At 40.1% G+C, this 91,194-nt stretch carries 85 protein-coding genes, 1 pseudogene and 1 riboswitch; of the genes and pseudogenes, 49 read left to right on the forward strand and 37 right to left on the reverse strand.

Annotated features, from left to right (window positions below):
• From B4C48_RS04745 to B4C48_RS04795, 11 genes are all read left to right on the forward strand, one after another.
• Positions 1–741, forward strand: a 741-nt coding sequence (locus B4C48_RS04745; RefSeq protein WP_291354460.1) for a nicotinate-nucleotide--dimethylbenzimidazole phosphoribosyltransferase, incomplete at its 5' end; no start/stop codon positions are given.
• A gap of 21 nt (positions 742–762) precedes the next feature.
• Complete coding sequence (locus B4C48_RS04750; RefSeq protein ID WP_291354461.1) at positions 763–1,380, forward strand: histidine phosphatase family protein; 618 nt, start codon at positions 763–765, stop codon at positions 1,378–1,380.
• The gene (locus B4C48_RS04755) at positions 1,377–2,123 is read left to right on the forward strand and encodes an adenosylcobinamide-GDP ribazoletransferase (RefSeq protein ID WP_291354462.1); all 747 of its coding nucleotides are present in this window, start codon (positions 1,377–1,379) and stop codon (positions 2,121–2,123) included. Before B4C48_RS04750 ends, B4C48_RS04755 begins: the two co-directional genes overlap by 4 nt.
• Before the next feature lie 413 nt (positions 2,124–2,536).
• Positions 2,537–3,004 (forward strand): hypothetical protein, encoded by a 468-nt coding sequence (locus B4C48_RS04760; protein WP_291354463.1) that lies wholly within the window; start codon positions 2,537–2,539, stop codon positions 3,002–3,004.
• 27 nt (positions 3,005–3,031) lie between these two features.
• Positions 3,032–3,508, forward strand: a complete 477-nt coding sequence (locus B4C48_RS04765; protein WP_291354464.1) for a hypothetical protein — start codon at positions 3,032–3,034, stop codon at positions 3,506–3,508.
• Between the two features lie 32 nt (positions 3,509–3,540).
• Positions 3,541–4,020, forward strand: a complete 480-nt coding sequence (locus tag B4C48_RS04770) for a hypothetical protein (protein WP_291354465.1) — start codon at positions 3,541–3,543, stop codon at positions 4,018–4,020.
• Between the two features lie 36 nt (positions 4,021–4,056).
• Positions 4,057–4,524 (forward strand): hypothetical protein, encoded by a 468-nt coding sequence (locus tag B4C48_RS04775; protein ID WP_291354466.1) that lies wholly within the window; start codon positions 4,057–4,059, stop codon positions 4,522–4,524.
• Positions 4,525–4,551: 27 nt separating this feature from the next.
• Positions 4,552–5,013: a hypothetical protein gene (locus tag B4C48_RS04780; RefSeq protein ID WP_291354467.1), complete on the forward strand. Its 462-nt coding sequence runs from the start codon at positions 4,552–4,554 to the stop codon at positions 5,011–5,013.
• Positions 5,014–5,112: 99 nt separating this feature from the next.
• A complete protein-coding gene (locus tag B4C48_RS04785) occupies positions 5,113–5,844 on the forward strand; it encodes a fimbrial biogenesis chaperone (protein ID WP_291354468.1) in 732 nt (243 codons plus the stop codon).
• 5 nt (positions 5,845–5,849) lie between these two features.
• On the forward strand, positions 5,850–8,192 hold the full coding sequence (locus tag B4C48_RS04790) for a fimbria/pilus outer membrane usher protein (RefSeq protein WP_291354469.1): 2,343 nt from the start codon (positions 5,850–5,852) through the stop codon (positions 8,190–8,192).
• An 8-nt stretch (positions 8,193–8,200) separates the two neighbouring features.
• Positions 8,201–8,644 carry a hypothetical protein gene (locus tag B4C48_RS04795; RefSeq protein WP_291354470.1) on the forward strand — a complete coding sequence of 148 codons (444 nt, stop codon included), beginning with the start codon at positions 8,201–8,203 and terminating at the stop codon, positions 8,642–8,644.
• Between the two features lie 47 nt (positions 8,645–8,691).
• Here the strand turns inward: B4C48_RS04795 and B4C48_RS04800 are convergent, their stop codons facing one another.
• Both B4C48_RS04800 and B4C48_RS04805 read right to left on the reverse strand, forming a co-directional pair.
• Entirely contained in the window at positions 8,692–9,384 is a 693-nt protein-coding gene (locus tag B4C48_RS04800; RefSeq protein WP_291354471.1) for an LrgB family protein, read from the reverse strand.
• Between the two features lies 1 nt (position 9,385).
• Complete coding sequence (locus B4C48_RS04805) at positions 9,386–9,820, reverse strand: CidA/LrgA family protein (RefSeq protein WP_291354472.1); 435 nt, start codon at positions 9,818–9,820, stop codon at positions 9,386–9,388.
• Positions 9,821–9,916: 96 nt separating this feature from the next.
• On the opposite strand from B4C48_RS04805, the gene B4C48_RS04810 reads away from it, so the two are divergent.
• On the forward strand, positions 9,917–10,816 hold the full coding sequence (locus B4C48_RS04810) for a LysR family transcriptional regulator (RefSeq protein ID WP_291354473.1): 900 nt from the start codon (positions 9,917–9,919) through the stop codon (positions 10,814–10,816).
• Between the two features lie 219 nt (positions 10,817–11,035).
• Here the strand turns inward: B4C48_RS04810 and B4C48_RS04815 are convergent, their stop codons facing one another.
• From B4C48_RS04815 to tusD, 4 genes are read right to left on the reverse strand one after another with little or no spacing between them, the layout of a single operon-like run.
• A complete protein-coding gene (locus B4C48_RS04815) occupies positions 11,036–11,347 on the reverse strand; it encodes a TusE/DsrC/DsvC family sulfur relay protein (RefSeq protein WP_291354545.1) in 312 nt (103 codons plus the stop codon).
• An 11-nt stretch (positions 11,348–11,358) separates the two neighbouring features.
• The gene (locus tag B4C48_RS04820) at positions 11,359–11,643 is read right to left on the reverse strand and encodes a DsrH/TusB family sulfur metabolism protein (protein WP_291354474.1); all 285 of its coding nucleotides are present in this window, start codon (positions 11,641–11,643) and stop codon (positions 11,359–11,361) included.
• A gap of 20 nt (positions 11,644–11,663) precedes the next feature.
• A complete protein-coding gene (locus B4C48_RS04825) occupies positions 11,664–12,014 on the reverse strand; it encodes a hypothetical protein (RefSeq protein ID WP_291354475.1) in 351 nt (116 codons plus the stop codon).
• Between the two features lie 43 nt (positions 12,015–12,057).
• The gene (gene tusD / locus B4C48_RS04830; protein ID WP_291354476.1) at positions 12,058–12,426 is read right to left on the reverse strand and encodes a sulfurtransferase complex subunit TusD; all 369 of its coding nucleotides are present in this window, start codon (positions 12,424–12,426) and stop codon (positions 12,058–12,060) included.
• A gap of 70 nt (positions 12,427–12,496) precedes the next feature.
• On the opposite strand from tusD, the gene B4C48_RS04835 reads away from it, so the two are divergent.
• The 4 genes from B4C48_RS04835 (at position 12,497) to B4C48_RS04850 (ending at position 16,509) form a co-directional block, all read left to right on the forward strand.
• Positions 12,497–13,504: an SDR family NAD(P)-dependent oxidoreductase gene (locus B4C48_RS04835; protein WP_291354477.1), complete on the forward strand. Its 1,008-nt coding sequence runs from the start codon at positions 12,497–12,499 to the stop codon at positions 13,502–13,504.
• A gap of 132 nt (positions 13,505–13,636) precedes the next feature.
• Positions 13,637–15,031 carry a class II fumarate hydratase gene (gene fumC, locus B4C48_RS04840; RefSeq protein WP_291354478.1) on the forward strand — a complete coding sequence of 465 codons (1,395 nt, stop codon included), beginning with the start codon at positions 13,637–13,639 and terminating at the stop codon, positions 15,029–15,031.
• A gap of 101 nt (positions 15,032–15,132) precedes the next feature.
• Positions 15,133–15,624: a hypothetical protein gene (locus tag B4C48_RS04845; protein ID WP_291354479.1), complete on the forward strand. Its 492-nt coding sequence runs from the start codon at positions 15,133–15,135 to the stop codon at positions 15,622–15,624.
• Between the two features lie 282 nt (positions 15,625–15,906).
• Positions 15,907–16,509 carry a nitroreductase family protein gene (locus B4C48_RS04850; protein WP_291354480.1) on the forward strand — a complete coding sequence of 201 codons (603 nt, stop codon included), beginning with the start codon at positions 15,907–15,909 and terminating at the stop codon, positions 16,507–16,509.
• An 83-nt stretch (positions 16,510–16,592) separates the two neighbouring features.
• On the opposite strand, the gene B4C48_RS04855 is transcribed toward B4C48_RS04850, so the two are convergent.
• Both B4C48_RS04855 and B4C48_RS04860 read right to left on the reverse strand, forming a co-directional pair.
• Positions 16,593–17,798: an MFS transporter gene (locus B4C48_RS04855; RefSeq protein ID WP_291354481.1), complete on the reverse strand. Its 1,206-nt coding sequence runs from the start codon at positions 17,796–17,798 to the stop codon at positions 16,593–16,595.
• Positions 17,795–18,232 carry a MarR family winged helix-turn-helix transcriptional regulator gene (locus tag B4C48_RS04860; RefSeq protein WP_291354482.1) on the reverse strand — a complete coding sequence of 146 codons (438 nt, stop codon included), beginning with the start codon at positions 18,230–18,232 and terminating at the stop codon, positions 17,795–17,797. The genes B4C48_RS04855 and B4C48_RS04860 overlap by 4 nt, the downstream gene beginning before the upstream one ends.
• Before the next feature lie 255 nt (positions 18,233–18,487).
• On the opposite strand from B4C48_RS04860, the gene B4C48_RS04865 reads away from it, so the two are divergent.
• The 3 genes from B4C48_RS04865 to B4C48_RS04875 are packed head-to-tail and all read left to right on the forward strand — an operon-like array spanning position 18,488 to position 21,051.
• Positions 18,488–19,927, forward strand: a complete 1,440-nt coding sequence (locus B4C48_RS04865; RefSeq protein ID WP_291354483.1) for a cytochrome ubiquinol oxidase subunit I — start codon at positions 18,488–18,490, stop codon at positions 19,925–19,927.
• Positions 19,924–20,928 carry a cytochrome d ubiquinol oxidase subunit II gene (cydB, locus tag B4C48_RS04870; RefSeq protein ID WP_291354484.1) on the forward strand — a complete coding sequence of 335 codons (1,005 nt, stop codon included), beginning with the start codon at positions 19,924–19,926 and terminating at the stop codon, positions 20,926–20,928. The genes B4C48_RS04865 and cydB overlap by 4 nt, the downstream gene beginning before the upstream one ends.
• 9 nt (positions 20,929–20,937) lie before the next feature.
• Complete coding sequence (locus tag B4C48_RS04875; RefSeq protein WP_291354485.1) at positions 20,938–21,051, forward strand: DUF2474 domain-containing protein; 114 nt, start codon at positions 20,938–20,940, stop codon at positions 21,049–21,051.
• Positions 21,052–21,175: 124 nt separating this feature from the next.
• Here the strand turns inward: B4C48_RS04875 and B4C48_RS04880 are convergent, their stop codons facing one another.
• Together B4C48_RS04880 and B4C48_RS04885 are read right to left on the reverse strand one after the other, a co-directional pair.
• Positions 21,176–21,727 carry a thermonuclease family protein gene (locus B4C48_RS04880; protein WP_291354486.1) on the reverse strand — a complete coding sequence of 184 codons (552 nt, stop codon included), beginning with the start codon at positions 21,725–21,727 and terminating at the stop codon, positions 21,176–21,178.
• Between the two features lie 215 nt (positions 21,728–21,942).
• Positions 21,943–22,860 carry a LysR family transcriptional regulator gene (locus B4C48_RS04885; RefSeq protein WP_291354487.1) on the reverse strand — a complete coding sequence of 306 codons (918 nt, stop codon included), beginning with the start codon at positions 22,858–22,860 and terminating at the stop codon, positions 21,943–21,945.
• A gap of 93 nt (positions 22,861–22,953) precedes the next feature.
• Here B4C48_RS04885 and B4C48_RS04890 point away from each other — a divergent pair, with 93 nt between their 5' ends.
• The 4 genes from B4C48_RS04890 (at position 22,954) to B4C48_RS04905 (ending at position 26,915) form a co-directional block, all read left to right on the forward strand.
• A complete protein-coding gene (locus B4C48_RS04890) occupies positions 22,954–24,192 on the forward strand; it encodes an acyl-CoA dehydrogenase family protein (RefSeq protein ID WP_291354488.1) in 1,239 nt (412 codons plus the stop codon).
• Positions 24,193–24,325: 133 nt separating this feature from the next.
• Positions 24,326–25,447: a phosphotransferase family protein gene (locus tag B4C48_RS04895; RefSeq protein WP_291354489.1), complete on the forward strand. Its 1,122-nt coding sequence runs from the start codon at positions 24,326–24,328 to the stop codon at positions 25,445–25,447.
• Positions 25,444–26,142: a histidine phosphatase family protein gene (locus tag B4C48_RS04900; RefSeq protein WP_291354490.1), complete on the forward strand. Its 699-nt coding sequence runs from the start codon at positions 25,444–25,446 to the stop codon at positions 26,140–26,142. The genes B4C48_RS04895 and B4C48_RS04900 overlap by 4 nt, the downstream gene beginning before the upstream one ends.
• 29 nt (positions 26,143–26,171) lie before the next feature.
• A complete protein-coding gene (locus B4C48_RS04905) occupies positions 26,172–26,915 on the forward strand; it encodes an SDR family oxidoreductase (protein ID WP_291354491.1) in 744 nt (247 codons plus the stop codon).
• Positions 26,916–27,085: 170 nt separating this feature from the next.
• On the opposite strand, the gene B4C48_RS04910 is transcribed toward B4C48_RS04905, so the two are convergent.
• Positions 27,086–27,397 (reverse strand): hypothetical protein, encoded by a 312-nt coding sequence (locus B4C48_RS04910; RefSeq protein ID WP_291354492.1) that lies wholly within the window; start codon positions 27,395–27,397, stop codon positions 27,086–27,088.
• A 491-nt stretch (positions 27,398–27,888) separates the two neighbouring features.
• Between B4C48_RS04910 and B4C48_RS04915 the strand changes: the two genes are divergently transcribed.
• Positions 27,889–28,599, forward strand: coding sequence for an SGNH/GDSL hydrolase family protein (locus B4C48_RS04915; protein ID WP_291354493.1), 711 nt, complete (start codon positions 27,889–27,891; stop codon positions 28,597–28,599).
• 30 nt (positions 28,600–28,629) lie between these two features.
• Positions 28,630–29,223: a uracil-DNA glycosylase family protein gene (locus B4C48_RS04920; RefSeq protein WP_291354494.1), complete on the forward strand. Its 594-nt coding sequence runs from the start codon at positions 28,630–28,632 to the stop codon at positions 29,221–29,223.
• A 21-nt stretch (positions 29,224–29,244) separates the two neighbouring features.
• On the opposite strand, the gene B4C48_RS04925 is transcribed toward B4C48_RS04920, so the two are convergent.
• Together B4C48_RS04925 and B4C48_RS04930 are read right to left on the reverse strand one after the other, a co-directional pair.
• Positions 29,245–29,727: a pyridoxamine 5'-phosphate oxidase family protein gene (locus B4C48_RS04925; RefSeq protein ID WP_291354495.1), complete on the reverse strand. Its 483-nt coding sequence runs from the start codon at positions 29,725–29,727 to the stop codon at positions 29,245–29,247.
• A gap of 133 nt (positions 29,728–29,860) precedes the next feature.
• Positions 29,861–30,724, reverse strand: coding sequence for a DMT family transporter (locus tag B4C48_RS04930; RefSeq protein ID WP_291354496.1), 864 nt, complete (start codon positions 30,722–30,724; stop codon positions 29,861–29,863).
• 131 nt (positions 30,725–30,855) lie between these two features.
• Here B4C48_RS04930 and B4C48_RS04935 point away from each other — a divergent pair, with 131 nt between their 5' ends.
• A complete protein-coding gene (locus B4C48_RS04935; protein ID WP_291354497.1) occupies positions 30,856–32,247 on the forward strand; it encodes a PLP-dependent aminotransferase family protein in 1,392 nt (463 codons plus the stop codon).
• 24 nt (positions 32,248–32,271) lie between these two features.
• Here the strand turns inward: B4C48_RS04935 and B4C48_RS04940 are convergent, their stop codons facing one another.
• Entirely contained in the window at positions 32,272–32,709 is a 438-nt protein-coding gene (locus B4C48_RS04940) for a hypothetical protein (RefSeq protein ID WP_291354498.1), read from the reverse strand.
• A 356-nt stretch (positions 32,710–33,065) separates the two neighbouring features.
• Positions 33,066–34,625 (reverse strand): phospholipase D family protein, encoded by a 1,560-nt coding sequence (locus B4C48_RS04945; RefSeq protein ID WP_291354499.1) that lies wholly within the window; start codon positions 34,623–34,625, stop codon positions 33,066–33,068.
• A gap of 122 nt (positions 34,626–34,747) precedes the next feature.
• Here B4C48_RS04945 and B4C48_RS04950 point away from each other — a divergent pair, with 122 nt between their 5' ends.
• On the forward strand, positions 34,748–35,863 hold the full coding sequence (locus B4C48_RS04950) for an S-(hydroxymethyl)glutathione dehydrogenase/class III alcohol dehydrogenase (protein WP_291354500.1): 1,116 nt from the start codon (positions 34,748–34,750) through the stop codon (positions 35,861–35,863).
• A 55-nt stretch (positions 35,864–35,918) separates the two neighbouring features.
• Here B4C48_RS04950 and B4C48_RS04955 read toward each other — a convergent pair whose 3' ends face one another.
• The 3 genes from B4C48_RS04955 to hppD form a co-directional block, all read right to left on the reverse strand.
• Positions 35,919–37,124, reverse strand: coding sequence for an aromatic amino acid transaminase (locus B4C48_RS04955; RefSeq protein WP_291354501.1), 1,206 nt, complete (start codon positions 37,122–37,124; stop codon positions 35,919–35,921).
• Positions 37,125–37,157: 33 nt separating this feature from the next.
• Positions 37,158–38,558, reverse strand: a complete 1,401-nt coding sequence (locus tag B4C48_RS04960) for an amino acid permease (RefSeq protein WP_291354502.1) — start codon at positions 38,556–38,558, stop codon at positions 37,158–37,160.
• A 196-nt stretch (positions 38,559–38,754) separates the two neighbouring features.
• Complete coding sequence (hppD, locus tag B4C48_RS04965) at positions 38,755–39,816, reverse strand: 4-hydroxyphenylpyruvate dioxygenase (protein ID WP_291354503.1); 1,062 nt, start codon at positions 39,814–39,816, stop codon at positions 38,755–38,757.
• Between the two features lie 983 nt (positions 39,817–40,799).
• On the opposite strand from hppD, the gene B4C48_RS04970 reads away from it, so the two are divergent.
• The 3 genes from B4C48_RS04970 (at position 40,800) to B4C48_RS04980 (ending at position 44,890) form a co-directional block, all read left to right on the forward strand.
• Entirely contained in the window at positions 40,800–41,861 is a 1,062-nt protein-coding gene (locus B4C48_RS04970; RefSeq protein WP_291354504.1) for a 3-deoxy-7-phosphoheptulonate synthase, read from the forward strand.
• Between the two features lie 253 nt (positions 41,862–42,114).
• Complete coding sequence (locus B4C48_RS04975) at positions 42,115–43,293, forward strand: PilT/PilU family type 4a pilus ATPase (protein WP_291354505.1); 1,179 nt, start codon at positions 42,115–42,117, stop codon at positions 43,291–43,293.
• A gap of 400 nt (positions 43,294–43,693) precedes the next feature.
• Positions 43,694–44,890 carry a PilT/PilU family type 4a pilus ATPase gene (locus B4C48_RS04980; protein ID WP_291354506.1) on the forward strand — a complete coding sequence of 399 codons (1,197 nt, stop codon included), beginning with the start codon at positions 43,694–43,696 and terminating at the stop codon, positions 44,888–44,890.
• Positions 44,891–44,969: 79 nt separating this feature from the next.
• On the opposite strand, the gene B4C48_RS04985 is transcribed toward B4C48_RS04980, so the two are convergent.
• The 5 genes from B4C48_RS04985 to B4C48_RS05005 form a co-directional block, all read right to left on the reverse strand.
• Positions 44,970–46,148, reverse strand: coding sequence for an MFS transporter (locus B4C48_RS04985; protein WP_291354507.1), 1,179 nt, complete (start codon positions 46,146–46,148; stop codon positions 44,970–44,972).
• A 302-nt stretch (positions 46,149–46,450) separates the two neighbouring features.
• Positions 46,451–46,825: a glycine cleavage system protein GcvH gene (gcvH, locus tag B4C48_RS04990; RefSeq protein ID WP_086175697.1), complete on the reverse strand. Its 375-nt coding sequence runs from the start codon at positions 46,823–46,825 to the stop codon at positions 46,451–46,453.
• Between the two features lie 71 nt (positions 46,826–46,896).
• Positions 46,897–47,925 (reverse strand): helix-turn-helix transcriptional regulator, encoded by a 1,029-nt coding sequence (locus tag B4C48_RS04995; protein WP_291354508.1) that lies wholly within the window; start codon positions 47,923–47,925, stop codon positions 46,897–46,899.
• Between the two features lie 108 nt (positions 47,926–48,033).
• Positions 48,034–48,483, reverse strand: coding sequence for a MaoC family dehydratase (locus tag B4C48_RS05000; RefSeq protein WP_291354509.1), 450 nt, complete (start codon positions 48,481–48,483; stop codon positions 48,034–48,036).
• On the reverse strand, positions 48,483–50,336 hold the full coding sequence (locus B4C48_RS05005; RefSeq protein WP_291354510.1) for an ABC transporter ATP-binding protein: 1,854 nt from the start codon (positions 50,334–50,336) through the stop codon (positions 48,483–48,485). The genes B4C48_RS05000 and B4C48_RS05005 overlap by 1 nt, the downstream gene beginning before the upstream one ends.
• Before the next feature lie 626 nt (positions 50,337–50,962).
• Between B4C48_RS05005 and B4C48_RS05010 the strand changes: the two genes are divergently transcribed.
• Positions 50,963–51,250, forward strand: coding sequence for a hypothetical protein (locus tag B4C48_RS05010; RefSeq protein ID WP_291354511.1), 288 nt, complete (start codon positions 50,963–50,965; stop codon positions 51,248–51,250).
• A 227-nt stretch (positions 51,251–51,477) separates the two neighbouring features.
• Complete coding sequence (locus tag B4C48_RS05015; RefSeq protein WP_291354512.1) at positions 51,478–51,738, forward strand: hypothetical protein; 261 nt, start codon at positions 51,478–51,480, stop codon at positions 51,736–51,738.
• A 349-nt stretch (positions 51,739–52,087) separates the two neighbouring features.
• Here B4C48_RS05015 and B4C48_RS05020 read toward each other — a convergent pair whose 3' ends face one another.
• From B4C48_RS05020 to B4C48_RS05045, 6 genes are all read right to left on the reverse strand, one after another.
• Positions 52,088–53,509, reverse strand: a complete 1,422-nt coding sequence (locus B4C48_RS05020; RefSeq protein ID WP_291354513.1) for a cryptochrome/photolyase family protein — start codon at positions 53,507–53,509, stop codon at positions 52,088–52,090.
• 91 nt (positions 53,510–53,600) lie between these two features.
• Positions 53,601–54,872 (reverse strand): mechanosensitive ion channel family protein, encoded by a 1,272-nt coding sequence (locus B4C48_RS05025; RefSeq protein ID WP_291354514.1) that lies wholly within the window; start codon positions 54,870–54,872, stop codon positions 53,601–53,603.
• Positions 54,873–55,084: 212 nt separating this feature from the next.
• Complete coding sequence (locus tag B4C48_RS05030; protein WP_291354515.1) at positions 55,085–55,621, reverse strand: DUF2058 domain-containing protein; 537 nt, start codon at positions 55,619–55,621, stop codon at positions 55,085–55,087.
• Positions 55,622–55,635: 14 nt separating this feature from the next.
• Entirely contained in the window at positions 55,636–56,310 is a 675-nt protein-coding gene (locus tag B4C48_RS05035; RefSeq protein ID WP_291354516.1) for a YoaK family protein, read from the reverse strand.
• A 33-nt stretch (positions 56,311–56,343) separates the two neighbouring features.
• Entirely contained in the window at positions 56,344–57,537 is a 1,194-nt protein-coding gene (gene sstT / locus B4C48_RS05040; protein WP_291354517.1) for a serine/threonine transporter SstT, read from the reverse strand.
• A gap of 318 nt (positions 57,538–57,855) precedes the next feature.
• Entirely contained in the window at positions 57,856–59,580 is a 1,725-nt protein-coding gene (locus B4C48_RS05045; protein ID WP_409449781.1) for a SulP family inorganic anion transporter, read from the reverse strand.
• A 377-nt stretch (positions 59,581–59,957) separates the two neighbouring features.
• On the opposite strand from B4C48_RS05045, the gene B4C48_RS05050 reads away from it, so the two are divergent.
• Entirely contained in the window at positions 59,958–61,523 is a 1,566-nt protein-coding gene (locus tag B4C48_RS05050; RefSeq protein ID WP_291354518.1) for a sensor domain-containing diguanylate cyclase, read from the forward strand.
• Between the two features lie 15 nt (positions 61,524–61,538).
• Here B4C48_RS05050 and B4C48_RS05055 read toward each other — a convergent pair whose 3' ends face one another.
• The 3 genes from B4C48_RS05055 to plsB form a co-directional block, all read right to left on the reverse strand.
• Positions 61,539–64,115: a bifunctional diguanylate cyclase/phosphodiesterase gene (locus B4C48_RS05055; RefSeq protein ID WP_291354519.1), complete on the reverse strand. Its 2,577-nt coding sequence runs from the start codon at positions 64,113–64,115 to the stop codon at positions 61,539–61,541.
• 545 nt (positions 64,116–64,660) lie between these two features.
• Positions 64,661–64,978 (reverse strand): ArsR/SmtB family transcription factor, encoded by a 318-nt coding sequence (locus B4C48_RS05060; protein ID WP_291354520.1) that lies wholly within the window; start codon positions 64,976–64,978, stop codon positions 64,661–64,663.
• A 184-nt stretch (positions 64,979–65,162) separates the two neighbouring features.
• The gene (gene plsB / locus B4C48_RS05065; RefSeq protein ID WP_291354521.1) at positions 65,163–67,667 is read right to left on the reverse strand and encodes a glycerol-3-phosphate 1-O-acyltransferase PlsB; all 2,505 of its coding nucleotides are present in this window, start codon (positions 67,665–67,667) and stop codon (positions 65,163–65,165) included.
• A 266-nt stretch (positions 67,668–67,933) separates the two neighbouring features.
• Here plsB and cysK point away from each other — a divergent pair, with 266 nt between their 5' ends.
• Both cysK and B4C48_RS05075 read left to right on the forward strand, forming a co-directional pair.
• Positions 67,934–68,932 (forward strand): cysteine synthase A, encoded by a 999-nt coding sequence (cysK, locus tag B4C48_RS05070; protein ID WP_291354522.1) that lies wholly within the window; start codon positions 67,934–67,936, stop codon positions 68,930–68,932.
• A gap of 237 nt (positions 68,933–69,169) precedes the next feature.
• Positions 69,170–70,105, forward strand: a complete 936-nt coding sequence (locus B4C48_RS05075; protein WP_291354523.1) for a LysR substrate-binding domain-containing protein — start codon at positions 69,170–69,172, stop codon at positions 70,103–70,105.
• A 24-nt stretch (positions 70,106–70,129) separates the two neighbouring features.
• Here the strand turns inward: B4C48_RS05075 and B4C48_RS05080 are convergent, their stop codons facing one another.
• Entirely contained in the window at positions 70,130–70,729 is a 600-nt protein-coding gene (locus B4C48_RS05080; protein WP_291354524.1) for a TetR/AcrR family transcriptional regulator, read from the reverse strand.
• A gap of 593 nt (positions 70,730–71,322) precedes the next feature.
• On the opposite strand from B4C48_RS05080, the gene B4C48_RS05085 reads away from it, so the two are divergent.
• From B4C48_RS05085 to B4C48_RS05100, 4 genes are all read left to right on the forward strand, one after another.
• The gene (locus tag B4C48_RS05085) at positions 71,323–73,104 is read left to right on the forward strand and encodes an acyl-CoA dehydrogenase C-terminal domain-containing protein (RefSeq protein WP_291354525.1); all 1,782 of its coding nucleotides are present in this window, start codon (positions 71,323–71,325) and stop codon (positions 73,102–73,104) included.
• Between the two features lie 93 nt (positions 73,105–73,197).
• Complete coding sequence (locus B4C48_RS05090; protein ID WP_291354526.1) at positions 73,198–74,367, forward strand: thiolase family protein; 1,170 nt, start codon at positions 73,198–73,200, stop codon at positions 74,365–74,367.
• Positions 74,368–74,486: 119 nt separating this feature from the next.
• A complete protein-coding gene (locus B4C48_RS05095) occupies positions 74,487–75,986 on the forward strand; it encodes an acetyl-CoA hydrolase/transferase family protein (RefSeq protein WP_291354527.1) in 1,500 nt (499 codons plus the stop codon).
• Positions 75,987–76,181: 195 nt separating this feature from the next.
• Positions 76,182–76,523 (forward strand): hypothetical protein, encoded by a 342-nt coding sequence (locus B4C48_RS05100; protein WP_291354528.1) that lies wholly within the window; start codon positions 76,182–76,184, stop codon positions 76,521–76,523.
• 61 nt (positions 76,524–76,584) lie between these two features.
• Here the strand turns inward: B4C48_RS05100 and B4C48_RS05105 are convergent, their stop codons facing one another.
• Positions 76,585–77,295 (reverse strand): HAD family hydrolase, encoded by a 711-nt coding sequence (locus tag B4C48_RS05105; RefSeq protein ID WP_291354529.1) that lies wholly within the window; start codon positions 77,293–77,295, stop codon positions 76,585–76,587.
• 191 nt (positions 77,296–77,486) lie between these two features.
• A riboswitch (guanidine-I (ykkC/yxkD leader) is annotated at positions 77,487–77,603 on the forward strand.
• Positions 77,604–77,633: 30 nt separating this feature from the next.
• Here B4C48_RS05105 and B4C48_RS05110 point away from each other — a divergent pair.
• The 10 genes and pseudogenes from B4C48_RS05110 (at position 77,634) to B4C48_RS05155 (ending at position 88,991) form a co-directional block, all read left to right on the forward strand.
• Entirely contained in the window at positions 77,634–78,371 is a 738-nt protein-coding gene (locus B4C48_RS05110; RefSeq protein WP_291354530.1) for an urea amidolyase associated protein UAAP1, read from the forward strand.
• A gap of 11 nt (positions 78,372–78,382) precedes the next feature.
• Positions 78,383–79,033: an urea amidolyase associated protein UAAP2 gene (locus B4C48_RS05115; protein WP_291354531.1), complete on the forward strand. Its 651-nt coding sequence runs from the start codon at positions 78,383–78,385 to the stop codon at positions 79,031–79,033.
• Positions 79,034–79,036: 3 nt separating this feature from the next.
• Complete coding sequence (uca, locus tag B4C48_RS05120; RefSeq protein WP_291354532.1) at positions 79,037–82,642, forward strand: urea carboxylase; 3,606 nt, start codon at positions 79,037–79,039, stop codon at positions 82,640–82,642.
• Positions 82,643–82,746: 104 nt separating this feature from the next.
• Positions 82,747–83,985, forward strand: coding sequence for an AAA family ATPase (locus B4C48_RS05125; protein ID WP_291354533.1), 1,239 nt, complete (start codon positions 82,747–82,749; stop codon positions 83,983–83,985).
• A 2-nt stretch (positions 83,986–83,987) separates the two neighbouring features.
• Complete coding sequence (locus B4C48_RS05130) at positions 83,988–84,734, forward strand: hypothetical protein (protein WP_291354534.1); 747 nt, start codon at positions 83,988–83,990, stop codon at positions 84,732–84,734.
• A 100-nt stretch (positions 84,735–84,834) separates the two neighbouring features.
• On the forward strand, positions 84,835–85,062 hold the full coding sequence (locus B4C48_RS05135; RefSeq protein ID WP_291354535.1) for a type II toxin-antitoxin system Phd/YefM family antitoxin: 228 nt from the start codon (positions 84,835–84,837) through the stop codon (positions 85,060–85,062).
• A 12-nt stretch (positions 85,063–85,074) separates the two neighbouring features.
• A pseudogene (locus B4C48_RS14185) lies at positions 85,075–85,339 on the forward strand (type II toxin-antitoxin system RelE family toxin).
• A 369-nt stretch (positions 85,340–85,708) separates the two neighbouring features.
• The gene (locus B4C48_RS05145; protein ID WP_291354536.1) at positions 85,709–86,152 is read left to right on the forward strand and encodes a CopG family ribbon-helix-helix protein; all 444 of its coding nucleotides are present in this window, start codon (positions 85,709–85,711) and stop codon (positions 86,150–86,152) included.
• 11 nt (positions 86,153–86,163) lie between these two features.
• Positions 86,164–87,972: an allophanate hydrolase gene (atzF, locus tag B4C48_RS05150; RefSeq protein ID WP_291354537.1), complete on the forward strand. Its 1,809-nt coding sequence runs from the start codon at positions 86,164–86,166 to the stop codon at positions 87,970–87,972.
• Complete coding sequence (locus B4C48_RS05155; RefSeq protein WP_291354538.1) at positions 87,969–88,991, forward strand: ABC transporter substrate-binding protein; 1,023 nt, start codon at positions 87,969–87,971, stop codon at positions 88,989–88,991. Before atzF ends, B4C48_RS05155 begins: the two co-directional genes overlap by 4 nt.
• A 290-nt stretch (positions 88,992–89,281) precedes the next feature.
• On the opposite strand, the gene B4C48_RS05160 is transcribed toward B4C48_RS05155, so the two are convergent.
• The 3 genes from B4C48_RS05160 to B4C48_RS05170 all read right to left on the reverse strand — a co-directional run.
• Positions 89,282–89,611 (reverse strand): DMT family transporter, encoded by a 330-nt coding sequence (locus tag B4C48_RS05160; RefSeq protein ID WP_004280373.1) that lies wholly within the window; start codon positions 89,609–89,611, stop codon positions 89,282–89,284.
• An 8-nt stretch (positions 89,612–89,619) separates the two neighbouring features.
• Positions 89,620–90,501 carry a hypothetical protein gene (locus B4C48_RS05165; protein WP_291354539.1) on the reverse strand — a complete coding sequence of 294 codons (882 nt, stop codon included), beginning with the start codon at positions 90,499–90,501 and terminating at the stop codon, positions 89,620–89,622.
• Positions 90,498–91,194, reverse strand: a 697-nt coding sequence (locus tag B4C48_RS05170) for an isopenicillin N synthase family dioxygenase (protein ID WP_291354540.1), incomplete at its 5' end; no start/stop codon positions are given. The genes B4C48_RS05170 and B4C48_RS05165, both read right to left, overlap by 4 nt.

Consider the following 91,194-nt stretch of genomic DNA (forward strand, 5'->3'; position numbering starts at 1 on the left):
AGACTGCAAGTGATTGACTGCGGTTCAGTCGGTGAGGCTTATGAATATGCAGGCGTTGAACGTCATTGCATTATTCCGGGTACAGCCAACTTTGCCAAACAGCCAGCCATGACTGAAGCGCAATGTATAGAAGCAATGAACCTGGGACGTAAAAGCGTAGAAGATGCTGTTGCTTATAGTGCTTCAATCTATGTCGCTGGAGAAATGGGCATTGGTAATACCTGTTCTGCTTCTGCAATCGCCTGTTTTTTACTGAATGAGCCTGCCGAGCAACTGACTGGTGTAGGTACAGGGATTCGTGAAGAACAGCTTAACCATAAGAAAAATGTCATTAACCAGGCGATTGCATTACACCAGGAGTATGTATGCAATGATGCATTTAAAGCTCTGTGCGCTGTGGGTGGACTGGAAGTGGCGGCAATGGTCGGTGCTTATATCCGCTGTGCGCAACTGGGTTTGCCTATGGTGGTAGATGGTTTTATTACTACAGCCTCTGCATTGGTAGCAGTACGATTAAATCCGGCTGTACGTGACTGGATGCTATTTGGACATCAGTCGGCAGAATATGGCCATCAGCGTTTATTGCAAGAAATGGATGCCAATCCTTTGCTGCAACTTAATTTGCGTCTAGGAGAAGGTAGCGGTGCAGGCGCTGCATTAGGGGTGATTAAACTGGCTTGTAGTCTGCATAACAATATGGCGACTTTTGCTGAAGCCGCCGTGACGGGTGAAAAAGTTTAATCCGTTTAGTTTGAGGAATGATTGAACATGTACAGGATTGATTTACTGCGCCATGGGGAAACGGAGCTGAGCCATACTTTGCGTGGCTCGACCGATGATACCCTGACGAATTCAGGCTGGCAGCAAATGCGTCACACGGTAGATCAATCCTTGAAAAATCATGCACCTATTCAACCTTGGGATGTGGTGTTTAGTTCACCTTTGCAGCGCTGTGCTTTATTTGCTGATGAGATTGCTACCAGTTTAAACCTTGAGCTCATTTTAAATCATAATTTGCAGGAAATGCATTTTGGCGATTGGGAGGCTGTTTCGACTCAAGAGATCTATGAGAAGCAGCCTGCATTGTTGGCACAGTTCTGGGAAAAGCCGACTCAATTTAGTCCACCAAATGCAGAAAGCGTACAGCAGTTTCAGCAACGTATTTTAAATGCGTTGCAACAGATTCAGGGTTTCATGCAGCAAAATAACTATGCACATACAATGGTGATCACGCATGGCGGGGTGATTAAGCTTTTAAAATGTCTGGCTATGCAACAGCCTCTTGATGATATTTTAAAAATGTCAGCCGAATTGGGACAATTCAATCATTTTATTCTGCATGAGGATTTAAGCATTGAATATGTGGAGCAATCAGCATGATGCCTTTTCTTATTGCACTGCAGTTTTTAACAACCTTTCCGGTTCATTTAAAACAGATGCCAAGCAAACAGCAAAATGCTCAATCGTTGCTGTTTTATCCTGTGGTTGGATTGATGATTGGATTGACGCTGTTTGCTATTGCCATCAGCCTAAAAGCCATTCCAATCATTTTATTGAGCAGCTTAATTTTAGTGGTGTGGATCTGGCTAACTGGCGGTTTGCATCTGGATGGCTTGGCGGATACAGCAGATGCCTGGGTAGGCGGTTTTGGCGACCAAGAACGCACCTTAAAAATTATGAAAGACCCCAGCTGCGGGCCAATTGGCGTGCTCAGCCTGATTATTCTGTGCCTGCTGAAATGGTCAGCCCTTTATGTTTTATTGCAACAGCAATTCTATTCAGCCCTGATTTTATTTCCGTTATTGGCCCGTTTAGCGCCGTTATTTTTATTTTTAACGACTAATTATGTGCGTGAAAAAGGTTTAGGCTCTTCAATTGCAGAATTTATTCCGAAAACTGCTGCCGTTATGGTATGTGCATTATGTTTGCTTGCATCGGTCTATTGGGGATGGGCGGGAATCATTTGTGCCATATTGATGACAGGTACCTTGCTTTATTTAAGACATAAATTTATCAAGCGTATTGGAGGAATTACCGGTGATACGGTAGGGGCGAGTATTGAAATTTGCGAGACGGTGGGTCTACTCATTTTTGTGATCAGTCTATTTTATTCTGTTCAATGATAACGTTCTTATATTTGATGAAAAATTTTCATAAAATTTCTCACGTATAATTAAATACTTTCTAAACGATAAATATAATATAAAAATACATAAAATAATTAGATAATAAATTAAGTGAAAAGTATTTTATTCATGAGTTAAGTATTAATAATGCCGCGAAAATAATACTAATTTAAAAAACTTAATCAAAAAATAAAAAATAAGATTTATTGTTTTTTTTATGTAATTTATTTTTATGTATATATTTGAAATAAAATAAAAAATTTAATAAGCAGTGGTTTTTATTTGTATTTTTACATTGTCTTTTTGTTATAAAAATACCTATTTATAGTGATATGAATCTCTTTTTATTTGGCATTTAATCGCGAGTAATCATTTTGATTAAATACGTGGTGCTGATGAAGAGTGGCAGTATGAAATTTTCCAACATTTTATTGATGCCTATTCTCTTGCATTTTTCAGGAAATATTTATGCGGCAAACCAAACTTATTCAGTTGATGTAATCACAACTATTCCTGTGAGTTGTCAATTTTCAAATGTCAGTCCACAAATCATTGTTTCTGAAAAGGGTGGTGTTTCTACAGGAAGTTTTGGTTTGAATTGCAATAAGCAATTTGATCTGAAATTCAGTGCCAAGTCTCTGGAGGAAGGTGGGGGATCTACTTCAGTGAAAGCTGACAATGGAGTGAAGTTGAATACTGTCATCAAGCTTAAGTTTATGGGAAATGACTATGTATTGGATGGGGTGAAACAGATTCGTGCATTAGATCCATCTAGTTCAGAAACAGGAACCATCAGTATAAACCTTGCAAATTCAATTACTCCAGCTACACCTGCTGGAGTGTATCGCGACATTTTGTATTTAGAAGCAACTTTTTAATTACTCATTTTATGAGCGAGAAAAACAATGAAAACATTCACAAAATTTGCTGTGTTCGCAGCAATGCTAGTGGGGAGTGGCTTGACTCAAGCCGCAACAACTACAGCCAGTATTCCTATGGGAGTGGACGTTCCTAAAAGCTGTACATTTTCCAATGTAAGTGCAGGAATTATTATTCCTGAAGATGGAACTAAAGCAAGAGGCTCATTTACGCTGATGTGTAATACAGGTTCTTTTTCAGTTGAATATGCAGCGAATTCCCATGCAAATGGTTCAACAAGTCTAACAAGTACAAATGGGAAAAAACTAAACACGCTTATGAATATTTCTCGTGTTGATTGGGAGCCGGGATTTCCATTTAATGGTTCAGGTTCGGTTGGTTACGGTGGTTTCTATGGAATACCGGTAAATGGTTTTTTTGAAGTCGGTCTGCAAAGCCCAATCACTGCAACAACTGAAGCAGGCGTATATACCGATACTTTAAATATGAATGTGACGTATTAATTTTTAATAAAAAAAGCCAAGAGAACAATCTTATGAATATATTCATAAAATCTGCTGCAATTTTAACAGTCTTATTGGGGAGTGGCTTGACTCAAGCTGCGAATAATACAGCCAGCATTCCTATGGGAGTAGAAGTTCCTAAAAGTTGTTCATTTTCAAATGTCAGTGCAGGAATAGTACTTCCAGAAGATGGTAGCGAAGCTCAAGGTTCTTTCAATCATACTTGCAATATAGATGGAGGATTTAATGTTACTTATTCCCTCGATTCAAGAAGTATTGGTAGCCCAAAAGTAAAAAATATAGATGGTATTAGCCTTCCAATAACAGCACGTATCAAAAGTGAATGTTGTGATTTGTCCTTAGATAATGGTTCACAAACTATTAATTTTTACTACAGCTTTTTGAGTCGACCAGTATTGGGAGTGGTTACAGCAAAATTAATTACTCCAACCACAGCAACCACCCCCGCTGGTGTGTATACAGACACATTCCGTGTCAATGTCAATTATTAGTTTTCACTTCAACTTAAAAACAAACGAGAAAAAATTATGAAAACATTAACAAAAATAGCTTTAATAACAGTTGCAGCTTTATCTAGCGCTTTAACTCAAGCTGCGACCACTTCTGCAAGCATTCCTGTTAGCCTGACAATTACAAAAAAATGTACCATCAGTGATGTAGTTACCAATATTGTCATTCCAAATGATACAACAAGTGGTACAGGCAGTTTTAAAGTAACTTGCAATACCCCGTATAGCATTAGCACAAGTACTTCAAATACTACAAATGCAACAACATTTGTAAAATCCACTACAAATGCAAGCCATACATTAAATACCAATATTACGGTTGATTTGAATGGTGCGGCTGTACCGGTAAACGTAGGTACACCGTTGGCTAAACCAGGTTTAGTAGTAGATACCTATAATGTAAATGCTGCACTGGTAGCTGCGGTGGTCGCAACTACACCTGCAGGTACATATAACGATACTTTAAATATTAGTGTGGATTACTAAATTTAAATTTTCATGGAGAATAAAATCATGAAAAAACTATTTTTAGCCTTAACAACATTAATGCTTGCTGCTCCAGTTTTTGCTGCAACAGCAACTTCATCTATTCCGATGAGTGTTGAAATTGCCAAGCAATGTACTTTTTCCAATGTTGGGTCTGAAATTATTCTTAAGGAAGATGGCTCAGATACGACTGCAGGTTATACAGTAACGTGTAATACTCCATATAGTATTTTTACTGATAATGCAAAATGGTACCAGGGTTGGTATTCGTATATTTCAAATGCTCAGAATGAGTGGTTAAAAACTGGTGTAGGCACTCGTGCAGTTCGCGATAATGCGTTAGTTACCTTACATACAGGAACACCACTTGCTAGACCTGGTTATTCTGTAGATGACTATGAGGTTAGGATTCATGTTTCGACGCCTATCACGGCAACCACGCGTGCAGGTGTATATACAGATACTTATTTAGTAAGTGTATATTATTAATTTATAAAATAAAAAATGCATAAAAGGTAATTCATTTATCTTTTATGCTTGTTTCATTGTGAATAACAAATAAATTTTAAAACTTGGGGTGAAATAAATATGAAAACTGTAAAAAATAAAAACGGTTTTTTATTTGCATTATTAACGTTAATAGCACCGGTAGCACATGCAGATCTCACCATTTCACCCGTTCAATTATATATTTCTGGTGTACAGCAACAACGTAGTACTACTGCAAATTTAAATACCAAAGGTGAAAAAACAGATCGTACCTATGAAGTCAGTGTATTTCGTTGGTCTCAGGATGAACAGGGAAATGATATTTTAACCCCTGATACTGAGTTAGTGGTAAATCCCAAGGCTCTTATTTTAAAACCCGACAGTAATAAAGTGATTCGTTTCGGATTTCGTCAATCTATTGAAGCCATGAATTTAAAACAAGAAGCCACTTGGCGGGTGAAATTCATCGAAATTCCATCAGCACTACAAAAAACAGGCATGAGTATTGCGTTGAACTTTAGTGTTCCTGTATTTGTAGGTAATGGCTTTCAACCTGACATGTCTTTTCATTTTGTTAAAGACTCAAAAAACAATACTGTTCTCGTGGCTAAAAACAATGGTAAAGCACATTTTCAAATGACTAAATTTAGTCTTCAAGATGTATCAGGCAAAGTATTAAAAGATGTAGATATGATGAAATATGTTTTGCCAGATCGTCAAATTTCTATTCCTTTGGATGGTTTTCATCCTGCCTCTTTAAAACAATTAAAGTTTGTTATGGCATCTGCTAACTCAAAAAAATCCGTTATTTATGATATTTCGGAGCAATAGCGTATATGGGTAAACCCAAATATAATCTGATATTCCTTGCGCTTTTGCTTATGGTTCGACCCGCTCACGCATCAGCAAATGCAGTGCCGGGGGCTGAACATAACGAAGACATACAGCAAGATGCAATTCTTGGATTATGGATCAATGGCATAGATCAACAGCAAGATGCTGTACTGACAGTAGTAGAGCAAAAAAAATATATTGAATGTAGTGTTTTACAAGCTAATTTTATGGATATTGCCAAGTTTCAGCAAATCAACCAAATGGGAATCCCATATTGTCTTATTTCTGAAGCTGATATTAACGTCGTTGAGGATATAGATTCACAATTGCTTAAAGTGAATATTCCGACCCATTATATGCAAGGTCAACATATCCAGAATGCTGAAATGCAACTTCCAGAATTACCAGGTTTAGGCGGATTTTTAAATTACGATGCCTTTTATCAACAGGGTGACTATTCCAAACAAGCCAATGTAGTGGCTGACTTAGGTCTATTTTGGAAAAATACATTTTTTAATCATAGTCATATTTTTCGCAAAAATTATCAAAATGGCGATAATGAAAACTTTCAGAACAGTACCCGATTAAATACCTCTTTAATCTTTGAGTTTCCGAAAAAATTAACCACTTTGCAATTGGGGGATAATGTCAGTACCAATACCGGATTGTCCCAGTCATATTATTTTGGTGGTTTTCGTTGGGGTACTAATTTCACGTCACGGCCAGATTTTGTCTATTGGAATACGCCGTCATTCAAGGGTAGTGCACTGGTTCCTTCTACTATTGACTTAATTATTAATGGTAATAAAGCCTATAACTCAAAAATAAACCCCGGTGAATTTAATATTGATAGCAATATTAACTTTCGCGGTTTAGGCAGTGCAGAAATGGTGGTGCAGGATATTATGGGCAATAAGACGGTACAGAATATTCCCATTTTTGTGAGTGAACGCTTATTAAAGCAAGGTCTGACAGATTATAGTCTTTCAAGTGGCAAGTTACGCTATAACTATAGTGAACAAAGTGATGATTATCGGGAATGGTTTGGAAGCGCTTATTACCGGCGTGGCATCACAGATAAAACGACTTTGGGCACCGTCATGGATTATAGCCATGACTTAAAAAGTACAGGATTATTGTGGAGCCAGTATTTATATAAATTAGGTTTATTTGAACTGAACTCTGCTTATAGCCATGCAGAAAAAGGTGATGGTTATACGGTCAGTACAGAATTTAAAAGAGATAAAGAAAAATACAGTCTGGGTTTAAAGACACAATATTACAGTCCCAAATTTCTCATGTTAGGTATGGAAGATATCAAGGATCAATTTCTACCTGAGCGGGAAAGCTTAATTTATATATCTAAATCGGGTATTCCTGTTTTAGGGAATTTATCTTTTAGTTATGTCGAACAGAATTATAGAAAAGCGACCGAGCGTGATGATCAACGTATTTTTACCCTGCGTTCCAGCCGCAGTTTATTTGACAATTTAAGCATGTCTGTTGGGTTTAGTTATGATGCAGGCGATCAAAATGATCATCGTGTCGATTTATCACTCAGTTATCGTTTTGACGATAAACATGCTGCATATTTTAATCAGACCGATTCAGATTCGAGCAATCTGACTTTTGTTAAAAATACCTCACAGGCCGTTGGCATGGATTATGCGATCGGGGCTGGACGAGCGAATGAGCAATACACTGGAAATGTGGCGACACGTCTTAAAACGCAAGTAGGTGATTTAGATTTACAGTATTTACAGACTGGAAGTAACAACAGTTATAGTGCGACTTTCCATGGCGCATTGACCTGGCTGGGGCGAAGTGTGGATTTAACCAAATCGGTCAATAATGGTTTTTCTTTGGTCAAAGTAACCGATAGTCCACAAGTCGATGTATATCGTAATGATTTATTGATTGGTAAAACCAACAAGTACGGCGAAATATTTGTGCATGATTTAATTGCATATACCAATCAACATCTTTCATTTAATGAAAATCAACTGCAAATTGAAGACAAGGTAAGCATATCGCGTAAAACCATTATGCCATTGAACAGACGTGGCTATATTGTGGAATTTCCAGTGCTGCATACACGAGAAGCCAGCTTTAAACTGGTCAATGCACAGGGGCAAAGTTTGGCTCAAGGCAGTCAGGTGACAGTCGATGGAAATAAGGAAGATATTTATCCCATCACGAGTGATGACATTGTGACCATTTATGGTTTAACCAATGGGCAACATCGTTTAGACGTTCAAATTTCAGCAACTGAATCATGCCAAGTTACTTTAGATTTAACAGCGGATGAATCCAGTGATACGTCACGAACTTTAGTCTGTAAATAGGTGAGCACATGAAATCGATAATCTTGAAAATTTTAGCGAGTAGCGTTTTTTATTTCATGTGTTCGCAGGCTTTTGCTGTATGTACCATTTCCGATACTGGCTCAGGAACCATACGGCTTCAACCTACCACGCGAAGTACATCGACTATACAACTCGATATTAAATGTGATGATGAATTTAATATCAGTTTTAGTAGCCAGAATTTAGTGGATGCAAGTGGCAACAGCACATTAAAAAATGAATCTGCCGCAGCATTTACAAAGTTAAAGACCTCCATTCCAGTCCGCTATGACTTGTCTGGCGATGCCGGTTCCCAGTGGCGGCTCATAATAAATCAGAAAAAAAAGGCTAAGCATAGCTATCTTATCATTGCCAATTTGGGAACTGTGAATCTGGCCAGTTTGGCTGCGGGGGATTATAAAGATCGCATTGCGGTTTCGATTGATTATTAATCAAATGATAATTTCAGGACATGGAATGATTCATATCCTGAAATATTTTAGAGAAATTTAACCAGGAAATGAATAATACCCGGTCCCAGCAGCACCATAAATACTCCTGCAAGCACCATGGTCAAGCACGCCACCACACCTTCTTCGCGATGACGCATAAAGGCTTTACTGGTGCCAAAACCATGGGCTGCATTGCCAAAAGACGCGCCTTGAGCAAAGCGTGAATTCAGCTTCAGGGCAAGTAGCAGCACATCACCCATCGCTACACCGGCAATCCCGGTAATCATGGTAAATAAAATCACCAATTCAACCGAACCACCTATGTTGGAGGTGAGTTCCATGGCAAAAGGTGTGGAAATAGAACGAGCCATCAAACTGTAAGATGTGGCTTGGTCAAAATGAAATAATTTTGCCAGATAAAATGCGCTGATCACACCGACAATCATGCCTACCACAATTCCTAAACTAATCGACAGGGCATGTTGCTGAATGACTTTACGATATTCATAAATAGGGATGGCAAAGGCAATGGTTGCTGGTCCTAACATCCAGATCAGCCACTGATTTTCTACCATATAGGTGTCATAGGAAATATTGAAGAGCAGCATCAATATCACCACGATAAAGGGAACAAAAATACCCGGTGCTAACAGCATGTAGGGATATTTTTTATGCAGTTTTTTAGCTCCTACATAACAGATGAAGGTCCCGATAAAACACATAAATGCAGTCAGGTTCATGTTATTTTCCCTGCTCTAATAGGTGTTGGGCAGGTGATTTATGCTTTAAACGAGCTTCCAGCTTAAACCCGAAATATACGCTATAAGCTGTAGCTACCATCACCAAAAAAGTGCCGATCACGACCGATAAAACCAGTTGCCAGCCTTGAGTCAAAAGCAGGTCCTTATATTTAATAATGCCAACCACACAGGGAATAAATAACAACACCAGTTCACTCAGAATAAAATCTGAACCGGTCTTGATCCATTGCAGTTTAAATAGGCCACTCAGTAAAGCGATTAAAACCAGTAATAGACCAATAACCCCGGCAGAAACCGGTAAATTGAGCGCTCGTTGTATGAGTGAGGAAATCCACCAGATGAAGATGAGCAGACTGAGCTGTGAAATAATCTTGGCAATATAAATTAATTTTGGAACAAGTGAAGAGGTAGACATAATCAGGAGATATCAAAACTTGAAGGTATTTTAAATTTGACCCTATGTTTATATTATGAATAATAAAAAAAAGATTATGCTGAAATGGAATGATCATTGGATATTAAGAGTCTAAGCATGTTCGTTAAAATTGTGCAATTGCAAAGTTTTACCCGAACAGCTGAGGAAATGTGTGTAACCCAACCCACCATCAGTAAAGCCATATATCACTTGGAACAGGAAATTGGTGTGCCTTTATTTCATAAGGGAGAAGCCGGACGTAAAAGGGATGTCAGCTTAACGTATACGGGTGAACAGGTGTATCAACATGCCTTGACCATACTTGAACAACAGCAGCAGATCTTTGCAACTGTGAATAAAATCAAGCAGCTAAAACAGGGAAAATTAACTTTAGGCTTACCACCCTTAGGTTCTGTTTTGCTCAGTAGTTTAATTGCCAAATTTCACAAGCAATATCCAGATATAGAATTAAGCTTTCTGGAGGTGGGTGCCTCTGCAATTGAAGAAGCCATTTTGGCGAAAAAAGTCGATGTCGGCATTTTACTGGGACATTTAAAACCGGTACTCAGCGGTATTCCCATTATGGATTCACCCATGTGCTTACTGTCACGCAAAGAAACCCAGTGGAAAGCTAAAAAAACCGTTCAATTGATTGAATTAAAAGAAGAGTCATTTTTATTATATGACGATTCCTTCAGTTTAAATAACATGATTATTCAGGCAGCTAATCATGCAGGTTTTGAACCCAAGGTAATCTGTAAAAGCAGCCAGTGGGACTTCATTGCCAAAATGGTCGAATCGGATGTCGGGATCGCATTATTACCGAAAATCTATTGTGAACAGCTGGATCAGACAAAATATAACGTGAGCGTGCTAGAAAGCCCAAATCTGAACTGGACATTGAGCATGGCGTGGAATACCACGGTTGCAATGAATCCTGCCACGCGGGCATGGCTGAAAATTATTGAGCAAAATCAGGATAAAATTCATTTTTAAAAGAGGATGTTTTTAAAAAAATCCTCCCTGTAGAACGCCAAGAACGTTAAGTAGTTCCTCTAACTGAAAAAGGTTCAGAGCTTATCCAATTTTAAGGACTATGGCACATTGGGAAGATTAGTGGATGAATGAAGCTTTAGGTCAGCCGTTCATTTAGGCAACATTATTTCAACTATCTAAAACGATATAAATAACATCCTGGGAATTTATCCACCGAACTTATAGACAATTCGGCGGTTTAGGAATGCCTGCCAGACGACTTAAATGACGTGCCACCAGACCGGTATTAAACTGGTCTTGCAAGACGGCATTATTGATATCGGCACTGACGGTTTTCATCAGAAATTTGATCAGTGGACGAGTGGCAGGTGAATGCCCGAACTGTTGATAGAACTGGCGTACGGCATGTAAAACTTCAAAATGCCACGCTGTAAGTTGCAGCTCCAGAGAATTTGCCAGTTCTTGAGCCACTTGTTCATTCCAGATGGTGTAATCGACTAAGTGACCGTCTTGATCGAGTTCTAGATTCATCATTAATCTCATTAATTCATGCGAATACAGCGGGTATAGTTCAGGCAAATATCTGCGAATTCTGCATAAGAAATCACTTGTAAATTTTCGGTTTTTTGGCCTGCGAGAATTTCCGCATCGGTGTCCAGTACATAGATATTGTTTAATTGTTGCAGGAATGGATGCGACAGTTGTAAGACCGATTCACCCATCAGCACAATCGTATCTTCAGGGCTATGAACCTGTTGCAATTTTGCCAGTACAGACGGAGTTGCTGAGAAAGTACTTTGTACCAAATATAAGCTTTTATTCGACATAATCAGTTTACTCTTCAACTTTACCAGTACAGTACAAAATCAAAACTTTGAATAAAATCAGCATTTAACTCAACAAATTCAATATCCTGTTGAGCATTGGTCACAAAGTGTGAGTTTTGATGTCTATTTTCGACCAAAATTGGACTAAGATCATAAAATTCAAAGCTATCGACCATATTGGATGCCACTTTAAAAGCATGCTTGAGTTGCTCAAATTGCAGTTCGGCATTGAGTAAACTTAAGGCGGCATCTTGCAGTAAGACTTTCACTTCACAGCCAAAAGTTGCCAGTACCATCGTGGCAGACAGGCTTTCGTGCACTTGCAGATTGGCCAGATTAGCTTGGGTTAAAATAACGAGTACAGATTTCACACAATTTACCTTTTAAAAGCAACAATGACCAAAAAATATCGCCTTAGAATTGAATCAGACGTTGTGTTGATTGCACTGCATCGGCGAGTTCACCCAGGCCAACCAGTTCAAAGCCTTGTGCAAGATTGTGTTGGCTAATTTGATGTCGTTTCGCATTTTCCTCATCGCTAATACCACGGGCCAAAGCAGCACTGACACATACCGGTAAACGAATTGCCAGTTTCTGCCATTCTTCAGTCAAGTTACGCTGATCATCCGGAACCCATTGCAAGGCATTCGCAACATTTACACCGTCTTGATAGAAGAACACGCGAAATGCCTGGTTTTTAGCGTGTAAAGCCTGAGCCAGACCCAAGGCATGCCAGGCATAGATTGAGGTTGGAGCAGAGGTAATTAGTAATAAGGTACTCATCGAACTTCACTTGAGGAATGCCCAATCGATATTGATGCATCCGAACTTCATAAGAAAAGGGTAGTATACAATGATTTTAGTGACTGGTGGTTTAGGCTTTATAGGCTCACATATTGCGTTAAGCCTGATGGCTCATGGACAAGAGGTCATCATTGTCGATAATTTATCCAATGCAACTTTACAAACCTTAGAACGACTTGAATACATTTCCGGCATGTATGTGCCTTTTGTCAAAATTGATATCCGAAATACCCCAGCTTTAAACAAAGTTTTTGAACAATATTCTGTAGAAGCGGTCATTCATACCGCCGGTTTTAAATCGATAGAAGAATCCGTACTTAAACCGCTGGAATATTATAACGACAATGTTAGCTGTATTATGAGTCTGCTGCGTGCCATGCAGCGTACCGGCATTCGTACCTTAATTCACTTATCCAGTTTGGCGGTCTATGGTCAGTCAAGTTTAATCCTGACTGAAGATCTTCCTTTTAACTATTCTTATCCCAATCCCTACGTGAAGTCACAGCAAATGACGGAAGAAATCATCCGCGATACCGCTTTGACCGACAGTGAATGGAAAATTGCCATTTTAAGGTTGTGCAATATAGCGGGTGCATTTGAACATGGTGTGCTGGGGGAGTTTGTTGCGCCATTGCCGAAAAATATTATTCCTCTGGCTTTACAGGTTGCGGCGAGGAAACGTGAATATATTGAGCTGCGTCAGCAGGCACAAACTCTAGATCGTACCGTTGAACGTAGCTTTTTGCATGTATTGGATTGCTGTGATGCCATTTTTGCTTCTCTACAATGGTTAAGGACTCAGCCTTATACCTGTGATGCTTTTAATATTGCCGGGCAGAATATATCTATTCGAGCTTTACTCAGTGAAGTGGCAAAAGTCACCCAGGTAGAAATGAAAACGGTCGATGCGCCGTTTTATGCCTATGCTGAACTTGATCAGGTGGGGGCGACCTCAGGAAAAGCCCATGAAATTTTAAAATGGCAACCTAAGCGCAGCATTACCCAAATTATTGAGGATGCGTGGCGTTTTTATCAGCAAACGCTTAAGGGAAATTAAGACAAGATGAATTTAAAAATATATGAAAATAATTATCATTTACAATTAAAAGATGTTTGATTAAGATCATTAAATATGTCAAAACTGATGAATTGGCTTAAGTAACAAAACTACATGGATATGAGGTAGAGCATGCAAACACGTATTGAACATGACACTATGGGCGATGTAGAAGTTCCGAGTGAAGCAATGTGGGGTGCGCAAACACAGCGTAGTTTGCAAAACTTTAAAATTGGTCAGGAACGTTTACCACGAGCGATGATTCGGGCGATGGGTCTGGTCAAAAAATCCGCTGCTATTACCAATGCCGAATTAGATCAAATTCCGCATGAACTGTCACATTATATTGTGGGTGCAGCAGAAGAGGTGATTGCCGGGAAGTGGGATAGTCAATTTCCACTGGTGGTGTGGCAAACTGGTTCAGGTACGCAAAGCAATATGAACTGTAATGAAGTGATTGCCAATATTGCCAACCAGAAACTGGGCAATCCTTTGGGTTCGCAAAAGCCGGTCCATCCTAATGACCATGTTAATCGTGCACAATCGACCAATGACTCTTTTCCAACGACCATTCATGTAGCAGCAAGCTTACAAATCAATGAATTGCTGATTCCTGCGGTACAACGTTTACGCGATACTTTAGCGGATAAATCTCAAGCGTTTTCAGACATTGTCAAAATAGGCCGTACCCATTTACAGGACGCAACACCGTTAACGCTCGGGCAAGAATTTAGTGGATATGTATCACAATTGGATCATGCCTTAAAACGTCTGCATTATGCTTTATTGGGTTTATATGAATTGCCTTTGGGAGGTACAGCAGTCGGAACAGGCTTAAATGCACATCCTGAATATGCCGTAAAAGCGGCAGCACAATTGGCTACATTAACCGGTTTGCCATTTGTGACGGCTCCTAACAAATTTGAAGCTTTGGCGGCACGCGACGCGGCAGTATTTGCCTCTGGTGCCTTAAAAACTTTGGCAGCGAGTTTGAATAAAATTGCCAATGATATTCGCTGGCTGGCCAGTGGTCCGCGTTGCGGTTTTGGGGAAATCCGTATTCCTGAAAATGAGCCGGGTTCAAGCATTATGCCGGGCAAGGTCAATCCGACCCAAAGTGAAGCCATGACCATGGTGGTGGCGCAAGTGCTAGGTAATGATACAACCATTAATGTTGCCGGAGCTTCAGGAAACTTTGAGCTGAATGTATTCATGCCGGTCATTGCATTTAACCTGTTGCAATCGATTCAACTGTTAGGCGATGCCTGTAACAGCTTCAATGATCATTGCGCCGTTGGCATTGAGCCAAACCGGGAAAAAATTGATCATTTCTTGCATAACTCACTGATGTTAGTCACTGCTTTAAATCCGGTGATTGGTTATGAAAACGCTGCCAAAGTGGCAAAAACAGCTTATAAGGAAGGCAAAACCTTAAAACAGGTCGCAGTCGAATTGAATCTGGTTACTGCTGAACAGTTTGATGCGGTGGTAATTCCTGAAAATATGGTTTCACCTAACGTGAAATAGGCAGCTAAAGGCTGGAACAGCTATCAATTGAACATCAGTGGTTTTTATCTGGGGCATATATGCGTACAATATACGAAGAAATTAACTGCTGATGATTGATTATGCTTGATGTTTATTTAACAGATGTTCAGAAAAAGGTGCAATTTAAGGATTATCCGGGTGAGCATCCTGTTAAATTTATTTTGAATTTTAAAAAGATTTTTCCGAGTGTGATGGAATTATTGCTTCCGGTTCTGCCGAGCGATGAAAATCTGGATGAAATGACCTGGGAATCGACCACTGAAGATTTTGAATTATTCAAATTATTACTCAGCGGCTGGGGCGTGATTGAATTACGTTTAAATGCGATTTCTCAATTTAAAAATAAAAACTATGCCGATCAGCTGGTGAAAACTGCACAGCAAAAGCGTAAAGAATTTGCTAAAGCCCAAAAAACCCTAAAAACAGTTGAACTAGATTATTTGTTTATGCACGAAATTCATGCACTGATTGATGCAGAACTGGTTGAAATTGGTGAGAAATTCTATTTGCCAACACTGCGTGATTTATGGAAGCACAAAGTTCCGCAAAATGTATTGAATGCTAAATTTTAGAGCAGTCTAAAATACAATCATAATCCTCCATATATTGGGGGATTTTTTATGACTGTTTTATAAATAAAAAGACGGATTTAAATGAGCTATCCGTTTCTATATAAAAAATTAAAGATTTAATTATCAATAAAATGTACTAGAAATTGGAATTATTATTGCATATGGTAAGACAGCAACAAATTTTCCTCAGTATTGTTATAAAAGTTGATATTTCACATTTTATTAACAGTCAAAGGGTGTTGTATCAAATCTTCCCGAAGAAATATTATAGGATTTCATTCAATGTCGAATCAGTTTTTAGATTTAATTAATAAACGCCGTACCATTTATGCGGTGGGTAAAAATGTAGAGCAAAGCCCAGAATATTTAACTGATTTGATTAAGCATGCGATTAAGCAAAGTCCGTCATCTTTTAACTCACAATCTTCACGTGCCGTGATTCTGTTTAATGCCGAGCATGAAAAATTTTGGGATTTTGTCAAAGAAAAACTGAAGTCTTATGCCAAAGATGAAGAAAGTGCGGCAAAAACCAGTGCCAAAATGGACAGCTTTGCAGCAGGTGTGGGTACAGTTTTATTTTTTGAAGATATGGATGTGATTAAAGGTCTGCAAGAGCAGTTTCCATCTTATGCAGAAAATTTCCCAGTCTGGGCAGAGCACTCAACAGCCATTGCCCAGTTTGCGACCTGGACAGCGTTACATACAGAAGGCCTGGGTGCTTCACTTCAGCATTACAACCCGATTGTCGATGAACAGGTGCATGCAGAATGGGATATTCCAGCTTCATGGAAACTGCGTGCCCAACTGGTCTTTGGTTCAGTAGAAGGCGAAGCCAAAGAAAAAGCTTATATGGATGATGCAGTCCGTTTTAAAGTATTTAAGTAATTCATAATCTTACGAAATCCCCCTTTATGACAGGGGGATTTCTTGTATTTAGCTAATGATTTTAATTTTTTCTGGCGCTATCGTTAAGCAGCTTTAACGGTTTTGCTTTTTACTTTATGTCCATGTAGCACATAGTAAAAGCCAATACAGCATAAGGCAGCAATCGCGCTATACATATACAACTGCGCGTAATCGATATAATCCAGCGCCATACCAATGAAATAGGGACCAAAACCTAGACCCGCATCCAGGAAGATGAAAAAAGTCGAGGTGGCAAAGCCCATACGGTCGAGTGTGGTACTTTTTACGGCCACGGTTTGGCACACCGATTGAATGTTGCCATACCCCAAACCCAGTAGACCTGCACAAATTAACAGTGTTGCCGGACTATGTGCCTGGCTGAGTAAATACAGGGCAAAAGCCATAATAATAAATGCCGGATACATAATGATATTTTCACCTTTACGATCCATCAGCGGGCCGGTAAAGGGACGTGAAAATAAAATCGCGATCGCATACATCAGGAAAAAGAACGAAGCTGTTTCTACCAGATCAATTTCTTTGGCATAGAAATTTATAAAGGATAAAACCCCTGAATAGCAAATTGATGTCAATAACATGATGATTGAAATCGGCAAGGCTTTCATTTCAATAAACTGGGAAATAAAACTTGGTTTTTTCACATTGACTTGAGTTTCAATGGTTTTAGGGTGTTGTGGCAAGTTAGGCACTTCAATCAGCAAAGCCACGATTAAACAGCTCATAGCGACCAGGCTAGATAAGGCAAAAATCGCAGTATAGCCGACGTGAAGCATCATCCAGATGGCCAGAAACGGACCAATCGCGGTACCTAAAGTGCTGCTCATACTATAGTAACCAATACCTTCACCACGACGGGTCGGCGGTAAAATCTGGGCGATGATGGTTCCCAATACAGTCGATGCCATACCCATCATAAAACCATGCATGAAACGCACTCCCAGCAAAGCAGCGACATTCATGGGAATAAAATAGAATCCTGAAAAAATCAAAAATCCAATTAAACCCACAATCATGGTGGTTCTGTGTCCAAACCGTTCTAGAAACTTACCAACAAATAAACGACCAATCAGTGTACCGACAATAAACAGACCCGAAACCAAACCCGCTTGTGCCGTAGTTGCACCGAGCTCAGCAACTGCGTAGCCAACAATAACCACTACTAGAAGATAAAAGGTCAGAACCAGCTGAAAGTTAATTGAGCTGACAAGAATAAAATTTTTGGTCCATAAGGGCGTATTTTCACTCATGACTGGCTACCTTTCATTTGTTGCAGATGTTCCATAAGTTTATGCAGGGTATCGAGCGTGCTCTTTTGAGCAGCAAGCTCTAATGGCACTAAAAGCTGTTGTTCAAATTCATCCAGTTTTTTTGAGCATGTTTTAAAAAGCTGTTGACCATTGGAACTCAGGATCAATTTTTTTTGGCGTTTATCCTCAGTATCGACCTGCTCTAAAACGTCCAGTTGCATCAGTACATGAATTCTTTTTGCAATTGATGGTTTGGAAATATTCAGATATTCAGCAATGTCGATAGAGGTACAGCCTTGTTTAAGCTGAATGACATACAGTACCTGCCACAAGGAATAATTCAACTGATGTGGCAGTAAAAGAGTATTGATTTCATCACTCATTAAACGTGCACAGCGTAATAATGAAGCACGAAATTTAAGTGGATCTGGCATAATGGTTAGCTAGGGTAACTAAATTAATTAAACTTTACGCCTCTTTGGTTGATTGTTCAAGTATTAAGCCCATAGATAAATCATAACGATTCATGAATGGCTGCATGGCAAGTCAGTAAAAAAATCAGGAAATAATAAATCAACATACTTTGCTTAATCTTTAGGCGTATGCTGAAGCAGCACAAATTAAAAAAAGAGCGCGACTGTTAGCTGCGTGCTTAATCACCATATCAATGAATTAAAAAAGGTGATGTTATGGATTTAGGATTAACAGCTCTCGAATTGGCTCGAGTTCAATTCGCTTTCACCGTCTCTTTTCATATCATTTTTCCCGCCATTTCCATTGGTCTTGCAAGTTTTCTTGCTGTTTTAGAATGGCGCTGGCTCAGAACCCAAAATCCGGTCTATCAAGACCTGTTTAAGTTCTGGGTTAAAATATTTGCCATTGCCTTTGGTATGGGCGTGGTGTCCGGCGTGGTCATGAGTTACCAGTTCGGAACCAACTGGAGTGAATTCTCACGTATTTCAGGCAGTGTAACCGGACCGCTACTGGCCTATGAGGTGCTAAGCGCATTCTTTCTGGAAGCAGGCTTCCTAGGCATCATGCTGTTTGGCTGGGGACGGGTCGGTCCTCGGGCACATTTCTTTGCCACGGTTATGGTAGCCCTTGGAACATGTATTTCCATGTTCTGGATTCTCTCATCCAACAGCTGGATGCAGACCCCGCAAGGTTTCAGCATTGAAAATGGCATTATTGTTCCGCAAGACTGGCTGGCTATTATATTTAATCCCTCTTTCCCATATCGCTTGGCGCATATGGCGATGGCTGCATTCTTGGTCTCAGCCTTGCTGGTTGCCAGCACAGCAGCATGGCATTTGCTTAAAGGTCGCAGGGATGAAATGGTAAAAACCTCTTTTTCCATGGCCTTATGGATGCTGCTGGCGCTTACACCTTTGCAGGTGCTGATTGGCGATTTGCATGGGATCAATACTTTGAAGCATCAGCCTGCAAAAATTGCCGCAATAGAAGGGCACTGGGAAAGCAATGATAATGAAGGCATGCCGCTGTATTTATTCGGGATTCCCGATATGCAGGCAGAAGAAACCAAATATGCGATTGGCATTCCAAATGTGGGAAGCCTGATTTTAACCCATTCCATGCAGGGTAAAGTTCAGGGCCTGAAAGATTTTGCACCTGAGGACCGGCCAAATTCTACCATCGTATTCTGGAGCTTCCGGATTATGGTCGGGCTAGGCATGCTGATGCTGTTATTGGCCCTTACCGGTTTGTGGCTGAGACGAAGCGGTCGCTTTTATGAAAGTCCATGGTTTCATCGCTTTGCACTGATTATGGGACCCTCCGGCTTTATAGCCTTGCTTGCGGGCTGGATTACCACCGAAGTGGGGCGTCAGCCTTGGGTGGTTTATGGCGTGATGCGAACCAAAGATGCATTATCCCCAGTATCGGCAGAACAGGTCGGATTAACCCTGATTATCTTTGTCGTAGTGTATTGCGTGGTCTTTGGAATCGGCATTTATTACATGCTCCGAATCATGCATAAAGGTCCGGAATTTGTTCATTCAGTGCCGCATAGTGAAGAAAAAGTCATCCAGGCTTCACATCGTCCATTGGGCAGTACCGATGAAGAGCTGGATGGGCCACCGCTCGACAATCACCAGGAGAATGACAAATGATTGATTTATCTTTTATCTGGATTGTAATTATTGCCGTTGGCGTGCTGATTTATGTGGTATTGGATGGTTTTGACTTAGGCATTGGCATCTTGTTTCCTTTCTTTAAAACGCAAGAAGAACGTGATGTGATGATGAATACCGTTGCTCCAGTATGGGATGGCAATGAAACCTGGATGGTATTGGGCGGGGCAGGCTTGTTTGCGGCATTTCCCTTAGTATATTCAACGGTACTTTCTGCGCTATACCTGCCCATTATTCTGATGGTGGTCGCGCTTATTTTCCGCGGAGTGGCTTTTGAATTCCGTTTTAAATCCAGACGTAATCGGCATCTTTGGGACATGGCCTTTATTGGTGGTTCGATTTTAACCGGATTTTTCCAGGGCATGATTTTAGGCGCATATATTCAAGGCATCAAAACCACCAATGGCGTATATACCGGAGGTGGTCTGGACTGGCTGACGCCGTTTTCAGTCTTTACCGGCATCAGTGTCGTGGTGCTGTATGCCACTCTGGGCTGCGGATGGCTGATCTTTAAAACCGAGACAGACTTGCAAAATCGAATGTTTCAGCTCATGCCGAAGCTGATTATTGCCTTATTCATCATTTTCGGTGCTGTCAGTATTTATACGCCTTTGGCCCATCCTGCAATTGCGGAACGCTGGTTTAACCAACCCCAACTGACTTATTTTAGTCCTGTACCCATCCTTGTATTGGTATTTACTTATCTGGCTTTACGTGCCTGCAAGCAACGTAGAGAATTGAGACCTTTTATCTATACTTTGGCCTTGGTGTTTTTAGCGTATACAGGTTTCCTGATCAGTTTATGGCCTTATATCATTCCACGTTCAGTCACGATTTGGGATGCAGCGGCTCCACAAAGTAGTCAGTTATTTACCTTGATTGGAGCATTACTCCTAATTCCGATCATTATTATTTATACCGCTTTGTCTTACTGGGTGTTCCGCGACAAAGTACGTGTGGGTGATCAGGGCTATCATTAAGGAGCAACTATGAAACTTTCACAGACGCAGTGGTTTATTGTGTTGTGGCTAGGTGGATTTTTTGCTTTAGCATTGATTGCTGGGGCATTCCGGCTGCTTGTTCAATTGGCTTACTATATTTAATTTTTCAAACTAGCCATTCAAGTAGCCTGTTTAAAACAGGCTACTTTGGTCATGACTAAGCAACAACACAATGGAATGAGATCAATATAACTATAGTTAGCGATGATTCTTTTGTGTGTATATTCTATTTATTTTGCTTGCGATAAACGCTCGGACGCACAGGGCGGGAACTTTTCCATAAACCTTTTTTCTGCTTTTTGGCTTTTTCTTGAAGTGACATCATATAGTGCAGATGAGTTTTATCTTTAATGTATTCTTCATATACCCATGCAGCCCCACGCTTGACTATCTCTTCATTGATATTTTTACGATAACGATAGACTACACCGACACAGCGACCATACCGATCGATATCGGTAATTTTTACCCGAACCATTTTGCCTTTAACCATGCTTTGGACCAGTCGCTGGGATTCCTTGCCATAGCTTTGACTCGATTCCGGTGCATCCACATAAGCAAAGCGTAACTTGGTTTCAGAACGTCTGATATTAAAACGGTAGCAGGTAAGGGTATCGCCATCGCTCACTGCGTTAACCCGGCACCAATATTTTTTACCTTTTTTAAAAGGACGAAATATATTCTTGATGTAAATGGTAATTTTATGCAGTAAATAATAGGAAGTACATAAGGCGAATAGCCCCAACACAATTTGCCAGGTCGTAGAGAGATGAAACAAAATTATAATCCAAATCCTAAAAATTAGCCGTATTTAGACACAGCCCGGAGATGGAACATTGTAGGTGAAAGCCGCAATTTGCATGGCTTAAAAGCTAGACAATCAGTGTTTCATTTTGTATTGATAAAAATAGCCTAAGCATTTTTAAACCTTTAGAAATTAATCTATTTCCAAATAAATAGCCTAAGCATAATAAACCTATCTTTTAAAATAGCCTAAGTAAAAATTTTAGAAATTTCGCTGCGCAAAAATTGATGGCGCGAATTTTCTTTCAAGTCTTTATGCCAATACATCCCTAAATTAATAAAGGTCAAGTCTACAGGGACTGCAAAAATATTTAATGTTGGGGAAACTTGTAAATGGTTGAGCAAATTTTTAGGAATGGTTAAAACGGATTGAGGGTTTTGCAGCAAAATCTGTAAAGCCGTTGAATAATGTTGGCAACGTAAAAAAATCTGTCGTGATCGTTGTTTGCGGTTTAAATAAATATCTTCAACTAAAACTCCGGTTCGCCGTGATGAAACACCAATATGCGGGGCAGTTAAATAAAGCTGTTCAGTCATTTCAGGTTGCTGGGTACACACGACAAATTGATCTTGTACCAGTTTCTGAAATTGAATTTTTTCGCCAAAATTCTGTTCCAGATCAATAACAAAGTCGAGTTGTTGGGTCGCAAGGTCAGTCACTATCGTTTTACGGTCTAATTTACTGCTGAAAAATTGAATCTCCAGATTCAAGCCCTGAAAGTGCTGCACCAGTTTGGGGAAAATCAATGGTTCAATTTCATCATGTACCGCAATTTTTAAAGTCTGCAGCATGCTGGGTTCAAAACGCTGTTTTTGCATTGAAATATTTTGGATGGTAAACAGCGCACTTTTAATTGCAGGATAAATCTGCTCGGAAAATGGGGTAGGCAGCATTTTACTGCCGGCACGTATAAATAAATCATCCTGCAAATGCTGTCTTAAACGCTGTAAGGCATGACTGGCGGCCGATTGACTAATACACAAAATCTGCGCGGCCTTGGAAATGCTTTTTTGTTCATACACTGCAATAAATAAAGGATACAAGTTAATGTCTATACGGTGAAAATTCCCCAGATCGATCACTGCTTTATTATGAATGGTGTTCATAGTTTAATATTTAATTAAATCATTTTATTCATAATAGTTTTCGAGTTATGTTGTTGTAAAGAGCAGATCATATATATTTTGAGGGAAGTGGCCATGTTTGAATTGTCAGCACGCGCACAGGATTTTATTGAACGGACAAAAGTCTTTATAAAAAACGAAATTGAACCGGTCGAAACCGAGTTTTGGAATGACGTCCATGAGTTAAATCAAGGTGGTGATTGGACAACATGGCAATGGCCCCCTCAACTTGAAATATTAAAAAATAAGGCCAAGGCAGCAGGGCTTTGGAATATGTTTTTGCCCTGTCCGGAATTGGGTCAAGGGCTTTCGGTTCAGGAATATGCCCATATTGCCGAACTTTCCGGTCGCAGTTTAATTGCACCCATCGTATTTAACTGTAATGCGCCTGACAGCGGCAACATGGAAGTTCTATGGCGCTATGGTTCTGAACCACAAAAACAGCAATGGTTAACGCCCTTATTAGAAGGCAAAATTCGCTCAGTGTTTTGTATGACTGAACCTGCTGTAGCCTCCTCCGATGCCACCAATATGCAGGCGACAGCTGTAGTCGAAGGTGATGAAATTGTCCTGAATGGCCGTAAATGGTGGTCGTCAGGTTTGGGCGATCCCAATGCAAAAATCATCATCTTTATGGCGCATACGCCTGACGCAAGCAAAGACCGTCATCATCAACATTCTATGGTTCTGGTTCCTATTGATACGGCAGGAGTAAAAATTGAACGTATGTTGCCGGTTTTTGGCGATTATGATGCTCCGCATGGTCACGGCGAAATCAGCTTTAACAATGTACGCGTACCGGTAGCCAATTTTATTGGCGGAGCAGGTCAGGGTTTTGAAATTGCGCAAGGTCGTTTAGGGCCGGGCCGTATTCACCATTGCATGCGCTGTATCGGTGCAGCGGAAAAATCACTTGAGCTGATGATTGACCGTGGCATGAGCCGTAGTGCTTTTGGCAAGGAAATCTTAAAACTGGGTGGCAATCTGGAACGTGTTGCAGAAGCACGGGTCGCCATTGACCAAGCACGTTTACTTACACTTTATGCTGCTTACAAGATGGATACTTTGGGTAATATGGCAGCACTGACTGAAATTTCAGCAATTAAAGTGGTTGCGCCAAGTGTACTGGAAAAAGTGGTGGATATGGCCATGCAGATTCACGGCGGTGCTGGCGTTTCCCGTGATACGCCATTAACGGGTTTCTTCGCTCAGGCACGATCTTTACGTTTGGCTGATGGTCCGGATGAAGTTCATAAAGGCATGATTGCCAAACTTGAACTGGCTAAACGTGGTTACGGTTCACGTCGTAAGTAATATCTAAAAAATATAGCGAGTAGATGAGACTTCTTACAACTTTGTTCAAATTTCCCTATGAATGGAAAATGAAAAAGGTGTAAATAAGGTGATGTAAGAAGTCTTTTGAAATTAAAGATTTAGGGAAATAAGAATGTCAGTTATTGATGTGGGCGGAAATGTCCGTCAAGGCGAAGAGCTAGATGTCATTGCAGTTGAGCATTGGCTCAAAGCACAAGGCATTGATTTACAAGGTCAGGTCGAAGTCACGCAATATTCAGGCGGAGCGTCTAACTGGACTTATCGTTTGAAATACGACAATAAGGACTTGATTTTACGTCGCCCACCTAAAGGAACTAAAGCCAAATCTGCCCATGACATGGCACGTGAATACAACGTGCAAAAAAATCTGGCACCTTTCTATCCGGTCTTGCCGGAAATGCTGGCGCTGTGTCAGGACGAATCCGTAATTGGCTGTGACTTCTACGTGATGCAGCGCGTGGAAGGCATTATTCCACGTGCCAATTTACCTAAAGAACTGAACTTTAATGAAGCTCAGGTTCGCGAATTATGTATTAATGTGATCGACAAACTGATCGAGCTGCATCAAGTTCCTTATGTCGGTACAGAACTGGAAAAACTGGGTAAAGGAGAGGGCTATTGCCGCCGTCAGGTGGAAGGCTGGGATGCACGCTATGAAAAAGCCAAAACCTTAAATGTGCCTTCATTCAAATATGTACGCCAGTGGCTAAAAGATAATATTCCTGCCGATTCAAAAATCTGTGTCATTCATAATGACTGGCGATTTGATAATGTGATTTTAGATCCAGAGCATCCGACTCAAGTCATTGGCGTACTGGACTGGGAAATGGCAACTTTAGGTGATCCATTAATGGATTTAGGTTCAGCTCTCGCGTATTGGGTTGAAGAAAGTGACAATCAGATTTTTAAAGCCACCCGTCGTCAGCCCACCAATTTAAAAGGCATGTTCACACGTCAGGAAGTGGTGGATTATTATTTGGAAAAAACCGGCTTGCAACCCGAGAACTGGACCTTTTATGAAGTGTTCGGCATTTTCCGTTTGGCCGTAATTGCCCAGCAAATCTATTATCGTTATTACCACGAACAGACCAATAATCCAGCCTTTAAGGATTTCTGGATTGTCATTCATGCCTTGCATATTCGTGCGCTTAAATTAATTGGCCTACAGAAACTTGAAGCCAATGAGCTGGCACAAAAATATATCGCGAAATTTAAGGAATTGATGCCAACATGACCACAATTTATCTGATTCGTCATGGACAAGCCTCTTTCGGGGCAGAAAGTTATGACCAGCTTTCTCCCAACGGCGAATTACAGGCGAAATTATTAGGGCAATATTTCGACCAGATTTTAAAAGAAGCGCCTTATGTGGTGTCAGGCTCGATGCAACGTCATCAACAGACTGCCAGCCTGGCTTTGGAACAATGTTTTCCCGAAGCCGAAATTCAGACCGACAGTGCATGGAATGAGTTCAATCACCAGCAGGTTTTTGCCAAGTACGAGCCACGTTTTAATGAACCGCATTTGTTAAAACAGGATGTCGCCAAAGAAGATAATCCTCGTGCTTACCTGGCTAAAATTTTTGCAGGCGCGATCGAACGCTGGACCGGTGGTGACTATCACCATGAATATGATGAGTCCTGGCCACATTTTAAAAATCGGGTTGAATCCGCATTGCAAGATCTATGTGATGAACTGGCCAAAAGCAAACCGCGTTATGCCGTAGTATTTACTTCAGGTGGCGTAATCTCTGTCGCAGCAGGGAAAATTTTAGGTTTGTGCCCCAACAAAACTTTTGCCCTGAACTGGGCCATTGCCAATACCAGCATGACCACATTGCGTCTGGTGGGAAATGAACCTCAATTGCTGAGTTTGAACGAACATCATTTTATTAAGGCCGAAGACTCCAAGTTACTGACCTGGATCTGATGAAAGAAAAATAGGAAAAGGAATAAATCATGGCGAAAACAATTTTAATTACCGGAGCAAGTTCCGGGATTGGTGCAGGTATGGCACGTGAATTTGCACAAAAGGGTTATAATCTTGCCATCTGTGCCCGTCGTCTGGAACGTCTGGAAACTTTAAAACAAGAGTTGGAAAGCAAATATGGTGTAAAAGTCAGTGCCAAAACCTTAGATGTGACCCATTACGATCAGGTATTTGAAGTATTCCGCGCGTTTAAAGAAGAATTTGGCACCATCGACCGTATTATCGTGAATGCTGGTGTGGGAGAAGGTCGCCGGATTGGTAAAGGCAATTTTGAAATTAACAAGGCAACCGTGGAAACCAACTTCATTTCAGCCTTGGCACAATGTGAAGCTGCGGTGGAAATTTTCCGTGCCCAAAACGCAGGTCATCTGGTGATGATTTCATCAATGAGTGCGATGCGTGGCATGCCTAAACATTTAACCGCGTATGGCGCCAGTAAAGCAGGGGTTGCTCATCTGGCTGAAGGCATCCGTGCCGAACTGATTGATACGCCGATTAAAGTCACTACCATTTTCCCGGGTTATATCCGTACAGAACTGAATGAAGGTGCAAAAAAATTGCCTTTTGAGGTGGATGAAAAAACCGGTTCTCATTTACTGGTCAAGGCCATTGAAAAAGCACCGGTTAAAGCTTATGTACCGCAGTGGCCTTGGTTGCCACTCGGTGTGGCAATGAAAATTCTGCCTTTGAAACTGGTCAACAAGTTGGGTTAAGATTTTAGTTATTAATTAAAAACGGGCTCAGTAATGAGCCTTTTTTAGATTTTTAATATGTTTTAATAGATTAAAATTATAAAATAATATACTTAGGAGACATTCATTCATATTTAGCAGATCTGGAGAGAACGCTTAAAAGAACAATTTTGTGCTTAGAATTGATGCAATTATCTATTATTTTTAGAAATCAGAATACCGAGCATAATGATGAAGGTGCTCACTCCACCTATGACAACACTCATGAGTCCCATTTCAGCAGTCAATATCTCATTCCAAAGATTATTATTACTCCAAGGGACATAAATACCCTGTTTCCACAAAAAGCTAATCGCGCATAAAATAAGAAAGCTGATTAAGGTAGAAATAATCAGCGTAACGATAAGGTTTTTCCAAATTTTGCAGCCAACTATTAATGTAATCACTGTAAGACCAACGATGGCAATTATTGCAATTAAAAAGATACTATTCCAATAGTCCATATTGATTACCCTTGATCAAGTCAATAATTAAATTATGAGAGTTTCGTGTTTAAATTATAAAAATTACTTTAATATGAATTCCGTATGAAATGTAGACAAATTATTCCAAAAATGCAGTCATTTAGATTTTATATAAACAAACTTTTATTAAATCACTGAAAGTCTGATTTTTTTAATCTAAGCAGACAATGCTTAGTTTCAAAAATAATTGCAAGAAGATATTTTTTGATCAAAGTTTTACTTCATACATAACTGTAGAAGCTTTTTTAAAGTCTAATCAGCAAGGTAATCCTGCTTTAATCTGTTTAGATTGCTATAACGTCAAATAAGCTATGCCACATTTTTCCAAAAAATCTCAAGAGGCTAATTTGTTGTTTCACAATTATTTTTAAGCAGGTTTTATGGAGTTTTAGAAGATGTAAGTTAGGTCAATGCTTTTAAAGCAATAAAATCATATATTAAACAGGTTATTGAATTGACTTCACATATTTATGCTTTTGAAAATTTCAACTATTGCGCTTATTCCTGCCCTTATTGTTCAAGGCAATGCCGTTAAAAAGAATACTCTACGTTTAGCAGAACCCGCAGGAAAACGTCAGGGTAGAGTGGGAACAGGAAAAGCACTGTCTGTTTTAATTTTAGGCGATTCGGCAGCGGCAGGTGTCGGCGTTGAAACTCAGGAAGATGCTTTACTCGGTGCAGTTTTACAGCAGTTAAAAGATGGCTATGAAATTCAGTATCAGCTTGAAGCGACAAGCGGTCATAGCACCGGGCAAGTGATTAAAACTACGAAAAATATGTTGGCTCAGCACTTTGATGTGGTGATTACCTCGGTCGGGGTAAATGACATCACCAAGCTGACCTCACCGAAAGACTGGATGAAAAAACAGCAACAACTGTATGCGGAAATCAATCAGAAATTCACGCCTGAATTGATTATTGCTTCTGGTGTGCCGCCGATGAACATGTTTCCTGCATTGCCAAATCCATTGGCCTGGTTATTTGGGCAATATGCCAAAGGTATGAATAAAAATCTTGCAAAATTTGTTCAACAGCAGGCCAATATGCAATGGATTGAATATGATCTGCAGCGTTTTAAAATCCTGAATCTGGAAATGGCAAAGGATGGTTTTCATCCCAGCAAGGAAATTTATACACTTTGGGGCCAACAGCTAGCAGATAAAATTCGTCAAATGTTTTAAATTAAGCTAAAGACGGATAAATGGACTGTTATGAGCACTGAACTTGAAATAGAAACTCATCCATTGGAACCCTTTCTTCCTCCAAATGCCAAATTGCTGATGATGGGCAGCTTTCCGCCACCTAAAACGCGCTGGAAAATGGAGTTTTATTATCCAAATTATCAAAATGACATGTGGAAAATTTTTGGTTTAGCATTCTTTGGCAATAAAGAACATTTTTTAGATATCGCCAATAAAAATTTCAAGGAACAACAGATCCGTGATTTTTTAATGGATAAAGGCATCGCAATTTTTGATACGGCGTATCAAATTGTGCGCTTAAAAGGCAATGCTTCGGATAAATTTCTGCATATTGCCCAAGCAACTGATTTAGCCAGGCTGCTAGAGCAGATTCCTGAATGTCACAGCATTATGACCACTGGAGATAAAGCCACCGATACCTTGATGCTTTCCATGCCTGAAGCTACAGAAAAACCGACAATTGGTCAGGCATCTAAAGCATATTTTGCTGAACGCGAGCTGACTTTATACCGGATGCCATCTTCATCCCGTGCTTATCCACTTGCTGTGGAAAAAAAAGCCGAAGCCTATACTCAGTTATTTAAAGAAATAGGCTTACTATAAGTAAGTTTTGATAAATCTATTTTAATAGCTAGGCATCATTTTGGGATATCTGACCCATCTATGAGCATGCACAGTAAAATCCCGGACCTGATTAAAATCGGACCAAATCAATTGACTGCCTTTACTCCATTTTAAAACCTGAATTCGTTGGGAAATTTGAAGTCGCTCTTGCTGCGTCGCAGGACGCAGATTGCCAATTTCAACATACAGTCGTACACCCGGATAATCGCTAAACTGGCCCTTTAATAACGATTTCAACCAAAACAAACGGCTGCTATTAATCGCTTGAATACAGGCTTTATTATTTTGCGGTAAATTTTGTTTAAAAGATTCAGCATACGTATCAAAGAAAAAACCGCTTTGGTTTTCTCTTAAAAATAAAGTTCCAATCGGTGTAATGGTAGGCTGTAACTGTTCATCTACTGTTGCAACCGAGCAATGCATTGCTGCACGTTGCGCATCATTCACCACCTTGCAAATATGTTGCCATTCTTCTGTTTTCATTTTATTTTGCCTTTTTTGTTTTTAAATATTATTAAGTTAGTTGAATACAACAGAGGTCATTGAAGATAGATCATTTAAACATGGATGTCGCTTGATCTGCATGGGCCCGATTGACTGGTCATTCATGACTCTTTTAGGCAAATCTTTTTGCCAACATGACGCAAATCACCACAGCCACACACACGATAATCATATCTATATTGATGTTTTCACCCAAAATGATTGCGCAGAGGGTTAATCCGATAAAGGGCTGTAGCAGTTGGATCTGGCCCACTTTAGCAATTCCGCCCATAGCCAGCCCCTTATACCAGAAGAAAAAACCGATGAGCATGCTGAATATGGATACATAAGCCAAGCCTGCATAAGCAGAATAAGAAACTTCAGTGAAATTGGCTGGAAAATAGTACAGCGTTAAAACCAGCATAAGGGGAAAGGCAACAATAAGTGCCCAACAGATGACTTGCCATCCGGCTAATACTTTGGATAAATGTCCACCTTCTGCATAACCCAGACCACAAGCCAGCACGGCTGCAATCATATAAACATCGCCACTGACCAGATGATAGGACTGATCCTGAAGCAACATATAAGCAAGTACAAAGCTGCTGCCCAGCAGGGTAAATAACCAGAATCTTGCATTCGGATTTTCACCAGCCCTCAGCACTCCGAACATAGCTGTGCAAAGTGGAAGCAAAGCCACAAAAACCAGAGCACGCGAGGCAGATATATTTTGTAATGCCAACGCACTAAATAGGGGAAAACCCACCACCACGCCCACACTGACAATAATCAGGGATAGGTACTGATTGCTTTGCGGGCGCTGCTGTTTAAACCATAATAAACAGAGGAGCGCTAATACTGCTGCAATCGTGGCCCGAATTGCAGTTAAAAAGGTCGGACTAAAACCCGTTACCGCAATTCGGGTGGCAGGCATGGAACCTGCAAAAATAATTACCCCTAATAATCCGTTTATCCAGCCGATATTTGTTTTGTTCATTTGATATTGCTCATTGAATTTAGAGCAATTTAATAAGAAAAAAATAAAGTTGATATATACAGGGCAATACAATTTAACATTACTGTTATGCTAAATTGAGCAGTACAGTTTGACTGTTCGGGAATGCGTTAATGACAAAAACTAAAATTGAAATTGTAATTCAGCTCATCAAACAGAATATAAAGAACAAGACTTTGATAGCCGGCTCACGTTTGCCTTCAGTTCGACAGTACGCCCAGCAATTAAATTACTCGGTTTCAACCATTGTGGAAGCCTATGCACGGTTGCTAGCAGAAGGGATGATTGAATCCCGGGCAGGGGCAGGTTATTACATTCTTGGCAAGCCGGTCCAACACATGAATATTGAACAAAACATTCAATATGACAGGGAAATTGATCCACTGTGGATTTCCAGACAGTCTTTAGAAGCTAAAAATGCCATGCTCAAGCCGGGCTGTGGCTGGTTGCCCGCAGAATGGATGCCTGAACAGACGTTGCGCAAAGCCTTAAAAATAGTGGCAAAATCACAAGAATCACCTTTAATTGATTATGCGCCTCCGCATGGACATTTGGCTTTAAGACAATATTTGGCCCGTAAAAAGGAAAATGATGATTTAAAAATTCATCCCAATCAGATTTTGCTGACTGATTCAGCCACTCAATCGATTGATTTAATTTTCAGATTATTATTGCAGCCGGGTGATATTGTTTTGCTGGATGACCCATGTTATTTCAATTTTCAGGCACTCATTAAAGCGCATCATTTACGTGCAGTCGCGATACCTTTTACTGAACATGGACCGGATCTTGAACATTTTGCACAGGCTCTACAGTTAAAACCAAAAATATATTTGACTAATTCAGGAATTCATAATCCTACAGGAGCAACGCTTTCATTAGCGACGGCTTATCAAATTGCCAGAATGGCTGAACAGGCCAATATGATAATTATTGAAGATGAAATCTTTGCTGATTTTGAATATTTACCGGCTCCCCGATATGCGGCACTCGCTGGGCTTTCCCATGTGATTCAGATTGGCAGTTTTACCAAAACGCTTTCAGCAGCAGTACGTTGCGGATATATTCTGAGCGATATAGATAAAATTGAGAAATTGATTGATTTAAAGATCGCCATACATTTCAGTAATAGTAATCTGAACGCGGAAATTATTTATCAGTCGCTGATGGATAGCAGTTATCCCAAACATTTGGATTGGTTAAAAAAACAATTGATAAAAGCCACTAATGAAACCATTCAAAAGCTTGCTCATTTGGATATTCATCCTTGGATTGTCCCTAAAGCAGGCATATTTTTATGGTGCAGATTACCCTCACATATTGAGGCTTCAAAACTTTCCAAGATATGTCTGCAACAAGGCATTATATTGGCGCCGGGAAATTCATTCAGTCCGTCTGAACAAGCCGGGCAATTCATGCGTTTTAATGTGGCTCAATGTATTGATAAAAAAGTCTTTGATGTACTGGAAAATGCTATCAGAACCTATTCCAGTGTGGTCATTTAAGCTGAGTCAGCACTAACTCAAGTTTTATCCATCATATTCTACGTAGTCCCACAAATTTAAACGAGCTTTAATTTCTTTACGGATATTCGGCAACATTGGCAACAAGGTTCCATCAATCCAAAGGCTTAAAGCTTGTGCAGAAATGACCTGTTGATTGGCATCAATCAGTTTTGCACCCTTAACCATCACCAGTGTTTCTTCACTCGCTTCGGTTTCAACGCCTTTAAACAGTACTTGCAGTTCAAATCCGGTATCCTGAATCAGCCATTCCAGTTCCAGCTGCACATTCTGATTGGATTTTAAAACGGCCTGACCTTCGATCAAGTCAGAATCGGTCTGGCAATCATGCTCAACACGAACTTTAGATAAAAACCAGTCTTGAGTACCTAAATCCTCAAGGGTTTTATAGGGCGTTAAAATATCACTTAAATTAAATTGACGACTTAAATCAAAAAATTGCATTACAAAAGATCACGATGGGGAGAGCGGAGTTAAATACTCGAAAAAGAGAATGTTAAAGCAAATCAGGAAATGAGTAAAATCATTGTGTTGATTGATCTAAAATATGTATAAATCAGATTCAATCTCTTATAAGTCCTCACAGCAATATCACTTAAACGACCAAGCCTCATTACTTTAAATCATCTAAAAGATGCACAGCAGTGGGTCAATCACGTGAATATATCAAACTGCAAAAGTAAATTATTGGAAGCAGGTGTCAGCTATTTATTATGTGATCATTTACTTGCAGCAAGCCGGATTTCAGTGGAGCTTTCACTATAAAAAGTTTTGCATAACTCAATGTCATTCAGCTGTCATTACATCATCCATTCAACTGGGAAATATGACGCCACTTGCATGGCATAACGTTGAAATCTAGTCGATTCAGGATCTTCTGAATATTCTGTGTAGGTTCCATCTTTATGATGCTCTAGCCAAATGACTTCATCCTGTGGATTCAGTTTGAGTTCATAGGTAATTTGCGGTAAATATTTATCTAAAGCGTTCGAAATTTGTTCTTGTAACACATCAGATTCAACTACCAGTCCCACTTCGCTATTTAAATTGGCGGAACGAGGGTCAAAATTAGCAGAACCAATAAATGCCATGCCATTTATATCAAAAAACTTGGCATGCAAACTGGAGGCATTTTTGCCCTTAGCTGGAATAACGTTCCCCGTCACCACCTCATACCAGGTGCGTTTATTACGCTCTATATACGGCTTAAATTCATAGAGTTTTATCCCATTTTTTAGTAAATCATGGCGATATTGTCTATAAAAGGCATGCACTACAGGAACGTCATTGGCAAGGAATGAATTGGTGAGTATCCGGATATTTACGCCTTTTTTAACTAAACCGGTTAAATAATCCATACCTTTCTGTGTAGGTACAAAATAGGCAGATACCAGTTCCAGATGCTGTTTCGGTTCTCCCGTAATCTGGAAGATCTGACGATAAATCATTTGATCATGAGATGATTGACGCCGAATTTTATCCGGAGAGTCGGCAACAAAATGTGCTTTTGCCCAATTAATCGGACGATCTTTTAGATGTTCATTGATCTGTTTTTCAGCCAGTTCGATCCGCTTTTTGAGTTGATCTTTTTGTAAGGCAGTCAATTCATAATATTTACGTAATTTGGCCAGTTGTTCTGGACGACTTTTACCTAGTAACAATGGGACTGGATAACTTAAATCATCATACCAAAAGTCATGAAAAACCTTGTTGGCATGCTTCACGGCAGTGCCATAAAACAGAATATCCATATCGGTAAACTGAAAATTTTCACTGGCTTCAAAGTATTCACGGCTGATATTGCGGCCACCGGTCACTGCTATGGCACCATCGGCAATAATCAGTTTATTGTGCATACGGTGATTGATCTGCTTGAAACGAAAAACATAATCAAACACGCGCAATTTTCTGGCTCTATAGGTGTAAGGATTAAAGATTTTAATTTCAAAATTGGGATGCTGTGCCAGTTGTTTTAAGGTTGCATCGAGTTGGGAACCGTTCTGGTCATCAATCAATAAACGGATTTTTACTCCACGATCTGCGGCTTTGAGCAATTCAGCCAGCATCAGGTGACCAATCGAGTCATCTTCCCAGATGTAGTACTGTAAATCGATATTATATTGTGCTTTATTAATCAGATGCAGCCTTGAGGCAATACTGATAAAAGCATCATCTAAAGCAAGATAGGCAGTTAAGCCTTGGATAATTTGTGCATCAACATTAGAACCATTTAACCAGTGCTCGGCATGAACCTGAATCGGAGACTGCTTTTTGGATTCATTCATCGGTAAGCTGCACCCCGTTAGTGTAAAAATTGCAAAAGCAAACATCATAGTACGCATGAATGGTTTAATCTGCATAATTATTATGAAGTCATAAAGTTATAAGTACATATTATCATCATGTTATAGGTTGAATCGGACAATAAAAAGAGGTTACTGTAGCTCATCTGTTAAAGAACCAAACAAAGGATGAATCATTCATGAAATCACGTGCTGCCGTCGCATTCGATCCAGGTCAACCGCTCGAAATTGTTGAAATTGATGTTGCTCCGCCCAAAGCAGGTGAGGTTTTGGTGAAAATTAGCCATACGGGCGTCTGTCATACTGATGCTTTTACTTTATCGGGTGATGATCCTGAAGGTGTGTTTCCTGCAGTATTGGGCCATGAAGGTGCAGGGGTTGTGGTTGAAGTCGGTGAAGGCGTGACCAGTGTTAAACCGGGTGATCACGTTATTCCACTGTATACCGCAGAATGTGGCGAATGTTTATTCTGTAAATCGGGCAAAACCAACCTGTGTGTGGCTGTTCGCGCAACCCAAGGCAAAGGCTTGATGCCGGATGGAACCACCCGTTTTTCTTATAATGGTCAGCCGATTTACCACTATATGGGTTGTTCAACATTCAGTGAATATACCGTGGTCGCTGAAGTGTCTTTGGCAAAAATTAACCCTGAAGCGAATCATGAGCATGTGTGTTTGCTCGGTTGTGGCGTAACCACAGGTCTGGGTGCGGTGAAAAATACCGCTAAAGTTCAGGAAGGCGATACCGTAGCCGTATTTGGACTGGGTGGTATTGGTCTGGCTGTGGTGCAAGGTGCCAAGAAAGCCAAAGCCAGCCGTATTATTGCGATTGATACCAATCCTGAAAAATTCAAACTGGCTGAACAGTTTGGTGCGACAGAATTTTTAAATCCGAAAGATTATGACAAACCGATTCAGGAAGTGATTGTTGAAAAAACCGGCTGGGGCGTGGATCATTCTTTTGAATGTATTGGCAATACCAATGTGATGCGTTCTGCACTGGAATGTGCTCATCGTGGCTGGGGACAATCGATCATTATTGGGGTCGCGGGTGCAGGTCAGGAAATCTCGACCCGTCCATTCCAGCTGGTTACCGGCCGTACCTGGAAAGGCACTGCTTTTGGTGGCGTGAAAGGTCGTTCACAACTGCCGGGGATGGTAGAAGAAGCCATGAAAGGTGATATTCAACTTGAACCTTTTGTAACGCATACCATGGGACTAGACAAAATCAATGAAGCCTTTGATTTAATGCATGAAGGTAAATCGATTCGTTCAGTGGTGCATTTTGAAGATTAATTGTCTTCAAAATAAAAAAACGGGCTAATGGCCCGTTTTTTTATTTCAGTTGCATTTAGCCTGTAGCCTTAATCACTTCAGCTATAGCTTCTGCCACATAATCAATATTGTTTAAATTCAGACCCGCAGCGCACATACGGCCACTACGCACCAGGTAAATACCATATTGATCTTTTAGGATATCGACCTGTTCAGCAGTCAGGCCAGTATAGCTAAACATGCCTTGCTGTTTTACCAAATAGCTAAAGTCACGCTCTGGTAAGGCTAGGCTGAGTTTATCTTTTAAAATGTGACGCATTTTAATAATCCGTTCCCGCATTTCTTGCAGTTCAGCTTGCCACTGTGCAGTCAGATCAGCATCATTCAGTACATTCTCCACTAGCAAGGCACCGGTCGTAGATGGGCTTGAGTAAATACGGCGTACTGTTGCTTTTAATTGTCCTAACACTTTTTGTGCAGTGCTCGGATCATCACAGACAAAAGTTAAGCCACCAACACGTTCACCATATAGCGAGAAAATTTTAGAGAATGAATTGCTAATAATAAAATTCATGCCTGCTTGGTCTAGAGCACGAATGGCATAAGCATCTTCCTCTAGTCCTTGACCAAAACCTTGATAAGCAATATCCAGAAAGGGAATCAGATCCTGTTTTTTCAGGATTTCAATGACCTGATCCCATTCAGCAGGAACTAAGTCTGCACCCGTCGGGTTATGGCAACACGGATGTAACAACACAATGCTTTTTGCCGGTAGCTCGCTCAATTTTTCCAGCATCGCTGGTACATTGACGCCATTGGTGGCTGCATCAAAATAAGGATAGAAGTGCGAGTGAATGCCGGCACCATTAAAAATGGCAATGTGGTTTTCCCAAGTCGGCTGGCTGACCCAGACATCAGATTCAGGAAAATATTTTTTCAAGAAATCAGCACCGACTTTCAGTGCGCCAGAACCGCCTAAAGTCTGGATGGTGACCGCACGCCCATCACGGCGTGCTGGACTGTTTTCTCCCAATACCAGAGCTTGAGTGGCTTGGTTATAAGACTTTAAACCATCCATTGGTAAATACAGCTTGACCTGTTCATTGCTTGCTTCAATATTTTTATACGCTACTTTAACCGCTTTAAGTTGAGGCACAATATTGTCCTCATTGTAATAAAGCCCAATACTTAAATTCACTTTTTGCGCGCGTTCATCTTTAGCAAACTCTTCCATCAAAGAAAGAATCGGATCACCTGCATAATTATCAACATGTTGGAACATGAATATATCCTTTGTTATAGGAAGTAAAACAAATCAAGCCTTCGGTATAGAACGCATTTTATCTTTTAAAGCTAACTCGTGGTCCGGTATTTTTTTATTTTTAAAGAAATAGGCAATCAGCAGTACTGAAATCCAGACCGGAATCATCAGGACCGCAATACGCATATCGGGAGTCTGACTCATAATCAGCAAAATACCGCACATAAAAATAATGCAGACATAATTGGTAAAAGGGTAGGCAATGCTCGGAAACTGGGTTGAAGCATTCATGGCTAGCATGTGTTTTTTGAATTTTAAATGCGTATATGAAATAACCACCCAGTTAATTACAATTGCGGCAACCACCAGCATCATCAGCAAGTTAAAGGCTTTTTCTGGAAACAGGTAATTGATGAGCACACAGATTAAAGTAAAAAATGCAGAGACCATGACGGCATTGAATGGAATGCCACGACGATTAATTTTACACAAAAATTTAGGTGCATTGCCTTGTTGTGCCAAGCCCAACAACATACGGCTGGTACAATAATTGGTACTGTTATAGACAGAAACAGCCGCAGTCAGCACTACAAAATTTAAAATCGTCGCGACCGTTTGACTACCCAAAGAATCAAAAATAAGGACAAAAGGGCTGCCGCCTTGTGCCATTTGATTCCAAGGATACAGTGACAAGATAATCACCAGACTCAAGATATAAAATAAGAGCACCCGATAAACAATTTGGTTAACAGCTTTGGGTAAGGTTTTTTGCGGATTATCGGTTTCCGCAGCCGCAATTCCGACCAGTTCAATCCCACCAAATGCAAACATGATCATCGCCATGGCCATAACCAATCCCATGACACCATTCGGGAAAAATCCACCTAATTCCCATAGGTTTTGCATACTGGACTGTGTACCACCACTGCCACTTGCAAGTAAATAACTGCCAAAGGCAATCATGGCGATGATGGCCAAGACTTTAATAATGGCTAACCAGAATTCCATTTCACCAAATAGTTTGACGTGTAAAAGGTTAATCACATTAATAAAAATAAAGAAGCCTAGGGCTGAAACCCAGGTTGGAATTTCAGGCCACCAATAATGAATGTAAAGGCCAATTGCACTCAGTTCGGCCATGCAGACCAAAATATTCAATACCCAGTAATTCCATCCCGACATAAAGCCGGCAAATTTACCCCAGTATTTATAAGCAAAATGACTAAACGAGCCGCTCACCGGTTCTTCTACAATCATTTCACCCAATTGCCGCATCATTAAAAAAGCAATCAGCCCGGCTATGGCATAACCTAAAATGACTGATGGACCCGCAAGCTTAATAGTTTGTGCAATACCGAGAAATAGTCCGGTGCCAATAGAGCCACCCAGTGCAATCAGCTGGATATGACGATTACTTAAACCTTTTTTCAGGTTTCCTTGTTCAATTTGCTGCATTTTCTATCTTCATCCATGCTGAGATAGTGCTCTATTTTGATGAATGCAATTCTATTTCATTCTTGTTTTATTCAATCATCAGAGCAGTATCAGAAATATGATTAAAATCATTTCATTGAGATATAAATTTTTCATGCACACAGCAGGTGTGTGCATGAAAAATTATTACAACGTTAATGAAAAGATTGAGCTGAAATTAAGCTTTTGAAATATCCAGGACGCCGCGTTTAATCTGGTCGCGTTCAATAGATTCAAACAAGGCCTTGAAGTTGCCTTCACCGAAACCGTCATCGTCTTTGCGTTGAATAAATTCGAAAAATACCGGACCCAGCATATTTTCAGAGAAAATTTGCAATAACAAACGCTTGTCTTCATTTTGGGTATTGCCATCCAGCAGAATGCCACGCTTTTGCAATTCATCAGTCGGTTCACCATGATTTGGCAAACGCTCTTGCAGCATTTCGTAATAAGTATTTGGTGGCGGTGTCATAAATTTGGCGCCCAAGGCTTTTAATTTATCCCAGGTGCCAATCAGGTCATCGGTAATAAAAGCAATATGCTGAATGCCTTCACCATTAAAATCACTTAAAAATTCAGCAATTTGGCCATTACCTTTGTCGGAATCCTCATTCAATGGAATACGGATTTTTCCATCAGGCGCGGTGAGGGCTTTAGAGGTTAAACCGGTATATTCACCTTTAATATCGAAATAGCGAATTTCCTGAAAATTAAAGATTCTTTCATAAAAATCTGACCAATATTGCATACGGCCTTTATAAACATTATGAGTTAAATGGTCGATTTCTTTTAACCCCGTTCCTACCGGATGAGAATTAACGTCATTAAAGAAGATGAAGTCGCTTTGATAAATATCTCGATCGACCAGGAAAATAGGTGAGCCACCAATCCCTTTAATTGCCGGAATATTCAGTTCCATTGGGCCGATTTTTGAATAAATCGGCTCTGCACCTAATTCAATGGCTTTATTAAAGGCTTTGGCTGCATCTTTGGTTCTAAAGCCCATTGCACATGCAGAAGGGCCATGTTCTTTAAAGAAAAATGCGGCATAAGATTCTGGTTGATAATTGAGAATGATATTAATATTGCCTTGACGCCATAAATACACATTTTTAGATTTATGCTTGGCAACTTTGCTAAAACCGATCGTTTGAAAAATTTCATCTAGATCGCCATCTTTAGATACGAATTCAATAAACTCAAATCCACAAAGTTCTAAAGGGTTTGCTAGCTTATTCATACAACGTCCTCATTTTCTTAAAGCAATCCTATTGCCTGTTTTTTAAAATATTCACTTTTAAACAAACGAGAAAAATCATATCAATCAGTTCAATTTTTATGACAAATCCGTTTGTCTCATCCTTTATTTATCGTTACAGTCCTTCGTTTCAGAGCAAACCTTATACGATAAATTTGATTTATTTTCACATCATACGGTGGTCCATTAATTATTCAATACATAAACTAATTACGAATTACGTAATTTTCAGACTAAATCAATCCATCATATAACATAAAGTAAGGATATATATAAAATATTGTTTTGAGTTTTTTGATGCATTTACTCAGCCAATAATTGTTTATTTTTGTAAATATAATTTTTTTTAAAAGTTTAAAATTGATTTATCTGTTTGTTATTTATATAAATTAAATTTCTATAGGAGTAGTGGAGAAATTGAAAAATGATCGAATAAAAAATAATTTAGCGAAATGATGCAGGGATAACTCGAAATAAATGAGAAGAGGGTTTAACAAGTTTTTTTAAAACAGATCCCACTTCAGCCATGAAGGCGGGTTTTTAAACAATATATAAGCAAAAGTTTAATGATTGATGTATTTTTATTTTAAATAAAACTATTGTCAAACCCAGCAATACAGCGTATTTTAATTTCAAGACGCATACTTTTTTGAAGAAATAAAGATGTTAAAGCAACCTGTACTCTCAAACGCAACTTATTATTTTTGGCAATTTAGATAATTGCCTGAATGCGTTCGGGCAAGAAAAGGTTGCCCACCAAGTTTATAACCTGATCGGCAACCCTGATCAGGTTTTTTTATATCTTATTTTTTTATACATTTTTGGAGTTATCTCATGAAAACATTTAATTATTCATACTTTAGCAATTTTTATTGGTTTTACTTTAATCAAATGATGACGCAATCCATTAGACCCATAACACTCAAATAAAAGATTGGACTGATTGAAGTCCCCAGGAAAGACCAATGAATGCTTTAAATACTGCTTTACAACAAACTCAAACAACTGCAAAAGAAACCCTTTTAACTTTGCCGCATCAATTGAAGGCGCAATTGCCTTTATCAAATAAGCTGGCGCAGCAAATTACTGAGCAGCGTCAAATCATTCAAAACATTTTAGATGGCAAAGACCATCGTTTGATGATTATCACAGGCCCATGCTCAATTCACGATCCCGTTGCTGCACTTGAATATGCTGAAAAATTACAACAATTACAAAGCCAAGTAGCAGATCAGATTTTCCTGGTTATGCGTGCCTATATTGAAAAACCACGTACCACTGTTGGCTGGAAAGGTTTCCTGTATGACCCAAATTTAGATGGTTCATCGGATATGCAGTTGGGGCTAGAAAAATCACGTGAGTTATATCTTCAAATTATTGAAATGGGCTTACCAATTGCTGCGGAAATTTTAAGTCCAATGGCAACCGCATATTTCGACGATTTACTGGCTTGGGGAGCGATTGGCGCACGGACCAGTGAATCTCAAATTCACCGTGAAATTTCCAGCCATATGCCATATAGCATCGGTTTCAAAAATGGCACGGATGGCTCCATTCAAATTGCACTGGATGCCATCCATTCTGCATCGCATCCCCATCAATTCTTAGGCATGAGTCAATCTGGCTTGCCTTGTATTTTACAATCAAACGGTAATCCAAAAGCCCATCTGATTTTACGCGGTGCAAATTCAGGCCCTAATTATCAGTTGGCTGAAATTGAAAAGATCAAAGAAAAATGCAAAGGTGAATTACCGGCTTTGGTGATTGACTGCAGTCATGGCAATAGCCACAAAAATCCGCTTTTACAGCCAGAAGTACTGCGTACCATTGTCGCTGAGCGTTCGCAAAGCCATGCTCGTGGGATAATGCTGGAAAGTCATCTGGTTGATGGTCAGCAAAAGATTTCCTGTGATATGACTTATGGCCAGTCGGTGACAGATGGATGTCTGGGCTGGACAAAAACAGAACAACTGTTGTTAAATATAACTGATTCACTGCGACTGCAAAGTTTAAAGCGTAGTGCTTAAGTTTAAGGTTAGGTCTTTCCTCAATCCATTGGGGAAAGACGGTATCAGGTCAAACTGATAAGCAGAATCTATACGGATGTTTAATGCAGTGCATTAAGTATTTTGAAATGCAGGATAATGATTATTAAAATAATTTTAAAAATTTAATAAAATAATAACTGATTTAAAAAATAAACAATAACAATAATTTATTAGAGGTCAAACCCGAACCGTTTTATGTGGCTGGCGGGGTGATGATCTCAGGAATCCCGATATGTATAGCCCTGAATTGCTCGATGAAGCACGTAGATTGATGCACCACATGTTGACCAAAGTGGTTGAATATGGTGGTTCAGATCTTTTTATTACAGCAGACTTTCCACCGAGTATCAAACAGCAGGGTTTGATGAAGCCTTTTGGTCAGCAAAAACTGACGGCGGATAAAACTCGTTTATTTGCCTATGCCTTGATGAATACCAGGCAGATCCAGGAATTTGAATCGGTCATGGAATGTAATTTCGGTATGAGTGTGCCGGGTATTTCACGTTTCCGGGTTAATGTGTTTCAGCAACAGCACAATGTAGGCATGGTGATCCGAACAATTACTACCGATATACCAAGCTTTCAGCAATTAGGATTACCAAACTCGCTGCAACAGGTGATTATGGAAAAACGAGGACTGGTTCTGATTGTTGGCGCGACGGGTGTCGGAAAATCTACTACGCTGGCGGCCATGGTTGATTACCGTAATACTCACACTGAGGGGCATATTATTACCATCGAAGATCCTGTGGAATATGTTTACCAGCATAAAAAGTCGATGATTACACAGCGAGAGATTGGGGTTGATTGTATCTCCTGGCATAACGCACTCGTTAACACGATGCGTCAGGCTCCAGATGTCATCGTCATTGGTGAAATTCGGGATACAGATAGCATGGAGCAAGCGATTGCCTTTGCCGAATCAGGACACCTGTGTCTTGCCACGCTGCATTCCAATAATGCAGACCAAGCCCTAGATCGCATTATCAACTTTTTCCCCGAAGAACGCCGTAACCAGCTGCTGATGGATTTATCTGCCAATATGAAAGCTGTGATTTCCCAGCGCCTGATCCGAACAGAGGATGGCAAAGGTCGTCGTGCTGCGGTTGAAATATTGCAAAATACCCCTTTGGTGTCTGACCTGATCCGTAAAGGTGAATTTTATGAGTTAAAAACCATTATGGCGCGCTCGCGTGAACTGGGGATGCAAACCTTTGATCAGGCACTTTTTGATTTATACAATCAAGGCGTTATTTCTCATGAAGAAGCTTTGCGTAATGCAGATTCAAGTAATGAACTGCGCCTGCAGATCAAGTTAAAGAGTAGTCGCATCAATCCGGTTTTACAGGCAGAACGCGGGCAAATATCCATACTCGAGCAATCCAGTTCTCATAAAATTTCTACTCATTAATGCATGACTCTTTAAGCAAATTGAAAGTCAGCTGAAAAATAGTGGGTGATGAATACGCGAGGGGCTGAAAGTAAAAATAGCTTTTGGCCACTTATTTAAATTTTTTATTTGTGATGTTGAATGAAAAGGAGTGAAGAATAATATCTCCTTAACCCTCATTTCCTAATTACTGAATATTACTTCCTATACAAATATTTTTTTTGAATGCCAAAGCTTAAAAAATTAATCATGTCCTGTTATTTTTATTTTTTTTGAAATAAGTCACATAATTATCTAAAAATATTTTCTTTATGGACCAAATTTATTTGAGGCTTTAAAAAAAACGCTGCACAATAAAATCAAAATATATAGGCATAGCCTGCTATTAAAATTCATGCATTTTCGCATGATCGGGGAAAATATGTATAGTACGGAATTACTGGAAGAAGCACGTAAAATAATGTTCCATATGCTGACCAAGGTAGTGGAATACGGCGGCTCGGATCTCTTCATTTCAGCAGATTTTCCACCCAGCATTAAACATCAGGGTTTGATGAAACCCATTGGTCAACAGGCCTTGACTGCAGACAAGACCAAACTGTTTGCTTATAGTCTAATGAACGAGAAACAACGGCTTGAGTTTGAAAGCGAGCTGGAATGTAACTTTGCCATTAGCGTGCCCAATGTTTCGCGTTTTCGTATTAATGTCTTTCAGCAGCAGTTACAGGTCGGTATGGTGATTCGAACCATTACCGCAGAAATTCCAAATTTTACCCAGCTCCAACTTCCTGAATCCTTAAAACATGTGATGATGGCAAAACGTGGTCTGGTACTTGTAGTCGGTGCAACCGGCTCGGGTAAGTCGACTTCTTTAGCTGCCATGATTGATCACCGTAATGAAAATTCTGCCGGACATATCATTACTGTTGAAGATCCGGTGGAATATGTGCATAAGCATAAGAAATCGATGATTACCCACCGTGAGGTCGGCGTCGATAGCCATTCATGGCACAATGCCTTGAAAAATACTTTGCGTCAGGCACCTGATGTGATTTTGATTGGTGAAATCCGCGATACCGAAACCATGGAACACGCCATTGCCTTTGCCGAAACCGGACATTTGTGTTTAGGGACGTTACATGCCAACAATGCCAACCAGGCGCTAGATCGTATCATTAACTTTTTCCCGGAAGAACGTCGCAATCAATTATTGATGGACTTATCTTCAAACATGAAAGCTATTATTTCCCAGCGTTTGGTACGAACTCAGGATGGACGCGGACGTCGTGCAGCGATTGAAATTCTGCTGAATACGCCATTAATTGGCGATCTTATTCTGAAAGGCCATTTTCATGAACTCAAAGAAATTATGAGAAAATCCCGTGAATTGGGTATGCAAACTTTCGATCAGGCTTTATATGATTTATATAATGAAGGTGCGATCAGTTATGAAGAAGCCTTGCGGAATGCCGATTCAATGAATGAATTGCGCTTGCAGATTAAACTGAAAAGTAACCGCAAGGATGAAACGGTGCCAGGATCAGCTACATCATTCAGTATGGTGCAAGATAAAGCTCCGGAAGACGGTCAAGCTCAGTCTGACCAAGAAGCCTCTTAATTCAACTACATCTTTTTATAAAAAATAGGCATTCATTCCTACCAGATAATGCCTATTTTATTGATTCAATTATTTAGAATTATACAGACTTCGGTTGATCGATGAACAACTTATAAAATACCAAACTAAGTGCCGTGATCACCGCACACATGAGATAGGTAAAACGATAACCTTGATTAGCGATCACCATCCCTAACAAGATCGAACCAATTGCGATACCAATATCGTAAAAGGTAAAAAAGGTTGAAGTTGCATGTCCAATTCGGTCTTTTGGTGAGCGCTGAATGGAAATTGTTTGTAAACAGGGTTGAGCTGAACCAAAGCCCATACCGACAAATATCGCAGCCAGCATCAATCCGGTTACTGTATTGACTTGGCTTAATACCATCAGTCCAATTGAAAATAATGCAATAGCAGGATAAACCACGTAATTTGCGCCTTTGCGATCATAAATTTTCCCAGTGATGGGTCTTAAACTCATCATAGAAATGGCAAAAACCACGAAAAATAAACTGGCATAAGCCAGTAAATTTTTTGACTCTGCAAAGGTTGAAATAAACGACATAATGCTGGCATAAGAAAAAGAGATGATCATGGCCATAACCGAAACGGGCAAAGCCTTCTTTTCAACAAAGTCATGAATGGATAATTTACGCTTAACAGGTTTGGCCTGCATTTTTGGTATTGCTTGAATTGGAATCAGGAAGCAAAAGATAAAGCCCAGACAAATAAGGGCAGCCAGAATCGCAGTAACGGTCGGATAAGAAAGTTGTTGAATAAGCGTCAAACCGATTAAAGGCCCCAACACAATCCCTAAATTAATAGACATGACAAAATAGCCCATACCTTCACCTTTACGCTGTGCAGGAATAAAGTCATTGGCAATAGGAACCGCTACCGTGGTTAAAATACTGAACCAAATCCCATGCAACAGCCGAATGGCCAAAAGTAGGTTCAGACTATCTGCAAAAATATAGGCAAATGAAAAAAGACAGAATAAAGTCTCTGAAATATAAAGGGCTTTTTTGCGTCCGATTTTTTCAATAATTAAACCACTAAAGGGGCGAACAGCAATCGAGGATGCCATAAATAGCGTCATGGCCAGACCTGCCTGAGCTAAAGTTCCATGCAGGTTTTTTAAAATATAAATCGGTAGGATAGTGGTTTGGGCAAAATAAAAGATAAATAAAAACAAGTTATTGGCCAGACACAGAATAAAGGATTTATTCCATAACTGTTGTGTATTTACTGGAGTCATGATTTACCTAAATTTATAAGAAAAAGACGACTAAAGAGGCTTATCGAGCTCATTATTTTTTTAGTTATAAATTATTTTTTGTAATTGAAGATAAGTCAGCTTATCGTTGGCTGGGGTTAATTCTAGAAGAATATTCCCAAAAAGTACAGCAGTGTAAGAATATAATAGAATAGTTTAATAAATAAGAGTGTTTTTATTGGGTCTTAATATCATATTGTGAATTTATAATGATTTTTTTAATTAAAATTATCCGAAATAAAAAAATCAGCCCCTAAAGACTGATTTTTTTATTTAAAACAGGATTATAAACCTGCTTCATATTCACTGCTTGAAAGTAATTTTTCGACATCCGCCATATTGTTAGGCTTGATTTTATAAATCCAGCCCTTGCCATACGGGTCATCATTGACAAAATCAGGATCATCTTCAAGTGCTGAATTCACTTCAACCACTTCACCTGAAACAGGTGCATGGATGTCTGAAGCAGTTTTAACCGACTCAACTACACCAGCCTGTTCACCAGCAGTGATTTGTTGACCCACTTCTGGTGCTTCAACATAGACCAGATCACCCAAAGCATCCTGTGCATGGTCAGAAATACCGGTAATAACCAGATCACCTTCAACTTTGACCCATTCGTGCGTAGTGGCGTACTTTAACTCTGAAGGGTGATTCATGGATGACTCCTTTAAAATATTCAAATCATTTTTGCCATGTTTTATACATGTTTTTTGATAAAAACAAAAGTTTATAGATAAGGATCTTTACGCCAATTGCTTGGACTACGTCCACTCCAGCGTTTAAAAGCACGGCTGAAATTGGCCACATCGCTATAGCCAATTTCATCGGCAATCTGCTCAAGGGTGTAATCAGTACGTGAAAGCAGGGAAGTCGCATGACGATAGCGCACTTCATCCACGAGGGTTGAGAAGGAAGTACCTTCGGCAGCCAATTGACGTTTTAAAGTCCGATCGGACATATGCAGACGATCTGCAACGTTTTCGATGCTTAAATAATGCTGCTCTGAATTGGTCAAAATATCACGTACCCGCATGGCCAGGCGACGGCGCTCACCCAAGGCAGACAATTCGGCTTCACATTGGTTAATCGCAATCTGGCTGGCAATCGGGTCAGCATTGACCATCTTTAAACCGAGATATTTTTTATCAAAACTGGAAAGCAAATGCGGCTGTTCAAAACGGAACTGATGCGATGGGAATTTTGCCATATAGCGTTCAAAACCGGGCGGTTTGGGAAAATCAAAATCAATCTCACCAGAGAGATCTTCACAACCGGTCAGGGCTTTGGCCATGGTGATAATACCAAAGGTCAGGGCAATGGCAATTTCAGTCCGCAGGGGTTCAAGGTCAAAATCACATTGCAACTGTAGCGTGGCTTTTTCACCAAAAGTAGAAAAATAAAGCTGTAAAAATGGCAGACGCAGCTGAATAAAGCGGTTCGCCAGGATCAAGGCATCGGTAATATCGTGCGCGGTCATAATGGCATAGCCAATAAAGCCATGAATCGAGATACGCATCTGGGTTCCTAAATGGAAACCCAGAGTCGGTTCACCGGTTAGGCGTAGTGCATGCTTGACCAGCTCATTGGCAACGGGCGTCGGAATACGAAAGTTGGGATCTGCCAATTGTTCACTGTTTAAGTGAAAAGGAGTAAACAGTGCTTCAGCAGTATAGCCCCAACGCGACACTACATCTAACAGCAGCAGTCCATAAACACCTGGTATTCCTTGATCCTGTCTTGGAGAAATCGTTTTCATGCGCCATCCATTGCATTTATTCGTTTTTCTATTTGTCGGTACCATATTGGCATGAATTGAAAACGTAACTTGTTAAAATTGTTCGACAATACTTTGAAAGCCCGAATCTTAGTCAGGCTTGTATTCTTTTTTAAAAACCAAAATTTTAGTGGTGGAAATAAGTAATACATCATGATTCTGATTGAATGCCTGGGTTACATAACTGACTATAGCGCGGTCAGTTTTACTTTTTGATGGCGTAATTGCCACAATTTCCACTTCCACATGAATCTTATCGCCAGGACGGGTTGGACGTGGCCAGCGAAGGCTCGATTCCGAACCAATCAGACCATAAGCGACCGGAAAACACTCTGTCCATAAACGCATGGTCACTGCACAGGTGTGCCAACCACTGGCAGCAATACCCTGAAAAACCGGATGCTCTTTGGCCTGATCTTCATCGGTATGAAAAACCTGAGGATCATACACATGCGCAAATTGCTTGATTTCTTCCAAGGTCATTTCATATTCACGGCTAATGAAACGATCGCCGACGTTTATATCTTCTAAATACAGCATTAATGCGCTTCCTTTTTCTTCAATGCCTGTTGTTCTATTAAAAAACTACCGGTTTGTCGTTGCCACAAATGTGCATAAATACCGCCTAATGCAACCAGTTCATCATGCGTACCTTGCTCTACAATTCTGCCTTCATCTAGAACCACCAGACGATCCATTTGCGCAATGGTGGATAATCGATGCGCGATGGCAATGACGGTTTTGCCTTGCATCAGTTCATCCAGACTGGACTGGATGGCCGCTTCAACTTCAGAATCTAACGCACTGGTGGCTTCATCTAAAATCAGGATAGGAGCATCTTTTAAAAATACCCGGGCAATCGCAATACGCTGACGTTGACCACCAGACAGTTTTACACCGCGTTCACCGACATAGGCTTCATATCCGGTTTTACCACGCAAATCAGTAAGCTGTGGAATAAAGTCTTCCGCCTTGGCCTTACGCACCGCTTCAAACATATCTTCATCTGTTGCATCGGGACGACCGTATTTAATATTTTCGGCCACGGTGCGATGTAACAAAGAGGTATCTTGAGTCACAAAAGCAATATTTTTACGCAGACTGTCCTGAGTCACATCTTGAATATTTTGGCTATCGATCGAAATACGACCTTGGTTGATATCATAAAAATGTAGTAACAGTTGAATCAGTGTGGATTTTCCTGCACCAGAACGCCCGACAATGCCAATTTTTTCACCCGGTTTAATGGTTAAATTAAAATGATCAATCACATTTTTATTCTGATAAGCAAAGCTGACATCTTCAAATTTGATTTCACCATGCTGGACCTGTAAAGGTTGAGCTTCGATTTTGTCTTGAATATGAATCGGACGGCCTAAAGTCTTCATGCCATCTTGAATGGTACCGACATTTTCAAACAGGGCAGAAGATTGCCACATCATAAACTCGGCAATACTGTTGAGCTTTAAAATCATGGCAGTCGTTGCTGCAATAATACCGAGTTCCGCCTGACCATTAATCCAGAGCCAAATAGCGGTACCTAAAACCCCGACATATAAAACCACACTCAATAAATTTATGCTGATTTCGTACTGGGCGCCCAGACGCATCTGTTTATACACCGTGATCATAAAGTCTTGCATGGACTCTTTGGCATACTTACTTTCACGGCCAGCATGGGCAAATAATTTAACGGTTTGAATATTGGTATAGGCATCCGTAACACGACCGGTCATCACTGCCCGGGCATCGGCCTGTTGACTTGAAATCCGGCTTAAACGTGGAATAAAAAAGCAGGCAGCAGAAATAAACAGCACCAGCCAAAGCAGCAGAGGCAAAATTAGTAGGGGGGAAATTGACCCCAGCACAAAACTGATGGTGACAAAGTAAATTAGCACATAAGCCAGCATGTCACCTAAAATTACCCAAAACTCACGTACTGCAAGCGAGGTTTGCATAACTTTGGCCGATAAACGCCCGGCAAAGTCATTGTGAAAAAAATCCAGGCTTTGCTGTAACAGTAAATTATGGAAGCGCCAGCGTAAACGCATGGGAAAAGTACTGTATAAAATCTGGTGTTTGATAATGGACTGCATGCTGGCAAATAGAATATTGGCCAATAAAATACAGGTCAAAATGGTCAAATTTTGCGTATGTTCGGCTAAAAAAGTTTCAGGCTGGCTCTTGCTTAACCAGTTAACCAGATCACCAATTTTTGAGTAAAGAAAGGCTTCAAAACTTGCAGCACCTGCAGTAAAGAGGACCAGTAACAACAAATAAGGACGTACCCCATGGGCGGCTTGCCAGACAAAAGGAAAAAAACGGGTCGGAAGTGGTTCGTTTAAACCTTTGGATGGATAAGGATTGACGAGTTTTTCAAACCACTGGAACATGCAGATTTCCTTAAGTAAATACCAAATATGCTAAAGTTTATTGGAGCTTTGATAGTATCAATAATAATGTAACTAATATCTAAAAGCTTGTTGAAATCAGTGAAACATTTCATTTGAACTGTAAAGCTGATGGGAGCAAGTAGAAAAAGAAATATAGATTCATATATTGAGTATATGTTTAACAACGACAAAGCTGTATGAAATATTATGTCGAGTCATTCATGCTTAGTGATTGGAGAATTGAACAAAAGCGTTTTTAGCTTCAACAAATGTCGAAAGCAATTCAATAATCGAACTTTTGTCTATTGCACTAGGCTAATTTTTTATTTTTTATTAAATTTATCAATTAGTTAAATTTTATTAGTTTCTGAATTAATAGATTCAGTTTTTCATCTCATCAATTTCTCATATTCATGCTGAAGAAAATTTTTATTTAGACACTCATCCATGAAATTAATATTAAAACATCAAGCTGAATATGCTTATTGATAATATGCTGACCATAAATTTATAGAGTATTTTTTTGAAAAATAAATAAATTTTTATAAAAAATAATTAACAATTGCATAACAAATAGCCTAATTAATTTACTTATTATTTCAAGTTATATTGAACGTGATTAAATCATGTCTGGACTAATCGAAATGAAAAATACGGCAAGTTTTCACCTGTTACAGCAAGTATATAATTTTATCGCTGAGAGACCAGAATTTAAAACTAAAGGCGAGCTGGATCTTATGTTGGATTTTTTTTCGGTTATTCATGAAGATGATCAAAAAGATATACGATTAGATTCCTCTTCTAAATTGATTGGTAAATTTGGAAGTCGAGAAATCGTGAATATTCAGCTGGCACCCTCTTTAAGAAATAAAAATGAATTCCTTTCTTGGGCGTATAAACAGCTGCATGGTTAGTCGGAAAAAGAGATTTTTTAAAAATTTTTTTACATAAAAAGATAGAGTATAAATTTCTATTATTAAGCTCATATAAATGGGATTCTTATAATAAAATTGATATTTTAATTTATTTAAAATTACTTACGTAAAACATGTATTTAAATACATATGCAAACATAAATTAAACACCTTTTGAAGGTGTTTTTCTTTAATTTGTTAGGCTAAATCATAATAAGAGCGAAAAAATGCCTAAAATTCTGATTCTAAAAGAGGTCACTGCGAAGAGCGCCTGTGGCACTAAAATAATTGTTGAACAGGTTTTTGAAAAGATTTTAAATCAAGCAGGTTTAATCTGGTTGCCCTTACCCAAAATAGTGATTACGGAAAAAATTATTGATTTAAATGAAAATAATTTTTTTACTCATCCTGCAACAGGAAAAGTTTTTGAGGTAATGAACGAAAAAGAACGATTTAAGTTCAAAAGAAAGACTCAACCTTTATATTGAGCATATTTTTTAAAACAAAAAACTCATAAAATTTATTTATACAGTATTTTCTAAAATCAAAATAAAAAAAAGTTCAGCTAGCAAGCTGAATTTATTTAGAATAAATATTTTTACCTTCTGAAATATTTCAATTAAAATAATTTAAATTGATTGAATGATTTTATTCGCCAAGTTGATTTTACATTTAAAATAATCACAGCTTAAACATTGCTTTCGGATTATAATGGCTCTCTTAGAGCAGCATTAAGCTGAAAATGAACAAAAGAGATTTCAAGGCGCTGGATTTGGGTCCAACTGGAAAAGCTATTCTTCAAAGCTCTCTGATCTCTGATTTATAATCTCTAAAAAGTTATATCGCCTTAAAAACCTCTATTGCGCGTTTTCTCGATTGGCTTAAATCCACAATGGCTTGCGGGTAATTTAATGCTTGATCATGTTCATAAGCATACGGTTCATGAATTTTTTTTGCATTCAGATGCGCCAATTCCGGTACCCAGGTCCGTATATAATCGCCATTTTTATCAAATCTTTGTGATTGCGAGACAGGATTGAAAATTCGGAAATAGGGCACTGAATCTGTGCCTGTTGAAGCACACCACTGCCAGCCACCATTATTGGCTGCCAAATTGCCATCAATTAAATGCTGCATAAACCATTTTTCACCCAGACGCCAATCAATCAGCAGGTTCTTGGTTAAAAACATAGCAGTAATCATGCGTACCCGATTATGCATCCATCCGGTTTGCAGCATTTGACGCATGCCTGCATCAACAATCGGAATTCCAGTTTGCCCTTGCTGCCAGGTAAGCAGGTCTTGTTCAGCGTGTCGCCATTGAATCTTTTGAGTATTGCTTTTAAAAGGCTGATGTTTGGACACAGCAGGAAATTGATAAAGAATATGTTGATAAAACTCACGCCATAACAATTCATCTAGCCAGGTTTGTTGTCCTATATTGTCTATATGGAAATAGCCATTTTGCTTTCTAAACACAGCTTGTAAGCACTGCCTGATTGAAACTGCACCGATATTTAAATAGGGAGATAGTTGACTGGTTGAATTGAGATGAGGGAAATCACGCTCTTGTTGATAATATTCCAGTTTAGAGTCAATAAAATTGTCTAAAATTTCCAGCGCATAATCTTCAGTCACCGGCCAAAGTTGCTGTAGTTGATCCGAGGCAGGACTTTGCATATAGGTGGATGCACTGATGTTTGTATTTTCTAGCTCCAGGTTCAGCTCTATTTTTTTCTGCTGTGCGATTGCCGGATAGCCTTGCGGTAGGCTGATGCTGAGTAGTTCATAGCAACGCTTTTTAAAAGCACTAAACACTTGATATGGCTGATTGGATTTATTGCAGATTGAACCGACAGGAAAAATGGTCTGATCATGATAAAGCTCAAGCGAAATCTGATGCTTTTCCAGATTTTTTTGCGTTTGGGCATCACGTTTTAATTCATTGACCCCAACTTCAATATTGGCATGTACAGCATTAATGCCAAGTCGCAGACAAAGCTGCAGCATTTCATCGGGGACATCCTTCCATAAAGGAATGCATTTGATCAGCAGAGGAATATTCAGTTGATTGAGCTGTGATTTGAGCGTTTCCAGTTGGCGTAAATAAAATATTTTTTTGGCTGGACTGTCATCATGTCGTAGCCATTGCTCAGGTGAGAGCACTGCCAAGGCAATACAATTTCCAGATTGAGTCGCATGCCAAAGCGCAGCATGATCGTGTATACGCAAATCCTGTCGAAACCATATCAATTGCATAAAACAAGGATGCCTTATTTTCAGTTAAATCATTCAATTATAAATAAGAAGAATAGCAATATGCTTTAAATATTGCATCATCCTCTTAGTTTTAAAGTTTAGGATTAGCGGATTCGTCTTGATCAACCGAACGTGCCGTGAATTGCCTGAAATCAGTACCGGATGGCGCCTGATAAATTCTTAAACCAAATTCAGGGACAATGGCAATCAAATGATCAAAGATATCAGACTGGATCGCTTCATAATCCTTCCATACCGTTGTATTTGCAAAAGCATAAATTTCCAGTGGTAGACCCTCACTGGTCGGTTGTAATTGTCGAATAATCAGTGATTGATTTTGCGCGATGCCGGAATGCTGTTTTAAGTAAAACTCAACATAGGCGCGGAAGGTTCCTAAATTGGTTAAACGGCGCTGATTGTATAAAGATTGGTTCGAGAGTTGCTGGTTGAAGCTTTCCAGTTCGTCATGTTTGCTATTTAAATATTGATCCAGCAATAAAAATTCTTTCAGCTTTTGCTGTTCAGCCGGGGTCATAAAATGTACGCTGCTTTGATCAATAAAGATTGATCGTTTAATCCGCCGAGCTCCCGCATAAGCCATACCGCGCCAGTTTTTAAAAGTATCTGTCACCAGTTTATTGGTTGGAATAGTGGTTAAGGTTTTGTCAAAATTTTGCACGGTAATGGTGTGCAATGACATATCAATGACATCGCCGTCGGCATTCAGTGAAGGCATCTCTATCCAGTCACCAATTCGCACCATGTCATAAGATGAAATCTGTACTGACGCGACCAAAGAGAGAATGGTATTTTGAAATACCAGCATCAGTACTGCTGCCATGGCACCAAAACCTGCCAGCAAGGTAAAGACATCTTTTTTAAGGAACGTACCTAAAATCATCAAGCCACAGACAATAAAGATGATCAGCTTAACCAGCTGTAAATAACCTTTAATTGGCTTGTTTTTTGACTTGGGATTACGTTGATAAACCAGATTGAAAATACTTAAAAATTCACTGATAGCCAAAGCAATGGTAAGAAAAATAAACGCTTGTGCCGCCATTTGAACAAAAACAATGACTTTTTCTGAAAGATGCGGAACCGTGATAATTCCGTTCATAATCACAATGGCTGGCACAATATTGGAAATCCGTCGGATTACGCTGTGCTGGGCAAAAATTTCATGATTGACAAATTTCATCTTGGAAATCAGTTGGCGAATACCGCGAACCACAACCTGCTTGGCAATAAAATTTGCCAGGAATGCCAGTAAAATTAAAATACTGAGAGAGGTGAGCATTTCTAGCCATGGATATTGATCTGACCAGTCCTGAATATTTTGTATAAATGCCAATTGTTGCAAAACTTACCCTGAAATTTTTAAATGATGAATAGTGTATAGGGTTATTTTTTTATTCTAATAAAGATAACGTTTTATATACATGAACTAAAACAAAATTCACCAGCTGCGCTGATACTGGAATGGCTTAATTTTTTATCATGATTTTGTTCTTATAGTCTATGCCAATACGAATACTGGCATAGAGAACTACTTTAACTATTGATGAGCGAGACTTACCACATTAAATCATCAGGAATGACATAAGCGGCATAAGGATCTTCCTCATCTGTGGTTTGTTCATTCTTCTCGGAATTATTCACAATGATGAAGCCTTCCATTTTGTCATTAATGCGCTCTGCCAAAGCCTTGGGTAAAACAGCGTAACTTTCAGCTTCTTTGGCAATAATGAGTGAACCAGCAACTAGGGCATTGTAAATCTGCTGATTGAGATAAATCTTTTTGACTTTATTGTCATCAATAAATTGATAGGCAACTTCACCATCGGTATCTTTAATTTTGTGCTGATTGATCATTTGAACAATGGCAGCTTTTAATTCTTTACCTTGTAACAGGCGTTTTTTCTCTAAATCCAGTGCCTGATCGCGAGCCAGTTTCTCTTGCTGATCCTGGGCAATTTTGGCCTTTAATTCAGCTTCGTTGCTTTGTCCGGTACGTTGCTCATGTACAGCCTGTTTTGACAGTTTTTTAGCCTTTTTATTATCGACTAAACCCGCTTTTAGCAATTGAGCCTGTAATGCATTTTTGACCATAATAAATTCCGATATTACTCTTGAGTCTGTCGATAACGATAATAAATCACCCAATAAATCGAGCTAAGGGTCCAACTTAACATCGCAGGGATAAGGAATGAGTTCAATTTTAAATAAGGATACATCAGGCTCGCAAGTAAACCGCCAATAAAAAATCCAAATAAAATGAGTAAATGAAGAATAATGCGTCGACTTTCTACTTCTAAACCACGTAGCCTGTAACCTAATGCCAAACCCAAATCGGTCAAAACGCCTGATAAATGGGTCGTGCGGATGATCGTGCCTTTATAATGACTGACCATGGCATTTTGCACACCCATCGCTACACACGCCCAAAGCAAAGCATAACGAGGAAAATAGGGCAATAAAAACCAGCATAGCATAATAAAAAGAGCCACCAAGCTTAAAGGTAAACCGTAGCGGCTTCCTAGCTTAAACTGGCTATTTCCCAGTATCAATCCGCTATAACAGGAACCGATCACATAACATAGGACAACCAAGCTCAAGTAGAGGATCTGTTCAGGTTGCCACTTGAGTAAAGCCATGGCCAAGATGCTGACATTACCGGTCATGTGTGAAACGGACTGATGCAACACGGTCACCAGTCCGAGGACGTTAATCATTCCTGCATTCATTGCAAGAAAAAAAGCACCTAATTGAACCCAGAGCGGTAAAGTTTGAAGAGGCATAACGTCATAAAAAAATACTTAATAATGACTATCTTAATCCAAACCACGATCAACAGCAGCAGTAAATAGCACATCTGTTGAAGAATTTAATGCCGTTTCAGTCGAATCCTGTAATACGCTAATCACCATACCAATCGCAACCACTTGCATGGCGATATCGGAACTAATGCCAAACAGGCCACACGCAACAGGAATCAGCAGTAAAGAACCACCGGCAACACCAGATGCACCACAAGCAGAAACGGTTGCAAGCACAGATAAAACCAGCATGGTGGTGAAATCAACCGAAATACCTAAAGTATTGACGGTTGCCAATGTTAAGACGGTAATGGTGACTGCGGCACCCGCCATGTTAATTGTTGCACCGAGTGGAATAGCGACACTTGCTGTAGATTCATTCACCCCTAAACGCTTGGCTAAATCCAGATTCACAGGAATATTGGCTGCCGAGCTTCGGGTAAAGAACGCGGTAATGCCACTTTCACGTAGACATTTAAACACCAGCGGATAAGGGTTAGCGCGAGTAACAAAGGCGACCATAATTGGATTAATGACCAATGCCACAAAGAACATGGTGCCAATCAATACAGTGAGTAATTGGGCATAGCTTTCAAAAGTATTTAATCCCGCTTCAGCAACTGTTACCGCAACCAGACCAAAAATACCGACCGGGGCAAAGTTAATCACCAAACGAATTACACTATTTACGGCATTTGCAGCATCGGTTAAAAAGATTTTAGTGCTGTCTGATGAGTGACGGAACGCAGCACCCAAAGCAACAGCCCAAGCCAAAATACCAATAAAGTTTGCTTCACTAATCGCTACCACAGGATTTGCCACAAAACTTAAAAGCAGATTTTTTAAGATTTCAATCAGGCTGCCCGGTGGTTGCAGGTCCGCATTTGCCGGGATATCCAGGAATAATGTACTTGGAAAAAAGATACTGGCAATTACTGCACTTAATGCAGCCAAGAACATCCCAATGCTATACATCACAATAATCGGTTTAATGTTGGCGCTATGGCCGACTTTAAAATTGGCAATAGACGATAAAACCAGAATAAAAACCAATATAGGTGCAACAGATTTAAGAGCTTTAATAAACAAGTCACCCAAGAGGCTTAAATAGGGAGCGACATTAGGGAACAAAACAGCAACACCAATACCTAAAATAATGGCGATAATAATTCGGGAGACTAAACTCAAACGCATTAAAGCAGAAAACATAAAGGTGCCTTGTCACACATACGAGGACTAAAAAAATCACAAAGATATGCGGCATTTTATACCTAAAATTGATATTGCTAAAAAATAATTTCCATATAAAAACTAACTGTTTATTTTTAAAGTCGATATTTTCAATTTTTAATTAAAATTTTTCATATTTTGAAATATTCAAGTAATACAAATGCTTCTGCTTATTCTGCTGTGTTGTATTTGGTCAGGCCATTCTATTGGATGTATTTTAGTCTTTCACTAAAGTTCAAAAGCTATTTTTGAGAGCAACACCAGAAATCCCATGTCGCTAGTTTTATCTCATTGATCTTAAAAATCTTCTGGGGAAAGTTCTTGCATGGCCTGAAAATGCGAAAGATAAATCTTGCCACTTAAGTGTTTCAGCAATTTTGAATGCTGTAATTTATCCATCACTGGACCCTTAATTTCCGAGAAATTCAGTTTAATGTTCAATTTATTAAGCTCGGCATTCAGATCTTCCAGCATTTCCAGCGCACTCAGATCAATAGCACTAATACTGGAACAGTTAAGAACCACATGCTCTAAATCAGCATATTGACTCATAGCATTAATCAGAAAGCCTTTAAAAGTATTGGCATTTAAAAAGGTCAGGTTTTCATCTATCCGCATGGACAAAACTTTGTTGGAGGTCAGTACATCATGACGCTGTATATTTCTAAAATGCTGGGTTCCTTCGACCAGACCAATGACCGCAATATGCGGGCGGCTGATACGCCAGAGCAGCAAAATAAAGGTAGAGACAATCCCCAACAGCAAACCGGTCGAGATATCGATGCAGAGCACACCAAAGAAGGTAATCCACATGGCAATACCGTCTGCTTTGGAATAACGCCAAGTTTCAATAAATGGCTTAAAATCAACCAGTTTCCAGATAGACACGATGATGGTGGCTGCCAGAATGGCCAAAGGTAAATCACGGAAGAAACCAGTAAAATAGAGGCTGACCAGGATAATAAGCAGGGATGAAATCACGCCTGCCAGCGGCGTTTTGGCACCGGCATCTGCATTGACCACCGTGCGCGATAAACTTCCGGTGACTGGAAATGCCGAGCTGAGACCGGCACTTAGATTGGATAAACCTAACGCAATCAGTTCCTGGTTACTATTTAAATGACTGCGTTGCTGTAAGGCAGTGGCCTGAGCAATGGACAGTGATTCGACAAAGCTGATCATGGCGATCATGGCTGCACCTGGCAACAAGGTCATGACCAGATCCAGATTCCAGTAGGGCATACTCAGCGGGGGAAAACCAGAAGGAATTTCTCCTACCGTTTTAATGCCCACGGCTTTTAAATCTAAAAAATAGACCGCTGCAATTGAAATCACCACCAAACTTAAAGGCAAGGCTTTAGTCAAAAAAGCTGTCGAACCTATCCGGCTTTGCACAGCATTAGAATGTAAAACTTTAGGAAGATAAATCAGAAAAATAAGTGCAAGCAGACCAAATATTAAAGATGGCAGATTGCTGTAACTCATATATTGCCAAACACTGAGTACAAATTCGGGAATATTATTGGCTTTTAAAGGCACATCGACCAGAAATTTGAATTGACCTAAAGCAATCAACAAGGCAGAAGCAATAATAAAACTCTTGATGACCGGATGACTGATCAGCTGAATCAGAAAGCCAAATCTAAAAATTCCGAGCAACAGCGAAATAACGCCCACCATCACGGCCAGTAGGCAGGCAGCCTGTATATAAACAGGAGAGCCAACTTCAAACAGTGGATTGAGGGTTGCGAAGGTCATCATGGAAATAATCGCGACAGGGCCAATAGACAGTGTAGGACTGCTCCCGACCATGGCGTAAATGATCATGGGCAGAATACTGGCATATAGTCCTGTAATTGGCGGTAGTCCTGCTAGCATGGCATAGGCCATTCCTTGCGGAACCAGCATTGCAATGACAATCAGTGCTGAAAGAAGGTCAGATTTAAATTTGTTTTGATTGTATGTACGCAGCCAGCGCCAAGCGGGTAATAACATGGTTAAGCGAAAATTTAAATCTGACATATCTAAAACTAAATCACTATTTCAGATATATTATGCATAAAAAATGCTAAGAAGTCTTGTGAGTAAGATAGGGACTAATGACATTTACTGTGCAAAAATAGCGAGAACTTAAAATCTACTCGCCAAACCAGATTCAGCAGCAAGTGCAGTTCAGATAAAAAGATAATCTTTTTTGGATTTAAAAAGTAAGCCTGCAAGGTATGCTTTGAGTTCCCGCAGATTATGATGACTTTTCCATCGAGACGTTACCTCAAAAAAGCTGGGCTCCGATATTCTCGGCACGATTCAAATCGAAATTCATGATTAAAATTTTGTTAATTTTATCGATAAATATGTTATAAAATGTAAATATGGTCACACTATTTTAGGGTCAGGTTTTGAAACAGATTCTTTTGGCACTTAAATTAAATCTTCGAAAACTGATCCTGATTTCGACTATTATCAGTGTGTCGTGCTTATTTATTGTGTCTGTATTTATTCTCAATTATGTGATTAAAGACCAGCTCATTCAAAATTCACTTTTAGTGAATGTCAAATATGCTTCAAAGGTTGCCAATAGTGCAGATCAGCATTTTGATGATATGCTGAAAGAGTTAAAATATAGTGCTGACCTGTTAGGACAAGATTTTTCTAATCCTCAATTAATACAAGAAGAAACAAAGCGTCTTAAAAATCAATCGAACAAATTTAATAGTTTATTAATTGTAGATCCGCAAAGAAGAATAGTTTCTTTTGCGCCGCAAAGTTTAAATTTGAGTACTCATATCTCATATAAATCAGTCGGCATTACTGAGTCTTTAAAGCATAAAACCACCTATATTTCTTCTCCTTATTGGTCAGTGAGACATAATCTGGTGGTAATGTTGTCGCAACCCATTTATGACCGAAATAAAAATTATCAGGGCATGATTGGCGGCACGATTTATCTACAAAAAAATAATCTTATCCAGAAAATGCTTTCAACCGAATATGATTTTAAAAAAAGTTATATGTATGTCATTGACCAGGATAATCGAATTATTTTTCATCCAGATCCGAAAAGGATTGGCGAAAAAATTGTCAATAATACCGGGCTGGACTATATGGTACATAAACGAATAGGAAATGTCCGGTTAATCAATAGTCGGGGCGTCGAAAATTTGGCAGGTTTTGCCTATATTCCGAGTACCAACTGGATTGTCGTTTCCCAGCAACCAACCGAAGAACTGTTAAAGCAAGCCAATGTGATTCTTTTAAAAGTTTCGGTCGGAATTTTATTTTTCTATTTATTTATCTTTTTTATTGTCTGGAGAATGTCGCGCTTTATTTCTTCACCTTTAAATAGCTTGGCGAAAATGGCCAGTATGCTTAATCAGCCAGACATTCAGGATAAAATTAAACAGGTTGATCCCTGGTATTTTGAAGTTTTAAAGTTTAGAACCTCATTGCTGCTCAGTTCCCAAGCCTTTACTGAAAAGATTACGGAACTGCGTCAACATGTAAATACCGATCCACTGACAGGTTTATATAATCGACGGGGAATGCAAATCTTTTTAAAAGAAGTGGTGAGTCTAGAGAGAGATTTTGCCGTCCTTGCAATTGATATCGATTTTTTTAAGAAGGTGAATGATACTTATGGTCATGATCAGGGAGATATCGTTTTAAAAACCCTGGCCAGTTTTATGAATAATAATTTCAGAGAGGGAGACATTTGTTGTCGTATAGGCGGGGAAGAGTTTATTGTATTAATGACCACCTCAGACCCTAAGGTCGCTTATAATGCTGCGGAACGTTTAAGAAAAACAATGGAATCAAGCAACATTAATTCTATCGGACCCATCACCATATCTATTGGAATTGCCTTTTGGCCTAAAAGCTCGGACAGTGTGAGCGAAGTTTTTAAAATGGCGGATAATAAACTTTATCAAGCTAAAAATAATGGACGTAACTGTATTCGTTATTAGAGCATGGAACGGTAGTTATTTTTCTACTTCTTCTACCGGCTTATAATGAAGCTTGAGCTCTGAAAGTGAAGCCGGTCTAGCAAAATAGAAACCTTGAAAATGGTCACATGCATATTCTCTGAGAAACTGGGCTTGGGCTTGAGTTTCTATCCCTTCAGCAACCACTTGTAATCCTAGTTGATGAGCCATGACAATAATAGCTGCGACAATAGCACCATCTTTCTCATTTTGAGGTAAATGTTCAATAAAACTGCGATCAAGTTTGATTTCATCCACAGGTAAAGTGCGTAAATAACTCAGGCTGGAGTATCCTGTTCCAAAGTCATCGACAGAAACTTTGATGCCCAAATCACGGACCGCATTTAAAATTTCTAAAGAACGGTCAGCACCTGCAATTAACATGGTTTCCGTGACTTCAATTTTTAATAATTCAGGCTGTAACTGTGTATTGGCCAAGGTCTCTCGTAACTCATACAAAAAGCCTGTGCGCTTGAACTGTAAGGGCGAAAGATTGACGGCTACACTCAGGCTGGCGCTATTTTTCTTATTCCATTCAACAATATCCTGACAGGCTTGCTGTAAAACCCATTGACCAATCGCTACAATTTGACCGGTTTTTTCGGCGAATGGAATAAAGTCTGCTGGAGAGATAAAACCTCTTTGTGGATGCTGCCAGCGGATTAAGGCTTCTACACTTATTAGCTGGCCTGAATGAGCATCAATAACCGGTTGATAAACCAATCTAAACTGTTGTTCTTGCAGGGCAAGCATTAATTCATGCCGCATCAGCACATAATCGATTTTCGGTGTGCTTGTAGCGTCAAAAGCATACCAGTGCCAGGCATTTCCACCTTCTTTTTTTGCTTCATTCATTGCATGTATCGCATGATGAAGCAATTGGGTAGATTTTTCTATCTGAGCGCCATCATCTGCAATACCAATACTCGCACTCATATGGATTTTATGGCCATCGATATCAAAGGGTACGGACAGACTTTTTAAGATACGCTCTGCAGTGACGGCGGCCTGTTTTAAATCATGGCATTTATTCAGCAATATGCCAAATTCATCTGCGGAAAAATGAGAAATGATATCTTCTTCTTGAACGATCTGACGCAGGCGATTTGCTACAGCAATCAGAAGCTGATCACCACTGAGGTGTCCCAAACTTTGATTTAAAGGCTGGAAACCATCTAAATCAACATACATGACGATCAGGGGACGATGATGCTCATGCGGTATGTGGTGAAAAGCGACATCCAGTATTTTTTCAAAGGTATGATGATTAATTAATCCGGTTAAACTGTCGTGGGTTTGTTGCCGGGCGATATATTCGCTATTTGCCCGCTGTTGAGTAATATCCTGCTGAATACCCATAAAATGTGTGCAGATATTTTTGTCATCAAAAACCGGTCCTAATATCAGCTGGTTCCAGAACCAGCTACCATCTTTACGATAATTCTTTAAGGTGATCTGAATTTCTTGTTGTTCTTGGAGGGCATGATGGATTTTATTAACTGTTTCAGGATCTGTATCAGGGCCTTGCAGAAAACGACAATTTTTACCGATCACTTCTTCTTTATTATAACCGGTCAGCGATTCAAACGCAGGATTAACATATTCAATGGCCTGATCTGGGGCAGCATTGCTCAATATAATTCCAAGAGGATTGGCATCGACACTACGTTTAAGCAGACGCAGCATTTCTTCACTTTCACGCCGTTCTGAAATATCACGAGCGATACCAAAAACGCCCACCACCTGTTGAGCTTGCGTAATGGGTAAATAAGTCAGGTCTAGCCAGTAACTTTCCCCTAAGACATTCAGGGCTTGAATTTCCAAATGCTGACTGTTTCCCTTTAAGGCTTGTTCAAATGCAGTTTGAGCCAAAGATTGAAATTCAGCACAAATAAAATTCGAGAAATGTAAGCCTCGAGCCTGTTCAAGATTAAATTGAGTGATCTTTTCAGAAACAAGATTAACATCAATCACGATGCCTTCTAGATTATGTTCAAAAATAGCGTCCGGATGGTAAGTGAAGAACGAGCGATATTTATCATGCAGAGCCAGTCTCTGCTGACGTTCTTCATGCAGATCCATACTTAAGGCAATGAGAGATGCCGCATGACGAAGTAATTTAATATGAGTCGGTGTTGGACATTTAGGCGAGCGATAATACGTTCCAAAGGTACCGTAGAGTTTGCCTTGCGCGTTAATAATAGGCGTAGACCAACACGCATTCAGATTTTCTTCTTGGATAAGGGTTCTGAAATTGTTCCAGTTCTGATCGGTAGTTAAATTTTCACAAATCACGAGTTTTCGGTGAAAAGCTGCTGCACCACAAGCACCGACATTTGGGTCTGCTTTTATCCCATTAATTGCTTCTTGATATTGGGTGGAAAAATGGTGGGTACCGCTAATCAGGCTTAACGTTTGTTCTGTCTCTGAGTACCCCATAATGGATACCATTGAATCCGGTATCCGGGCTTCTAACCATTCACTGACGGTCTGAAATATGATGGGTAAGTCAGCGTGTTGCCCAATTAAATGAAAGATAGATTGAGTATCTAAATAACTCGCTGTTTGACTCATATCGCATTCCTTCCCTGAGTTGTATCGCGTATTTTTTAATAGATTCTCAATCAAAATCTTTACACCAGATCGATATACTGATTATTAATTTTGTATAAACAATATAACAAAAATGTGATTATCCTCACATAGAATTATTTGAAAATCTGCATAGATATCAAGCTTTGACTTAAATAAATTATATTAATGCTCATTCCTCTAAAAAATATCTACCTTTGCTAAAAACGCTAAAACTTACTGTGCCAGCTGTTCTTTGCAGAGCCATAAAAAATCTCTACTTATTTCTAAACTGTATTATTCAATAATGCAAAAAAATGGAATATAAAATCAAGTCATATCTAAAAAGAAGGGGGGATTTATATGAAATCATGCATGAAGTAAAAATGCATTTACAAGATTAAAGCAGTGTGAGCTTCTGCAGCTCGTTATGACAAGCTAGAGCAGAACTATAAAAGTGAGATTGCCTTAGCTTGTGTCTTTATCTGTTTATACCTATGAAATGTCAAAAGATATTAATATCTTTTCCATTTTCTTTTGAGATAGTATTAAATTAGATTTTTCGGACAATACAGTTGATAGAGGTTATTCAGTACCTGAACGAGTTTTTCATCTTTAATGGAATAAAAAATCTGTTTGCCATCACGACGCGTAGTCACCACATCGCTTTTACGTAGCATCATCAATTGCTGGGATAACGTAGGTTGGTTAATCTGTGTCATCTGCTCTATTTGGGAGACATTTAATTCCTGTTTGGCAAGATGACATAAAATAAGTAAACGATCTGTATTGGCTAATGATTTTAATATCGTGACCACAATATCAATAGACTCATGCATAGAAGCAATTTCAAGATCGGTGTTCATACAGCATTTCCATACTACGCAACAGTAACCTTGGCAGTATAATCCCTGATGAATCTTATATAGGATGAAAATGTAAGATTTTCAATGGTTTTTAATGAAGGTAATTATCAAATATTCTTATATTCATTAAAATAAGGCATTTAACCTAAATTAAATGCCTTATATGCACATCAAATATAGCGGATCAGGTTTTAGGGGTGGTTTTGAACGCTTTTAATTCTTTCTCGTTAAAATGTAGAGCTTGCGTAATCGCCTGACGCATTTCAGGATTATACCAGTCAAAAATTGCAGAGATTTTTTCTTCAAAATCATCACTGATGACAAAATGATTTTCTTGAATACTGAGCAGGCCATTTTGTTTCAAGATAGCAATAAAGCTTTTTAAAGTTGCATTATCAAAATAATAACCGGACTGAATTTTTTGAGTTTGAGACAATTTGTATAATACCGCTTTCCCCATATTCTCCAGCTCTTTCAGGCTCAAGAATTGCTGCGGCGCATATTGTTGCAATAATGCAGCAATCATGGTCATGTTATTCAGGCTGGAATGAGAGAGGTGTGCCAGTGCCAAAAGCTGCTGTTGAGCCTGTTCATCCGATGAAATAGCAATAGTTTGGTCTGAATGAAGGCTAATCCAGCCGAATTGCGCCAGACTTTCCAGAATTACGGTTATTTCCTGATCTAATTCATCGCTATGCCATTTGAGGAAAAATTCTTCCTTAAAATAGGGATAGATATTTTTAACTGTGTCGATTAAATAATGTTTAGAGATTTTTTTATACGAATGCACCAGTACTGCAATTAATGCCGGGAGAATAAAGCAGTGCAGAATATTGTTACTAAAATAACTTAACAGAATTTTTTGACTTTCAGCCACCCGTACCCAATTTTGATTATTTTGGCTGAAGGTTTCAACCTGCTTTAATTTCCCGGCATACTGAATAATCTCTACGCTGGATAATTCTGTCATGATCATTTTTGAATCATATGTTGTCATTTTTAATAAATGACGATATTGATCAATTTTCGCGATTAAATCATGTTCAGTTAAAGCATGATCTTCAGCATTGAGTAAAATCAGCGAAATTAACGAAATCGGATTAATGACCACCGCTTTATTAATATTTTCCAGAATTGAATTGGCAACCTGATTCACGGTTTGAATCACCGGTTGGGGTAATTCATCATGAATATTTAATTGAATATGTTCTGCTTGATTGTCAGTTAAAACCTGATCCAGAAAAACTGGCTCGCCAAAATTAACGTGTACCTGACCAAAGACTTTTTCAATTTTACGAACTGAACTCAAAATTCCCCAAATCGATTCGGCTTCTTTCGGTTTGCCATTCAGTTCATTTAAATAAGAGGTACCTTCAATCAGCTTTTCATAACCAAAGTAGGTCGGAATAAAGGCAATCGGCTTGGTGGCACCACGTAAATGACTTTGTACCGTCATCGACAGCATGCCTTTTTTCGGGGGCAACAGCAGACCGGTACGTGAACGTCCACCTTCAATAAAGTATTCTAAAGGGGTATTACGTGATAAAAGGCTGTGTAAATATTCTTTAAATACCGAGGTATAAAGTTCATTACCGCTAAATGTACGGCGAATAAAATAAGCACCGCCGCCACGCATGATCTGACCGACCACAGGCAAGTTGAGATTAATACCCGCGGCAATATGCGGCACCATCAAGCCGCGGTTAAAAATCACATAAGACAGCAGCAAATAATCGATATGACTGCGATGGCATGGGGTATAGACAATTTCGTAATCCTTGGCCAGCTCACGCACGGTATCGAAATTATGCACTTCAATTCCATCGTAAAGTTGCGTCCAGAGTTTGGTCAGCGCCAGTTCGGCAAAACGCAGGGTAGAATAGGAAAAGTCCGAAACCACTTCAGTTAAATAGCCTTTGGCGCGGTTCTCTGCTTCAAACATGCTGATTTTGTTGTCAATACTTTCTTTACGGATCGCATCCTGAACCGTTTCAGTTTTCATTAACTTGTTAATGAGATTCCGGCGGTCGGATAAATCGGGGCCTAAAATAGCTTCTTTATATTTATTAAAATTGGTATTTAGCTCCTTGACTACAGAATGTGCCGGAGAAAAATTCGGATATTCAATTTTAGATTTTTCTATTGCTGCTTTCAGGGAAATTGGTTTGTGAAATTCAATATAGTTTTCACGGCTATATAAAGAAATATTCAAGGCCTGTTTTAATTTGGAAGGGGTTGCCCAGGCATCTGCAAATAAGGCTTTAAACCATGAGCCTTCATATTCAGGTGAACGACCCCATAATACCGTGACTGGAACCAGTTCAATATCATATTCAGGATATTTTTCCAACGCTTCAATCAGGCGAATCAGTTTTGCCGAATAATGATAGGCTTCATTTTTTGAGTTGGGCACATTCAAAGCCAGAATTGAATCATCTTCCTGAAATTCCTGAATGCTTAAAGGTGCAAATACCGAAGGCAGTTGACGTGCTTTGGCTTCCGTGTCGATTAATACGGTATTACTTAGTGAAGCATCTTGTAAGACATAGCAAATTATTTTTTTATCTAACTGACTTTTTATATTTTTTTCTAATTCTTCAGTATTGCCTAAGACTTGAGGCGTCACGATTTTATCGAGGATTTTCTGTGTAAATTGTCGATAGAACCGGCTATAACCCTTATTAGACATTTGATTCCCTAAATCAGTTTTCATTTGATAGATATTGTGTGCAATTGCATAAATAATTACAAATCTTATTGGTGACAATTACGTCATTTAAATGGTCACGCTTTGGTGAATATTCCTAGCTCAAGATTTTAAAAAGTATGCTCTTTTAGAGTTAAATCGTAACTTAAGTTGTAGAAACGCAGCTATAGAAAAACTTATCTTGTCTGCCTAAATGGCTTATGATGAGTGCATGACTTTAAAATCAAAAGACAGCTCAAGGAGTTCAAATGAGTACAGATTCTGCTTTTCCAACACCGAACAATTTAGCTATAGCGGTTTATCCTGATAATGCTGAATCTATTGGCAATACTCCCTTAATTCGCATCAATCGTGCTATTTCATCCGATGCAACGGTATTGGCAAAAATTGAAAGCCGTAATCCGGCATTTTCGGTGAAATGTCGTGTAGGTGCGGCGTTAATTGCAGATGCTGAAGAAAAAGGCTTGCTTAAACCGGGGATGCATATTGTCGAGCCAACCAGTGGTAATACCGGTATTGCATTGGCATTTGTTGCTGCTGCAAAAGGTTATGGCATTACCTTAACCATGCCTGCAAGTATGAGTGTTGAACGCCGTAAGGTATTGAAGGCTTTTGGTGCCAATCTGGTGCTGACTGAACCGGCGAAAGGCATGAAAGGCGCAGTAGATGAAGCAGTCCGTTTAGTCAATGAACAGCCGGATGTCTATTTTTTACCGCAGCAATTTGAAAATCCAGCCAATCCTAAAATTCATGAACAAACCACAGGTCCTGAAATTTGGGAAGCCACGGGCGGTAAAGTTGATATTTTAGTGTCTGGTGTGGGGACGGGCGGTACCATTTCCGGTATTTCACGTTATTTTGAGCAGGTAAAAAAACAGCCGCTTTATTCAGTGGCTGTTGAACCTGCGGAATCAGCCATTATTGGTCAGGCAAAACGTGGTGAGCCTTTGACTCCTGGACCGCATAAAATTCAGGGCATTGGTGCGAACTTTATTCCGAAAAACTTGGATTTGGATCTAGTGGATGAAGTGATTGCGATTGAAAGTGCGACCGCGGTTGAATGGGCACGCAAAACTGCAACCCATGAAGGCCTTTTGGTGGGTATTTCAAGTGGTGCAGCGATGGCAGCCGCCGCTCAACTGGCAGCACGGCCTGAAAATGCCGGTAAAAACATTGTGGTGATTTTACCGGATGCGGGCGAGCGCTATTTATCTTCAGTGTTATTTGAAGATATTTCCGCAGACTAATTGCTGCACGTTTTAAGCTTTGACTTAAATTTGAGGCATTCAGGTTTAGGTCAAACTGTTTGGATGATGCGTCTTTTGTGTTGTTGTGATTTTTATGGATAGAATTTATTTTGTAAGATTGAAGTGAAGATTTATTCGCTCGACCTGTTATTTCGGTATAAATGGACATTGGAAATAGCATTCAAAAAGCAGATGATGTACTACCTCTACAAATTAAAGATTTAGGGATTTGAATCGGTGTTTGAGCTCGACTGTAAATTACTCAGCGTTTTTCTCTATATTTATAAATATAAAAGTGTTTCTGTTGCGGCTGAATATCTGGCCATGAGTCAGCCCACAGTCAGTAATATCCTGAATAAAATTCGCCAGCATTATAATGACCCGCTGTTTTTAAGAATTGGCAATGAAATGGTGCCGACTGAACTGTCAAAACAGCTTTTTCCATTGGTCAGTGAAGCCTTAAGTAAAGTAGAAATTATCAATAACTTTACCGTTGATTTTGACCAGACCACTTCACAGCAAAAATTTACCATTGCCATGACCGATGTGTCGCATCTGGTTTTATTACCCAAGATTTCGCAATATTTAAAAAAACATGCTTCACATATTCGGTTAAATGTTCGCGCCATTACGTCTGAAACCAGCTATCAAATGGCCAATGGCGAAATTGATTTGGCCATTGGTTTTTTACCCAATCTAGAAAATGGTTTTTATCAGCAAAAACTGTTTGAGCAATATTATGTGGTTATTGCATCTAAAAATCATCCGCGGCTGAGCGAAAATAGTTTAACCACCGAACAATATATCAAGGAATCACATATCGATATTGATGCCGGAATGGGGCATTATCATATTGAAAATGAACTGCTAAATTTAGAATTGAAACGCAATATCTTGATGCGCCTGCCTAGTTATCTGGGTGTTGGACTGGTAGTACAGGAAACTGATGCGATTGCGACCGTACCTTATTATTTAAGTGAAGTGTTATTGTCGCGCGGCAATTTACAAATTTTCGATGCACCGATTACGTTTCCTACCTATGCAGTCAAGCAATATTGGCATATGTCCTGCCATCACAAAACCAGTCATCAATGGCTGCGTCAGATGTGTTATGAATTATTTAGTCAAATGAATGATGTAAATGATTCGCCCCATAACATCATTCATCCCTGATCGTATAATATTGAGTCCGATAAATTAAGAAATTTTATCCGGAGTCATGAGGGCCTGATTAATATACAGTTTAATCAGGCGTTCACGTGAACCAATCGATTTTTGGTAATGGGTCGAATTGAGTAACAATGAGGCGCCATAAGTTACCGTCCAGATATAGGATAAATAATCGCGAATCGACATGGCACTATTAAAGGACTTTAGATATTCGTCAGTCATGTCCTTAATTTCAATAATCCGTTCTTCACGCACTTGATAAAGTTGTTCAAATAATTCTTTCAGTTTACGTTCGTTATTGGTTAAGCGTTCTTCAATCACGTGCAATAAAATGGTTCGGTTGGAATTTAGCATGTTGTAGAGCATGTACTGGGATACATAGGTTTTAATATTATTTTTATATTTTTTTGAAATTTCTAATAATCTTTTTTCATTCAAGATAATAAGTTCTAAATAGAGCTGATTCTTGCTTTTAAAATGTTTATAAATGGTTCCTTTCGCAATATCCAGTTCAGATGCAAGTTCTGCAAGGGTAATATCCTGATTATTATCCAGCAACAGTGTTTCTGCCATGGCTAAAATTTTCTCTTTACGTAATTGAAAATTTTGTTGGCGTACCGTATTCATCGTAAGTCCCAGAAAGACATAAAAAAGCAGATTCAACATATACCGATAAAATAAATATGGCAACTCAACTAATGTCTCATGTGAGTAGCAAATTACTGTTTAATTTTATTTATATTCTCAGTGCCATAGCAAAAAATAAAAGTCAATCAATGAGAACCTGAGAGGTCAATAATCATCAATAAAATTCCAATTACCGCATAATTATTTTATTGTCATTTTGCGTTGAAAAAGGGAATCGCCCATAAAACGCAAAGAGCAGATCTGCTGATTTAACCGTATTCATGTGCGTACTTAAGCTTCGGTTTGATGCTGAATGGTTCAGTTTAAAGGGATTTACAGAAACCATGTTTTATTCGTTGCGCATAAGCGTGATGATGAAATAAGTGTTGACCCTCGGGCTGATGAGTAAAGTATTTAAAGCTGATTTTCGCAGCACTCATTTCTCCTCATGAATGTTGAAAACCACGTAAATACCCAGATTTACTCAAAGAGATGTACGTTGGAATACATCCGTTATTTCAGTATAGGTTCTTACAACTTTAAAAAGCACTTCAATATTTTTTAATGCGAAGTCTTCACATAAGGAAAGCAATATGCCTATTTATAACGCACCGCTTAAAGACATGGAATTTATTTTAAATGATGTATTTAAGGCAGATGAATTCTGGCAGGGTAATGAAAACCTTGCTCATTTAGATATGGCAACGGCTAATGCGATTTTAGAGGAAATGGCAAAGTTTTCTAAAAATGTCATTCTGGATTTAAACCGCACAAGTGATGAAGAAGGCGGCGCACAGTTCAATAATGGTGTGGTAACTACACCTAAAGGGTTTAAAGAAGCATTTAAACAGTTTGCAGAAGGTGGCTGGGTTGGCCTGGGTGCACCTGAAGAATGGGGCGGACAGGGCATGCCTAAAATGCTGACGGTACTGGCAGATGAAATGATCTGGAGTACTAACCCGTCATTCATGCTGTACCCCTTGCTGACGGTAGGTGCAGGCATGGCCATTAATGATCGTGCTTCTCAGGAACAAAAAGAGACTTATCTGCCAAAATTCTACACCGGTGAATGGTCAGGGACCATGTGCTTGACGGAGCCACATGCAGGTACCGATTTGGGCATTATCAAAACCAAGGCCGAACCGAATGCAGATGGTTCCTACAATATTACCGGGACAAAAATCTTTATTACCAGTGGTGAGCACGACCTGTGTGAAAACATCATTCATCTGGTACTTGCTAAAACACCGAATGCACCTGCCGGTTCACGCGGGATTTCACTCTTCATTGTGCCAAAATTCCATGTCAATGCAGATGGATCGGTGGGTGAGCGCAATGCAGTTGCTGCGGGTTCTATCGAGCACAAAATGGGGATCAAAGGATCTGCCACTTGCGTGATGAACTTTGATGGTGCGAAAGGTTATATGGTAGGTAACGAAAACGAAGGGCTGGCCGCCATGTTCGTGATGATGAACTACGAACGCTTATCGATGGGGATTCAAGGTATTGGCGCGGCTGAATTCGCCTACCAAAATGCTGCACAATATGCGACCGACCGTTTACAGGGCCGTTCGGCAACTGGTGCAAAAATGCCTGACAAACCGGCGGATTCGATTTTAGTACACGGCGATGTGCGCCGCATGTTGCTAAATGTCCGTGCCAACAACGAAGCTTCACGTGCCTTTGCGGTCTATGTCGGTCAGCAGCTCGACATTACTAAATACTCGACCGATGCAGAAGCGGTGCGTAAAGCCAATGACCGTGTTGCACTGTTAACTCCAATTGCAAAAGCCTATTTAACCGACAAGGCCCTTGATTCAAGCCTTGAAGCACAAATGGTGTTTGGCGGTCATGGTTATATTCGTGAATGGGGCATGGAACAATGTATTCGTGACTTGCGTATTTCCCAAATTTACGAAGGCACCAATGGTGTACAAGCCATTGACCTGATTGGCCGTAAGACCATCAAATGCGGTGGCGCATACATTGCCGAATACATTGCCGAAATTCGTGAATTTGCACAAAGTCTTGATGACACATTGTCAATTAAAGCTGCTGTACAGGATGCCTGTACACAGGTTGAACAGATTACAGCTTTCATTGTGAACCAGTCCAAAACCTCTCCGGAACTCTCTAATGCGGTGGCAGTGGATTACCTGCATGTTGTGGGATTACTCAGCTTTGTTTATATGTATGCGCGGATTAGCCAGGCTGCTCAACCGAAGAAAGAAAGCTTCTTCCAGAACAAACTGGTGTTGGCAGAGTACTATGTGGCAAAAGTATTACCAGACCTGGCTGCACGTGTACAACGTATTCAGGCGGGTGCCGATCTGGTGATGCAGTTGCCAGAAGAATATTTTACTGCGCAATCTTAAGATGAGCGTTTGGCTTTAACATAGATGGAAATGACATGAGTGGTATCTACAACTCATGTCAAACAACAAGATTGATAAACTAGGATGGACAAAATGATTGTTATTGTAAATGGTGTGCGTACAGCTATGGGTGGTTTCCAGGGCTCACTTTCTTCATGTACAGCGCCAGAATTAGGCGCGGCGGCGATTAAAGAAGTCGTTGCGCGTTCAGGTTTACAGCCTACAGATATTGATGAAGTCATTTTTGGCTGTGTTCTTCCAGCCGGTTTAAAACAGGGTCCGGCGCGCCAGGCTATGCGTCAGGCAGGTTTGCCCGATACGACGGGCGCAACCACAGTAAATAAAATCTGTGGTTCAGGCATGAAAGCGGTGATGCAGGCTGCAGATGCCATTAAAGCCGGTTCCTCAGAGATTGTTGTGGCAGGCGGCATGGAATCGATGAGTAATGCGCCTTATTTGCTCGACAAGGCGCGTGCCGGCCATCGCATGGGACATGGCAAAATTACCGACCACATGTTTCAGGAAGGTCTGGAAGATGCTGAAACTGGTCTTTCTATGGGTATTCTTGCGCAAGATATGGCGGATAAAAAAGGCTATACCCGTGAACAGCAAGATAATTTTGCGATCAGTTCACTGAATAAAGCGGTCACTGCCATCAACAATGGTTATTTTAAAGAAGAAATCGTGCCTGTAACGGTGTCTTCACGTAAAGGCGATGTGGTGGTGGAGCAAGATGAACAACCGCTGAATGCCAAGGCTGATAAAATTCCGACATTGCGTCCTGCATTCAAAAAGGATGGCACCATTACCGCTGCCAATTCCAGCTCGATTTCAGATGGGGCATCGGCATTAGTGCTGACTTCAGAAGAAACGGCGGCAGAACGTGGCTTAAAGCCTCTAGCGAAAATTGTCGCCTATGCCTCTAATTCTCAGCATCCTACAGAATTCAGTATTGCACCGGTAGGCGCAATTGAAAAAGTGTTGAAAAAAGCCGGCTGGGATGCTCAAGAGGTTGATCTTTGGGAAATCAATGAAGCGTTTGCCATGGTCACTATGGCGGCTATGGATGCTTTCAATCTGGATGAAGCAAAAGTGAACATCAATGGCGGCGCTTGCGCATTGGGTCACCCACTCGGTTCATCAGGTTCACGTATTATCGTGACTTTATTGCATGCCTTAAAACGTACTGGTGGTAAAAAAGGCATTGCTGCTTTATGTATCGGCGGTGGTGAGGCAACCGCTGTTGCAGTTGAACTCATTTAAAAAGTCTGCATACAGTCGAGCTTATAAGTAACGAATTGGAATTCGATCAGTAATAACAGCCCCCATTTCAGCACGCCGGGATGGGGGCAAAAATTATGTTTATTTTTGAGATTTTTATTATGAATGGTTTAGATCGCATTCGCTTAGTCTCCCTTCGCGACAAAGTTATGTCTGCTGAACAAGCGATTAAATTGATTCAAGACGGTGCTGTAGTTGGTTTAAGTGGTTTTGGTGGTGCAGGTGAGGCAAAAACGGTACCGTTGGCTCTAGCCGAACATGCCAAAGAACATCCATTAAAAATAACGCTGGCGACAGGTGCAAGCCTGGGCAATAAAATTGATGGCCGTTTAAATGAAGCCCATGCGATTGAGCGCCGTTATCCTTATCAGGCTGATCCTGGCTTGCGTAAAGCAATCAATGCTGGCGAAGTCATGTATATCGACCAGCATTTATCTGAAATGGCCGATAATATCCGACATCACAACTTGCCGCGGATTAATGTTGCGGTGATTGCGGCAACGGCAATTACTGAAGATGGTCAGATTATTCCCACCGGATCATGTGGAAACTCGGCAAACTTTGTGGAAATGGCGGATCATGTGATTGTCGAAATTGACAATACCATTAATCCGGTGCTGGAAGGCGTGCATGATATTTATGTACCGAAAGCCCGCCCGAACCGCGCGCCGATTCCTTTGATTCATGCCGGAGATCGGATTGGCACGGTAGGCATTCAGGTCAGTCCAGAAAAGATTTCTGCCATTGTACTGAATGACATTCCAGATACCTCTTTTAATATGGATGAACCGGATCAGGATACTTTAGCCATTGCCAAACATCTGATTCAATTCTTTGAAGGCGAAGTGGCAGCAGGGCGTTTGCCGCAAAACCTGGGTCCATTACAGTCAGGTGTAGGTTCAATTGCCAATGCGGTTTTTTCAGGTTTCGAGCATTCCAATTTCCATCATCTTGAAATGTATTCGGAAGTATTACAAGACTGTACTTTTCAGTTGATTGATTCAGGCAAAATGACCTTTGCTTCAGGCTGTTCAATGACGCTGTCTGACTCATGTGCCAAGCATGTGATGCAGAATTTTGAACAATACAAAGACAAGATTGTGCTGCGCCCACAGGAAATTTCCAATAATCCGGAAGTGATTCGTCGTTTAGGCATCATCGCCATTAACACCGCACTTGAGTTTGATATTTACGGTAACGTCAATTCGACCCATGTCACCGGTACCAAAATGATGAATGGGATTGGCGGCTCGGGCGATTTTACCCGTCACGCGCATCTGGCCATTTTTGTGACTAAGTCTGTAGCTAAGGGTGGCGCAATTTCTTCCGTCGTGCCAATGGTGAGTCATACCGACCATACCGAACACGACATTGATGTGCTGGTGACAGAAAATGGTCTGGCAGATTTGCGTGGTCTGGCACCGCGTGAACGTGCCCGCAAGATTATTGATATCTGTGCGCATCCGGATTATCGGGCTGCCTTAAATGATTACTTTGATCGTGCTTGCCAGCGTGGTGGACAAACTCCGCATCTTCTTGAAGAAGCCTTGTCCTGGCATGCAAAATTTGAAGAAACCGGAAATATGCATAAAACCGCATAACTGAAATTAAAGGATGAGAGAACCCATCATCAGATGGGTTTTTGCTTTTATGGATAAAATGTGGAGAGAATTTTCAAGAAATGACCAAGGCTAGACAGTTTCAATACTGCTGAAACGCATGCACTACAAGATCTGGCTTAACCTCAATAGCGTTCTTTCTATAATGAGCGCGTCGAAATATTCAGGGTCAAAATTTTGAAATATCTTCAATATGTTTCAGGAATCTCATTATTATTGCTGTTAACTGCTTGCACCACCGAAGCACCGGATTATCAGGGGACATGGAAGAATACGCTGGAAAACCCGAAACTTGAAAATGCACTGGTGATTGCCAAAAACGGTGATCATTATTTTCTGACCAATACTTTAAAAGATAAAGAGACCGGCAAAACTGAAAAGAAAAATCCAATGCCTGCTTCGGTTGGCAAAAATGGTTTCCTTGAGGTGAATGCAGGTGCTGGCGTCGTGGATTTTGCAATTGACGAAAAAACTGGCAATCTGGTCGGTTCAGGCTCAGTTTATAAAAAAGTCAAATAAGGATTACAGTCTCATTTACCTAAAAAGATGTCATGAAAATCTATTCGTCATGGCATCTTTTTTAATTGATATAATTTAATAACGCTGCAAAATCTTCTACATAATAATTTGCTTTGGTCTTGATCAGGTCGCTTTCATGCGCGGAATACTGATCATAAATTGCTACGACTTCTATATTGGCCATTTTTGCTGCTTCCACACCTATCAGGGAATCTTCAATAATCAAACATTGTTCAGGCTGTACATTAAAGTGTTGCAGTGCTTTTAAATACACTTCCGGATGCGGCTTGATGTTATCGACATGTTCCCGGGTTAACAATAATGAAAAATCGTTTGTGAAATCGATTTTGCTATTGATGAGTTTGTTATTCTCTTGATAACGCTGAATATTATATAAACTGGTCGTGGTGGTCAGCGCCAGTTGAATACCACGTTGTTTCAACGCCTGAATCAAAATTTCGGCTTGCGGTTTAAGCTCAACCACATGATCCAGAAAATGCCGTGAAATGGCATAACGACGTGACTTCACTTGTTCCTTTGTTAAATTAAAAGCATATATTTCATTCAAATACGCACAATATTCCAGATAGGGATCAGCAGACTGTCGAAAATTATTCAGCTGCGTATCGCGCTGCTGCTGAATACTATGATGATCAACGTCTATCTTTGCTAACTGTTGAATCAGGGCTGCGTCGACCTGATTCCAGATGCCTACAGAATCAATCAAGGTTCCATCCAGATCGAAACATACCAGTTTTTTATCTTTAAACATGCCGAATCCATTTTATTGCTGACCGTATTATCAGGCTTTATCTGGCAGATAAAAAGTCCAGTTTAGGTGCAAATACAGCGTCGGATTTAAATTTCACAACCAGGATGACCTCTTTTTGCTCATTATTAGTATTACAAGTATTGAAAATCGTAATACTGTTTTGGCACGCCCTTTGCATTAACCCTGTTAGAGAAAAAGTGATCTAGGGTTCCGGCAGTTATTTTTTTAAAAGACTGCGTCTGAGACCGAGAGTTCACGGCTAGGTTTCTAAAACCCAAGCTACACGGAGGGATAAAAGCCCGGGAGGTAAACCGTACAAGTTAGATGCAGAGGCTGTTATGAGCACAACTACTTATCACGAAGATTCCGCACTGTGGACTGAACTTTTACCGGGTGGCCATCACTGGTCTGCGCGCATTCAACGTGGCGCAGTTTTACAACTCAAATCCTTGGGCGCAAATGCCAATGTTTCACTGTTCTGTGTGAATAATGAAGACAAGCTTGAAGCCTATAACATGCCAGACAGCCTGAAAGGTCAACACACGGCTTTCTTAAGCACAGGGCATATTTTAGCGTCTGATTTAGGACGTGCGATGGTATCCATTGTCAAAGATGATCACGGTTGGAATGATGCTTTTTGTGCACCAAGTACAGCTCAGCAAATTGAACAACAGTTTGGAGCTAAGACTTTCCAAGATGCGCGTAACGACATGTACCGCAATGGCAAAGACAGTTTGCTTTTAGAGATGACCAAATTTGGATTATCTGCGACCGATCTTAGCAATACTTTAAATCTATTCTCTAAAGTGCAACCAGATGACAACGGCAACTTGTCTTATGTCGCAACTGACAATACAGATCAGGTGATTGAACTTCGATTTGAAATGGATTGTTTGGTGTTTTTATCTAGTGCGCCACATGCCTTAGACAATTCGACTGAATATGCACCTGCTGATATTCAACTGTCACTGTTTAAAGCATTACCTTTAGGCGAGACCGATGTCTGCCGTGATTCATGCCCGCAAAATCAGCGTGCATTCCAAAATAATAACCGCTACTTCGCTTTAACTGCTTAAGGGGAATGATCATGACTGCACTCGTAAATCTAGAAAAATCTGTGTTAAGTGAAGTATGTCCTGCCGGGGAAGCGTGGATGTGCGAAGTCAAAAAAGGCCAGTATTTCCGTATCGTTGATCTCGAAGGCAACCAGGCGGTGGATACTTTATTCATCTCCGCACATAACCCTGAAGAGCGTTATAGTGCAACCGATACTTTGGCGATGAACCGTCAAATTTATCTCGAAAAAGGCACAACGTTATATACCAACTTTGGCAATAAAATTGCCACCATCAACGATGATAACTGCGGTCGCCATGACACTTTAGGCGGTGCCTGTTCATGTGAAAGTAACACGGTGCGTTATGCCCACGACAAATACCCAATGCACAGTTGCCGTAACAATTTCATGATCGCATTGTCGCAACATCCGATTGCGAAAAAGCATGGTCTGAATGTGCGCCATATCGGTCCAAATATTAATTTCTTTATGAATGTACCGGTGACTTCAGACGGTCACTTAAAGTTTGATGATGGTATTTCTGCACCAGGGAAATATGTGGAAATTAAAGCCGAGATGGATTTGATTGTGCTGATCTCGAACTGCCCGCAACTGAATAACCCATGTAATGCCTATAACCCAACCAAAATTCAACTGATTGTGCGTGAAGGCGAGGTATAAAAAATGTTTAATAAAGTTCTCATCGCCAACCGTGGTGCAATTGCTTGTCGTGTCATTCGTACCCTTAAAAAATTAGGCATCCAATCGGTTGCCGTCTATTCAGAAGCGGATCGTGATTCATTACATGTGACTTTAGCGGATGAAGCGGTATTGATTGGCGATGCTCCTGCAAGCCAAAGTTATTTAAATGTCGATAAAATTTTAGAAGTGGCAAAACAAACCGGTGCTCAAGCGATTCATCCGGGTTATGGTTTTCTGTCTGAAAATGCGGAATTCTGTAATCTGTGTGAAGCACAAGGCATTGTGTTCTTAGGGCCAAATGCGGAACAAATGAAAGCTTTTGGCTTGAAACACACAGCACGTGAATTGGCAATTCAAGCCAATGTGCCATTACTTCCGGGCAGTCAGTTATTGGCTGATGAAGCCGAAGCACTGCTTGAAGCGGAACGTATTGGCTATCCTGTGATGCTGAAAAGTACAGCAGGTGGTGGTGGCATCGGCATGCGCTTGGTCTGGAATGCGGAAGAGCTGAAAGATGCCTACGCAACCGTGTCGTATTTAGCGCAAGCCAACTTTAAAGATGCAGGTTTATACCTCGAAAAATTCGTACAAAATGCCCGTCATATCGAAGTGCAAATTTTTGGTGATGGCAATGGCTTAATCCTAGCACTCGGTGAGCGTGATTGTTCGGTGCAACGTCGTAACCAGAAAGTGATTGAGGAAACGCCTGCGCCACACTTAAACGATACGCAACGTGCCTATATTCAAAATGTCGCAATTCAATTGATGCAATCGGTGAATTACCGCTCGGCAGGTACCGTGGAATTTGTGATGGATACCGACACGCAAGAATTCTATTTCTTGGAAGTGAATACCCGTTTACAAGTTGAACATGGCGTGACTGAACAAGTCTTTGGTGTGGACTTGGTTGAATGGATGGTGACTTTAGGAAGTGGTGATTGGGTTGCACCGACATCAAAACTTGAATCCAAAGGGCATTCGATTCAGGTGCGTCTCTATGCTGAAGACCCAATCAAAAACTTCCAACCAAGTGCAGGGTTATTAACTCACGTAGAATTTGATGACAATGCGCGTAATGAAACTTGGGTAGAGACCGGTTCAAACGTTTCATCTTTCTATGATCCGATGATTGCCAAAATCATTGTCACAGCAGATGATCGTGAATCAGCAATTCAAGCCATGACCGACACGCTGGCTAAAACCCAAGTGGCAGGCATTGAAACCAATCTTGAATATCTACAAAACATTATCGACTGCGATGTATTTAAAGCAGGCACGCAAACTACACGCTTTTTGAATACATTCGAGTGGAAAACCCAAAAAATTGAAGTGTTACAAGCGGGTATTCAAACCGCCGTGCAAGATGTCACAGGTCGTTTGGGCTATTGGGATGTCGGTGTGCCACCATCCGGTGCGATTGATCCACTGTCTTTAAATGTGGCGAACCAATTGCTCGGCAATGCACCCAATACCGCAGGTTTAGAATGTACACTCCAAGGACCAAGTTTAAAATTCCATTGCGATAGCCAAATTGTCTTGGCAGGTGGCGATATGCCATCAACTTTGGATGGTGTTGCCGTTCCAATGTGGCAAACTGTGAATGTGCGTAAAGGTCAGATGCTGAAATGTGGCAAGATCGCCACAGGTTGCCGTACTTATATCGGGATTAAAGGTGGTCTGAATGTGCCTGAATATTTAGGCTCACAAGCGACCTTTACGCTTGGTCAATTTGGCGGTCATGCAGGGCGTAACTTACTGATTGGTGATATGCTTCCAATCACTGCATTTACATCTGATGAAGTCAAAGGATTAACAGAAGATCAAATTCCGACATTCTCAAACACTTGGGAAATTGCGGTAATGTATGGTCCACATGGCGCACCTGATTTCTTTACCAAAAATGATATTGATACCTTCTTTGCCAACGAATTTGAAATTCACTTTAACTCTAGCCGTACCGGTATCCGTTTGATTGGGCCAAAACCTGAGTGGGCACGTCAGGACGGTGGCGAAGCGGGTCTGCATCCATCCAATATTCATGACAATGCCTATGCGATTGGTGCAATTGATTTTACCGGTGATATGCCAATTATCTTGGGGCCAGATGGTCCAAGCCTTGGTGGTTTCGTCTGTCCTGCGGTAGTGATCAATTCTGAACTGTGGAAACTCGGTCAGCTGAAAGCCGGCGATAAAGTCAAATTTGTACCTGTGAGCTATCATCAAGCGAAATTACTGAATGAAAAATATCATGCGCAATTAACTGCTCAAGATACGCAAGCGGTCACTTTTGATGAGTCGTTCTATCCTGAAATAAGCACGTTGAAATCTGCCATTTTAGATACCTTAAAAGGTCAAAATGGCACGCCTGATGTGGTGTATCGTCCTGCGGGCAATAACTATATGCTCGTTGAATATGGCGAACTGGTTTTAGATTTAAACCTGCGTTTCCGTATTCATGCACTGATGCAATGGGTCAAAGATCAAAATATTCCAGGTATTATTGACCTGACACCGGGCATTCGTTCACTGCAAATTCATTTTGATTCGACTCAGCTCGATCAGATTGATTTACTGCGTATGCTTCAAGTCGCTGAAGAGCAACTGCCTGATGTCACCGAGATGCAAGTGCCATCACGTACCGTGTATTTACCGCTTGCGTGGGAAGATTCACAGACCCAACTTGCAACCGAACGTTATATGCAAACCGTGCGCCCTGATGCACCGTGGTGTCCGGACAATATCGAATTTATCCGTCGTATCAATGGTTTAAAAGACAAACAAGCCGTGAAGGATGTGGTCTATAACGCGAGTTATTTGGTCATGGGCTTGGGCGATGTGTACTTGGGTGCGCCTGTGGCAACGCCACTTGATCCGCGTCAGCGTTTAGTCACTACAAAATATAACCCTGCACGTACGTGGACCCCTGAAAATGCTGTCGGTATTGGTGGTGCCTATATGTGTGTTTATGGCATGGAAGGCCCGGGCGGTTATCAGTTTGTCGGTCGTACCACGCAAATGTGGTCTCGCTACCGTAGAAATGCCGACTTTGAGCAAGGCAAACCTTGGTTACTGCGCTTCTTTGACCAAATTAAGTTTTATGAAGTGTCTGAAGAAGAACTCATGCAAATGCGTGAGGACTTTAAAGCAGGTCGCTTAAAACTACGAATTGAAGAAGGCGTGTTGAACTTAAAAGAATACAACGACTTCTTAACGGAAAACCAAGAATCTATTTCGGCATTTAAGTCTGTGCAACAAGCCAACTTTGATGCGGAACGTCGTCGCTGGCATGAAGCAGGTCTTGCAGAATATGTGTCTGAAAGCCTTGATGCTGTGGATGATGGTGAAGGGGTTGAAATTCCAGAGGGTGGCTGTGCGGTGGAATCGCATATGCCAGGTTCAATTTGGAAAATTGAATGTCAGTCAGGGGATATCGTGGAAGAAGGTGCAACTTTAGCTGTGATTGAAGCAATGAAAATCGAGATTCCGATTATTGCGCCTGAACGTATGAAGGTTGAAGCGATTACCATTGAGAAAGGGCAAACAGTGAAAACTGGGCAAGTGTTGTTTACGTTGGCGCCAGTGGCTTGATGAGATAGAAATAAAAAAAGACCGTCCGTAAGGGCGGTTTTTTACTTTTAAATTTCATAAGTTTAGTTAGAATGTATAGATGAATAATATCGACTAACTATGTGATGACCAATTACTTTATAAACTCTTTTTATGCAGAGAACTTTAGACAGTTTTCCAAAATTTCCGTTAAATTTAATAAAAAATTTAACTTTATAACAGGACCTAATGGTTGTGGTAAAAGTAGTGTCTTAACAGGAATTCATCATTGCCTTTATCACGATTATAATTCTAGTAGATTGGATAGCAACTCTTGCTTTCATATTGAAATTATTAGTAATAGCAAAAAAATTTTCTTGGGTTTAGGAAAAAATTCATTTAGAGGAGATAGTGCATATCGAAAAACAAATATATATACATGGCAGAATCCAAATATTGACGTAAGTAATCTTGTGGAGAATTTTGAAATTACCAATCCAGGTACACAAGGAGAAAAAATTGTTCCGTTATTTTTAGGAACCAAAAGATCAATTGATTATAAACAGATTAATGGAACAACAAGAGAAGAACCTTATCAGCAATCTCAAAGCTCTTACTTAAGACGTAATCTTCAAACTGAAAATTCAAATGTTAAACAATGGTTTATTAATAGATATTTTGCTATAGATAAAGAATGGGCGGTTGAAGAGAAAATTAATTGGCATTTCTTATTAGAAAATCTCCCTAAGTTAGCTCCTAATGGAAGTGACTTTGATTATGTGAAGACAGGTCGAGATTTAGAGCCTATTTTTACTCTTTATGGTCAAGAATGTTATTTAGAAGAATTATCAGCCGGATTCCAAGCGATATTTTCTGTAATAGCAAATATTATCGAATGGATTGAAAAAACTTACCCTGAAGGTTCTAGGAATATTCAAGAAGCGTCAGGTACAGTTCTAATTGATGAGTTGGATTTACATTTGCACCCTGAATGGCAATTTAATATTCGCGATGGTCTAGAAGCACTATTTCCAAATCTTCAATTTATTGTAACGACTCATTCACCACATCTTTTAGCATCTGCAAAAGAAGGTGAAGTCATTATTATGAACCGTGAAACTGGGAAAACAGAATATCATTTTGAGCCTAGTAATAAACGGTATTCAGGTTGGAATACTGATCAGATTTTAGAAGATGTAATGGGCGTTAAAAGCCTCAAAAATAAAGATTATGAAAGATTGATTGATGAAGCTTTTGATGCGTATGAGTCAAAAGATAAGACTATGCTTTTATCTGTAATGGAACAATTGAAAAGTATTACTCATTCCGATGATACGATTGTTCAAGTTCTAGAAATGAAAATGGCATCTTTGGAGCTTCAGTAATAATGATTAAGCTCGAACGACCTAATATTCCTCAAATTCTTATTGATAAAGGTGAGGATTGGACTAATGCACTATTAGCTTTAGTTAATGAATATGGTGAATACTCTAAGATACCAGCTGTTGCTAAGGAAACAATTCTCAAAAATTATAGGCATGCGCAAATAAAAGAAACTTTATATCCAAGTTCAAATAAGAAATGTGCTTTTTGCGAATCTTTTCCAGAAGATAGTGGCAATATAGAAGTTGAACATTTCCACCCAAAATCACTTTATCCTTTAGAAGCATTTGATTGGCATAATTTTTTACCTTGTTGTAGAAAATGCAACAGTGCAAAATCTGATCATGACACAAAAGCAAGTCCTATTATCAATCCCTATATTGATGACCCTGAAAATCATCTTGATATTGATGTTATCAGTTTAAAAGCCAAAGATAAGATTGGACAGATGACTATTGATGTGTGTCAGCTTAAAGGAACACGTCTTTATCGTCCTTTTTCTGATCTATTGGTTAGTTTTAAACAATTTGAGGATGATTTAAAGGAGGCATTAGATGAATTAACAGAGAAAAATACTCCAATTAAAAAAAGAAACCATTTAATTAAAATTCGTGAGGCTATAGATAGGTTGGAAAACCTCATGAAACCTCAATCGCAGTATTCATTTTTTTGTAAAAAAACTATTACTGCAAGTGAAGTATATCAGAGGGCTAAACTCGTCTTAGAAGGAGAGGATGCCAAAGCAAGTTGATATATATGTTCTTTTAGGAGACCAATTAACAGGTCTTTTAGAAGAGCTTTAAATAGGTTGTCATTTAACAATTGTTTACATATCTAGGACATCGACCAGTATGAACAATATTATTCATTCCCGCTTTGTCGCAAGCGTTTCCGACCTACTAAAAAAGAACCCAATGGAAGTCGTAAACAACGGCTTTGGTGAAGCGGTTGCCATCCTAAATCGCAAGAATCCAGCATTCTATTGCGTTCCTGCGGACATGTATGAACGCCTCATGGATTTAATTGAAGACAAAGAACTGCTTAAACTTGCTGAAGAAGCACAAACAGAAGAACCGTAAAGCTAAGCCTAAATGATCTACGAGCTCGAGTTCACAAAAACCGCGCTAAAAAATTCGATAAACTCAATCTGCAAATTGCGGAACAGTTTATTCCTAATATGATGTCATTTTAGACAATCCTAAAATTCCAAAAAACAAACTCAGTGGCTCAGTCGACTTATACAAAGTAAAACTAGGATCGGCAGGGTATCGCTTGGTCTATCAAGTGATCGATTCTAAAATTGTCGTGCTTCTGTTTGATGTTAATCGTAGAGATTCGATTTATAAAAAGATCTAAAAAGACCGCTAGATAAAGTTTTTTTAATGATCGAAACAATTTTAAGCATCTATAACCAACTTAGTGCAATAAAAAATAATCAGCACCATTTCAGTCAATCATATAGATTTCATAAAACTTAAAAATAGTGATCAAAACCTATAATTCTATAAAAATATATAAATAACAATATCTTATATCTTTTGGCACACTTTCTGCATTTTAGTAATACGAAATATTTTATTTGTAATACTAAATACAGGAGATGCACATGGATTTATCTAAACCAAAAAAAAACAAGCATCCACTTTTGCGTGTCTTAGTCGAAATATTCACAGCACGTGCAGGGTTTCATCTTCAACAACAGCAAAACTTTAAGGAATAAGCCCCTTGCCGAAAGTAAAATTGGCACGAATCAGTGTCACGGTTCCAGAAACAACACTCAATGCGCTCGATGAGAAAATCGTTGAGCAACATTATGAAAGTCGCTCACAAGCCATTGTCGACATGATTAACCGCCATCTGATTGATGATCTGGTGATTCGCGATGAAGTCATGGTCGGCACACTCACCTTGCTCTATGACGTTAGCTTAAAACCGCTGCGTAGTCAGCTGGTCGATCTGCAGCAGCAGTATCTGGCGCAAGTGATCAATTCACTACATATCCAGCTGGATGATGAAAAAATTCTGCAAGTCATGCTGATGCAGGGCGCGAGCAGTGATCTGAAAGAAATTAGTGAACAATTTATTGCATTGAAGGGCGTGATTAAAGGGCATCTCGAACTGATGGATGCCGTCATGCCGCCTATTCCACAAAATACCGAACACACTTAAGGAGAACAGCTGTGCACAACTTATGGACTGTACAGGACTGGCAACACGCCTACCAGAATAACAATATCCAGCTTAGTGACCTGATTGGATATGTTGCCGGGTTGAATAATGACAATCATGCCTGGATTTCAATTGCGACAGCAGCACAATTACAGGCACAAATTGATGCATTGACTGGTGCAGATAGTGCAAACTTGCCACTTTATGGGGTGCCATTTGCAGTCAAAGACAATATTGATGTCGCAGGTTTTTATACCACTGCAGCGTGTAAAGAAGCTGAGTACTTGGCGACTTCAGATGCAACCGTCGTAGCAAAACTGAAAGCTGCTGGTGCAATTGTGGTGGGTAAAACCAATCTGGACCAGTTTGCGACGGGTCTGGTCGGTGTGCGCTCTCCATACGGCGCTGTGAAAAACAGCTTTAATCCTGAATATATTAGTGGCGGTTCAAGTTCCGGTTCCAGTGTAGCAGTTGCGAATGGCCAAGTACCATTCAGCTTGGGTACAGATACTGCCGGTTCAGGACGTGTACCGGCAGGGCATAATAATATTGTTGGTTTAAAGCCGACCAAAGGTTGGTTCTCGACTACAGGCCTGATTCCGGCTTGTCGCACCATCGATGTGATTTCAATTTTTGCATTAACGGTGGATGATGCCTGGCAGGTGGCGCAAGTCATGCAAGACTATGATGCCAGCGATGATTATTCCCGAGTACATCCTCAGAATGTACCGAGCCAATTTTCAAAAGGGAAAATTGCCATTCCGAATACACTGGAATTTTATGGCGATGCTGAAACTGAAAAAGCATTTGATCAAGCCGTTGAACGGGTGAAAGGCTTAGGTTATACCGTCGAAGCGATTGATTTTAGCATTTTCAATCAACTAGCAGCTGCTTTATATAACAAGGCCTGGGTCGCTGAACGTACTAGTGCTGTTGAAAAAATGGTGGCACGTGAAGTTACCCATCCCGTGATTAATCAGATCATTAGCCAAGCGGATAACTTTAATGCCGTGGAGATGATGCAGGCAGAATATGAGCGTGCACAGCTATCTCGAAAAATCAATCTGGCACTGGCGGACTTTGATGCAATGATGGTACCAACCGCACCGACCATCTATAAGATTGCTGATGTGGAAGCCGATCCATTGCTAAAAAATAGCCATATGGGCGCTTATACCAATTTTGTCAATTTTGCCGATCTGTCGGCTTTGGCACTACCAAATAGTATTCGTGCCGATGGTTTGCCAACGGGCGTGACCTTTATTGCGCCAGCCTGGATGGATGAAGCACTGGCCAAGTTCGGGCAAAAATGGCAGCAGGCAAGCCAGTTAAAGTTGGGCACATCTGAACTTAGCTATGAAAAAACAACTGAAATCTCATCGGGGCACAGCGTGAAACTGGCTGTCGTCGGTGCACATCTGACCGGTATGCCACTGAATTTTCAGTTGACCACACGTGGTGGCACCCTGATCAAGCAGACCCGGACTGCTTCGTATTACAAACTCTATGCTTTAAAAAATACCACACCGCCAAAACCTGGCCTGCAATACAACGCCAAAGGTTTTTCAATTGAAGTCGAAGTCTGGGACATTCCGCGTGCACTGTTCGGAGACATTGTTGCAGAAGTTCCGGCACCTTTGGGCATCGGCAATGTCCAGCTGATTGATGGCACTTGGGTCAAAGGCTTTATCTGTGAAGGCTATTCACTTGAAGATGCAACAGATATCAGTCATTTCGGTGGCTGGCGCGAATTTATGAAATCTAAACAACTTTCAAATACCAAATTTAAATGTGAATGCATAGGGGAAGTCGCACAATGATCAAAAAAGCAAGTCTGGCAGCCTCAGTGTGCTGCGCGGTGTTATTCAGTGGTTGTGACAATACAGCAAAACTTCCTGAGCCTTCTGCTCAGGCCAAAGCAACAGCCAATGTTAATCCAATCCGTATCGGTTATAGTGACTGGCCGGGATTTGTGGCCTGGCAGGTGGCGATTGAAAAAGGCTGGTTGGAAGAAGCAGGGGTCAAAGCTGATTTTAAATGGTTCGACTATTCTGCTTCACTCTCTGCCTTTGCTGCCAATCAGCTAGACGCCGTGCTGGTCACTAATGGTGACAATCTGGTGACCGGTTCTGGTGGTACCAAAGGTGTAATGATCATGGCGACCGATTATTCGGCCGGAAATGATGTAATTATTGCCAAGAATGGCATTAACTCGATTCAGGAACTGAAAGGTAAAACGGTTGCAACTGAAAAAGGTCTGGTAGATCACTTGCTGCTTTCTACTGCACTGGATGATGCCAAGGTTAAACTGAATGAAGTTAAACTGGTCAATACCATGACCAATGAATTGCCACAGGTATTTGCCACTCCCGATATTGATGCGATTGCAGTATGGCAGCCAGTCGCGAATCAGGCTTTATCTGCTGTTGCCGGTTCCAAAATTATTTTTAGTTCTAAAGACAAGCCGGGATTAATTTACGATACCTTGACCGTGAATTCCGCCCATCTGGAAGCCAATAAAGAGCAATGGAAAAAGGTCATTCAGGTCTGGGATAAAACAGTCAAATACATCAATGACCCGGCGACTCGTGAAGACGCTGCACAGATCATGTCCAAACGGGTTGGTATCGATGCGAAAACCTATATGCAATTCATTGATGGCACTCATTTGCTGGATCTGGCCGCCAACAAGAAAGTGTTTACCAAAGGTGATGGCTTCGATTCCATCTATGGTTCCAGCTATCATGTGAACAAGTTCAATGTGGCCAACGGTATTTATACGACTGAAATGAACGTGGATGGCGTGATTGTTCCAACGCTGGTGCAAGAACTCAAATAGTGTGTTCCTCAGAATTTTAAAATGTAATTTAAACCAATAAAAAATCCCCAGTTGGGGATTTTTTATTGTCAGATGAATAGGGTTCTTTCATAAATCATTTTGAATCACTACAAATAAAATTCCCTCTCCTTGTAGGAGAGGGTTAGGGAGAGGTTCTTTCTAAGAAATCCCTTCATCCTCTTACGAAGCAATGCTTCTCATTCCAGAGGGGGAAGGAACTTTCAATATCCATTTAAATATGAATATAATGATCATTTTTTGATTTATGAAAGAACGCTAATATTAAAACATTAAAGCTGCGTACTTTTGGAAAAGACATTGATAAAAATAATACCAATGATCATAAACGCCAGACCGATCAGCGCGGGAAGATCCAGTTGCTGTTTAAATACCAAGAGGCCAACCGTTGAAATCAGGATAATGCCGGCACCAGACCAGATTGCATAGGCAATGCCCATCGGAATGGTTTTCATGGTTAGCGACAGGAAAAACAGGGCAACGGCATAACCGGCAATGGTGGCAAGTGAAGGCCAGAGCACGCTAAAACCATTGGAAGCTTTCAATGCAGAAGTCGCAATGACTTCTGCGATGATGGCAATCGACAAATATAAAAAAGACATATTTCTCCCTATACCACCCGTTCTGCATGATGTATCAGATGATCCTGTTCTGACTTCAGCCAGTTTTCAGCTTCCGCAGTCGTTGGTGTCGTGTGTTGAAACTCATAATCCGGCTGGTACATATCCAGTTCAAAAATCAGGTCGATTTTACGATCATCTAAAATTACGTGCTGAACCAGACTGCTTTCATTGAAAACTTCAAAATTTCCCAGCTTAAAGGCTTTGCCTATTTCGCTTGTGCGCGTGCTATAAGTTTTAGCTTGACCATCAGTACCGATAGAAACCTCAAAACTTTCCAACAAGGCAAACACGGTCGGATCGACAGCTTTCAAATCCATTTGAGCTACTGCACTTTGTACTTCAGGCAAACGCGTCAGGGCATAAGCAATATGATCACCACAAATAATCAGGCCACCATCCATTTCCAGGGATTGGCCAGATTGAACATCAATCGCAGATTGCAGCCGCAAGCCTAAAAACAGGCCACGTTGTACCTGCTGGCGCCAGTCTTCGACATAGACATTACTTGGAGAGAATTCCAGAATGCAGTTGCCAATTGCATGCAACCTGGCTGGTTCCGGCCACTGCACATGATTCTGGTAATTGGCGTAGTCTTTCACTTCCCAGGACAATAGCTGGCTGGCGTTATCCCAAAGCGTATTACCAATCCAGCCTTGGCGTTCCTGAACAGCAGTTCCCGTCTGGCTTTTTAGACGAAGATCAATGGTAAAACTGCGCGACTGAAACCAGTACACAATGGTATTTTCATCGGTCAGGCCATTATAAAAACTGATGCTTTTACGCTGGAAAGCACCGTATAAAAAGCCCGGAATAATCTCTGGCTGAGGGATAGTGGGCTTTAAAGTTTTAATTACTTCAAACAGATTCATGATGCTACCTCCGCCTGTTCTTCAAGTCCAAAAGAAGAAAGTGGTACAGCATTTTTTAAGACCAGCTTACCGCTAGCGACGCGCTGTTTTAAATATTGAAAGGTCTGGGCGGTCTGATTAAACAGATGCTCACCCCCGATCAGTGCAGAATATTTGGAATTTTCAGTGTGAATCACAGGTTCAATCACGGTGTCATAATTGCAGGCGCAAAACAGCGGGAATGAATAACGTTCTTCCGAGACCTTTTTCACGCGGTGCTTGGTGGCAAGATATTTACCATTGGATAGAATTTCCATCATGTCACCGATATTCATCACCAAGGTATTTTCAATCAGTGGAATGTCGATCCATTCACCGGCTTTATTCAAAACCTGTAAGCCGGGCGCGGTGGGTAACAGCAGGGTAAAGCATTCGTAATCAGTATGTGCGCCAATCCCTTCGGCATCTTTCACTTCCGGATTATAGGGATAATGAATCAAACGTAGCTGACTTGGTGCATCAGTAATTTTGCTTTTAAAAAAGTCCTCACGAACGCCCAATGCCAGTGCAAAGGCAGAAAAAATCTGCCGGCTGATCTCACGCAGATGCCTGTAGTATTGGCTGACAATAGGCTTGAAATCCGGATAGTTTGGCCATAAGGTAGGGCCAAGTAAAGGACAGTTTTTTTGTGTACCCTGATAATCATAATTGACA

The sequence above is a fragment of the Acinetobacter sp. UBA3106 genome, from assembly GCA_002365595.1.
Classification (GTDB): domain Bacteria; phylum Pseudomonadota; class Gammaproteobacteria; order Pseudomonadales; family Moraxellaceae; genus Acinetobacter.

Bases quoted from the DNA above. Each gene is read 5' to 3' on its own strand.
- B4C48_RS05135 (WP_291354535.1), top strand. From the start codon at position 84,835: ATGAACAATATTATTCATTCCCGCTTTGTCGCAAGCGTTTCCGACCTA.
- B4C48_RS05085 (WP_291354525.1), top strand. From the start codon at position 71,323: ATGCCTATTTATAACGCACCGCTTAAAGACATGGAATTTATTTTAAAT.
- B4C48_RS04930 (WP_291354496.1), bottom strand. From the start codon at position 30,724: ATGAACAAAACAAATATCGGCTGGATAAACGGATTATTAGGGGTAATT.
- B4C48_RS04950 (WP_291354500.1), top strand. From the start codon at position 34,748: ATGAAATCACGTGCTGCCGTCGCATTCGATCCAGGTCAACCGCTCGAA.
- B4C48_RS04890 (WP_291354488.1), top strand. From the start codon at position 22,954: ATGTTTGAATTGTCAGCACGCGCACAGGATTTTATTGAACGGACAAAA.
- B4C48_RS04850 (WP_291354480.1), top strand. From the start codon at position 15,907: ATGTCGAATCAGTTTTTAGATTTAATTAATAAACGCCGTACCATTTAT.
- B4C48_RS04980 (WP_291354506.1), top strand. From the start codon at position 43,694: ATGTATAGTACGGAATTACTGGAAGAAGCACGTAAAATAATGTTCCAT.
- B4C48_RS05165 (WP_291354539.1), bottom strand. From the start codon at position 90,501: ATGAATCTGTTTGAAGTAATTAAAACTTTAAAGCCCACTATCCCTCAG.
- B4C48_RS04875 (WP_291354485.1), top strand. From the start codon at position 20,938: ATGAAACTTTCACAGACGCAGTGGTTTATTGTGTTGTGGCTAGGTGGA.
- B4C48_RS04970 (WP_291354504.1), top strand. From the start codon at position 40,800: ATGAATGCTTTAAATACTGCTTTACAACAAACTCAAACAACTGCAAAA.
- B4C48_RS04900 (WP_291354490.1), top strand. From the start codon at position 25,444: ATGACCACAATTTATCTGATTCGTCATGGACAAGCCTCTTTCGGGGCA.
- B4C48_RS04755 (WP_291354462.1), top strand. From the start codon at position 1,377: ATGATGCCTTTTCTTATTGCACTGCAGTTTTTAACAACCTTTCCGGTT.
- B4C48_RS05000 (WP_291354509.1), bottom strand. From the start codon at position 48,483: ATGCTGTATTTAGAAGATATAAACGTCGGCGATCGTTTCATTAGCCGT.
- B4C48_RS04995 (WP_291354508.1), bottom strand. From the start codon at position 47,925: ATGAAAACGATTTCTCCAAGACAGGATCAAGGAATACCAGGTGTTTAT.
- B4C48_RS05110 (WP_291354530.1), top strand. From the start codon at position 77,634: ATGAGCACAACTACTTATCACGAAGATTCCGCACTGTGGACTGAACTT.
- B4C48_RS04885 (WP_291354487.1), bottom strand. From the start codon at position 22,860: ATGAACACCATTCATAATAAAGCAGTGATCGATCTGGGGAATTTTCAC.
- B4C48_RS04865 (WP_291354483.1), top strand. From the start codon at position 18,488: ATGGATTTAGGATTAACAGCTCTCGAATTGGCTCGAGTTCAATTCGCT.
- B4C48_RS04915 (WP_291354493.1), top strand. From the start codon at position 27,889: ATGCTTTTGAAAATTTCAACTATTGCGCTTATTCCTGCCCTTATTGTT.
- B4C48_RS04960 (WP_291354502.1), bottom strand. From the start codon at position 38,558: ATGCAGCAAATTGAACAAGGAAACCTGAAAAAAGGTTTAAGTAATCGT.
- B4C48_RS04765 (WP_291354464.1), top strand. From the start codon at position 3,032: ATGAAAACATTCACAAAATTTGCTGTGTTCGCAGCAATGCTAGTGGGG.
- B4C48_RS05005 (WP_291354510.1), bottom strand. From the start codon at position 50,336: ATGTTCCAGTGGTTTGAAAAACTCGTCAATCCTTATCCATCCAAAGGT.
- plsB (WP_291354521.1), bottom strand. From the start codon at position 67,667: ATGTCTAATAAGGGTTATAGCCGGTTCTATCGACAATTTACACAGAAA.
- B4C48_RS04860 (WP_291354482.1), bottom strand. From the start codon at position 18,232: ATGCCAGATCCACTTAAATTTCGTGCTTCATTATTACGCTGTGCACGT.
- B4C48_RS05030 (WP_291354515.1), bottom strand. From the start codon at position 55,621: ATGGTCAAAAATGCATTACAGGCTCAATTGCTAAAAGCGGGTTTAGTC.
- B4C48_RS05125 (WP_291354533.1), top strand. From the start codon at position 82,747: ATGACCAATTACTTTATAAACTCTTTTTATGCAGAGAACTTTAGACAG.
- gcvH (WP_086175697.1), bottom strand. From the start codon at position 46,825: ATGAATCACCCTTCAGAGTTAAAGTACGCCACTACGCACGAATGGGTC.
- B4C48_RS05020 (WP_291354513.1), bottom strand. From the start codon at position 53,509: ATGCAATTGATATGGTTTCGACAGGATTTGCGTATACACGATCATGCT.
- B4C48_RS05080 (WP_291354524.1), bottom strand. From the start codon at position 70,729: ATGAATACGGTACGCCAACAAAATTTTCAATTACGTAAAGAGAAAATT.
- tusD (WP_291354476.1), bottom strand. From the start codon at position 12,426: ATGAGTACCTTATTACTAATTACCTCTGCTCCAACCTCAATCTATGCC.
- B4C48_RS04780 (WP_291354467.1), top strand. From the start codon at position 4,552: ATGAAAAAACTATTTTTAGCCTTAACAACATTAATGCTTGCTGCTCCA.
- B4C48_RS05055 (WP_291354519.1), bottom strand. From the start codon at position 64,115: ATGAGTCAAACAGCGAGTTATTTAGATACTCAATCTATCTTTCATTTA.
- uca (WP_291354532.1), top strand. From the start codon at position 79,037: ATGTTTAATAAAGTTCTCATCGCCAACCGTGGTGCAATTGCTTGTCGT.
- B4C48_RS04940 (WP_291354498.1), bottom strand. From the start codon at position 32,709: ATGCAATTTTTTGATTTAAGTCGTCAATTTAATTTAAGTGATATTTTA.
- B4C48_RS04805 (WP_291354472.1), bottom strand. From the start codon at position 9,820: ATGTCTACCTCTTCACTTGTTCCAAAATTAATTTATATTGCCAAGATT.
- B4C48_RS05095 (WP_291354527.1), top strand. From the start codon at position 74,487: ATGAATGGTTTAGATCGCATTCGCTTAGTCTCCCTTCGCGACAAAGTT.
- B4C48_RS04925 (WP_291354495.1), bottom strand. From the start codon at position 29,727: ATGAAAACAGAAGAATGGCAACATATTTGCAAGGTGGTGAATGATGCG.
- B4C48_RS05015 (WP_291354512.1), top strand. From the start codon at position 51,478: ATGCCTAAAATTCTGATTCTAAAAGAGGTCACTGCGAAGAGCGCCTGT.
- B4C48_RS04945 (WP_291354499.1), bottom strand. From the start codon at position 34,625: ATGCAGATTAAACCATTCATGCGTACTATGATGTTTGCTTTTGCAATT.
- B4C48_RS05010 (WP_291354511.1), top strand. From the start codon at position 50,963: ATGTCTGGACTAATCGAAATGAAAAATACGGCAAGTTTTCACCTGTTA.
- B4C48_RS04775 (WP_291354466.1), top strand. From the start codon at position 4,057: ATGAAAACATTAACAAAAATAGCTTTAATAACAGTTGCAGCTTTATCT.
- B4C48_RS04855 (WP_291354481.1), bottom strand. From the start codon at position 17,798: ATGAGTGAAAATACGCCCTTATGGACCAAAAATTTTATTCTTGTCAGC.
- B4C48_RS04910 (WP_291354492.1), bottom strand. From the start codon at position 27,397: ATGGACTATTGGAATAGTATCTTTTTAATTGCAATAATTGCCATCGTT.
- B4C48_RS04760 (WP_291354463.1), top strand. From the start codon at position 2,537: ATGAAATTTTCCAACATTTTATTGATGCCTATTCTCTTGCATTTTTCA.
- B4C48_RS05130 (WP_291354534.1), top strand. From the start codon at position 83,988: ATGATTAAGCTCGAACGACCTAATATTCCTCAAATTCTTATTGATAAA.
- fumC (WP_291354478.1), top strand. From the start codon at position 13,637: ATGCAAACACGTATTGAACATGACACTATGGGCGATGTAGAAGTTCCG.
- B4C48_RS04955 (WP_291354501.1), bottom strand. From the start codon at position 37,124: ATGTTCCAACATGTTGATAATTATGCAGGTGATCCGATTCTTTCTTTG.
- B4C48_RS04815 (WP_291354545.1), bottom strand. From the start codon at position 11,347: ATGAATCTAGAACTCGATCAAGACGGTCACTTAGTCGATTACACCATC.
- B4C48_RS04800 (WP_291354471.1), bottom strand. From the start codon at position 9,384: ATGAACCTGACTGCATTTATGTGTTTTATCGGGACCTTCATCTGTTAT.
- B4C48_RS04770 (WP_291354465.1), top strand. From the start codon at position 3,541: ATGAATATATTCATAAAATCTGCTGCAATTTTAACAGTCTTATTGGGG.
- B4C48_RS04820 (WP_291354474.1), bottom strand. From the start codon at position 11,643: ATGTCGAATAAAAGCTTATATTTGGTACAAAGTACTTTCTCAGCAACT.
- B4C48_RS04935 (WP_291354497.1), top strand. From the start codon at position 30,856: ATGACAAAAACTAAAATTGAAATTGTAATTCAGCTCATCAAACAGAAT.
- B4C48_RS04845 (WP_291354479.1), top strand. From the start codon at position 15,133: ATGCTTGATGTTTATTTAACAGATGTTCAGAAAAAGGTGCAATTTAAG.
- B4C48_RS05090 (WP_291354526.1), top strand. From the start codon at position 73,198: ATGATTGTTATTGTAAATGGTGTGCGTACAGCTATGGGTGGTTTCCAG.
- cydB (WP_291354484.1), top strand. From the start codon at position 19,924: ATGATTGATTTATCTTTTATCTGGATTGTAATTATTGCCGTTGGCGTG.
- B4C48_RS04920 (WP_291354494.1), top strand. From the start codon at position 28,630: ATGAGCACTGAACTTGAAATAGAAACTCATCCATTGGAACCCTTTCTT.
- B4C48_RS05155 (WP_291354538.1), top strand. From the start codon at position 87,969: ATGATCAAAAAAGCAAGTCTGGCAGCCTCAGTGTGCTGCGCGGTGTTA.
- sstT (WP_291354517.1), bottom strand. From the start codon at position 57,537: ATGTTTTCTGCTTTAATGCGTTTGAGTTTAGTCTCCCGAATTATTATC.
- B4C48_RS04835 (WP_291354477.1), top strand. From the start codon at position 12,497: ATGATTTTAGTGACTGGTGGTTTAGGCTTTATAGGCTCACATATTGCG.
- B4C48_RS04790 (WP_291354469.1), top strand. From the start codon at position 5,850: ATGGGTAAACCCAAATATAATCTGATATTCCTTGCGCTTTTGCTTATG.
- B4C48_RS04905 (WP_291354491.1), top strand. From the start codon at position 26,172: ATGGCGAAAACAATTTTAATTACCGGAGCAAGTTCCGGGATTGGTGCA.
- B4C48_RS04985 (WP_291354507.1), bottom strand. From the start codon at position 46,148: ATGACTCCAGTAAATACACAACAGTTATGGAATAAATCCTTTATTCTG.
- B4C48_RS05105 (WP_291354529.1), bottom strand. From the start codon at position 77,295: ATGTTTAAAGATAAAAAACTGGTATGTTTCGATCTGGATGGAACCTTG.
- B4C48_RS05115 (WP_291354531.1), top strand. From the start codon at position 78,383: ATGACTGCACTCGTAAATCTAGAAAAATCTGTGTTAAGTGAAGTATGT.
- B4C48_RS05045 (WP_409449781.1), bottom strand. From the start codon at position 59,580: ATGTCAGATTTAAATTTTCGCTTAACCATGTTATTACCCGCTTGGCGC.
- B4C48_RS04785 (WP_291354468.1), top strand. From the start codon at position 5,113: ATGAAAACTGTAAAAAATAAAAACGGTTTTTTATTTGCATTATTAACG.
- B4C48_RS04975 (WP_291354505.1), top strand. From the start codon at position 42,115: ATGTATAGCCCTGAATTGCTCGATGAAGCACGTAGATTGATGCACCAC.
- B4C48_RS05060 (WP_291354520.1), bottom strand. From the start codon at position 64,978: ATGAACACCGATCTTGAAATTGCTTCTATGCATGAGTCTATTGATATT.
- B4C48_RS05035 (WP_291354516.1), bottom strand. From the start codon at position 56,310: ATGCCTCTTCAAACTTTACCGCTCTGGGTTCAATTAGGTGCTTTTTTT.
- cysK (WP_291354522.1), top strand. From the start codon at position 67,934: ATGAGTACAGATTCTGCTTTTCCAACACCGAACAATTTAGCTATAGCG.
- B4C48_RS04895 (WP_291354489.1), top strand. From the start codon at position 24,326: ATGTCAGTTATTGATGTGGGCGGAAATGTCCGTCAAGGCGAAGAGCTA.
- hppD (WP_291354503.1), bottom strand. From the start codon at position 39,816: ATGAATAAGCTAGCAAACCCTTTAGAACTTTGTGGATTTGAGTTTATT.
- B4C48_RS05160 (WP_004280373.1), bottom strand. From the start codon at position 89,611: ATGTCTTTTTTATATTTGTCGATTGCCATCATCGCAGAAGTCATTGCG.
- B4C48_RS04795 (WP_291354470.1), top strand. From the start codon at position 8,201: ATGAAATCGATAATCTTGAAAATTTTAGCGAGTAGCGTTTTTTATTTC.